This window comes from Micromonospora sp. NPDC007230 (assembly GCF_042869115.1).
GTDB lineage: Bacteria > Actinomycetota > Actinomycetes > Mycobacteriales > Micromonosporaceae > Micromonospora.
In genome coordinates this window covers 57,672-172,705 of the sequence record NZ_JBIAFE010000010.1, presented here as the reverse complement: position 1 = coordinate 172,705, position 115,034 = coordinate 57,672, and the positions used below count along the sequence as shown (strand labels likewise).

The following is a 115,034-nucleotide window of genomic DNA, read 5'->3' as shown; positions in this document are numbered from 1 at the left end:
GTGCTCCTCCGGCAATCGGTAGACGTCGAACGACTGTTCCGCGGCCATGTGGCCCCTCCCCTTCACCGCTAAAATGCGCAGTCCGAGCGCTTTGAGTGCCGCCGACCGCACAGAGTGAAGGATAGCGACCGAGGATTCGGGGCTCCTTACCGCCGCGTAGGCTCGTGCATGATGGGCGTCGAAGCCGAGCGACGACCACAGAACGACAGGAAGTCCCCCACCGGTGCCCGGCCAGGCGCCGAGGCAGAATGCGACGCAAGGAAGCGCCGCCAGTGCGAGCGGAGATACAGGCGTGACGATCCCCTACCCGAACACCCAGCCGGTGCCGGCCATCGCCGCGGTGACCCCACCCTCGGGTGCCGCCCGACCCCGGGTGACCTTCCTCGGCACCGGCTACCTCGGTGCGACGTACGCCATCTGTTACGCCGAGCTCGGCTACGAGGTGCTCGGCTTCGACGTCGACACCGACAAGATCGCCAAGCTGAACGCCGGCGAGGTCCCGATCCACGAGCCCGGCCTGGACGAGCTGCTCCGGCGCAACCTGGCCGCCGGCCGGCTCCGGTTCAGCACCGACATCCAGGAGACCGCCGACTTCGGCGACGTGCACTTCATCTGCGTCGGCACCCCGCAGCGGGCCGACGGCATGGGCGCCGACCTGTCGTACGTCGAGGCGTCGGTGACCAGCCTCGCCCAGCACCTGACCCGCAAGGCGCTGATCGTCGGCAAGTCCACCGTCCCGGTGGGCACCGCCGAGTGGGTGGAGCAGCTGGTCGGCAAGCACACCCCGGCCGACCTGGGCGTCGAGGTGGCGTGGAGCCCCGAGTTCCTCCAGGAGGGCTTCGCCGTCGACGACGTGCTGCGGCCCAACCGGATCGTGGTCGGCGTCAAGAGCGAGTGGGCCAACGGGATGCTCTACGCCGCCCACAAGGGCGTCTTCGACCTGGCCGCCACCGAGGACCGCGAGGTGCCGCTGGTGGTCACCGACTTCGCCACCGCCGAGCTGGTCAAGGTCGCCGCGAACGCCTTCCTCGCCACCAAGATCTCCTTCATCAACGCGATGGCCGAGGTCTGCGAGGCCGCCGGCGGCGACGTCACCCAGCTGGCCCGCTCGATCGGGTACGACCCCCGCATCGGCAACCGGTTCCTCCAGGCCGGACTCGGCTTCGGCGGCGCCTGCCTGCCCAAGGACATCCGGGCCTTCCAGGCCCGCGCCCAGGAGCTCGGCGCCGGGGAGGCGCTGCGCTTCCTGCACGAGGTCGACCTGATCAACCTGCGCCGGCGGACCCGGGTGGTCCAGCTCGCCGCCGAGCTGCTCGGCCGCCGGTCGGGACCGGCCGGCCCGGACCTCTCCGGCACCCGGATCGCGGTGCTCGGCGCCACCTTCAAGCCGAACACCGACGACGTCCGGGACGCCCCGGCGCTGGCGGTCGCCTCGCTGCTCGGCAAGGCCGGCGCCGATGTGCACGTGTTCGACCCGCAGGGCATCGAGAACGCGCGCCGGGCGGTACCCGAGCTGACCTACGAGGCGAGCATGACCGAGGCCGTGCGCGACGCCGACCTGGTCTGCGTGCTCACCGAGTGGGCCGAGTTCCGCAACGCCGACCCGGTCGCCCTGGGCGAGCTGGTCAACGGCCGCAAGGTGGTCGACGGTCGCAACTGCCTCGACTCCACACTGTGGACGCAGGCGGGCTGGGAATACCGCGGCATGGGTCGCCCCTGACCCCTGGCGACGGCAGCGGCCGGTCGTGGCACTCCGCCACGGCCGGCCGCTTCTTTTGCTGTCGGGAACCGCCGCCAACGTCGAAATCCGCGCCCGGTCAAGGCATGCTGCGACAGTGGAGGTCTACAGTGCGGGCCGGCCCGGACGGAGGGTAGTCAGTTGATGGCGTGTCGAGGATCATCGGCGCTCTCTGATACCTATGGTGCTCACGTGGGCGTGAGGGGATCGGCGTCGTCGCGGGGCATTGTGTCTGTTCTCGCGTGGCGGCGGTACCGGATGAGACGCTGCCCGTTCCACCTGCCAGCCAGGTCGGCTCGTCATGGTGGGTAAACCGTTGTCTGCGTTCGCCGCGCAGTGTCGCCGCCTGCTCGTGGTCGACGCGAGGTTGATGAGGATCTGGTGCGGGACGTGACCGAGATCCTGACCTCGCTGTGCGCCCGACTGTACGGCCGCCGCGTGCCAGCGAACCGTTCCCGCCGCGCGATCGACGCCGCCATCGGCGAGGGCGGCACCGTATGAGGGTGGTGCAGGCGTACCGGTACGCGCTGGATCTGACCCCGGTGCAGGAACGTGCGGTGCTTGCCCACGCCGGTGCGGCGCGAGTGGCGTACAACTGGGCCCTTGCCAGGGTGAAGGCGGTCATGGACCAGCGCTCCGCGGAACGCACCTACGGCGTGCCTGACGAGTTGCTCACCCCGACTGTAGGCTGGAGTCTGCCGGCGTTGCGGAAGGCGTGGAACGCGGCCAAACGGGACGTGGCGCCGTGGTGGCCGCAGTGTTCCAAGGAGGCTTTCAACACCGGCCTCGACGCCCTGGCCCGCGGCTTGAAGAACTGGTCCGACTCGCGTGCCGGGAAACGCGCGGGGCGGCGGGTGGGTTTTCCACGATTCAAGTCCCGCCGCCGGTCGACACCGTCCGTGCGGTTCACCACGGGTGCGATCCGGGTGGGGCCGGACCGCAAGCACGTGGTCCTGCCCCGGCTGGGTCGGCTGAAGCTTCACGAGTCCGCCCGCAAACTTGCCCGCCGTCTGGAGGCAGGCACGGCCCGGATCCTGTCCGCGACGGTGCGCCGTGACGGCGGACGGTGGCATGTCGCGTTCACCGTTGAGGTTGACCGGGCCGAGCGCACACCGATGCGACCGCAGGCAGTGGTCGGCGTGGACGTCGGGATCACGCACCTCGCGGTGCTGTCCACCGGCAAGCTCGTGCCCAACCCGCGTCACCTCGAGGACGCAGCCAAGCGGATGTGCCGCCTCGCCCGACGCCTGTCCCGGCGCGTCGGCCCGGATCGGCGTGCCGGGCAGCGGCCCTCGAAGCGGTGGGAACGTGCAAGGCGGCAGGTGGCCCGGGCGCATGCACGGGTGGCGAATCTGCGCCGCGACGGCCTGCACAAACTCACCACCCGCCTAGCCCGCGAGTGCGGCACCATCGTGGTCGAAGACCTCAACGTGGCCGGCATGTTGCGCAACAAACGGCTCGCGCGGCGTATCGCTGACGCCGGGTTCGGTGAAATCCGCCGGCAGATGACATACAAGACCACATGGAACGGCGGCCGGCTGATCGTGGCCGACCGCTGGTATCCCTCCAGCAAGACCTGCTCGGCCTGCGGCACGGTGAAAGCCAAACTGACCCTCTCCGAGCGCACCTGCACCTCCTGCGGCCTGGTCCTCGACCGAGATCTGAACGCCGCACGCAACCTCGCCGCGATCGCGCGTGCGGCCACAACCGCCGGGAGTGGCCCGGTGGCAGGACGTGGAGCCGACCATAAGACCCGCCCCAGCGGGCCGGTGGCCGTGAAGCGTCAACCCGGCGCCGCCCAGGCGGGTAAGACCGGGACCGTCCCACCGCAAGGCGGGACTGCCATTCACATGCTCACCAGAGCTGAAAGGTAACGGTGTCGTGCAGTCCTTCAGGTGCGCCTCGTGCGGACGGGAGATCAAGCCGGCCGTGGTCTGCCCGCACTGCGGCGCGGACCAGCCACAGTGGGCCGAGCATCTGGCCGACATCGAACGCTCGATCGCGGAGATGAAGGCCCGCGACGCCGAGATCGCCCGCGAACAGCGGCAGATCGCCGCCAAGCTGCAGGCCGCCCTCTTCCAGCGGGACATCCTCGCGCACGCCGGCGAGGAACGGGTCCGGCAGTCCACCCGGCCCCGCCGGGTGCTGCGCCGCCGGCCCGGCCGCCGCCCGCCCACCGCCACCACGGGCGCCCCGCCCCGGGTGCCCCGCCAGGGCACCCCGCCGCCCGGCCCGGACGACCTTCCGCCCCGGGCCAGACCGCACTGGCTCGACATGGACAATCCCGAGCATCCGCCGGAGGCGTCCTCCCGGGAGGTGCAGAACATCCCCCTCGGGCTCGGCGCGCTGCTCCTCGGCGTCGCCGCGGTGGTCTTCGCCGCGGTCGCCACCAGCTCGCTGGACGCGCTGGCCCGGCTCGGCGTGCTGCTGGTGGCGACGGTGCTGATGCTGCTCGCCCCGCCGGTGCTGGCCCGCCGAGGGCTCACCTCCACCGCCGAGACGATCGCCTCGGTCGGCCTGCTGCTGCTGCCGCTGGCCGGGTACGCACTCTGGGCCGTCGACCGGATCGGCGGCACCTCCGGCTCGACCTTCGCCGGGTCGATCTTCCTGGTCACCACCCTGATCGCGTTCGGGTACGCGCACTGGACCGGCCTGCGCGCGCCCCGCTTCGCCACCGTCCTGGCCGCCCAACCGGTGCTGCCGCTGCTGGCGTACGAGCGGATCACCGGGCCGGCCGGCTGGGCCCTGGTGCTGGCCGTGGTGGCCGTCGTCGACCTCGCGCTGGCCCGCTCGGCGGTGGTCCTCGAACGGCCGGTCCGGCGGGACCTGCCCGCCCCGGCGCCGGCGCCGGCGCCCACCCCGCCCCGCCAGCGCAGTGCCGACGACCGCCCGGAGACGGACCCGGAGGAGTCGGCCGAGGTGCTCGGCGCGGAGCCGGCCGACGAGGGCGCCGCCACGCCGGCCCGCCCGGTGCCCTGGCTGCGGGAGCTGACCTGGCTGCTGCACGGCGGGGCGGTCGCCGTCGCCTTGGCGTACGCGGTCACCGCGCTGCTGCGGGCCGCCACCGTACCGGTGGCCGCCGGCGCGGGCGCCGTGCTGCTGTTCGCCGCGCTGGTCGGGCTGGCCGGAACGCTCGTGCTGCGCCGGCCGCCGTTGCCGGACCTGGGCGCGGGCATCGTCACCCTCGCGGTGATCGGCGCACTGGGTCGGGTCGCCTCGGTCGCCTACCCCGGCCGGTCGCTACTGCTCATCGCCGCGGTGATCGCGCTGACCGGGTTCGCCGTCCGCGGCGTACCGGAACAGGCCCGGCGCGGCCCGCAGCTCGCCTCGGCGGTGGCGCTGACCGTCAGCGGCCTGGTGGTGGCCGGGGGCGCGCTACGCGCCGGGCTGGCGCCCCTACGCGCGGCGCTGCCCGCCTGGTCGGCGGACCTGAGTCAGTGGCACGCCGAGCTGGCAGCGGCGGTCGGGCCGACCGGCTGGCAGCTCGCCGCAAGCGCCCTGCTGCTCACGGTCGCCGCGGTGGTCGCCCTGCCGCCGGAGATCCGGCGTGACTTCGCGGTGGTCGGGGCGGCGCTGACCGCCCTCGCCGTACCCGCCTCCCTCGGGCTGGGCTGGGCGGCCGCCTGCTGGCCGATGGTGCTGACCGCGGTGGGCATCGGCGTCCTGGGGCTGGCCGCCCGCTCCGAGCGCTCGGCCGTGGTGCACGCCGTCACCGCCGCCGCGCTGGGCGTGATCGGCGCCGGTGCCGCGCTCGCCCGGCCGGCGCTCACCGCCGCCGCGCTGACCACCCTCTGCCTGGCCGGCGCGCTGGTGTCGCTGGCTCCCCGGGTCCGGATCGCCCCGGCCGCGGCGGACACGGTCTGCGGCTGGGCGGCCGGCGGGGCGGCGTTCGCGCTGCCGGGGGCGGTGGCCGCGTTCGTCGCCGCCACTGTGCCGGCCGGCCCGGCGCCCACCCCGGCGAGCCTGCGCGAGGTGACCGTCCCGATCCTGGCGGCGAGCTTCCTCGGCGTCTGTGTCAGCCTCGGCTACGCCGCCCTCGTCCAGGTCGCGCAGCGGCACCTGAGTGCGCCGCACGCGATCGGCACCGTGCTGGGCGCGGTGGCGGTCGCCGCCGCCGGGTTCGGGGCACCCGGCGCCACCACCGCCGACGCCTGGGTCGGCGGGCTCCTGCTGCTCGCCGCCGCGCTGCTGGCACTGGCCCCCCGGATCGACGCCGGCCGCCGCTCCGACCTGACCCTGGACGGGTCGGACCTGGCCCTGGCGGCCACCACGGCGGCGCTGATCGCCACCCTGGTCCGGATCGCCGCCGTGCTCGCGCCCGGCGGTCAGCTGGTGGTGGCGGCCGCACTGGTGCTGGTGGTCGCCGTCGCCGCCCGGGCCATGCCCGAGGAGTGGCGGCGCGGGCCGGTCCTCGGCATCGCGGTCGGTGGCACGCTGATCGGTCTGATCGCCGGCTGGAGCGCGCTGCGCGGCGGGGTCGGGGTGCTGGCCACGCCCGGCCCGATCTGGGCCGGCGACCTGAGCGGCTGGCCGGCCGCGCCGACGGGCGGCTCGGCCGGCCAGGCGCCCGTCGCGCTGGCGCTGCTGGCGGTCGCCGCCGGCATCCTGCTGCCGCCGCCCTGGAAGTACGACGTCGCCGGGGCGGCCGTCGTGCTCGCCACTATCGGTGCCCCGGCCGCGTTCAATCTGCCCTGGTGGTCGCCGGTGCTGGTGGGCGCCATGGTCGCGACGGTCTTCGGGATGGCGGCGGTGGCCTCGCTGGACCCCCGGGCCGCGCTGTCCCGGGCCACCGTGGCGGGGGTGGTCGCCCTGCACGCCGCCGGCGCCGGCCTGGTCCGCCCGTGGACCACCGCGCTGGCGCTCGGCAGCATCGTGCTGATCGGTGTGGTGGTGGCCATCCTGGCCCGGGTGCTCGCGCCGTCGCTCGTCGAGGACGTCCGCACCGAGGGGATGCCGCCGCACCTGGTGCAGGTGGGCGGCGCGGCGGCGGGCGCCGCCCTGCTCGCCCTGCCCGGGGCGGTGGCCGCCCTGGCCGCCGAGTTCGACCGCCCCCCGCAGGTGGTGCTCACCGCCGCGCTGGCCGCGTCCAGCATCGGCCTGGCCGCCGTGGCGGCGGCCCGCCGGCAGATCCCGCAATACCTGCCGTACGTGAGCGTGGCGGTGGTGGGCGCTGCGACGATCAGCGCGGTGGCCGCCGTGGTCACCCGCCTGCCCTCCGGCGTGTACGCCGCCGCGGCGGCGCTGCTCGGCGTGCTCGCCGAACTGGTCCGCGCCGCCACCACCCCGCCGGTCGGGTCCGCCCGGCCGGTACGCCGCTGGTCGGTACTGCTGGACGGGGCGATACGCCGGCTGCCCGACGACGGCACCGAGCTGCGCTGGCGGGTGAGCCCCGCCGCCGGGGCCCTCGCGGCGGCGGTGCCGCCCACCGCGCTGGCCCTGGTGACCCTGGCGCCGCCGCTGCTGGTGGCCCTGGTCGAGCCGTTCCGGGTGCTGCCACGGATCTGGCAGGGGGCGCCGCCCGAACTGCTCACCCCGCCCGCATCGGCGGTGGACCCGAGGCACGTGCTGACCGCCCTGCTGCTCACCGCGACGGCGGCGCTGGCCGCCACCGGGTTCAGCGGCGGCCGCCGCTCCCGGGCCGTGCCGGTGGTGCTGCCCGGCGCGGCGGTCACCCTGCTGATCACGCCGGTGGCGCTCGGCCAGGGCTGGCCGCAGACCGCGCTGGCCGGATTGGCGGTCTTCACCATCGCCATGCTCGGCCTGGCGCTGACCCCACCCCCGCCGCTGGTCGAGCCGGCCCGCTCGCTGCGGATCGCCCGGGTGCTGGTGTTCGCGATCGGCCTGGCCGCCGGGGGCGCCGGGCTGGCCGGCAGCCTCGCCACCCGGGAGCTGACCCTGTTCACGCTGGGCGGGGCGGTCGGCGTGGGCGTGGTCGCCGCGCTCTTCGGCACCACCCAGCGGGCCCGCATCCTCGGCTGGCTGTTCGCCTCACTGATGGCCGAGCTGTTCGTGCTCACCCTCGGCCTGGTCGCCGGGCTCGCGGCGGTCTGGTCGGCGTTCGGGGTGCTGGCGGTCGGGGCGGCGCTCCAGGTCTTCGCCGCCACCCTGCCCCGGCTGCGCCGTCCCGAGGCGTACCGGGAGTCGGCCACGGTGGAGTGGAGCGGGTACGCGGCCGCGCTCATCGCGCTGGCGCTGGCGTACGACTCGCCTCGGCACATCGCCGCGCTGCTGGCCGCCTGGGGTGCCGTCCTCGGGGTGGCGGCCGGACGTCCGGGCCGCCGGCCGGTGGAGCGGCGGATCCTGTTCTGGTCGGTGGTCGCCTGCGAGATCACCGCCTGGTGGATCCTCATGCGGGTGGCCGACGTGGCGCTGCCCGAGGCGTACACCCTGCCGTTCGCCCTGCTCGCCCTGCTAGTCGGGGTGCTGGAACTGCGCCACCGACCCGACCTGTCGAGCTGGGTGGCGTACGGGCCGGCGCTGGTCGCCGCGTTCCTCCCGACCCTGGCGATCGTGCTGGCCACCGACACCAGCATGCTGCGGCAGGTCCTGCTGCTGCTCGGCGCCGTGGCGGTGCTGATCTTCGGGTCGACCAGCCGGCAGCAGGCGCCGGTGATCGTGGGTGCCACGGTGACCGCGGTGACCGCGGTGCACGCGTTGATCAGCCTCGGCCCGTGGCTGGTGCTGATCCCGGTCGGCATCCTCCTGCTGGTGCTCGGCGCGAGCAACGAGCGCCGCCGCCGGGCCCAGGAGCGGCTGCAGACCGCCCTGCGCGGCATGCGATGAATCGGAGGGACCGGCGCCCATGGTCGGGGGCAGGCTCAGCGCGCCAGGCCCGCGCGGGCCTGGTGCGGGGGCCCGGCACCGCCGATCAGGCGAGCGAGGCGCGGAGGTTCGCCTCCTTCTCGGCGACCAACTCCTCCAGGCTCGCCTGGTACGCGGCCATCCGCTCGCGCAGCACCGGGTCCGACGCGGCCAGGATCCGCACGGCGAGCAACCCGGCGTTTCGCGCGTTGCCGATCGACACCGTGGCGACCGGCACGCCGGCCGGCATCTGCACGATGGACAGCAACGAGTCCATCCCGTCGAGGTACTTGAGGGGAACCGGCACGCCGATCACCGGCAGCGGCGTGACCGAGGCGACCATGCCGGGCAGGTGAGCGGCCCCGCCGGCCCCGGCGATGATCACCTTGAGCCCCCGGTCGGCGGCGGTCCGGCCGTACTCGATCATCTTGGCCGGGGTGCGGTGCGCCGACACCACGCCGACCTCGTACGGCACCTCGAACTCGGCGAGCGCCTCGGCGGCGGCCTCCATGGTCGGCCAGTCCGAGTCGCTGCCCATGATCAGCCCGACGGTGCTCACTGCTTCCCCTCCCGCAGCCAGCGGGCGGCTCGCGCGGCCCGGGCCCGTACGTCGTCCAGGTCGTTCCCCAGCACGGTGACGTGCCCGATCTTGCGGCCGGGCCGGACCTGCTTGCCGTACAGGTGGACCTTGGCCCCGGGCTCGGCGGCGAAGAGGTGGTGCAGCCGCTCGTCGATGGGCATCCCGCCCGGCTCGCCGCCGAGCACGTTCGCCATCACGACGACCGGCGCGGTGAGCGAGGTGTCCCCCATCGGGTAGTCGAGCACGGCGCGCAGGTGCTGCTCGAACTGGGAGGTCCGGGCCCCCTCGATGGTCCAGTGCCCGGAGTTGTGCGGGCGCATGGCCAGCTCGTTCACCACCAGGCCGGCGGGCGTCTCGAACAGCTCCACGGCGAGCAGGCCGACCACGCCGAGCGCGGTGGCCAGGTCGATGGCCAACTGCTGGGCGGCGACCGCCAACTCCTCGGGCAGGTCGGGCGCCGGGGCGAGCACCTCGACGCAGATCCCGTCCCGCTGCACGGTCTCCACCACCGGGTAGACGGCGACCTGCCCGAACGGCGAGCGGGCCACCTGCACCGCCAACTCCCGGCGCAGCGCGACCCGCTCCTCCACGATCAGCCGGGTGCCCCCGGCGAGCAGGGTCGCGGCCAACTCGGCGGCCTGGGCGGCATCGTCCACCAGCCAGACGCCCCGGCCGTCGTAACCGCCGCGGGCCGCCTTCAGCACCACCGGCCAGCCGGTGGCCTCGCCGAAGGCGATCAGGTCGGCGGGCTCCTCGACCGGGCGCCAGGCCGGGTTCGGCGCGCCCAGCTCGCCGAGCCGCTCGCGCATCACCCGTTTGTCCTGCGCGTGCACCAGCGCCTCGGCCGGCGGGAAGAGCTTCACCCCCTCCTCGGCGAGGGTGCGGATGTGCCCGGTGGGCACGTGCTCGTGGTCGAAGGTGACCACGTCGCAACCCTTGGCGAACGTCCGCAGGGCGGCGAGGTCGGTGTGGTCGCCGTACTGGACGTCGGCCGCGACCAGGGCCGCACCGTCGTCCGGGGCGAGGGCCAGCACGTGCAGCGACTGGCCGAGGGCGATGGCGGCCTGGTGGGTCATCCGGGCCAGCTGGCCACCGCCCACCATGCCGACGACAGGCAGTCCGGTACGGGAATCCATAGCGCCGCCAGCCTATCCGGGCGGGCACCCGAGCCGCCCCCGAGGGCGGCCCGTGCCGCCTCATCGGCGCGGTGGTGCCCGGTTGATCCCGGACGCCACCCCATCGTCACGTTGGAGTCGACGAGCTCAGCGCGTTGGCGACGGCGGCCCCGCGACGAACCGGGCCGGCCGCCGGGGTGAGTCAGCCGGCGAGTTGGGCGACCAGGTCGTCGACCGAGGTGACCGGCCGGTCACAGACGAACCGTCGGCAGACGTACGCGGTGGAGCGCCCATCCAGCGCCGGCCGCTCGGCCAGCAGCGGCACCCCCGGCTGGTCGGTCCGACCGGCCACCACCACAGCCCCGGGCGGGGCGTGCCGGCAGGCGGCGGCCACCAGCGGGTCGCCCGCCGGGTCGTCGGTCACCACCGCGATCTCGTACGGCCCGGACAGCAGCGCCTCGCCGACGGTGGCCGCGTACCCGGTGAACCGGGCGTGCCGGCCGACGATCGGCGCGACCGTCGACAGGGTGGCCTCGGCGGCTTCCCGGTACCGGGTCTCACCGCTCAACGCCGCGTACGCGACCAGCGCCGCGACGATCGCCGACCGGCCGGACGGGGTGGCGTTGTCGGTGGGGTCGGCCGGCCGGGTGACCAGCCGCTCCGCGTCGTCGGCGGTGTCGTAGAAGCCACCGTCCGGGGCGGCGAACCGGGCCAGCGCCACGTCGAGGAGCTGGCCGGCCAGCGCCAGCCAGCGCCCCTCGCCGGTGAGCTGGTGCATCGCGCAGAACGCCTCGGCCACGCAGCCGTAGTCCTCCAGCACACCGGCCGGCTCACCGACGACCTTGTCCCGCGACACCCGGCGCAGCCGGCCGTCCACGACGTGCACGGTCGCCAGGTGTTCGGCCGCGTCGCGCATCGCGCCGTCGGACACGATGGTGACGCCCTCCATCAGGTTCGCGTCCTCGTCCTCGGGGGACGCGTAGAGCGCGGCGACCTGCTGGAACTCGGCGATCGCGGTGATCGCCAGCCCGTTCCAGGCGGCCACCACCTTGTCGTCCCTGGCCGGCTGGGGCCGGGTGTCGCGGGCGGCGAGCAGCCGCGCCACCACGTTCTGCCAGCAGGCCTGGATCTCCGGGTCGGCGGCGTCCACGTCCCGGGCCAGCCGCAGCACGCTGGTGCCGTGTTCGAAGGTCCCGGACTCGGTCACCCCGAACAGGTCGGCGGCCCAGCGGCCGTCCTCCTCCCCCAGCACCTCGACCAGTTGGGCCGGGGTCCACACATAGGTGAGGCCCTCCACGCCCTGGGTGTCCGCGTCCAGCGCGGAGGCGAAGCCCTCGCCGGGTCGGTGCAGTTCGTCGGCGAGGAACCGCGCGGTGTCCCGGGCCACCCGGCGGGCCAGCGGGTCGCCGGTGAGCCGCCAGAGCTGGGTGTAGCACCGCAGCAGGAGGGCGTTGTCGTAGAGCATCTTCTCGAAGTGCGGCACGGTCCAGTGGCCGTCCACCGAGTAGCGGGCGAAGCCGCCGGCGAGCTGGTCGTAGATGCCGCCCCGGGCCATCGCCTCGGCGGTGTGCCGGACGATCTCCAGGCTCCGGGCCGAGCCGGTGCGCTGGTGGTGCCGGAGCAGGAAGAGCAGGTTCATGTGCGGCGGGAACTTGGGCGCCCCGCCGAACCCGCCGTTCGTCTCGTCGTACTCCCCGGCGAGCTGGTCCGCGGCGGCGTCCAGCAGCTCGGCGGTGAGCGGGGCGGTCAGGCCACCCACGGCCTGGGCTCCACCGATCGCCTCCACCACGGCGGCGCCCTGGCGCAGGACGTCCTCCCGCTGGTCCCGCCAAGCGGCGGCGACGGAGCCGAGGAGGCGGATGAAGTTCGGCCGCGGGAAGTAGGTGCCGCAGAAGAACGGCGTGCCGTCCGGGGCGGCGAAGACCGTCATGGGCCAGCCGCCCTGGCCGGTCATCGCCTGCGTGGCGGTCATGTAGACGGCGTCGACGTCGGGACGTTCCTCCCGGTCCACCTTGATCGAGACGAAGTCCTCGTTCATGAGCCGGGCGACCGCCTCGTTCTCGAACGACTCGTGCGCCATGACATGGCACCAGTGGCAGGCCGCGTACCCGACCGAGATGATCACCGGGACGTCCCGCCGCTTCGCCTCGGCGAACGCCTCGTCGCACCAGGGCCACCAGTCGACCGGGTTGTCGGCGTGCTGGAGCAGGTACGGCGACGTGGCGTTGGCGAGTCGGTTCACCCGACGACCATATCGAGCGCGCCCCGGCGGCGCGGACCGCGCGCCCGAGGTGCCGCCGGTGGACAGCCGGCGAGCCCTCAGGAGGCGCCGTCGGCGCGCAGCGGGAAGACGTTGCCGCGGGCGGTGTCGAGCAGCGAGCCGAGCACCGCCCCGATCTTCTCGGCCGGCATCGGCTTGAAGAAGTGGTAGCCCTGGGCGGCGGTGCAGCCCAGCTCGGCCAGGGCGGTCCGCTGCTCGGCCGTTTCCACCCCCTCGGCAACCACCCGCAGGCCCAGCTCGTGGGCGAGCCCGACGGTGGTCCGGACGATCGCCGCCGCCTCCGGCGAGTCGGCCATCCGGATCACGAAGGAGCGGTCGACCTTCAGCTCGTCGACGGCGATCCGGGTGAGGAAGGTCAACGAGGAGAACCCGGTGCCGAAGTCGTCGACGGCGAGCTGCACCCCCATCGACCGCAGGGTGGCGAGCACCTCGTCGATGACCTCCAGCTCGCTCATCACCACCGTCTCGGTGATCTCCAGGACCAGCCGGTGCGGCGGTACCTGGTGCCGGCGCAACGCCTCGCCGATCTCCGCCGGCAGCCGCGGGTCGAGCAGGCTGCGCGCCGACAGGTTGACCGAGATCGGCACGTCCAGCCCGGCGCGGGCCCACTCGGCCGCCACCCCCAGCGCCTTGTCCAGCACGTACCGGGTGAAGCTGCCGAGCTGCTCGCTGTTCTCCACCGGGCGGATGAAGTCGGCCGGCCCGAGCCAGCCCCGCCGCGGGTGCCGCCAGCGGATCAACGCCTCCACCCCGGTCGGGGCACCCGTCGCCAGGTCGACCGCCGGCTGCAACGCCAGCACCAACTGGTCGTCGGCCTCCAGGGCCTCCCGCAGCTCGGCGAGGAGCGCCAGGTGGTCGGTGCTCGCCGCGTCCCGGGAGCTGTCGTACGCGGCGACGCTGCCGCCGCCCTCCTTCGCCTGGTACATGGCGATGTCGGCCCGACGCAGCAGCTCGGTCAGGTCCGCGGTGCCCGCGTCGGCGACCACCACCCCGACGGCCACCTCGACGGACATGCGTACGCCCGCCACCTCGGTCGGTGCGGCGATCCGCTCGGCGATCTCCCGGGCCTGACGCAGCGCGTACGCCAGCGGAGCGGCCCGGTCGTCGACCACCGGCACCTCGGTCAGCAGCAGGGCGAACTCGTCGCCGCCGAGCCGGCCGAGCAGGTCACCGGGGCGGGCCAGGGCGGCCAGCCGGTTCGCGGTCAGCCGCAGCAGCTGGTCCCCGGCCGCGTGCCCGAGCGTGTCGTTGACCTCCTTGAACTGGTTGACGTCGAGCAGCAGCAGCGCCACCGGGTGGTCGTGGGCGAGCTGCCGCAGCGCCTGGTCTCCCTTGGTGAGCATGGCGGCCCGGTTGAGCAGCCCGGTGAGCTGGTCGTGCACCGCCTCGTACGACGAACGGGCGGTGACCAGCCGCAGCTCGCGGTGGGTCGCCGCGTCGTGCAGGGCGGCGGCCAGGGCGTCGCCGAACGCGGCGACGGCGTCCCGCTCCCGCGCGCTGGGCGGGGCCGACCGGGGAAAGTGGACCCGCAACTGACCCACCGCCGCACTGCCCACGGTCAGCGGCCGGATCAGCTCGTGGTCGCTCGACTCGGTACGCGCCGAGGGCTGCACCTCGCGGTCGCGTACCTGGCCGCCGGTGTCCGCCCGGTAGCGCCGCCACCGGCCGTCGCCCCGCGCGACGTCCACCTCGACCAGTTCGGCACCGAAGAGGGTGAGCGCCCCGGTCACGGCGGCGGTCGCCACACCCCGCTCGTCGAGCTGGTTGAGCGCGGCGGTGGCCTCGGCGAACGCCCGCCAGGTGCGCCGTTCCTGGTCGGCCCGCAGCCGGTGGCGGTAGGTCTGCTGGAGCAGCCAGAGCGGCGGGGGCAGGAGCAGCAGCCAGCGGGCGTCGATCTCCAGCAGCGCGACCACCACCAGGCCGACGGCCACGTTGCCGACGAACATGAGCAGCTTGCCCCGGAGCGCCGCGAGCAACGGCGGCCCGATCGGCACTCCGTGCCGCAGCGCGAGGGTGGCCCCGCCGAACCACGCGGTGGTGAGCAGGTAGGTGACCGAGCCGGCGATCAGCGCGAGGGCGAGCTCGGGGGTAGGCGGGGCGAGCAGGGGCTGGCCGAGTGCGCTGGCCACCGCCGCGGCGAGCGCGGTGGCGGCGGTCAGCGAGCCGGCGATCCGGACCAGTTCCAGCGCCGGCCGACGGTCGGCGAGCAGGGACATCGCGGTCCAGGCGGCCCCGGTGCCGAGCAGGGCCGCGGCCGGCAGCCACCCGGCCGGTACGAGGTAGAGACAGACGATGAGGGCCGCCTCGCCCCAGGTGATGCTGACCATTCCGGCGGCGGTACGGAACCGCAGGCGGGCGAGCTGCGCCACGGCGAACGCGGCCACCGCGATGCCGAACCCTGCGAGCGCCGGCAGCGGGTTGCCCGGCGGGAGGGACGCGGGCACGGTGAGGCCGAGCACGGCGGCCAGCAGGGCGGTGAGCGCCACGGCACCGGTCAGCAGGAGCACCCCGGGCGGAGTGCCTCGCAGGCCCAGCCGATCCGGAGGGTGACCGTCGCTGCCGGAGGTCACGGGCCCACCCCGTCCGCCGGCGGTCCGAGGGCACGGCTGGCGGCCACTGCTGCCACGGACATCGGCGCCCCCCTTCCGCGCACGGCTGGGGCCTTTCGGTCCCCCCGGCGGAAGGCTAAGCCAAAGCCGGTGGTCGCAACAGGGGGCGAGCACCGGCTTCGACGTGATTCACGTGCTTGCTACCCGTTCCGGCGCTGCTCGGAGCCGTTGGGAGCGTTCGTGGGTGAATCCTGGGCGGCGATCCCGTCTGTCGGATCGGCGACTGTCGAGTCGACCCGGTCCCGCTCGGCCGGACCGGCCTGCTGCGGGAAGCGGTCGGGCAGCCGGCGCAGCCGGGCGTTCATGTTGCGGATCAGCAGGATGGTGACGATGGCCAGCAGCACGATGAGGAAGAGGCCCATCGGACCGGCCAGGCCACCGGTACGGGTGTCACCGAAGTTGTTCTCCGCGAGCACCTGGGCGGTGGTCAGCATGGTGTTCCTCCGATGTGCGGTTGCCGACCAGCGTAGCCCCCTGACAGATCAGTGGGCATCGCACGTCTCGCGGACCCCGGCGAACAGGTCGGACTCGGGCAGCGGGCTGTCCACCAGCGAGCGGGCGAGCTGGAAGTCCTCGGTGGGCCAGGCGCGCCGCTGGAGCTCCATCGGCACGTGGAACCAGAAGCCGTCCGGATCGATCTGGGTGGCGTGGGCGCGCAGGGCGTCGTCGCGGACCGGGAAGTATTCGGCGCACTCCACCCGGGTGGTGATCCGCGGCCCCTTGTCGGGACGGTCCTCCCAGCGCTTGAGCCACTCCTCGTACGGCGACTCGAGCCCGGCGGCGAGCATCGCCTCGTGCAGGGCCATGATCTTGCCCTTGGAGAAGCCGATGTCGTAGTAGAGCTTCAGCGGCTGCCACGGCTCACCCAACTCCGGGTGGCGCTCCGGGTCACCGGCCGCCTCGAACGCAGCGACGGTCACCTTGTGGGTCATGATGTGGTCGGGGTGCGGGTAGCCGCCCTCCTCGTCGTACGTGGTGACGACGTGCGGACGGAACTGGCGCATCAGCCGCACCAGCGGCGCGGCGGCCACGTCGACGTCCTGGAGGCCGAAGCAGCCCTCGGGCAGCGGCGGCAGCGGATCACCCTCGGGCAGCCCGGAGTCGACGAAGCCGAGCCAGGCCTGCTCGACGCCGAGGATCGCCCGGGCCGCGTCCATCTCGGCGCGGCGGATCTCGCCGATGTTGGCCCAGACGTCCGGCCGGTCCATCTTGGGGTTGAGCACGCTGCCCCGCTCGCCGCCGGTGCAGGTCACGACCAGGACATCCACCCCCTCGGCGACGTATTTCGCCATGGTCGCGGCGCCCTTGCTCGACTCGTCGTCGGGATGGGCGTGCACCGCCATGAGACGCAGTTGCTCTGCCACCTTCGGCGCTCCTCGTCTGTGCCGGCCGGCCAGGCCCGCCCGGGCCGACCGGCTGACCTGCCGGAATCTCCCCCCGGGCCCGCGGAAACCCCGTGCCGGCCGGTCGGCGCCGCCGACCTGCCATCCTTGGTAATGCCCGGGCTGGGAAGATGGACTCTGCCATTCTTGCCGATGCCCACGACAACAACGCCAGGAGATACCCGCCGGTGAGCGAGACGCACGCCACAATCGCACCGGGTGCGCCGGTCTTCCCGCCCGGCCGGTACGGCCGTCGCCGGGAGCCGGGGCGCCGCCGTCCGCTCCTGCTGGCGCTGTCGGCGGCCGTCCTGCTGGCGGCGCTGGGGCTGGTCGCCACCAAGCTCTACACCCAGTACGGCGACCCCGAGTACCGGGCCCAGGTGATCACTTACACCGGGATCACCGACTCGCGGGTGGTGGTCGACTTCCGGGTCACCGTGCCCCCGGGCGGCTCCGCGATCTGCGTGCTGCGGGCCCGCACGCACGACGGTGCCGAGGTGGGCCGCGCCGAGGCCACCGTGACCGCCGGCCCCGGTGAGCGGCACGTCACCGCCCGGCACGAGGTGGCCACCACCGCCCGCCCGTTCATCGGCGAGGTCGTGCGCTGCCGGCCGGCCGCCTGAGCCGACCGCCCCACCTGCTCGAACACCTCACCAGGGGTCCCGTCACCGGCACCCGTGGTGATCGGCGACACCCCGATCAGTCCGGCACTGGTAACTTGATAGTTCACCTGTCAGCCAGTCCGCACTACCGAGGAGACCGCCTGTGTCCACCAATGGCAACGAGGCGCCCGCCACCTGGCTGTCCCAGGACGCGTACGACCGCCTGCAGGGCGAGCTCGACGAGCTGATCGCCAACCGGCCGGTCATCGCCGCCGAGATCAACGCCCGGCGGGAGGAGGGCGACCTGCGGGAGAACGGTGGCTACCACGCCGCCCGCGAAGAGCAGGGCAAGGCCGAGGGCCGCATCCTCTACCTGAAGGAGCTGCTCCGCACCGCCAAGGTCGGCGAGGCGCCGACCGCCGACGCGGTATCGCCCGGCATGGTCGTCACCATCTACTTCGACGACGACGCCGACGACACGGAGACCTTCCTGCTCGGCTCCCGGGAGATCGCCTCCACCACCGACCTGACCGTCTACAGCCCCGAGTCCGCGCTCGGCAAGGCGATCCTGGGCGGCAAGGCGGGCCAGACCTGCACCTACACGGCGCCCAGCGGCGCCGACATCAAGGTGACGGTCGTCAAGTTCGAGCCGTTCTCCGGCTAGCAGCCAACCGGACCCGCGCCGGATGGCTCGGGTCCGACCCGACCGAGGCTGACAGGCTCCTCGGACCCGAGCCACACCCGACCGCCCCGGCCTACCGGCCGGGGCGGTTTCGCATTCGCGGGCCCCGGACCAGATCATCGGGCCGGGCCGGTCGCGCATTCGCGGGCCCGCGACGCGATCACGACTCGCCGGCGAACACCACCTGGTAACCGCTGGCCCGCAGGGCGCTGATCAGCGTGTCGGAGTGCTCCACGCCGCGGGTCTCCACCGACAGCGCCACCTCCACCTCGCCGAGGCGCAGGTGCGGGTTGGCCCGCTGGTGTTCCACGTCGACCACGTTGGCCCGGTGCTCGGCGATCTCGTGCAGCAGCGAGGCGAGCTGACCCGGACGGTCCGTGCAGCGCACGGTGAACCGCAGGTAGCGGCCGGCCGCGGCCAGGCCGTGCTCGATCACCCGGAGCATGAGCAGCGGGTCGATGTTGCCGCCGGAGAGCACCGCCACCACCGGCGCCTCCACCTGGACGATCCCGGCCAGCAGCGCGGCCACCCCGACCGCGCCGGCCGGCTCCACAACCTGCTTGCCGCGTTCCAGCAGCATCAGCAGGGCCCGGGAGATGTCCTCCTCGGAGACGGTGACGATGTCGTCGACCAGCTTGCGGACGTGGGTGAAGGTCAGCTCGCCGGGACGGCCGACCGCGATGCCGTCGGCGATCGTGGAGAACGACGACAGGCGGACCGGCTCGCCGGCCTTGAGCGAGGGCGGGAAGGCCGCGGCGGTGGCCGCCTGGACCCCGATCACCCGTACGTCGGGGCGCAGCGCCTTGGCCGCCACCGCCATCCCGGAGATCAGACCGCCGCCGCCCACCCCGGTCACGATGGTTTTCACGTCCGGGCACTGTTCGAGGACCTCCAGCGCCACCGTGCCCTGACCGGCGATGACGTCCGGGTGGTCGAACGGGTGGATGAACACCGCTCCGGTCCGCTCGGCGAAGGTCTGCGCCGCCACCAGCGACTCGTCCACCGTGTTGCCGACCAGCTCGACCGTGGCGCCGTACCCCTTGGTGGCGGCCACCTTCGGCAGCGGCGCGTTCACCGGCATGAAGACGGTGGCGTGGGTGCCGACCAGGCCGGCGGCGAGCGCCACCCCCTGCGCGTGGTTGCCGGCGCTCGCCGCGACCACGCCGCGGGCCCGCTCCTCCGCCGAGAGCCTTGAGATCCGCACGTACGCCCCGCGCACCTTGTACGACCCGGCACGTTGCACGTTCTCGCACTTCAGCCACGCCGGCCCGCCCAACGCCGCGCTGAGCGGCCGGGAGGGCTCCAGCGGGGTGGTGCGGGTGACGCCGGCGAGCAGCTCCCGCGCGGCCCGTACGTCGGCGAGACCGACCAGTTCCGTCATGCCCCGATCGTGCCACCCGCCCCCGGCGGCACCTGCGGCGACGCCACCGTCGAATCGGTCACCCCTGCGGCGGCGGCCCGGTGACCGGCTGCGCCGGGTAGGCATCGCCCTGCGGCGGCGGCCCGGTGACGGGCTGCGCCGGGTAGGGGTAGCCCTGCGGCGCGCCGGACGCCGGCCAGCCGGGGTGGGCGGGCCAGGCCGGCCGGCCGAGGGCGATCCGCTGCTCCTGGGCGCTAGAGATCCGCCGGATCAGCACGATCAGCGACACCGCGGCGACCAGGCAGGCGACCAGCGGGACCAGGTGCCACCCGAGCACCCCCTGGTAGTAGTCGACGTACCGCTGGAACTCGGGGTCCGAGGCGGCCTCCTCGGGCAGGCGGGCGTACGCCTGGTCGTCGCGCCGGCTGACGAAGCGCTCCCCCAGGCTGAAGGCCAGCCACGCCCCCCACCAGACGAAGACCAGCCCCGGGGTGAACCGCTTCCAGAGGCTGTCCCGGGCGAGGTTGGCTACCACCCGGGCAGGCACCACGAAGTTGGCGAACGGCACCAGCCAGCCGGCGATCGCCCAGCCGGCGCCGAGGTGGGGCAGCGCGCCCGGGAAGGCGTCCAGGTTCTTCCGGGCCCGCCAGGTCCAGACGATCACCAGCACGGCGGCGGTCACGTACGCCAGCAGGAACGGCAGCGAGAGCACCACCTCGACCAGCACCGCGCCGAGCAGCACGTCCGGGTCCTGGCTCTCCCTCGCGCGCCCGGCCAGCACGGCACCGACCAGCGGAAAGAGCGCCACCACCAGATAGAGCAGCGCGGTCGCACCGACCGCGATCGAGGCCGCCAGGCCGATGCCCCGCACCGAGTACGTCGATACGCCCGGGGTGAGGGCGGGCTGGCCGTGCGGGGTGTGGCAGTTCTGACACTCGTTGTCGGTGGGAGACGTCTCGTCCCCGCAGGTGTGGCAGCGCATGGATGACCGTCCAGGGGTGCGTGGGTGCGCACACGCTAGACGATCAAGCGTGGGCCGGCGACCCCGTGCCGATCCGGGGGTAGTCGGGGGCGTGCCGCTGCCACGGCGCCTGCATCTCGAACTGGCCGGCCACGCCGAGCAGCAGCAGCTCCGAGCCGGGCGGGCCGACGAACTGCACGGCGACCGGCAGGCCGTCCGGGCGGCGGCCGACCGGCACCACGATCGCCGGCAGCCCGGCCATGTTCCACGGGCCGGCGTACGGGGCGTACCGGATGTTGGCCTTCATGTTGGCCAGCCAGGACCGGCCGGACCAGCCGTCGGCCGTCGGCGGGGGGCCGGCCAGCGCCGGGGTGAGCAGCAGGTCGATCGAGTGGTCGGCGAAGAAGTTCACCGAACGTTCGCGCCAGGCCGCCCGGTCCGCCTCGCGGACGTACCCCCGGCGCTGCGCCCACTCGCCCAACGCGATGTGCCGGCGGCTGCGCCGCTGGAGCCCGCCCCGCTGGAGCCCGGCGGCCTGGGCGTCGGCGGCGGCCGCGGCGAACCAGGTGGCGAGACCCTTGAGGCCGAGCGCGGTCGGGTAGACCGGCTCGGCAGGGACGGCGTCGTGCCCGGCGGCGGCGAGCAGCCGGCCGGCGGCGGCCACCGCGTCCCGGTTGGGCGCGTCCGGCGAGACGCCACGGACCGGCGAACGCAGCGACACGCCCACCCGCAGCCGCTGCGGCGGCACCAGCTTGTCGGGGCGGCGGCCGGCCAGCACGGAGAAGGCGACCGCCGCGTCGGCGACCGTGGTGGCCAGCATGCCGTGCTCGGCGAGACCGAACCAGTCGTCCGCGCCGAGCTGGTAAGGGATCACGCCCCGGCCGGGCTTGAGCCCGACGAGGCCGCAGCACGCGGCCGGGATGCGGATCGAGCCGAGGCCGTCGTTGCCGTGCGCCATCGGCACCAGGCCGGCGGCGACCGCGGCGGCGGCGCCGCCGGACGAACCACCGGGGGTGCGCCGCAGGTCCCACGGGTTGCGGGTCACCGCCGTCTCGTCGTCGGTGAGCGCCCAGAGGCCGAGTTCCGGCATCCGGGTCACCCCGAGGATCACCGCGCCGGCGCCGCGCAGCCGCCGGACCACCTCGTGGTCGGCCTCCGCCACCGGGGTACGCGCGGCGGCCGAGCCGTTCCAGGTCGGCAGACCGGCGACCGGGGTGTTCTCCTTGACCGCGACCGGCACCCCGGCCAGCGGGAGGTTGGCCAGGTCCTCCTGCTCGTCGACCTTCTCCGCCTCGGTGATCGCCTCCCCGCCACGCACCGTGCGGAACGCGGCGAGGTGGGCGTCGGCGCGGGCGATGTGATCCAGGTGGTCGGCCACGACCTGGGTGGCGGAGACGTCACCCCGGCGTACGCCCCGGGCGATCTGCTTGGCGGTCGCCCCCACCCAGGTCGTCGGCATGATGTCCGGCACGGCCATCCTCCCCAGCCAGCGGTCAGCCCAGTGCCTGCTCCAGATCGGCGAGCAGGTCGTCGACCGTCTCGATGCCGACAGACAGTCGCACGAGATCGCCGGGAACTTCAAGCGGCGAGCCGGCAGCGCTTGCGTGTGTCATCCGTCCGGGGTGTTCGATCAGGGACTCGACGCCGCCGAGCGACTCGGCGAGCACGAAGAGCTTGGCCCGGTTGCAGATCGCCACGGCGTGCTCCTCCCCGCCCGCGGCGCGGAAGGAGATCATGCCGCCGAACCGGCGCATCTGCTTGGCGGCCACCTCGTGGCCGGGGTGCGCGGGCAGACCCGGGTAGAGGACCTCACCGACCTTCGCGTGACCGTCCAGGTAGGCCGCGATCCGCTCGGCGTTGTCGCAGTGCCGGTCCATCCGTACCCCGAGGGTCTTGATCCCGCGCAGGGTGAGCCAGGCGTCGAACGGCCCGTTGACCGCGCCCATCGCGTTCTGGTGGTAGCGCAGCTCGTCGCCGAGCCCGGTGTCGGCGACGACCAGCGCGCCACCGACCACGTCGGAGTGTCCCCCGATGTACTTGGTGGTGGAGTGGACCACCACGTCGGCGCCGTGCGCGATCGGCTGCTGGAGGTATGGCGACGCGAAGGTGTTGTCGACCACCAGCAGCGCCTCCGCGTCGTGCGCGACGGCGGCCAGGGCGGCGATGTCGGCGATGCCGAGCAGCGGGTTGGTCGGCGTCTCCACCCAGACGATCTTCGTAGCGCCGGGGCGGATGGCGGCCCGCACGGCGTCCGGGTCGGAGACCTTCGCCGGGGTGTAGGCCAGCCCCCAGCGCTCGGCGACGCGGGCGAAGAGCCGGTACGTGCCGCCGTAGGCGTCGTCCGGGATCACCACGTGGTCGCCCGGCTTGCACACGGTGCGCAGCAGGGTGTCCTCGGCGGCCAGGCCGCTGGCGAACGCGAGCCCGACCGGCCCGCCCTCCAGCGCGGCCAGGCACTCCTGGAGCGCGTCCCGGGTGGGGTTACCGGATCGGCTGTATTCGTAACCCTGCCGGGGCGCGCCGACGGCGTCCTGGGCGTAGGTACTGGTCTGGTAGATCGGTGGGATCACCGCGCCGGTGCGGGCCTCCGGGTCCTGGCCGGCATGGATGGCGAGCGTCTCGAAGCCGTGACTCATTCCCGAGACGTTAGTCCGCCGCCCCGTCCCAGTGCGTGGAACCCCGCCGCGGGTCGCACCGGTCGTGGTGTCGGTGCAACAGGCCATACTGGCTCGGTGACGTCGAATGCACCGCTGCCGTCCCGGCTGACCGGGGCAGCCGACCGGATCCCGTCCTCACTCCGACTCCTGGCAGGCCCTGACCAGGGGACCGTGCGTCTCCCGGTGCAGCTCGCCTGGTCCGGGCCGGCCGACTATGACGTCAGCGACCCGCACGAACGGCTGACGCTCTACTGCCTCCTGCTCGACTGCGGTCAGCGGGACGACATCGTCCGGTACGTCAACCCCACCCTGCTCCGCCGCGACTGGCCGCGGATCAAGCGCCTGACGGCGCGTCGCCTGACGACGCTGTGGGAACGCAGGCTCCCCGAGCTCTGCGCGGGCTGAATGGACGCGCTGCACCGCCGGCTCCTCGAGGTCGGCTTCGCGGCCGGCGACGACCTGGGTCTGGTGCTCGCGGGTGGCTACGCCATGTGCGCTCACGAGCTGGTGAACCGCCCCTCCCAGGACATCGACTTCGCGACGGCCACAGCCTTGCCACTCCCGGCTGTGGTCGATCGACTCGCCGACGCGTACGTCGCCGCCCGATTCGCCGTACAGATCATCGAAACCACGCCACGAATGGGCCGCATGCTCGTCACGGACGGCACGGTGTCCTGCGAGGTCGATCTCCTCAAGGAGGCCCTGATGCCGCCCGCCCGGCTGAAGATCGGGCCCGTCCTCGCCTTCGAGGACGCGGTCGGGCTCAAGGTGCGGGCCCTGCACGATCGGGCCGCGCACCGAGACTTCATCGATGTGCACGCCGCGAACGGGCAACTGAGCTGGAGCGAGTTGGAAAACCTCGGTGCCCGCCACACGGCGGGTTTCTCCCTTGAAGAGCTGGCCGATCGGTTGGGCGGCATCGAGGAACGGGACACCCGCACCTTCCGCTCGTACGGCCTTGAGGCCGAACAAGTCGACGAGCTGCGCAATTGGGCGCTGCGGTGGGAATCCGACATCAGGACGCGGCTGGCCAGCGGCGAGACCGGCCCCACCGGCATTCGGGACAGCGAGTGGGAGGCCTATCTGGATCGCCTGTAGCGCCTGACCACCGTTGCCGCCCGCCGGCTTTGCCGGCCCGCGCACGACGGGGAGAGCTGGGACTGACGCGGCGTCCCGGTGGGCGGCGGCGCTGTCGAGCACATAGCCTGGCCCGGTGAGCGGGTGCGTGTTCTGCGGGATCGTGGCGGGCGAGGTGCCGGCGTTCACCGTGGCCGACGAGCCGGATGGGGTGGCCTTCCTGGACACCCGGCCCGTCTTCAAGGGCCACGTGCTGGTGGTGCCGCGCACCCACCTGGTCACCCTCGACACGTTGCCGGCCGAGGCGATCCCGGGCTACTTCCGGCTGGTGCAGCGGCTCATCGTGGCGGTGGAGACCGGTCTGGCCTCCGGTGGGACGTTCGTGGCGGTCAACAACAAGGTGTCCCAGTCCGTCCCGCACCTGCACACCCATGTGGTGCCCCGAACGAAGGGCGACGGGCTGCGCGGCTTCTTCTGGCCGCGGACCCGCTACACCGACGACGCGGAGGCCCGGGGGTACGCCGATCGGATCGCCGCCGCGCTGGCCTGACCTCGCCCCGGGCGGGTAAGGAAGCGGGGACCGGCGGTGTTGCACAGGCTGGGAAAGCCAAGAGAGGAGTCCCACCGTGTTCCTTCGCCGCATGAAGGCCGAGATGATCTCTCCCGACCAGGCCCTGCCGGGCCGCGCGATCGCGATGCCGATCGCCGACCGGCACGAGGTGCTGCCGTCCTCGCTGAAGGGGCCCTTCCCTGAGGGCGCGCAGGTCGCCGTGTTCGGGATGGGTTGTTTCTGGGGTGCCGAGCGGCTGTTCTGGACCCTGCCGGGCGTGATCACCACGTCGGCCGGTTACGCGGGCGGCTACACGCCGAACCCGACGTACGACGAGGTCTGCTCGGGGATGACCGGGCACGCGGAGGTGGTCCAGGTGGTCTACGACCCCAGCCGGATCAGCTACGAGGACCTGCTCAAGGTCTTCTGGGAGAACCACGACCCGACCCAGGGCATGCGCCAGGGCAACGATGTCGGTACGCAGTACCGCTCGGCGATCTACGCCACCACCGATGACCAGCTCGCCACCGCGCAGGCGTCCCGGGACGCGTTCGCGCCGATCGTGGCGCGGGCCGGCAAGGGCGAGATCACCACGGAGATCGCCCGGCTCGGCGACTACTACTTCGCTGAGGACTACCACCAGCAGTATCTGGCGCCGACCAAGAACCCGAACGGGTACTGCAACCACGGCCCGAACGGGCTGAGCTGCCCGGTGGGCGTGGCCCGCACGGCCGGCTGACCCGTTCCGCGTGCCACCGGCCGTCACGCGCGTGGCGGCCGGTCGGCGGGCCAGGGTGGCATCGATCGCCGTCCACGCCGCCGACCGTTTCCACTACTGGGACATTCGTCACAGAAGCCAGCCCGACGAATCCCGCCATACCGGCAGCACCGACGCAGAAGCCAACTGCCCGCGTCACGTTCAGCAACCGCCATCGGGAGCAGAAGGCGCGGGAGCGGATGATAGCAAGACGCCGCCCGGTCGTCATCAGCTCAACCGGCGGATCGTAACGTCCTCTGGCAGCATGGGCCGGCATGTGCGGACTGGCTGGGGAGTTCCGCCATGACGGTTCACGCGCCGATGTGACGGCGGTGGAGCGGATGGCGGCCACCATGAGTGACCGAGGACCGGACGACAGCGGGGTGTGGTCACAGGGCCCCATCGCCCTGGGACACCGGCGCCTGAAGATCATCGACCTCTCCGCCGCGAGCGGCCAGCCCCTGGTCGACTCCGCCGCCGGTCTCACCGGCGTCTTCAACGGCTGCATCTACAACTACCGCGAGCTGCGCGCGGAGCTGCAGGCCAAGGGGCACCGCTTCTTCTCCTCCGGCGACAGCGAGGTCGTGGTCAAGGCGTACGCCGAGTGGGGGCTCGACTTCGTCGACCACCTGATCGGCATGTTCGCGGTGGCGATCAGCGAGCGGGACACCGGGCGGCTGATCCTGGCCCGCGACCGCCTCGGCATCAAGCCGCTCTACCTGACCGAGGCCCCGGGCCTGGTCCGGTTCGCCAGCACCCTGCCGGCGTTGCTGGCCGGCGGCGGCGTCGACACCTCGATCGACCCGGTGGCGCTGGCCCACTACCTGAGCTTCCACAGCATCGTGCCGCCGCCGCGGACCATCCTGCGCGGCGTCGCCAAGCTTCCCCCGGCCACCGTCCGGGTGTACGAGCCGGACGGCTCCCGCCACGACCGGGTCTACTGGGATCCGTCCTTCACCCGGGCCGCCGAGCGGGCCGGGTGGTCCGCACGGGACTGGCAGGACGCGCTGCTGGAGTCGCTGACCACCGCCGTCCGCCGGCGGATGGTGGCCGACGTGCCGGTGGGCGTGCTGCTCTCCGGCGGCCTGGACTCCAGCCTGGTCGTCGCGCTCCTGGCCGGGGAGGGGCAGTCCGGCCTGGCCACCTTCTCGATCGGCTTCGACGCGGTCGGCGGCCGGGAGGGCGACGAGTTCGTCTACTCCGACCTGGTCGCCAAGACCTTCGCCACCGACCACCACCAGATCCGGGTGCCCACCGGCGACCTGCTGCCGCCGCTGGAGGCCGCCGTCGCGGCGATGAGCGAACCCATGGTCAGCCACGACTGCGTGGCGTTCTGGCTGCTCAGCCAGGAGGTGGCCCGGCACGTCAAGGTGGTCCAGTCCGGCCAGGGCGCGGACGAGATCCTGGGTGGCTACCACTGGTACCCGCCGCTCGCCGGGGTCGACCGCGAGCGGGCACTCGAGATGTACGCGAAGGCGTTCTTCGACCGCGACGCGGCCGGCCTGGCCCGGGTGCTCAACCCGGCGTGGCTGCTCGGCGGCGACCCGGCGCGCGAGTTCGTCGCCACGCACCTGACCCGGCCCGGCGCGCAGACCGCGGTCGACGCCGGCCTGCGGATCGACACCCAGGTCATGCTGACCGACGACCCGGTGAAGCGGGTGGACAACATGACCATGGCGCACGGGCTGGAGGCCCGGGTGCCGTTCCTCGACCACGAGTTCGTGGCACTCGCCGCGAGCTGCCCACCGGAGCTCAAGCTGGCCCAGGGCGGCAAGGGCGTACTCAAGGAGATCGGCCGGCGGCTCCTCCCCCACGCGGTCATCGACCGGCCGAAGGGCTACTTCCCGGTGCCGGGCCTCACCCATCTCGAGGGCAAGCTCCTCGACCGGGTACGCGACGCCCTCACCGCCCCCGAGGCCCGCCGCCGCGACCTGTTCCGCGCGGAGTACGTCGACGCACTGCTCGCCGACCCGAACGCCGAACTGACCCCGTTGAACGGAAACAAGCTGTGGCAACTCGGACTCCTGGAAATGTGGCTCCAGAGCCACGGAATCGACTGACCGTGACCGACACCCTCGCCACCGGCACGGCCCGTACCGACCGGGAACGGATGCTGGGTCGCCGCCGGGAACGCGTCGGCCCGGGCGGCGACCCGGTCGCCCCCGGCGCACCCGAGCCACGTCGCGACGCCAACTCGGACGGGGTGGTGCTGGACTGCGGCTGGGGCCGGCTGGTCTTCGGGCAGACGTTCGGCGAGCAGGTTGCCGTTGCCGACGTGCTGCGCTCCGAGGCCGTCGGCGCCCGGGACATCTGCATCTATCTGCGGGATCCGCACGTGCTGGTCTCCCGGCTGCCGGACGAGCTGTTCATCGACCCGTCGCTGACCTACCGCCTGCCGCTGGGCGAGCGCCGGCCGGCCGCCACCGCGGCCGGCGAGGTCTCCGGCCTGACCATCCGGCCGCTGCGCGACGCCGACGACGCCGACGCGGTGAACCGCATCTACGCCCGCAACGGCATGGTCACCGCCCCGGTCGAGGTGCTGGTCGACAACGCCGCCAGCGACCGGTTCCTGCACCTCGTCGCCGAGGCGGCCACCGGCGAGGTGGTCGGCACCATCACCGGTGTGGACCACGTCGCGGTCTTCGCCGACCCGGCGCGGGGTGCCAGCCTCTGGTGCCTGACCGTGGACTTCAACACCGCGCCGCCCGGCACCGGGCAGGCCCTGCTCACCGCGCTGGCCGACCGACTCGACGAGCGGGGCCGGGCGTTCGTGGACCTCTCGGTGCTGGCCGAGAACTCCGGGGCGATCCGGCTCTACGAGCGGCTGGGCTTCCACCGCACCGGGACGCTCTGCGTGAAGCGGAAGAACCCGATCAACGAGCGGCTCTTCCTGCCCGCCACCCCCGAGGGGTACGACGGGCTCAACCCGTACGCGAAGATCGTCGCCGACGAGGCGATGCGGCGCGGCATCCGGGTGGAGGTCACCGACCCGCACTGGGGTGAGCTGAGGCTGACCAGCGGCGGCCGGACCGTACACACCCGGGAGTCGCTGTCCGAGCTGACCTCGGCGGTGGCGATGAGCCGCTGCGACGACAAGCGGGTGACCCGGCGGATCCTCACCCAGGCGGGGCTCTCCGTGCCACGGGGCCGGACCGCCACCGGCGACGCCGACGACCTGGCCTTCCTGGCGGACGTCGGCCCGGTGGTGGTCAAGCCGGCCCGGGGCGAGCAGGGCAACGGCATCACCGTCGGGGTGCGTACGCCCGAGGCGCTGGCCGCGGCGGTCACGCTGGCCCGGCGGTTCTGCCCGGACGTGCTGATCGAGGAGCTGCGCGAGGGCGACGACCTGCGGGTGGTCGTCATCGACCACGAGGTGGTGGCCGCCGCCGTACGCCGGCCCGCCCAGATCACCGGCGACGGGCTGCACGACGTCACCGAGCTGATCGAGCGGCAGAGCCGGCGGCGGGCCGCCGCCACCGGGGGCGAGTCGCGGATCCCGATCGACGACATGACCCGCGAGGTGGTGGCCGAGGCGGGCCACCGGATGCACGACGTGCTCCCCGAGGGCCAGGTGCTCGCCGTACGCCGGACCGCCAACCTGCACACCGGCGGCACCATCCACGACGTCACCGCCGAGCTGCACCCGGAGATCGCCGAGGCGTGCGTGGCGGCCAGCCGGGCGCTGGACATCCCGGTGACCGGGCTGGACCTGCTGGTGCCCGCCCCGGACCGGCCGGAGCACGTGTTCATCGAGGCGAACGAGCGGCCCGGCCTGGCCAACCACGAGCCGCAGCCGACCGCCGAGCGCTTCGTCGACCTGCTCTTCCCCGGCACCCGGGCGCCGCAGCGGCTCTGGTCCCCGGCCGGGACCGGAGGCGCCGCGTGAGCCCGAAGCCCCTGGAGCTGGACCTCGACTACCTGCGCCAGGTGCTGGTCGAGCTGCTGGAGATCCCCAGCCCGTCGGGGCGTACCGACCACATCCAGCAGTACGTCGGGGAACGGCTGTCCGCGCTCGGCATCAGCTCCACGCTGACCCGGCGCGGGGCGCTCAGCGCCAGCCTCCCCGGCCCCCGGGCCACCGGCGCCGACCGGGCGATCGTGGTGCACACCGACACCATCGGTGGCATGGTGAAGGGGCTCAAGGAGAACGGCCGGCTGGAGCTGAAGCCGATCGGCACGCACAGTGCCCGGTTCGCCGAGGGCGCCCAGGTCCGGATCTTCACCGACGACCTGGACCGGATGATCACCGGCCAGGTGCTGCCGCTGAAGGCCAGCGGGCACCGCTACAACGAGGCGGTCGACCTGCAGGGCGTCGGCTGGGAACTGGTCGAGGTGCGGGTCGACGAGCCGGTCGCCGACGCCGCCGGCCTGCGGGCCCTCGGCGTCGACGCGGGCGACTTCGTCGCGCTGCTGGCCCACCCGACGATCACCCCGAGCGGGTACGTAAAGTCCCGGCACCTGGACGACAAGGCCGGCGTGGCCGCGGTGCTGACCGCATTCAAGGCGATGGTCGACGCGGGCGTCACCCCGGGGGTGACCGCGCACCTGCTGGTCACGGTCACCGAGGAGATCGGGCACGGGGCCAGCCACGGCCTCGACCCGGACGTGGCGGAGATCGTCTCGGTGGACGCGGCGGTGGTCGCCCCGGGGCAGCAGTCCCGGGAGAACGCGGCCACCCTGGCCATGGGCGACGGGGTGGGTCCGTTCGACTACCACCTCACCCGCAACCTGGCGTCGATCGCCCGGGAGCACGGCGTCGACCTGGTCCGGGACGTCTTCGACTACTACCGGTCGGACGTGGCGGCCGCGGTCGAGGCCGGCGCGCACGCCCGCGTGGCGCTGCTCGGCTTCGGCGTGGACGCCACCCACGGGCACGAACGCACCCACCTCGACGGGCTGCGCCACCTGGCCCAGCTGATCTGCCTCTACCTGCAGAGCCCACTGGTCTTCCCCGAGTGGGACGCCGAGCCGGAGGGCGACCTGGCCGACTTCCCGTCGCTGGCTGTCCAGCCGGCCTCCGAGGAAGGCCCCCGCGAGGGCCCGATCGGCCTGGACTGACCGCACTCCGGCCCCGGGCCGCGCGCGATGTCGGGCCTGTGATCGAAATCCGTTGCCGGGGTCGCCGGGAAGTGGATAGCGTGGCGGTACACGGGAAAGGAGGTGGTCCAGCTTTGTATAGCAATCGGACTCGTGAGGTGGCTGTCCGCTAGCCGCTGTCCTCGACAGTAATCCCGTCCGCCGCGAGGCGGGCACAGGCACCATCGTCGAGACCGTGTGGCAGCGGTGCGGCGAATCCACGACAGCCACCCGACCCCCGGGGTGCCGGCCCAGTCCAGCCGGCCCGCGCGCGAGCGCGGAAGCCCCGGGGGTCGCTTCATGCTCCAGGGGGTTCCGGTGTCCATGCGCGAGCTGGTGGTGCTCGGTACGGCCAGCCAGGCCCCCACCCGACAGCGCAACCACAACGGCTACCTGCTGCGCTGGGACGACGAGGTGCTCCTCTTCGACCCGGGCGAGGGCAGCCAGCGGCAGATGCTGCACACCGGGATCTCGGCCACCGACCTCACCCGGATCTGCGTCACCCACTTCCACGGCGACCACTGCCTGGGCCTGCCCGGCGTGATCCAGCGGCTCTCCCTCGACCGGGTGCCGCACCCGGTGGCCGTGACCTTCCCGGCCGGTGGCATCGAGTACTTCCACCGGCTGCACCACGCGTCGAGCTTCTACGAGGCGGCCGAGCTGACCGTGGAGCCGATCGAGGCCGACGGGCAGCGGATCAGCCTGGGTATCGGCACGCTGGAGGCCCGCCGGCTGCAGCACCCGATCGAGACGTACGGCTACCGGCTCATCGAGCCGGACGGCTGCCGGATGCTGCCGGAGAAGCTGGCCGCGTACGGCGTCGCCGGCCCGGCGGTCGGCGAGCTGCTCCGCGTCGGCCACCTGGACCTGGCCGGACGCCGCGTCACCCGGGACGAGGTGAGCGTGACCCGCCCCGGCCAGCGGTTCGCCTTCGTGATGGACACCGGGCTCTGCGACGCGGTGTGGGCCCTGGCCGAGCACGCCGACCTGCTGGTCATCGAGGCGACGTTCCTGGAATCGGAGGCCGCCCTCGCCGCCGAGGTCGGCCACCTGACCGCGGCGCAGGCCGCACGCGTGGCAGCCGAGTCCGGGGTACGCACCCTCGTGCTCACCCACTTCTCCCAGCGGTACGCCGATCCCCGCCGGTTCGCCGACGAGGCCCGCGCGCACTTCACCGGGGAGCTGGTGATCGCCGAGGACCTGATGACCGTGCCGGTGCCGCCCCGGCGGGTAGCCTCGGCCGGGTGACTGTCGCCCTGCGCCCCGCCACCGAGGCCGACCTGATGGCGGTCGGCGCCCTGCACCAGCGCTCCCGGGTGGCGGCATACGGGTCGTTCCTGCCGGCGGCGGCGCTGGCCGAGCCGACGCCGGAGGCGATGGGCCGGTACTGGGTCGAGCGCTGGCAGTGGGAGCGGGACGACCACCGGATGACGGTCGCCGAGCGCGACGGCCGGCGCGTCGGCTTCAGCTACCTGGGCCCGGACGACGAGGGCGATCCCGCCACCGGACTGCTCAACGCGATCCACCTCGAGCCCGACGAGCGGGGCCGCGGCACCGGGCGGGCGCTGATGGGCGACGCCCTCGGCGCGATGCGGGCGCGCGGCTGGGCCCGGGCCGTGCTCTGGGTGCTGGAGCGGAACGCGGCCGCCCGTCGGTTCTACGAGCGCGGCGGCTGGACCGCCACCGGTGCCCGCCGCGACGACCGGATCGGCCCCGCCATCGTTTCCCAGCTCCGCTACGCACGCGAAGTCTGAGGATCCCGTCACCGCAAACGGCCTAGGAAGACCGCTACCCGACCAGCGGCACCGCCGTTCGCTCTGAGCGGATCGGGGCATGGGCGCCGGCGCGAGCGCGTTGGCACCGGCATGGACACCGAGCACACCGAGCGGGCGGAGGACGCCGCGCTCGACGCGTACTCCCGGGTGGTGACCGGCGTGGCCGCGCGGGTGCTGCCCAGCGTGGCCGCCCTGTCGGTGCGGACCGCGCGCGGCGCGGGCGCCGGCTCCGCCGTGGTGATCGGCCCCGACGGACTGCTGCTCACCAGTGCGCACGTGGTGCAGGGCGCCCGGAACGGCTCGGCCGCCTTCGGCGACGGCGTCGAAACCGGGTTCCGGGTGGTCGGCGCCGACCCGCTGTCCGACCTGGCCGTGCTGCGGGCGGAGGAGACGACCGTGCCGCCGGTGGAGCTGGGCGACGCGGACCGCCTGCGGATCGGCCAGCTCGTGGTCGCGGTCGGCAACCCGCTGGGGCTGGCCGGCTCGGTCACCGCCGGGGTGGTCTCCGGGCTGGGCCGGTCGCTGCCGGCCCGGGACGGGCGGGTCACCCGGCTGATCGAGGACGTCATCCAGACCGACGCGGCGCTGAACCCGGGAAACTCCGGCGGGGCGCTGGCCGACTCCACCGGCCGGGTGGTCGGGGTGAACACGGCAGTCGCCGGGTACGGCCTCGGCCTCGCCGTGCCGATCAACGCCACCACCCGGCAGATCATCGCCGACCTGACCGCCGACGGCCGGGTACGCCGGGCCTGGCTGGGGGTCGCCGGCGTGCCGGTGCCGCTGCCGCCGGAGGTTGTCGCCCGGACCGGGCAGCGCCGCGGGCTGCGCGTGGTGGAGGTGGTGCCGGGCAGCCCGGCCGGGGTGGCCGGGATCTACCTGGGCGACGTGATCCTCGCCGCCGGCGGCCGGCCCGTGCAGGACGGACAGGGCCTGCAGCGGCTGATGCTCGGCCCGGCCATCGGCACCCGACTGCCGGTCACCGTGCTGCGCCGGGGCGCCCTCGTCGACGTGGTGGCCGTGCCGACCGAGCTGAGCCGCTGACGCGACGAGGGCCGCTCCCCGGCGGGAACGGCCCTCGGCGGTGGACTCAGCGCGCGCCGAGGTGGGCGAGCAGGTCCTGCCGGGTCAGCACGCCCTTGGGCTTGCCGTCGACCAGCACCAGGGCGGCGTCGGCCTTCTCCAGCAGCCCGACCGCCTCGCTCACCGGCTGCCCGCCGCCGATCATCGGCAGCGGCGCGGCCATGTGCCGCTCGATCGTGTCGTGCAGGTGGGCCTGGCCGGTGAAGAGCGCGTCGAGCAGGTCCTTCTCGGCGATCGAGCCGGCCACCTCGCCGGTGACCACCGGCGGCTCGGCCTTGAGCACCGGGAGCTGGGAGACCCCGTACTCGCGCATGTAGTCGATGGCGTCGCGGACCGTCTCGGTCGGGTGGACGTGCACCAGTTCGGGCAGCCCGCCCGGCTTGCTGGCGAGCGCGTCGGCGACCGTCGGCTCGGTGCCGGAGTTGTCCAGGAACCCGTACCGGGCCATCCAGTTGTCGTTGAAGATCTTCGACAGGTAGCCCCGGCCGCCGTCCGGCAGCAGCACCACGACCACGTCGTCCGGGCCAGCCTTGCGGGCGACCTCCAGGGCGCCCACCACGGCCATGCCGCAGGAGCCGCCGACCAGCAGGCCCTCCTCGCGGGCCAGCCGCCGGGTCATCTCGAAGGATTCCTTGTCGGAGACCTCGACGATCTCGTCGGCGACGGTCCGGTCGTACGTCTCCGGCCAGAAGTCCTCACCGACGCCCTCGACCAGGTACGGCCGGCCGGTGCCGCCGGAGTAGACCGAACCCTCCGGGTCCGCGCCGACGACCTTGACCCGCCCCTCGGAGGCCTCCTTGAGGTAGCGGCCGATGCCGGAGATGGTGCCGCCGGTGCCGACGCCCGCGACGAAGTGGGTGACCCGCCCCTCGGTCTGCTGCCAGATCTCCGGGCCGGTGGTCTCGTAGTGCGAGCGGGGGTTGGCCGGGTTGCTGTACTGGTTGGGCTTCCACGCGCCGGGGATCTCCCGGGCCAGCCGGTCGGAGACGTTGTAGTAGGAGCGCGGGTCCTCCGGCGCCACCGCCGTCGGGCAGACCACCACCTCGGCACCGTACGCGCGCAGCACGTCCTGCTTGTCCTGGCTGACCTTGTCCGGGCAGACGAACACGCACTTGTAACCCTTGAGCTGGGCCACCAGGGCCAGCCCGACGCCGGTGTTGCCGCTGGTCGGCTCGACGATGGTGCCCCCGGGCTTGAGCAGCCCCGCCTTCTCGGCATCCTCCACCATCCGCAGCGCGATCCGGTCCTTGACCGAGCCGCCCGGGTTGACGTACTCCACCTTCGCGAGCACGGTGGCCTGGATGCCCTCGGTGACGTTGCGCAGGCGGACCAGCGGGGTGTTGCCGATCAGGTCGACGACGTTGTCGTAGTACTGCACCTCGTTGTGCCCTTCGTTGCGGCGCCGGCGTCGGCGGCCGAGCAGACGTTCATTCGTCGCCCAGGGTACGTGCCGTCAGGGCACCACACGTCCCGGGATGACGGAGCTCTGCCGCGCCTCCCACTCCAGGAACCGCTCGGTCTCGGCGAGCACGCTGCCGGCCAGCCAGGTGACCATCACCGCGTCGTCGGCCAGGCCGAGGACCGCCAGCGGGATCTCCGGCAGCAGGTCGATCGGCGAGACCACGTAGGCCGTGGCCGCGGCCATCAGGGCCAGCCGCAGGCCGCCGTCGTACTCCCCCTTGGCGGTGGCCCGGATCATCCGAGGCAGCGCCGCCAGCCGGGCACCGAGCGAGGGGCCGCCCCGCGCCCCGCTCGCCAGCGCCCGGGCCAGCGCGGCGAAGGCCGCGCTCCGCTTCAACGTCCTGCCCATGTTTGTCGCCCCTTTCCGCTCGCCCGACCAGAGTGCGGCCCCGGCGCAAGAGCGCCGCCACTCTCCCGGAAACAGGTACCCGGAACCGTGCTCGGTCAGCCGCACGATCGCGGAGAGCGGGTGTCGAAACGGCGCGATAGTGTCGTTTCATGGGGGAAGCTGGTTCCGCCGTACCAGCCGGCTGGCGGCGAGCCCGGCAGATCGCCCGCCTGGCGGCGATCGGCACGGGCGCCACCGTGGCGGCCACCGTCGCGACGGGCGGGTTGCTGCTCGGCCAGGCCCGGCAGGCCCGGCGCACCATCCCGATGGCCGAGGCACCCCCGCCCCGCTGCGACGGGGTCTACGGCGCGAAGCTTCCCGGCCCGCCCGTCACCATGGTGATCCTGGGCGACTCCTCGGCCGCCGGCTACGGCGTGCACCGCCGCCGGGAGACCCCGGGTGCGCTGCTGGCCACCGGGCTGTCCCGCCGGCTGCACCGGCCGGTCCGACTGCACCGGTTCGCCGTGGTGGGCGCCCTGTCGGCCGGGCTGAAGCCGCAGGTCGAGTCGGCCCTGGAGGTCGAGCCGGACATTGCGGTCATCCTGATCGGCGGCAACGACGTCACCAACCGCACTCCACCGTCGGTGGCGGTGCGCTACCTGGTCGACGCGGTCCGCACGCTGCGCGCGGCCGGCTGCGAGGTGGTCGTCGGCACCTGCCCCGACCTGGGGGCGATCCAGCCGATCCAGCCGCCGCTGCGCTGGCTGGCCCGCCGCTGGAGCCGCCAGCTCGCCGCCGCGCAGACGGTGGCGGTGGTCGAGGCCGGCGGCCGAACGGTCTCCCTCGGCGACCTGCTCGGTCCCCGGTTCGCCGCCGAGCCGGCCCGGATGTTCGCCTGGGACCGGTTCCATCCGTCCGCCGAGGGGTACGCGGTCGCCGCGGCGGCGATGCTGCCCACCCTGCTCTCCTCGCTCGGCGCCGGTCAGGAACGCCGGCCTCCGCTGCCCGGCCGGGAAGGCGTACGGTCGCTCCCGGAGGCGGCCCACGAGGCGGCCCGGCACGCGGGCACCGAGGTCAGCGGCACCCAGGTCCGGGGCCGCGACCACGGGCCCGGCGGGCGCTGGGCGCAGCTTCGGCGGCGTGCCTTCTTCGGCGTCGGCGCGGTGCCGCACTCCGGTGACCACGCCGAGTCACCGACCCTGGAGGGACTGGCATGAGCGAGCGTCAGCGAGCGAATCATCACTGTAGTGCGCTGGTGCCTCATGGCAGCCCGAAGCGAAGTGGAGGGCTGGCGTGAGCGGGCCCAGTGGGGGCATCATCAGGCACAACGCGAGCGTGGCATGAGCACGGCTCGCGAGCCGACCGGCCTGTGCGCCGTCGGCCCTGGGGAGGTGTCGTCATGACGGGGCGTAACGAGTTCGTGGTCCGGCTGGGTCGGGCCGCGGCCCTCTCCCTGGTCGCCGGCACGGTGGGTGGGGCGGCGGTCCTCGCCGGCCAGGCCATCGCCGCCCGCAGCCGCCAGTACGCGCAGCCCGAGCTGAGCCTCGCGCTGCGCGCCACGGTCGGCCGGGCGGACGCGCCGCCGCTGCGGCTGGTGCTGCTCGGCGACTCGTCGGCGCTCGGCGTCGGGGTGGACCGCTTCGAGGAGACCATCGGCGGCCAGCTCGCCCGCCTGCTGGCCGAGGGGCCGACCGGCCGGCGGGTGCACCTGTCCAGCGTGGGCGTCTCCGGGTCCCGCTCCACCGACCTGGCCACGCAGGTGGCCCGGGCGCTGCTCGGAGAACGCCCCGACGTGGCGGTGATCCTGATCGGGGCCAACGACGCGACCGCGATGGTCCGCCCGGCGGACGCGGCCGCGTACCTGAGCTCGGCGGTGCGCCGGCTGCGCGAGGCGCACGTCGAGGTGGTGGTGGGCACCTGCCCCGACCTCGGCGCGGTCCGCGCGGTCGCGTCCCCGCTCCGGCACGTGCTCGCCTGGTCCGGGCGGCGGCTCGCCCGCGCCCAACTGTCGGCCGTGCTGGACGCCGGGGGCAGCGTCGTCGACCTCGGCACCGAGACCGGCCCGGTGTTCCGGGCGGACGCGGGGACGCTCTGCCACGACGGCTTCCACCCCTCCGCCGACGGCTACCGGGTCTGGGCGCACGCCCTGCTCCCCACGGTCGAGGCGGCCGCAGCGGTCGCCTCCCGGCACCACTGACCGAGCCCGCCGGGGGTGACATTTCCCGCCCGGCGGCCAGCTTCCGCCGCAAGTTACTCGCGGGTTAACGTTGGTTCATGCCGATTGAGTCGCCCCGCGACGCCGTCATCGTCGCCACCGCCCGGTCCCCCATCGGTCGCGCGTTCAAGGGTTCCCTGCGGGACGTCCGCCCGGACGATCTGGCCGCCACCATCGTCCAGGCCGCCCTCGACAAGGTACCCGCGCTCGACCCCACCACGATCGACGACCTCTACCTGGGCTGCGGCCTGCCCGGGGGCGAGCAGGGCTTCAACATGGCCCGGGTGGTCGCCACCCTGCTCGGCCTGGACGGCCTGCCCGGCGCCACGCTGACCCGATACTGCGCCTCCTCGCTGCAGACCACCCGGATGGCCATGCACGCGATCCGGGCCGGCGAGGGCGACGTCTTCATCTCCGCCGGCGTCGAGACCGTCTCCCGGTACGCCCGGGGCAACTCGGACACCCTGCCGCCGGAAGCGCGGGCGCTGGTCGGCGGCGGTTGGGAGAACCCCCGCTTCGCGGCGGCGCGCGAGCGGTCCGCGGTCCGCGCCCAGGGCGGCGCCGAGGTGTGGACCGACCCGCGCGAGGCCGGCCAACTCCCCGACATCTACCTGGCGATGGGGCAGACCGCGGAGAACCTCGCCCAGGTCTACGACATCACCCGCGAGGACATGGACGCCTTCGGGGTACGCAGCCAGAACCTGGCCGAGAAGGCGATCGCGGACGGCTTCTGGGCCCGTGAGATCACCCCGGTGACCACCCCGGACGGCACCGTGGTCAGCGCCGACGACGGCCCGCGGCCGGGCGTGACCCTGGCCGGTGTCGCCGGCCTGAAGCCGGTCTTCCGCCCGGACGGCCGGATCACCGCCGGCAACTGCTGCCCGCTCAACGACGGTGCCGCCGCCGTGATCGTGATGAGCGCCCAGCGGGCGCGGGACCTCGGCCTCACCCCGCTGGCCCGGATCGTCTCCACCGGCGTCACCGGGCTCTCCCCGGAGATCATGGGACTCGGCCCGGTCGAGGCGTCGAAGCAGGCGCTCAAGCGGGCCGGCATGACCATCGACGACGTCGACCTCGTCGAGATCAACGAGGCGTTCGCCGCGCAGGTGATCCCGTCGTACCGGCAGCTCGGCATCCCGGAGGAGAAGCTGAACGTCATGGGCGGCGCGATCGCCGTCGGGCACCCGTTCGGCATGACCGGGGCCCGGATCACCGGCACCCTGCTCAACGCCCTGGAGTGGCACGACCGGACCGTCGGCCTGGAGACCATGTGTGTCGGCGGCGGCCAGGGCATGGCCATGGTGCTCGAACGGCTGAGCTGATTCGACGGAGACGGACCCGGGTAGCGGAGGCACCATGGCGATGGTCGTGGAACGCGAGCGCAAGTACTCCGGGGACGAGGCATTCCGGCTGCCGGACCTGACGGGGTGCGGTGGCGTCACGGCGATGTCCGACGCCACCGCCCTCGACCTGGACGCCGTCTACCTGGACACCACCGACCTGCGGCTGGCCCGGAGCGGCTTCGCGCTGCGACGGCGTACCGGCGGGCACGACGCGGGCTGGCACCTCAAGGTCGGGGCCAGCGGTGGCCCCCGGACCGAGTACCAGTTCCCCGCCGGGCCGGATGACGGCGACCCGCCGCCCGAGCTGGTCGCGCTCTTCCGGGCCGCGTCCCGGGGCCGGCCGGTCGCCCCGGCCGCCCGGATCGTCACCCGCCGCCGGGAACGCCGCCTCCTCGACCCGGCCGGCCGGACCTTGGCCGAGGTGGCCGAGGACCGCGTCGAGGCCCACGACCTGGTCGGCGGCGAACGGCAGGCGTGGCACGAGATCGAGGTCGAGCTGGTCGACGGCGACGAGGCCCTGCTCGACGCGGTGGAGGCGCGGCTGCGCGAGGCCGGGGCCCGGCCGGTGCCCGTGTCCAAGTCACACCGGGCGCTCGCCAGCCGGCTCGCGGCCGCCCGGCCGGCGCCCGCCGATCCCGGTGCGGCGCCGGTGCTCGACCACGCCGCCGCCCAGCGCGACGCCCTGATCGGCAACCACCCGGGCGCGCGGAGCGGCGCCGAGGACGCGGTGCACGACATGCGGGTCGCCGTCCGCCGGCTCCGCTCCACCCTGCGTACGTTCCGCGGGCTGTGGGACCGGCGGGAGAGCGAGTTGGTGCGCGGCGAGCTGCGCTGGCTGGGCGGGCAGCTCGGGCCGGTCCGGGACACCCAGGTGATGGCCGCCCGGCTCGCCGACGCCGTCCACGCGGAGCCGGACGAGCTGGTGCTCGGCCCGGTCGCGGCGCGGCTCGCCGAGCGGTTCGCCGCCGACCTGGCCACGGCGCTCGACGAGCTACGCGCGGCACTCGACTCCGACCGGTACGCCGAGCTGCTGCGCCGGCTGGACGCGCTGCTGGAAGCGCCGCCCGCCCGGGCGGTGGACGCCCGCTGGGTGGACCGCCGGATCCGCCGCGCGGTGCGCCGGGCGGACGAGCGCCTGGACCGGGCCCTGGCCGCCGGGCACCGGGCCGGCGGGACCGACGACATCGCCCTGCACGAGGCGCGCAAGGCGGCCAAGGCGGCCCGCTACGCGGTCGAGGTGCGCGAGCCGGCCGCCGGGAAGCCCGCCGCCCGACTGGTGGCACGGCTCAAGGACCTGCAGGACCTGCTCGGCGCGCACCAGGACTCGACGGTCACCCGCGAGGTGCTGCGCCGCCAGGCGCTGCGGGCGTACGCCGCCGGCGAGAACAGCTTCACGTACGGCGTCCTGCACGCCCGGCAGGCTGCGGCGGCCGACCGCGAATTGCCGGGTCTGCTTCGGGCGCGGGACCGGGCCCGGCGGCGGAAAATCCGGCGCTGGCTGAGGCGGGCCGGCTGACGGCAGCGGCGACGGGGCGCCCGGCTGGTCCGGGAGCGCTTCGGCTCCTGGCCCGCCCCGAGCCCGCGCTGCCGCGGCTAGAGGGCGGAACGGGTGCCGGCCACCGCGGCGACGGCCTCGGCCAGCACCGACTCCGGTGGACCGGCCGCCACCAGATCGGCGGCGACCACCCGGAGCTGATCGGGCAGGACCAGGTCGTTACCGAGTCGGGGCACCTCCCGGCGCGGCTCGCCCTCCGCGTCCGCCGCCAGGTTGGCGATCTCCTGCACCAGCTTGTGCACCAGGTCGGCCCGCGACACGTTGCCGCCCGCGGCCACCGCCGACCAGCGCGGCTGCTGCCAGTGCCCGACCTGTCGGACCAGCAGCTCCACCGCCCGGTCCAGTTCCGCTGCGCTCATCGCGGCCGAGTCTACGACGGCTCCAGGCCGCGGCGCGGCGGCAGACCGGCCTTCATTCGGACCGGAGCGCCGCCTAGCGGTCCGGAGGCCGAATTATGGCCGCCAGCCGAGCTGGAGTTGTCGAACGGTCAGCGGCGGGCGTAGCTGAGCAGGCGGAGGATCTGCCAGTACAGGAAGATCAATCCGACCAGCAGCCCGAACGCGCAGAACCAGGCGTACCGGCGGGGCAGGCCGGCCCGGACCGACCGCTCGACCAGATCGAAGTCGAGGATGAAGCTGAACGCCCCGGCGATGATCGCCACCACTGAGAAGACCCACGGCAGCCAGCCGACCTGGCCGGTGAGGTTGTACGCCTCCAGAGCCTGCCGCCCGGTGCCCAGATACGCGACCAGGTTGACCAGCCCGAGCGCCACGATCCCGAGGAGCGTGCCGACGACCAGCCGGGCCAGCCGTGGGGTGGCCCGGACCACCCGGGCCCGATAGAGCAGGGCCATCCCGAGGAAGACGCCGAAGGTGCCGATCACCGCCTGGGCCACGATCCCCGGATACACCATCTCGAAGGCCCGGCTCGCCACCCCGAGCAACAACCCCTGGAGCACCGCGTACGCGGCGATGACCGGCGGGCTGGTGATCTGCCTGAGGGAGATGACCAGCACCAGCGCCAGGCTGGCCAGGGAACTGCCGACGAGCGCCGCCGAGATCCAGATCGCCGGCGGTACGACCACCCAGGCGGCGACCGCCGTGACGCCGGTGAGCACCAGCAGACCGACCGTCCGGCTGACCACGTCGACCACGGTCATCGTCTCGGCGGCCCCGACACCGAGCACCTGGCGCTCGGTCCGGCCGACGTCGTCCAGTCGGGTCAGCACCGGATTGGCACTCCGCACCGCGACCTCCTCGCCGACGTACCCCGCTCCCACTCTGCCCTCGGTGATCCGGCGGCGGCGGGAAAACGAGGACGCCCGCCGCCGCGGTCGCGGCAGGCGGGCGTCGCAGGTCGGGCGGCGGGACCGTCAGTCGTCGCCCTGGAAGTAGCTGAGCAGGCGCAGCACCTCCAGGTAGAGCCAGACCAGGCCGACCACGATGCCGAACGCGGCGGTCCAGGCGTAGCGCTGCGGAAGCCCCATCCGCACGCCGTCTTCGATCTGGGCGAAGTTGAGGACGAAGCTCAACGAGGCGACCACGATGCAGACCAGGCTGAAGCCGATGCCCAGCGGGCCGCTGTCGCGCAGGCCGGTGTGCACGCCGAAGAGCGCGAGCACCAGGTTGATCAGCATGACCGCGAAGAGGCCACCGATGACCGCGATCATGATCCGGGTGAACTTCGGGGTGGCCCGGATGACCCGCGCCTTGTAGAGCGTCGCCATCAGGAAGAACACGCCGAAGGTCGCCACCACGGCCTGGAGCACGATGCCGTTGTAGAGCGACTCGAACGCCTTGCTGACCATGCCGACGAAGACGCCCTCGACGATCGAGTAGGCCACCACCAGCGCCGGGTTGGCCATCCGCGAGAACGAGATGATCATACCGAGCACCAGACCGACGACCGCGGCACCGATCCAGGCGACGCCGACCAGGGCGTCCGGGACGAGCGCCCAGGCGGCCGCGGCGGAGACGCCGAGGATGCCGAGCAGCATGACCGTCTTGACGACGACGTCGTCCAGGGTCATGGGGGTCACGGTGGGCGCGGCCGCCGGGTAGTCGTACCCGGGGGTCGGGTACTGCTGCGGCTGCGGCTGGTACTGCTGCGGGTATCCGGGCTGACCGTACGGCCCGGGCTGGGCGTACCCGGCCGCCCGCTCACGCTCGGCCGCCTGGCCGAGCCGGGCGAGCACCGGGTTCGAGGTCTTCACTTCTCAGGCCTCCCTCAGGGGGTCGATGCACGTGAACGTGCCTCTCCAGGGTAAACGTGGCACGCACCCCCGCGCCGGGAGTGAAGCTGTGGGAAAGCTGAGAGTCTGGTGCCCGGGGCGGGGCTCGAACCCGCACGCCTTGCGGCAGCCGCTTTTAAGGCGGCCGTGTCTGCCGTTCCACCACCCGGGCAGGTGGCACCGGCGCGCGGACACGCGGCGGTGCAGATCTCACCGTAGCCGCTACGGCGCCACCTGGCGTACCCCGTGGGCCGCCACCGCTATGGTCGAGGCCGTGACCAGCGCCGCCCGCACCGCCCCCGGACCCGACCGCGACCAGGCGCTCCGCCTCGACCCGGCAGCCCCCCGCCCGACCCGGACGGCCCGCCTGCTGGCCACCGCGGACCGGCACCGCGCGGACCTGCTCGCCGGGCTGCTCTTCACCCTGCTCGCCGGCTGGCTCACCCACGGGCTGTGGCCGGCCCCGGGGCAGCGGGTGCTCGCGCTCAACGCGGCGGACCAGACCCTCTACGAGTGGTTCCTGGCCGTCGACTCACGCGCCCTGCTCGGCGACTTCAGCCTGCTCACCGACCGGCTCAACGCCCCCGACGGGGTCAACCTGATGGCCAACACCACGGTCATCGCGCTCGGGGTGCTCCTCGCCCCGGTCACCTGGGCGTTCGGGGCACCGGTCACCTTCGCCCTGCTGGCCGCCGGCAACCTGGCCGGCACGGCGGTCGCCTGGTACCTGCTCTTCACCCGGACGCTGCGGGCCCGCCGGCTCGCCGCCGGACTCGGCGCCGCACTGTGCGGCTTCGGGCCAGGCATGGTCTCGCAGAGCAACGGGCACCTGCACATGACCGCCCAGTGGCTGGTTCCGGTGATCGTCTGGCTGGTCATCCGGCTGCTCCGGGCCGCCGACCCGGCCGGCCGCCCGGCCGGACCGGACCGCTGGCGGCTGGCCAGCTCGGCGGTCGGGCTGGCCGCGGCGGTCACCGCCCAGCTCTTCATCGGCGAGGAAGTGCTCTTCCTCACCGCGGTCACCCTGCTGGTGATGACGCTGGCATACGGGCTGACCGACCGGGCCCTGCTGCGCCGGGCACTGCCGGCGTTCGGCGGGGGAATGATGGTCGCCACCGGCCTGGCGCTCCTCGTGCTGGCATACCCGTTGTGGTACCAGTTCGCCGGGCCGCAGGGCGTCGCCGACGGCATGTTCAGCCCGGACTACTTCTCCGCCGACCTGGCGGGCTGGTCCACCCTCTCCCCACAGTCCGTGCTGGGCAGCGCGACCGCGTCCCGCCTGACCACGGGGCCGGCCGAGTACAACACCTTCCTCGGCTGGCCGCTGCTGCTGGTCACCGCCGCCTGCGCGCTCTGGCTGGGCCGGCGCCCGCTGGTGGTCGCCTGCGTCGCCGGCGCGCTGGTCATGGGGGCGCTGTCGCTCGGTCCCGAGGTCATCGTCGCCGGCGAACGGACCGGGCTGCCCGCCCCGTACGCCCTGCTGGCCGGGGTGCCCGTGGTGGACGGCGCGCTGCCGATGCGGTTCGCCCTGGCGGTGCTGCCGCTGGTCGGGACCGTGCTGACCCTGGCGGTGGACCGGGCGCTGGCGGCATCCGGCCGGGCCCGGCGGCTGGTGCCGCTGGCCGTCGGCGCGGCCCTGCTCACCGTCTTCCCCACACCGCTGCCCACCACCGACCGGCCGGCGCTGCCCGAGTTCGTCTCGGCCGGCCACTGGCGGCAGTGCGTCCGGCCCGGCGGGGTGCTGGTCCCGGTGCCCGCCGCCACCCCGGCAGACCCATGGCCGATGCGCTGGGCCACCGCCGCCGACGCGGCGTTCGGCATGCCCGAAGGCTTCTTCATCGGCTCGTACGGCCGGGACGGCTCGGCGGCCATGGGCACCTACAAGCGCCCCACCTCGGCCCTGCTCGCCGACATCGCGAAGCGGGGGGTGCCCGCCGCGGTCGGCGACGAGCAACGCCGGCAGGCGGCCCGGGACATCCAGTTCTGGGGCGCCTCCTGCGTGGCACTGACCGACGACGCGCCGCACGCGGAGACCCTGCGCAAGACCCTGGAGCAGCTCTTCGGCCCGGGCACCCGGGTCGCCGACGCCTGGACCTGGCGGTTCTGACCCGGGTACCGGTTCCGCGGACCCCCGGCCGCCGCGCCCTGCCCAACCAACGAGGCGACACGTTCGGGGAAAGTGGCCCCTCAGAACGCCGCGAGGGCCCACTTTCGGCGAAGGTGCGGCCTGACCCGGAAAGGGACTGCGACCGGTAGGGCAAAGGGCCCTCCCCGGACGGGGAGGGCCCTTTGCGGCGAACTTCAGGCGCCGAGCGGCGAACTCAGCGGCGGGCGCCGAGCGGGGCGGACGCCTCGGCGAACTCCTCGCGCGGGTCGTGCAGCTGGCCCAGCGCAACCACCTCACGCTTGAGGAAGAACGCCAGCGTCCAGTCGACCACGACCCGGACCTTGCGGTTGAACGACGGGATCCGCGACATGTGGTACGTGCGGTGCATGAACCAGGCCGGCCAGCCGGTCATCTTCACGCCGTAGACCTGCGCGACGCCCTTGTGCAGGCCGAGGCTGGCCACGCTGCCCGCGTGCTTGTGCTTGTAGTTGACCGGCTCGCGCCCGCGGATCACGTTCGCGATGTTGTCGGCCATCCGGGCGGCCTGCCGGACGGCGTGCTGGGCGCTCGGCGAGCAGAAGTTGCCCGGCTCCTTGGTGAGGTCCGGCACGGCGGCGCAGTCACCCGCGCTCCACGCGCCCTCGACCACCCGGTCGCCGTCGACGATCTGCAGGGTGGGCAGGCAGGTGACGCGGCGGCGCTCGTCGCGCGGGAAGTCGGTGGCGTCCAGCATGGGCGACGGCTTGACGCCGGCCGTCCAGACGATCGTGTCGGCCGGGAAGCTGTCGCCGTCGGAGAGCTTGACGATGCCATCGACACACGACTCGAGCCGGGTGTCCAGGCGGATGTCCATGTTCCGCTTGAGCAGCTGCTGCACCGTGTAGGCGCCCATGTCCCGGTCGACCTCGGGCAGCACCCGCTGGGTGGCTTCGACCAGGACCCAGCGCATGTCCTCCGGCTTGAGCTCCGGGTAGTAGCGCAGCGCGTCCCGGGCCATGTCCTCCATCTCGGCCAGCGCCTCGATGCCGGCGTAGCCACCGCCCACGAAGGCGAAGGTCAGCGCGCGGCGGCGAACCTCCGGGTCGGTCGTGACGGCCGCCACGTCGAGCCGGTCCAGCACGTGGTTTCGCAGGAAGACGGCCTCGCCGATGGTCTTGAACCCGATGCCGTGCTCGTGCAGGCCGGGGATCGGCAGGGTGCGGGAGACCGAGCCGGGCGCGACCACCACGTGGTCGTACTGGATCTCCCGGGTCGGGCCGCTGATCGGCTGCACGATCGCGGTCTTCCGGTCGTGGTCGATCCGGGTCACCGCACCCGCCACCACCGTGCACCGGCGCAACTCCCGTCGCAGCGGCACCACCGCGTGCCGGGGCGAGATGTTGCCCGCCGAGGCTTCCGGGAGGAACGGCTGGTAGGTCATGTGCGGCTGCGGGTCGACGACGATGACCTCGGCCTCACGGGAGCTCAGCTTCTTGGACAGGCGCAGAGCGGCGTACAGGCCCACGTGCCCGGCACCCACGACAAGGATCCGCTTCGGATTCACGTCATCTATCTTTCCCCCGGCGGCTCGACTAATCCCGTTCGAGACCCCCCGTTGTGACGGAGCACAACCCCTGTGACCTGCACAACGTCCCGCGATGTCCCGCTATCTGCGACGCAGGAGAAAGCTGAGCAGCGCGGTGAGACCCACCGCGACCAGCAGCCCGGCAGCCGTGGCCGCCTGGAAACCACGGCTCCCACCGAACCCGCCGAGCCAGGCCAGCACGATGCCGAGCACCGCGCTCGCCAGCACCACTGCGCCGGCGCGGGTCAGCCACCGCAGGACCAGGTCCGGATCGACCACCGCATCGAACGGCAGCAGTGCGGCCAGCGCGCAGAGCGTGTGCGCGAGGTAGAGCAGGGCCGCCACGGCGAGCAGCCGCCAGAGCTCCAGCGGCCGGTCGTATCCGAGGGTGGCGAGCAGCCAACCACCGACCGTGACCAGTGCCGCGAAGGTCGGCCAGATCCGGCGCGGCCCGACCGCCGGCAGCACCGCCACCACCGTCAGGGCCAGCACCGACCGCGGGGTGAACGCCTGCACCGGGTACGCGACCAGGAAGCCGACCAGCACGGTGACGAAGACGCCGCCGCGGACCAGCAACGGCGTGAGACCGATCCGGCTGACCGTGTAGCGCAGCGCGCGGACCCGCTCGTGCAGTCCTTCGAGAAGGTCGTTCATCGCTTCCCACCTTCGTGCGCGACGGCGGGACGCCGCCTCACCGGCCACCCACCCGCGGGACGGTGGCCAGGCGGGCCACGTCGCGCAGCACCTGATCGAGGCTGCCCGCGCCGGCCCAGCGGACCACCGGCACGCCGTGCTCGCGGAGCTGACCGATCATCGTGTCCCGGTCCAGCCGCCACAGCCGGTACGCGACCTCGGCCCAGCCCTGGCCCTTCGGCACCGGCAGGTCAGCCGGCAGGGTGTCCACCGCCACCACGAACCGCCCGCCCCGGGCCATCCGGGCCAGCATCTGGGCCGAGCGCTCGTCGAGCAGCGGGGTGAGCACCACCAGCAGCGCGTCCGAGGAGAGCAACTGCGGGCCGAAGACCTGGTCGTACGGCTCGTGGGGCGAGTTCTCGGCCCGCACGTCGAGCAGCCACTCCAGCACGGTCAGGTATTGCCGGCGGCCGGTGGCCGGGCGGAGCCGGCGGGCGGCCGGGCCGTACTCCAGCAGCGCCACCCGGTCGCCCCGGTGCAGGTAGTGTTCGGCGATCGCGGCGGCGGCCCGGACCGTGGTGTCCATCACGGACGCCGCGCCGCGTACGCCGCCGGACCGGCCCGCCTCGGCGAGCACGTCGAGCAGCACCACCACCTCGGCGTCCCGGTCGGACAGGGTGGCCGCCACATGTAGCTGGCGGGCCCGCAGCGACACCCGCCAGTCGATCCGGCGCAGCCGGTCCCCGGGGGCGAAGACCCGCACGCCGGCCAGCTCACCGCCCTCCCCCGGCCGCCGGGAGTGATGCGCGCCGACCAGCCCGGCGGCCCGGGGCATCGCCTCCACCGCCTCGAACGGCTCAGTCATCGGGTAGACCCGCATCCGGACCGGGTCGGTGATGACCGCCCGGGAGACCAGCAGCCCGTCGGCGACGGCGACCCGCGCCCCGGCCGGACCGATCGGGTGCCGACCCCAGCGCAGCGCCGTCCCGGTCAGCGCCAGGTCGACCGCGGTGCCGCGGGGCACCGAGGTGACGAAGGGGCGGTCGGCGCCACCGGAACGGCTCACGTCCACCCCGGATCCGCCGAAGCCGACCTGCTCCACCCGCAGCCAGCGGGACATCCTGGTACGGACCACCGCCAGGTCGTACGAGACGGTGTCCGGGTTGGCGACGGCGACCGTGGCGGCCATCGGCGAACCCTCGACCAGGTGCGCGTCCCCGGTGCCGATCTCCAGCTCGGGCAGCGTGGCGGGCCGGCGGCGCAGCCCGTACGCGGTGCCCAGGGCGAACGGCGTGGCCAGGACGACCAGGTCGATCCGGCCGAGCAGCACGGCCGCGACGAGCAGCAGCCCGGTGAGCAGCACGGCCCGGCCGAGCGCCCGGGTGGGCGCCCAGCTCGCCGGCTCCTGGCGGTCGGCCATCAGTGCCCGGCGGGTCCGGCCGCGTAGCTGGGCAGGGCGCCGCTGGCCGGGGCGGGCGTGGCCTCCAGCACCTCACCGACGACGAAGGACGGGTCGACCCGGCGCAGCCACATCTCCGGGCGCAGGGTGATCCGGTGGGCCAGCGCGGGCACCGCCACCGCCTTGACATCCTCCGGCACCACGTAGTCGCGGTTGGCGAGCACCGCCCGGACCCGGGACAGCAGCAGCAGCGCCAGCGAGCCGCGTGGCGAGGCGCCGACCAGCGCCGAGGGGTGCTCCCGGGTGGCCGCGGTCAGCGCCACGATGTACCGGCCGACGGAGTCCTCGACGACCACGTCCTCCAGCGCCGCCTGCATGGCCCGCAGGGTGGTGGCGTCCACCACGGGCTTGATCTCGGCCTCCTCCCGCCGGCGGGCGATCCGTCGGCGCAGCACGTCCCACTCCTCCTCGTGGTTCGGGTAGCCGAACGACACCCGGAGCAGGAACCGGTCGAGCTGCGCCTCGGGCAGCGGATACGTTCCCTCGTACTCGATCGGGTTGGCGGTGGCGAGCACGTGGAACGGCTCGTCCAGCCGGTAGGTGACGCCCTCGACGGAGACCTGCTTCTCCTGCATCGCCTCCAGCAGTGCCGACTGGGTCTTCGGCGGGGTGCGGTTGATCTCGTCGGCGAGGAGCAGGTTGGTGAAGACCGGTCCGGCCCGGAACGAGAAGTCGCCGCTGCGCTGGTCGTAGAGGAAGGAGCCGGTGACGTCGGCGGGCAGCAGGTCGGGCGTGAACTGGAGGCGGCGGAAGTCCAGCCCGAGGGCCTGCGCGAACGAGCGCGCGGTCAGCGTCTTGCCCAGGCCGGGCAGGTCCTCCAGCAGCACGTGTCCGCCGGCCAGGATGCCGGCGAGGACCAGCTCCAGCGCCTCCCGCTTGCCGACCACGACCGTGCCGACCGCGTCCAGCACCTCTCGGGCCAGCCGGCCCACCTCGGCGGAGGGCATGCTCCGGTCCACGTCGTTCATCACAGCTTCTCCAGTTCGGCGACGATCGCCGCGAGGTTGCGCGGCGACGGGGTGCGGCGGGCGGGCGTGGCGAGGAAGGTCCACAGCGGCTCGCCCAGCAGGGCGCGGGCCCTGGCCGGGTCGGACTCGCGGGTGACGCCGTGCTTCTGGCGCAGCCGCTCGTCGGCCAACTCCCCGATCCGGGGCAGGATCACCTTGGTGAACCGCTCGGGCCGGCTGGTGGACCAGTCCAGCGGCACCTGCCAGCGGTTGATCGCGCTACGCAGTGCGTCCCGGGTCCCCCAGTTCCAGGTGCCCGGCTCCTCGCCGACCGGGGCCCGGCCACCGGCCCTCGGCGGCGGCGGGGGCGACAGGGCAGCGGTGACCCGGCGTACGGCGAGCACCGCGAGCACTCCGGCCACGATGATCCAGAGTGACACCTGGAGACCGATCGCGCGCAGGCCGACCACGACCACCACCACGATCGCCGCGGTGACCGCGAGGGTACGCAGCAGCCCGCGCAGCCACCCGCCCCGCCCGTCCCGCGCCTCCCCGGCCGGTTCCTCGTCGAACGACAGCAGGTCGTCGATACTGGTGCTCATGCCGTCGCCTCCCTCCGGTCGGCAACGGCCTGAGGCACCACCGCGCCGAGCTGACCGATTCGCTCACTCCGCTCGCTCATGCCGTCGCCTCCCTCCGGTCGGCAACGGCCTGAGGCACCACCGCGCCGAGCTGACCGATTCGCTCACTCCGCTCGCTCATGCCGTCGCCTCTCCGGAATCGGCGACGGCTACGGTGGTCAACTCGGTGCGCAGCCGGCGCAGCGCGGCCCGGGCCTGGTCCCGCATCTGCTCGTCGACGGCGTGGGTGGCGTACCGGGCCTCCCGGTAGACGTGCGCGAAGCCGTCCAGCACACCGGCGCTGGCGATCGCCGGGACGCCGGCCGCCGGGTCACCGCGTAGCAGCCGGGTGACCAGGTCGGTGGCGGTGTCCCCGGCCAGCCGGGGCACCCCGGCCTCCTCGGCCGCCTCCTCCAGTCGGACCCAGCAGGCGATCACCGCCGTCCGGGGATCGGTGGACCGGTCGTCCAGCTCCACCAGGCCGGCGTCCAGGGCGGCCACCACCTCCCGGGCGGTGCCGTCGGCGGTCCGCCGGGCCCGCTGCGTCGGGATGGCCCGGGTGGTCCGCCGCAACGCCCCGCGGATCAGCGTCCAGACGACGTACCCGGCGACGACCAGCGCAGCTATACCGAGCACGACGAGGAAGGCAGTGATGATCCACTGGGGAATCTCGACCGAGGTGGCCTCGCCCGCGTCCCGGGGCTCGACCGGGATCGAGGGTGCGGGCTCGGCGGTGGGGTAATCCGGCACGTAGGGGATGTTGTCCACGGCGGGCGGGATCCGGCTGGCGCCGATCGCGGAGTGCCCGGCGGCGAGCGCGGCGACGGCGAGCAGCAGGGTCACCGAGGCGACCGGCCACCACCTGCGCAGCACGCCGAGGTCCATCCCACCGCCCTACGCAATCCTCAGTCGTCCACCCCGGCCAGCCGCTTCGCCCGGGCGAACACGTCGTCCAACATCGCTGGTGTCAGCCGCCCGGTGAAGGTGTTCTGCTGGCTGACGTGGTAGCAGCCGAGCAGCGCCGGTACGGACGTGCCGGACCAGTGTGCCCCATGACCGAACGCCGGGCGCGGAGTGGGCGGGCGCTGCCCGTACACGTCGCGCAGGACCGGCCACCATGCGGCCCAGGCGAACGCGCCCAGCGCGACCACGACACGCAGCGTGGGCCGGAGCAGCGCGACCTCCCGGTGCAGCCAGGGCGCGCAGGTGTCGCGTTCGGTCGGGGTGGGTTTGTTGTCCGGCGGCGCGCAGCGGACCGCGGCGAAGATCCGGGTGTCGCGCAGGGTCAGGCCGTCGTCGGCGGCGACACTGGTCGGCTGGTTGGCCAGCCCGGCCCGGTACAGCGCGGCGAACAGCACGTCGCCGGAGCGGTCGCCGGTGAAGATCCGGCCGGTGCGGTTGCCGCCGTGCGCGGCCGGTGCCAGGCCGAGGATGGCGATCCGCGCGTCAGGCACGCCGAAACCGGGCACCGGTCGGCCCCAGTACTCCTGGTCGCGGAAGGCCGCCCGCTTCGTCCGGGCCACCTCCTCCCGCCAGGCGACCAGCCGGGGGCAGGCGAAGCAGTTGCTGACCTCGGCGTCGAGGTCGGCCAGATCGGTCGCCCGCGCGGCGCGGGCGACCACCTCGGCGGGGGTACGCGGCTCAGCCAAGCCTGGCCCGGAAAAGCTCGAGGGTGCGGGCCCAGGCGGTGGCGGCGGCGCGCTGGTCGAAGTGCTCCGGCCGGTCCTCGTTGAAGAACGCGTGCGAGGTGCCCGGGTAGTCGTAGGTCTGGCAGGCCCCGCCGGCCGCCTCGATGGCCCGGCGTACGCTCTGCACCCCGTCGGCGGCGGAGAGGCCGTCCGCCTCCGAGCAGTGGATGAGCGCGGCCTTGCCCGCGTAGTCGGCCCAGTCGGTGCGCATGCCGTCCCAGGGCAGGCGCGGGTAGAAGCCGGCGGTGGCGACGATCCGGTCGGAGAAGGTCCCCGACCAGAGGGCCAGGCTGGCGCCGGCGCAGAACCCGGCGCAGCCGATCCCGCCGGCCACCTCCGAGCGGCCGGAGAGATAGTCCGCCGCGGCGGCGATGTCGGTGGCCGCCTCGTCCATCTGCGCGCTGTTCAGCATCTGCCGGGGCTCACTCGGCTTGCTGGCCGGGCCGCCGTGGCGGAAGTCCGGCGCGAGGGCGACGAAGCCGGCCTCGGCGAAGCGGTCCACGACCGCCCGCACGTGGGGCACCAGACCCCACCAGTCCTGGATGACGATGACCGCCGGGCTGGCCGCACCGCCGGAGGGTATCGCGAGATACCCCTCGCTCGTCCCCCCGTTGCCGGTGAAGCTCACCATCTCGCCCATTGGCCCGTCCTCCTAGCGGTCAGTCATCGTTGGCTGGTCGCCCAGTGGGCGTTACGTGCCGGTAGCGTGCCACGCTCCCGGCAGCCCGGGGAAGACGCCGGCAGAGTGGCATTCACCTCCCGTTCGCCTGGCGGACCAGACAGAGCAGGTAGCCGTCGCCGTCGTCGCCGACGCGGTACAGGACGTACCCGTCGTCGCCCGGCCGGAAGTACGGCTCGCACGCCGCCGCCGAGCGGGTACGGGCCGCCGCCGGGTCCTGCACCCGGCCGACCACCGCGTACGCCGCGGCGGCCGAGTCGCAGCGGACCATTCGCGCATCGTCGGCCGCCTTCGCCTCGACGCCGGCGACGGTGGGCAGCTCAGCCACGCAGTCACCGATCCTCGCCTCGGCGGTGCCGTCACCGCCGCCGAAGACGTCGCGCAGGTCGCCACTCGGGCCCACCTTGATCAGAAAACCCACCAGCAGGGCGGTGGCGACGCCGAGGAGCAGCACGACCACGCCCAGCACGGCGCCGAGACGGGACGGGGCGGCCGGATCGCCGGCTGGTTCCGACGGCGGGGTCCCGTCGGTTGCGGGCTCGGCGGAGGAGAGGGTGGCCTGCTCTGACACGGGGGTCCTTTCAGGGGAGTCGATGAGCAGACGACACCGTAGCGACCGGGACCGGACACCGCCGCCCCTCCCCTGCCAATCGGTCCATCATGGACACAAAAGCGGGGCGCCCGTCGGTCGACGGGCGCCCCGCGGCGAGGAGTCAGCGGGTCGGGACCGACGCCGGGTCGGCCGGTTCCGGCGCCCCGGACGGCGGGGTGGCGGTCGGCGTGTCCGTCGGCGTGGTGGACGCCGTGGGGCTGCCGGTCGGCTCGGGCGACACCGTCGGGGCCGGAGTCGCGGGCGACGCGGTCGGGGCCGGGGCGGCCGGCCGGGGCGCGAAGGGGGCGCGGTCCGGGCAGTACGGATAGACGTTGCGCGGCGGGTACTGGCCGCTGTCGACGCAGGTGGGGTAGCCGAGCCGGATCGGCACGCCGTTCTGGTCGAACAGCCGAGCGTTCCGCACCAGGCGCCCCTCCTCGTCGTAGACGAAGACGTCCTCGATCGAGTCGTACGGGTTGCCGACCGAAACCCCCGCGTAGGGCCCGAAGTCGTCCGAGCGGGCGTGCTGGTCCACGTTGAGCAGCGCGGCGAAAGCGAAGAGCAGCAGGGCGGCCGTACCGAGCCGCAGCAGCCGCCGCGGCCAGCCCCGAAAGCCGACGGAGTGGCGGCCCAGCCAGATCGAGGCGAGCACCGTGCCGGCGAGCAGGAACAGGCCGGCCAGCACGCTGCCGCTGAGCCGGGGCAGCAACCCGGACGGCTCGCCGAGCGCGGCGGAGATCAGCAGCGCGGCCAACCACCCGCGGACCAGCCACCACGCCGGGCGCAGCGGGCGGAGGAACTCACTCGCCGTGGCGTACCCGAGGAGGGGGCCGAGTCGGGTGTCGAGGCCGCGCAGGCCGGCGGAGATCCGGGCGCGGGCGGCGGCGAACCGACGGTCCACGGACGCCTGCCCGGCGTCCCCGTCCGCGCCGGCGGCGGCCCGCAGCTCGGCCGCATACGCCTCCGGCGTGCCCAGCCGGTCGACCAGCGTGCCGTCGGCCTCCGCGGCGACCTCGGTGAGGTGTTCCGCCAGGTCCTCGGTCAACTCGTCGCGGACGGCGGGCGGCAGGTCGGCCAGGGCGGCCCGCACCCGCTCGACATAGTCCGCGATCTCCTGCCCAGTGACGGTCATGCCGCCATCCCCCGATCGTCGAGCAGTGCGTGCATGGTGGTGGCGAAGGAGCGCCAGGTCTTGCCGGAGCGGGTGAGCTGATCCCGGCCGGCGGCGTTGAGGGCGTAGTACTTGCGATGCGGGCCGGACTCGCTCGGCACCACGTACGCGGTCAGCAGGCCGGCGGCGAAGAGCCGGCGCAGGGTGCCGTAGACGGAGGCGTCGCCGACCTCCTCCAGGCCGGCCTCGCGAAGCCGGCGGAGGATGTCGTAACCGTAGCCGTCCTCGTCCTTGAGCACGGCGAGAACGGCCAGGTCGAGCACGCCCTTGAGGAGCTGCGTCGTATCCACGCGTTGCACGGTACTGTGGATTGCACAGTACCGTCAAGAAAACAGTAGCCCTCCGGCCTTCGCGCTCAGCCACGCGTGGCGCTGCTCGACTTCGGCGCCCGCCTCGCCACCGAACGCGCCTGACGAGGCACACGTGAAGCAACAGACCCGTCCTAGGTATAGCGATTGCTATACTCAGCTTATGGTGGCAGGCGAGTGGGACGTCTACCTCGTCAACGAGGTGCGGCAATGGATCGAGACCCTCGACGGCAACACCTATCGCCGGGTTGTGCATGCGATCGATCTTCTGGCCGAACACGGACCCGGGCTCGGGCGGCCACTCATCGACACCATTCACGGTTCATCGATGGCGAACTTGAAGGAACTGCGACCTGGCAGCGTACGTATTCTCTTTGCGTTCGACCCCTGGCGATCGAGCATCCTGCTGGTTGCCGGGGACAAGTCAGGACAGTGGAACGTGTGGTACCGGGACGCCATCCCGCTCGCCGAACACCGCTATGAGCTCTACCTCAAGGAACGAGCACGACAGGAGGGGGAAGCATGAGCAACTACTCGCGGTGGCAGGACATCCGCGCCGAGCACGTCACGCGTGCCGGTGGAGAGGAGGCCGTCGAGGCAGGCAAGCAGGAGCTCCTTGCCGAGGTCATCGGGCACCGACTGGCGGAAGTGCGACGTGCGCGCGGGCTGACGCAACAGCAGGTGGCGGACCGGATGGGTGTCACCAAGGGCCGAGTCTCGCAGATCGAGCAAGGCCAGATCTCCGGCCAGGAGGTCGTCGCCCGGTTCGCCGCCGCTCTGGGGGGGAAGCTCCACCAGGCCATCTACTTCGACGACGGGGACATCGCCGCTATCGCTTGATCTGCCCCGTTCAACGGTCGACACCTACTCCTGGTGCTGGGTCACGTTGATGACCGCGTGCTGCATCACTCAGGGAATCCGCAATGTGACGGCCTGCCCGCCAAAACCGGATACGTGCTGTGCTGGCACTTAAGTTCTCCTTACGTGCCTGCTGATTCACGAGAATGGTCGGTAGCTTGCCCCGATGCGACACATCGGAACCGTGATCGCCGCAGCCATCGTGGGCCCGTCGGCCTGGATCCTCTTCGCCCTTGGGCAGGACCGGTCGGCGCAGGCGTTCGCAGACGCACAGAACGGCGGCGCGCTGGACGGCGCTGATCTCGTCCGGCCCGCGCTCGTGCTGGCGGCGGCTGGGATCCTGCTCGGGCTCGTCGCCACACTCCGGATCTCCCCGCTGGGCGCGACGCTGACCGGGTTGTTCTACTCGGCCAGTTACCTGGGCCTGCTGGTCAGCCCGGCCTCGCTGATGAAACTCCTCGACCACCAACCGACTCTGGCCGGCTACCAGGTCGACCTGGCAGCCCCCGTCCGGACCGGGACCACCCTGCTGGTGGGCTCGCTGTTGCTCGTCGCGGTCGTGAGCGTCCGCCGCTGGCAGCGGTGGCCGCAACCCGAAGCCGACGGACCTGGGGCGCTGCAGCCGGACGAGATCCTCTCGCCCGCGACGCAACAGGACCGCCCGCTGGGTGTGGACGGCCTCGGCCTGGGCACGCCGAGCAAAACCCCCGAGCCGGAGCTGGTACGGGCCGGCAGTTCGAGCGGGGCCAGTCGTTCGGACGGGACCGGCGCTTCGGACTGGGCCGGCTCACTGTCGGGCGGCGCCGGGGACCGGCCCGGGCGGTCGTCGGACTGGCCGCGCCAGCCGTCGAGGTGAACCGGCAGGTCTTGTGATGCCGCATTTTGGGGACACCGATGCCGCGCGCATCACCACCAAGGCAGAGGTGGGTCAGCTTGTTCTGACCCACCTCTGCCGGCCCACCTCGCCCATCCCGGCGCGGGCTGCCGGTCCGGCAGGAACTCAGCTGACGCGGCGGCAGGGGTCCCCGTAGTCGGGGTCGACGTGCAGCATCGCCTTGCGGGTGTTCGGCCCGTAGACCCCGTCCGCCGTGGTGCGGGCGACCTTCTGCACCTCGATCAGCGCCTTCTGCGTGTTACCGCCGAAGTTGCCGTCGACAATCAGCGGGTAGACGCCGACCGCCCTGAGCGTGCCCGGGTAGCAGTCGTTCATCGTGTCCTGCAGCCGGGCCACCCCGTCACTGACGTTCCCGCGCACCATGTTGCAGTCGACCGAATTGGTCGACGCGGCGGGCACCAGGGCCCCCTGATAGGTAACAGACTTCACGCAGGTCGGCGTCGCGGCGGACGCCGGGCCGGAGCCCACCAACTGGACCGAACCGCTGGTCACCACCAGCAGAACCGCCGCAACCGCTCGCCGAACAACACGCTTCGACATCCACACTCCTCCCCGTAGTGATGCATCGATGAGCATCTCCGCGAGACAGTAACAGGGTCTTCCCGGTTCCATCGACCGCTATGACATTCTTCCGATTCAATGCATCAGGGGTGGAACCGGTCCATCGAACCCGGTTGGTCCAACCTGCTACTGCAGGCTCCAGGGCGATGCCGTCCGGCATCTGCGACAGAATTTCTGTCGATGCTCAGACATAAAGCTTGCGGAGCTCGCGGGCGATGTCCGAGACCTCGGTCAGGGTGCCGCCGCGGACCATCGCCGAAGAGAGCAGACCGACATCACGGACCTGCGGCGTCTCACCCAACACGATCGAGGCGATCTCCACGAGGTCGTCGACCTCGAGATAGTTGATCACTGCGCCAACCGCCGCAGCAGTTCGGCGTCACGCTCGGCAACCTCCCGCGCAAGATCCCGCACGCGGGCACGATGATTGCGCGCCGAGACGTACTCCTCGACGGCCACAACGATGGTGGCGTTCATCGACCGGTGCTCCTGCTCGGCGAGCTGCTTAAGCCGTTCGTGCAGCCCGTCCGGAAGATTGACCGTGGTGACCATATGGGAACCATACCGGCCACACGCAGGGGAAATCACCTATCCCGAGGTCGCCGCTAGGCTCCAGGCGATGCCGTCGAGGATGTCGTGCTCGGACGCGACGACGGACGACATGCCGGCGCGCTCCATGATGACCCGGAGCACCAGGGCACCCGCGCCGATCACGTCGGCCCGGCCGGGGTGCATCACCGGGATGGCCAGCCGCTGCGCGCTGCTCTTTGCCAGCAGGTCGGCGGTGACCTCGGCGACCTGCTCGTACGACACCCGGGCGTGGTGGATGCGCTCCGGCTCGTACGCCTGGAGGCCCTGGGCGATGGCGACGACGGTGGTGACCGACCCGGCGAGCCCGATCAGCGTGGCGGCCTCGCGCCCCGGCACCACCGCCAGCGCGCGGTCCACCGCCACGGCGATGTCGGCCTGCGCGGCCGCGATCTCGTCGAGGCTCGGCGGGTCGCCGTGCAGGTGGCGCTCGGTCATCCGGACGCATCCGATGTCCATCGACACGGCCGCCTCCACCCGGCCCTCGCGGGTGCCGACCACGAACTCGGTCGATCCGCCGCCGATGTCGACCACCAGGTACGGCGGCCGGGCGTCGGCGGGCAGCCCGCGCACCGCGCCGGTGAAGGAGAGCCGGGCCTCCTCGTCGCCGGTGACCACCTCGGGCGGCACGCCGAGGGTCTGCTCGACCATCGCCCGGAAGTCGGCGGCGTTGCTGGCGTCCCGGGTCGCCGAGGTGGCGCACATCCGGACCCGCTCCGCGCCGAACTTCTCGATCTCGGCCGCGTAGTCGGCGAGCGCCACCCGGGTCCGCTCGATCGCCTCCGGCGCGAGCCGGCCGGTCCGGTCGACGCCCTGGCCCAGCCGGACGATCTCCATCCGGCGGCACAGGTCCACCAGCGGCGCCTGCGGGCCGGCCTCCCGGTCGGGCAGGTCGGCGACCAGCAGCCGGATCGAGTTGGTCCCGCAGTCGATGGCAGCCACGCGCGTCGTCACGGCAGCAACCCTACGGCAGCCGGTGCCCCAACCGGTCGAGCCTTCGTCACAGGCGCAGCAGCATGCGGATGTTGCCGAGGGTGTTCGGCTTGACCCGTTCCAGGTCGAGGAACTCGGCCACGCCCTCGTCGTAGGAGCGGAGCAGTTGCTCGTAGACGGGCTGCGGCACCGGCGCGCCGTCGATCTCCTGGAAGCCGAACGAACCGAAGAACCGGGTCTCGAAGGTCAGCACGAAGATCCGGGCCACCCCCAGTTCCCGGGCGGCGTCGATCAGCTCGCCGACGATCCGGTGCCCGATCTTGCGGCCCCGGCAGGTCGGGTCGACCGCCACCGTACGGATCTCGGCCAGGTCCTCCCACATCACGTGCAGGGCGCCGCAGCCGACCACCGTGCCGTCCGGGGTCACCGCCACCCGGAACTCCTGCACGTCCTCGTAGAGGGTGACGGTGGCCTTGCTGAGCAGCCGCCGGTCGTCGGTGTAGGTGTCGACGAGTCGCCGGATGCCGCGTACGTCTGCGGTGCGGGCCCGGCGGACCACGATCTCGTCGGCCGTCATCTCACTCCGCCGCCGGGACGTCCACGCACGGACCAGCCGCCCACCACTTCTCCACCAGGGCGAGGGTCTCGTCGCCGAACGGGTTGACCCCCGGCCCGGCGGCGAGCGCGTGCCCGAGGTGGACGTGCAGGCACTTCACCCGGCCGGGCATGCCGCCGGCCGAGATGCCGGCGATCTCCGGCACCTGGCCGATCGCGTCCCGGCGGGCCAGGTAGTCCTCGTGCGCGGCCCGGTAGCGGGCGGCCAACTCCGGGTCGGCGGCCAGCCGCTCGGCCATCTCCTTCATCAGCCCGGCCGACTCCAGCCGGCTGCACGCCGCCGTCGCCCGGGGGCAGGTCAGGTAGAACAGCGTCGGGAAGGGGGTGCCATCGGCCAGCCGTGGCGTCGTCTCGACCACGTCGGGCAGGCCGCACGGGCAGCGGTGGGCCACCGCCCGCGTGCCGCGGGGCGGGCGCCCGAGCTGCGCGGCCACCGCGGCCAGGTCGGCCTCGGTGGCCGGTTGCCGCTCGGGCGGGGGTACGGAATCCGCCGCCGGATCCTGCGGTGGTACGACGCTCACGGTGTCGCCTTTCGGGGTGCTGCCTAGTTGTCCGAGCGCTCGGCGTTGGCCGCCTGCACGCTGGACCACAGGGTGTCGTACCAGGCGTCGGGCTGCTTCGGCGGCCCCGGCTTCGCGCCCTTGCCGGCGTCCCGGGCGGCCCCCTCCGGGTCGGAGAGCACCACCAGCAGGGTCTCCCCTGGCCGGCCCATGAAGAAGCGCTCCCGGGCCTGCGTCTCGATGTACGCCGGGTCCCTCCACTTGGCCGCCTCGGCGGTGAGGTCCTCGATCCGCTTCCGCTGGTCGACCTGGGACGCCTCCATCCGCTCGATGTCGGCCTGCTGGTCCAGGTAGACCCGGACGGGATAGGTGTACGCCAGGGCGAGCGCGATCAACACCGCGAAGAGCACCGTGGCGCGCCCGGTGAAGCGCCGGGGTTGGGGCGCGGTGAGCCGCTTGACGGTGCCCCCGGCGGCCGTACGCCGGGCCGCCGCGGGACGGCTCGCGGAGCGAGCGCCATCGGTGCCGCGGACGCCACCGGACGACCGACCGGCGGCCCGCGGCTCGGCGCGCACGCCGCCCTCGCGGGCCGACGTCCGGGCAGCGCCCGGCCGGCCGGTCTGACCCGGCCGACGGGCGGGACGTTGACCACCCGGTGTGCGGCGCTGCTGCATCGTCACACCCCTCCCCCGGAGCTCTCCGCTCAGGCCGAACGGTAGCGCGGGAACGCGCCGGCGCCGGCGTACCGCGCCGCGTCGGCCAGCTCCTCCTCGATCCGCAGGAGCTGGTTGTACTTGGCGACCCGGTCGGACCGGGCCGGGGCACCGGTCTTGATCTGGCCGCAGCCGGTGGCGACCGCCAGGTCGGCGATGGTGGTGTCCTCGGTCTCGCCCGAGCGGTGGCTCATCATGCAGGCGAAGCCGGCCCGGTGGGCCAGGTTCACCGCGTCCAGGGTCTCGGTGAGCGAGCCGATCTGGTTGACCTTCACCAGCACCGCGTTGGCGGCCTTCTCGGTGATGCCCCGGGCGATCCGCTGCGGGTTGGTGACGAAGAGGTCGTCGCCGACGATCTGGATCCGGTCGCCGAGCGCCGCAGTCAGGGTGGCCCAGCCGCTCCAGTCGTCCTCCGACAGCGGGTCCTCGATGGACACGATCGGGTAGTCGCCGGCGAGCTTGGTGTAGTAGTTGCTCATCTCCTCGGCGGTCTTGCTGGCCCCCTCGAACGTGTAGGTGCCGTTGTCGAAGAACTCGGTGGCGGCCACGTCGAGGGCGAAGACGATGTCGGTGCCGAGCCGGTAGCCGGCCTTCTCCACCGCCTCGGCGATCAGGTCCAGCGCGGCGGCGTTGGTCGGCAGGTTCGGGGCGAAGCCGCCCTCGTCGCCGAGGCCGGTCGACAGGTCCTTCTTCTTCAGCACCGACTTCAGCGCGTGGTAGACCTCGGCGCCCGAGCGCAACGCGTCGCGGAAGGTGGGCGCGCCGATCGGCGCGATCATGAACTCCTGGATGTCCACGTTCGAGTCGGCGTGCGCGCCGCCGTTGAGGATGTTCATCATCGGCACCGGCAGCAGGTGCGCGTTCGGCCCGCCCAGGTAGCGGAAGAGGCTCAGCTCGGCGCTGCCCGCGGCGGCCTTCGCCACGGCCAGGGAGACGCCGAGGATCGCGTTCGCGCCCAGCTCGGCCTTGTTGTCGGTGCCGTCGAGGTCGAGCATCTTCTGGTCGATCAGCCGCTGCTCGCTGGCCTCGTACCCGATCAGCTCGTCGACGATCTTGTCCTCGATGTTGGTGACCGCCTTCTCGACACCCTTGCCCAGGTAGCGGTCCTTGTCACCGTCGCGCAGCTCGATCGCCTCGAACGCGCCGGTGGAAGCGCCGGACGGCACCGCGGCGCGGGCGATCGTGCCGTCGTCGAGCCCGACCTCGACCTCGACCGTCGGGTTGCCCCGCGAGTCCAGGATCTCCCGGGCGACGATTCCCTCGATGGTTGCCACTGAGTCGCTCCTCGTTTGTGTGTTCCGGTCCGGTATGGGCCGCGACGGTGCGGCTGAGGCAGGTGTTGAACGCAGCGTATCGGGCCCCCGAGGTACGCACGCCGCGGCCCGGCGGGCCGCAACGCTCAGTGACGGCCCCCGCGGTCCCGCCACGACGGACATTCCCGAAATCCCGGGCGTCAACCGGCAACGGGTTTGCGAGAGGTTGCCCCGATCGACAAGGCTGGGCGCCATGCCCGCCGCCTCGACGACTCTTCGCGCGCTCGCCGCCTCGATCATCGCGTCGCTCACGGTCACCGGCTGTCAGACCCTCGACGACGCCGGGGTCGCGCTCGGGCGGGCCGACCTGGTCAACGACCTGGCCGCCCGGATGGACCGGGCCCTGGAGCAGACCTGGGCGGCCGAATACCAGCTCCCGGGCGGCCACACCGCCTCGATCGCCCAGACCGCGAAGCCGCTCCGCTCGGCGTACACCTGGCCGGACGGCAAGATCACGGTGACTCAGGAGGCGGTGACCCGCTGCGCGACCGCCGGCAGGCGTACCTCCTGCGAGGTGTCGCCGCCGGTGCTGACCGCCGGCAAGCCGTCGGTGATCGTCTACACCGAGGCCCGCCAGCACGGCCAGGTCACCCCGCCAGCGGTGATCCGGCTGCTGACCGACGCGGCCCTGGACACTCAGGCGACCATCGAGCAGAGCGACACCACCCTGGCCGGCCGCCACGCCACGTGCGTCGACGTCACCCGCGCCGGCCAGCGCTTCACCGCCTGCGTCACCACCGAGGGGGTGCTCGCCAGCTTCACCGGCGCCCTCGACGGCAAGCCGGCGGAGATCACGCTGAGCCGTTACACCGACACCGTCGAGGCGGCCAGCTTCGACGTGCCGGCCGGCGCGGGCGTGGTGGACCGCCGCCGCCCCGAGACCTCGTGACCGGGCGGCCCGAAGAAGCCGCTGCCGCGACCGGATCCCGGGCCGGGACCGAGGCGCCGGCCGGGACCGACGCCCCTGCCGCATCCGGCGACGCGGCACCCGCCGCCGACGCGCTGACCCCCTGGGCCGGGGCGGGCGGGGGTGGATTCGTCCCGGGCGCCGACCGGACCCGACCCCCGATGCCCGGCGACCTGGCGTTGCCGGTGGCCGGACGCCGGCTGCTGACCGGGCCGGCCGGGTTCCTCCGAATCGATGACCTGCCCACCGGCCTCGACTGGGTGCCGGTGGGGACGCTGGACGGCGTGCCGGCCTGGGCGGCCGAGGTGGCCGACGCCGAGGCACTGCCCGGCCGCTGGGGCGGCTGGCGGGGCATCGCCGCCGAACTGCCGGAACCGCTGGCCGCCCTGGCCGGGCGGGCCCTCGCCGTGATCACCTGGCGGCGTACGCACCGGTGGTGCGGGGCGTGCCGGACGGAACTGGCCGACGTGCCGGGCGAGACCGCCCGCCGCTGCCCCGGCTGCAATCTGACGGTGTTCGTGCCGCTCTCCGTCGCGGTGCTCGTGGCGATCACCCGTCCCGGGCGGGCCCGCGGCCCCGACGAGCTGCTGCTGGTGCGGCACGCGTACGGGCCGACGGAGCTGTGGGCGCTGGTGGCCGGCTTCGTGGAGGCGGGCGAGTCGCTGGAGGCGGCCGTGCACCGGGAGGTCGGCGAGGAGGTCGGGCTCAGCATCGGGCGGCCGTCCTACGTCGACAGCCAGCCCTGGGCGATGTCCGGGCCGGGCACCCTGCTCGCCGGCTTCACCGCCCCGGTGATCGACCCGGACGCCGAGCCGATGGTCGACGCGAAGGAGCTGACCGAGGCCCGCTGGTTCCCGGTGGACGCGCTGCCGGCAGAGCTGCCGCCGGCGTACTCCCTCTCGCGCTGGCTGATCGACGCGGCCGCCGCCCGCCCGCGGCCCTGAACCCGCGCGCCCGGCCGGTCAGATCCCCAGCAGCGTACGCAGGTGCCGCGGCGGCGGGCAGTCGTGCGCGAGCATCGCGTCGTGCCACTCGCGGACCGACACCCCCTCGGGGCGGGAGCGGGCGATGTCGGCCAGCTCGCTGTAGCCCACGAAGTAGGTCGAGAGCTGGGTGGAGGTGAGCAGCGCCCGCCGCCACTTGCCGGCCGCCTCGCCCTCCTCCTGGAAGCCGCGCCCGGTCATCAGCGCCATCGCCTCCGCCTCGGGCAGGTCGTCGCAGTGCACGAGCTGATCGAGCAGCGCGTTGATGGTCATCCGGAGCTGCATCTTGAGCTGCTGGAGGCGGACCGGCAGCCCACCGAACCCCAGGCCGGTCATCAGTTCCTCGGTGTAGACCGCCCAGCCCTCGACGAACACCCCGGACTCGGTGAGCGGCCGGACCCGGGTCGGGCCGGCGTACCGGCGGGCGTGGGCGAGCTGGAGGAAGTGCCCGGGCATCGCCTCGTGCACGGTCAGGTTGCGGATCATGTGGTCGTTGTATTCACGGTAGAACGACTCGACCCGCTGCGCCGACCAGTCCGCGGGGGTGGGCGCGATGCAGTAGAACGTCGGCACGTTCGCCGTCTCCAGCGGGCCCGGCGAGTCGCAGTAGGCCACCGCCACGCCCCGGGCGAACTCCGGCATCTCCTGGATCACACACGGGTCGTCGACCAGGGTGACCAGGTCGTGCGCGCGGACGAAGTCGGTCGCCTCGTCCAGCGTGACCGAGGCCAGGTCCACGATGGTGGCGTCGTCGGGGTGCTCGGCGGCGAGCAGGTCCAGGGCCCGGCGTACCGTCTCGTCGTCGGCCGGGCCGCCGACCAGCTCGACGGCCGCCTCGCGGATCTCCGCGGTGACCCGGTCCAGGTTGTCCCAGGCGCGGCGCTGCACCTCCGCGGCGCTCAGCTCGGTGTCGAGGGTGTGCCAGAGCCGAGCCTCCCAGCGCCGTCGGCCCAGCCGCGGGTCACGCCCCGGGCCCGCGTCGGCGGAGAGGCCCATCCGCAGCCAGGCCACGAACTCCTCCAGCGCGGCGATCGCCGCGGTGGCCGCCGGCTCCACCCGGCCGTACATCGCCGGGGCCTCGGCCAGCAGCCCCGGCAGCTCGTCGCGGATCAGCGCCGCCGTGCCGGTGAACTGACCGACCGCCGTCTCCGCGTGGATCCGCGGCATGTCGCGCAGCGTCGCACGCGCGGTCGCCAGCGCGTCGGGTACGGCCGCCAGCCGCCCGGCCAGCGAGGTCAGCCGCTCCTCGGCGGGCGCGAACGGGCGGGCCAGCAGGGCGTGCAGCAGCGGACCCGGGTTGTGCCGCAGCGGGTCCCACTCGTACGCGCGGATCTCCGTCGCCTCGAACAGGTCCCGGTCGACCAGGCTGCTGAGCAGCGCGTGGTCGACCCGCTCCTCGACGTCCAGCGAGTCCGGGTCCAGCTCGGAGAGCGCGTCGGCCGCGTCCCGGAGCATCGCCTGGTCGGCGGCTCGGGCGTCGGCGGAGAGGTCGGGCAGCCGGTCGTCGTAGCGGTGGTCACCGGCCGACGTGGCCAGCCCCGGCCGGCTCTCCAGCAACGCCTCCACGATCCGCTCCGCCAGCGGCACAAACGCTTCCATACCGACGACCCTACCGATCCCCCCCGACGTTCTCGTTGATCAAGAGGTTTGCGTCTGTCGGAGCGCACGCTCCGACGCAAACTTCTTGATCAACTCGGCTCGCGCTGGGCGGACTCGGCGGCGCGGACGGCGTCCGCGTACGCCAGGGTGGTGCGGCGGAGGGCGGCCTCGGGGTCGATGGCCGCCTGCCTGGCGGCGGCGACCGTGGCCAGGAGGCTGGCGCCGAGGCGGGCCTCGGGGTCCACCTGGGACTCGGCGAGCGGCGGCGGCACGGCGAGACCGATCCGGCCGGCCCGGTCCAGGATCTTCGCGGCGAGGGCGAGCGCCGGCTGGCTCAGCGCGATGCCGTCCAGCACCGACGCGCGCGCCTTCTCAGCCCGCTTGATCCGCTCCCAGGCCGCCTCGATCTCCTCGATCGACCCGGCCTGCTCACCGGAGAAGACGTGCGGGTTGCGCCGGACCATCTTGTCGACCAGGCCGCCGGCCACGTCGTCGACCGTCCAGCGCTTCCCCTCCGGCAGCTCCTCGGCGAGCCGGGCGTGCAGCAGCACCTGCAGCAGCACGTCGCCCAACTCCTCGCGAAGCGCGTCGGTGTCGTCGGCGCTGATCGCGTCGTACGCCTCGTAGCACTCCTCGAGCAGGAAGCCGGCGAGGCTGCGGTGAGTCTGCGCCCGCTTCCAAGGGTCACCGCCCGGAGAGGCGAGGCGGTCCATCACCTCGACCGCGTCGAGCAGCCGGGCGCCCGGCGGATCCCAGGACCCGTACATCAGCTCCAGCTCGGCCAGGCCCGGCTCCCGGGCCAGCCGCAGCCCCAGCTCCCGGGCCAGCGCCTCGTCGCCGGTCGGCCCGGCCAGCCAGACCGCGGTGCCGTGCTCCGCCACCGCGTCGAGCAGAGCCTGGGTGGCGCCCTCGGTCACGACGGTGACCTCGGCGCCCGCCGCCCCGACCGCCCTGGTCAGCTCGCTCTCCGCGCCGGCCAGCACCGGCGCGGAGCGTACGACGTCCCAGGCGGACGCGGTCAGCAGACCGGCCGGCAGCCGGGGCGAGGTGACCAGCAGGACGATCCGGGCGGTCATGCTCAGGGTGCGACCGTGCCGGCCGACTCGGTGACCTCCGGCTCGGGCTTGGAGACGTCGGTCACCGAGTCGGAACCGGGCTCGCCCAGCGGCACGCTCACCGCGGCCTGCCCGGCGGCGAAGCTGAGCAGCGGGATCTCCAGCGGGCGGTACCGGGGGCTGACACTGACCTCGTACCCGGTGATCGCGTCGGCCAGCACCTTCTTGCTGCCCAGCGCCCCGCGCAGCTGGTCGCCGTCGAGCTGGGCGGCGGCCTGCTGGACGGTCACCTCGGCCGGGATCACCCCGGCCGCCTTGCCGGCGGCGACCACCTCGGCGAGGTCCTGCTCATTGGGCGCGACCGGCTCGGGGGTGGGCAGGCTGTTCATGCAGTTGGTCAGGTCGGCCACCCGCTCGGCGTACGCGGTGTCGGCGGGGACGCCGAGCTGCGGGGCGATCTGGCTCGCGGTGACCCGCTGCTGCGGCGGCTGGTAGCCCTTGTCGTCGGCGAGCCGCTGGCACACGTCGAGCAGCACCAGATTGCTGACCACCTGGGTGCGGGACGGCATCCGCACCTCGGCCGGCGGGGCCTGCTCCGGGCCGGCGCTCGGCTCCGCGCTCGGCGTGGGCGCCTCGGCCCGCAACTCGTCGAGCAGGCGGGTCACCGCATCCTCGGTGATGCGGTGGTCACCGACGTAGGCGGCGACTCCCGGCTCGGAACGGCAACCGGCGAGGGCGACGAGACCCACCGCCACACTGGCGGCGGCGACAAGACGGCGAGCACGCATGACGGCCACTCTCTCATGCCCGCCACGCAGCTGTGACGCCGCCCACCCCGCTGGGGCTCACCGCGCCGCCGCTCCGACCAGCTGTCCCCCCGCCCGTCGCGCTCACCGGGCCGCCGCTCCGGCCGGCTGCGCCGCGACCGGCTCGCCCAGCACGTCCCTGAGAAGCTGGGCGCACCACTCCAGCAGCGCCTGGTCGCGCAGCGGCTCGCCGCCGACCCGGCGGGTGCTCGGCCGGGGCACGCTGACCTGGTCAAGCGCCTGCTTGTAAACCGAATCCGGGTGGTAGCGCTTGAGCCGCAGCTGCTTCGAGTCGGGCAGCGGCAGCGGGCTGAACCGGATGTGCTTGCCCTGCATCGAGACGTCGGCCAGGCCGTACTGCCGGGCCAGCAGCCGGAACCGGGCCACCGCGACCAGGTTCTGCACCGGCGCGGGTGGCTCGCCGTAGCGGTCGGTCATCTCGGCGACCACCTCGCGCAGCCGCTCCTCGTCGCGAGCCTCGGCGAGCTTGCGGTACATCTCCAGGCGCAGCCGCTCCACCCCGACGTAGTCGTGCGGCAGGTGCGCGTCGACCGGGAGATCAATCCGGACCTCGGCCGCCATGCCGTCGGACTCCGCGTGCTCGCCCTTGAAGGCGGAGACCGCCTCGCCGACCATCCGGACGTACAGGTCGAAGCCGACGCCCTCGATGTGGCCGGACTGCTCGCCGCCGAGCAGGTTGCCGGCGCCCCGGATCTCCAGGTCCTTCATCGCCACGTACATGCCGGCGCCCAGCTCGGTGTGCTGGGCGATGGTGGCCAGCCGCTCGTGCGCGTTCTCGGTCAGCGGCCGGTCCGCAGGGTAGAGGAAGTACGCGTACGCCCGTTCCCGACCGCGGCCGACCCGGCCCCGGATCTGGTGCAGCTGGGCCAGGCCGAGCAGGTCGGCCCGCTCCACGATCAGCGTGTTCGCGTTCGGGATGTCGATGCCGGACTCCACGATCGTGGTGCAGACCAGAACGTCGAACTCCTTCTCCCAGAAGCCGACCATCACCTTCTCGAGCGCTTCCTCGCTCATCTGCCCGTGCGCCACCGCGACCCGGGCCTCGGGCACCAGCTCGCGGATCCGGCGGGCCGCCCGCTCGATCGACTCGACCCGGTTGTGCAGGTAGAACACCTGACCGTCGCGGAGCAGCTCGCGGTGCACGGCGGCGGCCACCTGCCGCTCGTCGTACGCCCCGACGGCGGTGAGCACCGGGTGCCGCTCCTCCGGCGGGGTGGCGATGGTGGACATCTCCCGGATGCCGGTGATCGCCATCTCCAGCGTGCGCGGGATCGGGGTGGCCGACATGGCCAGCACGTCGACCGAGGCGCGCAGGGTCTTCAGGTGCTCCTTGTGCTCGACGCCGAAGCGCTGCTCCTCGTCGATGATGACCAGGCCGAGCTGCTTGAACCGGGTGGCCGCCTGGAGCAGCCGGTGGGTGCCGATGACGATGTCGGCGGTGCCGTCGGCGACCATCGCCAGGGTCTGCTCGGCCTCCTTCGGCGTCTGGAACCGGGACAGCTGCCGGATGGTGATCGGGAACTGGCTCATCCGCTCGGCGAACGTGTTGTAGTGCTGCTGCACGAGCAGGGTGGTGGGCACCAGCACGGCCACCTGCTTGCCGTCCTGCACCGCCTTGAACGCCGCGCGAACCGCGATCTCGGTCTTGCCGTACCCGACGTCGCCGCAGATCAGGCGGTCCATCGGGACGGTCTGCTCCATGTCCCGCTTGACCTCCTCGATCGCCGCGAGCTGGTCCGGCGTCTCCTGCCAGGGGAAGGCGTCCTCCAGTTCCCGCTGCCACGGGGTGTCGGTGCCGAACGCGTGCCCCTTGGACGCCTTGCGGGCGGCGTAGAGCTGGATGAGCTGGGCAGCGATCTCGCGGACCGCCTTGCGGGCGCGCGCCTTCGACTTCTGCCAGTCCGAGCCGCCCATCTTGTGCAGGGTGGGCTGCTCGCCGCCGACGTACCGGGAGAGCTGGTCGAGCTGGTCGGTGGGGACGAAGAGCCGGTCGCCCGGCTGGCCGCGCTTGCTCGGGGCGTACTCGATGACCAGGTATTCCCGGGAGGCGCCGTTGACCGTGCGCTGCACCAGCTCGACGTACCGGCCGATGCCGTGCTGCTCATGCACCACGTGGTCGCCGGCCTTGAGCTCCAGCGGGTCGATCGTGTTGCGCCGCCGGCTGGGCAGTTTGCGCATGTCCCGGGTGGAGGCGCCCCGGCCTCCGGTCACGTCGTTGCCGGTGAGCAGCACGAACCGGGACGCCTCGTCGACGAAGCCGGCGGTCAGGCAGCCGCAGGAGACCAGCACCTCACCGGGAGCGGGCGCGGCGGGCACCTCCTCGGCGAGCCGGGCGCCGAGCCCGGCGTCGCGGAGCACCTCGACGGCCCGCTGGGCGGGGCCGTGCCCCTCGAAGACCAGCGCGATCGACCAGCCCTCGCCGGCCCAGCGCTTGAGGTCGTCGACCACCCGGGCGGTCTCGCCGTGATAGAGCGGCGCCGGCTGGGCGGCCAGGATCACCGCGATCGCGTCGTCGGGGGTCACGTCGACCTCGGTGGGCTCGTCCTCCCAGGGCTGCCGGGCGGGCGCGGCCTCCGCCTCCACCAGCCCGAACGGCGCCAGGGTCCACCAGGGCTGGCGCAGGGCGCGGGCGGCCGTGCGTACGTCGGCCAGGGTCCGGAAGGCGGCGGCGCCGAGGTCGACCGGGGCCTGCCCCCCGACGGCGGCCGCGGCCCAGCTCGCCTGGAGGAACTCATCGGAGGTACGCACCAGGTCGTGCGCCCGGGTGCGGATCCGCTCCGGGTCGCAGAGCAGCACGTGGGTGCCGGCCGGCATACAGTCCAGCAGCAGCTCCATCGAGCCGGCGCCGATCAGCGCCGGGGCGAGCGACTCCATCCCCTCGACCGGGATGCCCTCGGCCAGCTTGTCGAGGATCTCGGCCAGCTCGGGGTGCTCCTCGGCCAGCGCGGCGGCTCGCCGGCGCACCGCCGGGGTGAGCAGCAGCTCCCGGCACGGCGGCGCCCAGAGCTGCGGAACCTGCTCGATGGTCCGCTGGTCGGCGACCGCGAAGGTGCGAATCTCCTCGACCTCGTCGCCCCAGAACTCGACCCGGGACGGGTGCTCGTCGGTGGGCGGGAAGACGTCCAGGATGCCGCCCCGGACGGCGAACTCGCCCCGCTTGGTCACCAGGTCGACCCGGGCGTACGCCATGTCGGTGAGCCGGCGGGCGACATCCTCCAGGTCCGCTTCGTCACCGGCGGTGAGCTGCACCGGCTCCAGGTCGCCGAGCCCCTTGAGCTGCGGCTGCAGCAGCGACCGGACGGGCGCCACCACCACCCGCAGCGGCCCCGTCCGCCCGTGCGCGTCGGCCGACTCGGGGTGCGCCAGCCGGCGCAGCACGGCCAACCGCCGCCCGACGGTGTCGGAGCGGGGCGAGAGCCGCTCGTGTGGCAGCGTCTCCCAGGACGGGAAGACCGCCACCTGCTCCGGCGGCAGCAGGCTGCCCAGCGCGGACGCCAGGTCCTCGGCCTCCCGGGTGGTGGCGGTGACGGCGAGCACCGGCCGCCCGGCGCCGCCCACCGGCTCGTCTGCGGCGACGGCCGCCACCGCGAACGGACGCAGCGCGGCCGGGGCGGTGAGGTCGAGGCCGTCGACCTGCGCGGCACCGGAGCGCGCCAGGTCACGCGCCCGGGCCAGCCCCGGGTCGGCCAGGGCGGCGGAGAAGAGTCCGGTGAGCATCTGTGATCACTTCCAGGAGGTCGACGCACGGCGACGACCCCGCGTCCAGCCGGACGGGGGGTGCAAGGTTCGAGACTATCCCCCTCCCCGGACATTCCGGGCCCCAGCCGCCGCCCACCCACACCCCGCGCCCGCCCGCGCCTGCGCCCGCCGAAGATCCACACGCCCACCGCGCCCCGCCCAAGATCCGCCCCCGGGGCCCGCGCACCCCCGCACCGCGCAGCCCAAGATCCGCACGCCCACCCACCCCGCTCAAGATCCGCACCCCGGCCCCGCGCACCCACGCACCGCGGAGCCCAAGATCCACACCCGGGGCCGCGCACCCTGCACCGCGCCGGCCAAGATCCGCACTAGTTCCCGGAAGTAGTGGCCACCAGCGCTCGGGAGACCACTGTTTCCGAGAAAGAGGGCGTTCCCGAGCGGGGCAACGGGGCAGTGGTGGCGGGTGGTTGGGATGGATCTTGACCACGGGCGGGAGGGCGTGGTGCGGTGACGGCATGGCAGCTGAGTACCGGGCAGTCTTCGATGCGGAGGTCGTCTTCGCCAACGGCGGCGGGTTGCGGACCGAGGGGTTCCGGTTGGACGTCCCCGGCCCGGAGATAGACGACGCGACGCTGGGCGCGCTCCTCGTCCGGCACCTCGGCCTGCTGATGGTGGGCGAGGTGCGGATCACCAACAGGACGGTCGTCGAGGAGCCGCACAAGGGCGGCCGGGCGGCCGCCGTTCCGGCCGGCGACGGCGGCCGGCGACTTGTCGAGCTGAGCCACGTGATCACCGACGGGATGATCACCCTGCCCGGCTGGCCGGCACCGCGGATCACCGACTGGCTCACCCGCGAGGCGTCCCGGGCGAACTACGCCCCGGGCGTCGAGTTCCACGTCGCCCGGATCGACATGATCGCCAATACCGGCACCTACCTCGACACGTCCGCCCACCGTTGGGCGGACGGGGCCGACCTGGCCGGAACCACGCTCGACCGCCTCGCCGACCTGCCCGGGATCGTGGTCCGGGTACCGCCCGGCACCCGGTCCGTGGACCGCCTGATGCTGGCCCCCTACGACGTGGCGGGGCGGGCGGTGCTGCTGCACACCGGGTGGGACGTGCGCTTCGGCACCGACCGCTACGCCAGCCCCGACGCGCCCCACCTGACCCGGGACGGTGCCGACTGGCTGGTCGACGCGGGCGCGACCCTGGTCGGCATCGACTCGATCAACATCGACGACATGACCCCGGCGGCGGCCGGCGAGCGGCCCGCGCACAGCGCCCTGCTCGCCGCCGGCATCCCGATCGTGGAGCACCTGACCGGCCTGGCGGCTCTGCCTCCGGAGGGGTTCCGGTTCACCGCCGCGCCGCCGCAGGTGGCCGGCATGGGCACCTTCCCGGTCCGCGCCTTCGCCATCGTCGACGCCTGACCTCGCCCGGTCCGGCACCGCTCGCCCGGCCAAGGTCCACTCCAGATGCGCGATGTTGCGGTCTCCACTCCGGGCAGAGACCGCGATATCGCGTAACTGGAGTCGATGTGCGGCTCGGCGGACCCTCAGGCGGCTCGGGCCGAGCCTGGACCGAGCCGGCGCACCAGCCGCTGGGACAGGTGGGCCAGCGAACGGGACTGGGCCAGGTCGATCGGCCAGCGATCGACGTCCGAGCCGGCGGAGAGTTCCAACAGCAGGCCGGATGGCGGGGTGGGACCGAGGTCCATCCGCCACAGGCCGATCCTGACCTGGATCACCTCGTCGCCTCGAACGGCTGTGCCGATGAGGCGGGACAGGTGCAGGTCGTTCCGCCCGGCGCAGTCCGGGCCGCGTAGGCACCAGGGCGGGTGGGCAGCGTTCGATAGGTTGCTCATGGGCCGGGGCTCCTTCCCGGTCAAGGCCCGGGGAGCGGAGTGCCACCTCCACCCCGGGCCGTCCTGTTTGTCGAGGAGACCTGCCACAGTCACTCTGATGCAACCTATGACTACCTGTCATGTCAGGTCAATACCTGCCACCACATTTCATTGACGCTTTCCCGGCAACCGTGATCACATGGGCGTTACCTGCCACGGAAGTCAACCCATGCCTGCGTACACGAAGAAGCAACGCCTCATCGACACCCTGACCGAGCGCATCGAGTCCGGCGAGTACCCGGCTGGCGCGAAGCTGCCCTCCGGCACCGAACTCTGCGCCGAGTTCGACGTGTCCCGCCAGGTCGTGCGCTCGGCCGTCGACTGGCTCAAGGCACGCGGGCTCGTTGAAGGGGCACCCGGCGCCGGCGTCTTCGTGCTTGCTCGTCCCCGCGAGTAACTCCGGCGCGTGTGCAGGATGGGGTACGCCCACGAGTTGCTCATCAGTAGCGCACCGAGATCCGCCGCTCGACCGCGTCGACCCGGATCTCCCCGCCGTACGGGATGACCAACTGCGGATCGGTGTGCCCGAGATCGACGTCGAAGACCACCACCGGGTCGTCGGCGTAGTCCGCCAGCGCCCGGGTGATCGCCTCCCGCTGCGCCTCGCCCCACTCCCGCCGCTGCTCCACCGTGTGCGGCTTGCCGAAGTCCCACGCCTTCGGCCGGCCGACCACGATCGCCGGGAAGCCCGCCAGCAACCCTCGCTCCCCCATGTTCCGCACGATCCGGAAGACCTCGGTGGCCGAGGGCAGCTCCTCCGAGGTCTCGATGACCAGCACCGAGCCGGCCAACTCCGCCGCCGACGGGACCCGGTCCACCGCCAGCAGCCAGTGCAGGATCTCCAGGTTGCCGCCCCAGGTGCGGCCCTGCACCACGTTCGCCGGCCCTTGCCAGCGCCACCCGGTGCCGGGGAACATCACCGGCTCGTACGCCAGCGTCGCCGGGTCCCGCCAGTCGTTCGGCTGGTCGCCCCACTCGGCGGCCGGGGTCAGCTCGTACCAGCCGGAGGTGAACAGGGCGGCGCGCAGCGAGTCGAAGGTCAGCGGGTGCGGCTTGCCCGGCCGGCCGAGGTGCACCAGCACGGACCCGCCGTGGTACGCCACCATCCCCAGCCGGTAGAGGTGGTTGAGGACGTTGGTGTTGTCCGAGTAGCCGTAGTACGGCTTCGGGTTGGCCCGTAGCACCGCGTCGTCCAGGTGGGGTGTGACGGTGATCAGGTCGTCCCCGCCGACGGTGGCGAGCACGGCGGTGATCGTCGGGTCGGCGAAGGCGGCGGTCAGGTCCCGCGCCCGGTCCCGCGGGTCGGCGCCCAGCTGCCGGGTCGTCGGATACTCCACCGGCTCCAGTCCGAACTCCTCGCGCAGCCGGCGCAGCCCCAGCTCGTACACGTGGGGGAAGAGGCCCGGCAGCCCGGCGGACGGCGAGACCACGGCGACCCGGTCGCCCGGCTTCGGCTTGGCGGGGTATCGCAACGACGTCATGCCCCCGACGCTATCGGCCGCGGCCAGCCGGTTTTCCGGGCGTCCGTCCGGCCGGCGGGCGCTCGTGCCGGCACGCCGTCGCCCACCGGGGGGCCGCCGGACAGGGCGGCCAAACCGCACAACCCGGGCGAAGCGCCGCCCTAGGCTGGCCACGTGGGCGATCAGGGGGCGGAGCTTCCGGTACGCGACTGGCTGCCGCGCGCGGCGGCGCTGCTGGTCGGCACGCTCGCCCTGGCCACCGCGTTCATCGCGGCGTACGTCGGGGCGCTGCACAAGCCGACCCCGCGCGACGTGCCGGTCGGGGTGGCCCGCAGCGACCAGCGCGCCCAAGCGGTGCTGGCCGCCGTCCGCAGCCGGACCGACACCATCAAACCCGTCCAGTACGACGACCAGGACCGCGCCCTCGACGCCCTGCGGTCCCGCGAGGTCTACGCGGTGCTGCACACCGACCCGGGCGGCGGCCTGATCCTGGCCACCGCCAGCGCCGGCGCGCCCACCGCCACCGACCTGGTCACCAAGGTGCTCACCCAGGCCGCCGGGCAGGCCAACCTGCCGCTCCGGGTCACCGACGAGGTGCCCGTCTCCGCCGACGACCCGCGTGGGCTGGTGCCGTTCTACCTCGCGGTGGGCCTGGTGCTCGGCGGCTACCTGGCGTCCACCGCCCTGGGTATCTCGCTCGGCACCGCGCCCCGCAGCCTGCGCCGCGCCGGCCTGCGGACCGCCACCCTCGCGGTGCACTCCGTGCTGCTCGGCATCATCGGCGCGGTGCTGGTCGGGCCGGTGATGGGCATCTGGGCCCACCAGGTCCCGGCGGTCTTCCTGGTCGGCGCGCTCACCGTGTTCGCCGCCGGCATGGTCGCCGCGGCGGTGCAGGGGTGGCTGGGACTGCTCGGTACCGGCCTGGTGATCCTGCTGCTGGTGGTGCTCGGCAATCCCGGCTCGGGCGGCATCTACGCCCCGGAGTTCCTGCCCACCTTCCTGCGGGGGATGCACCGGTGGAACGTCACCGGGCTGGCCACCGACCTGCTCAAGTCGGCGGTCTACTTCGACTGGCGGGCCGGGCGCTGGCCGCTGGTGGGGCTGGCGCTCTGGGTCCTGCTCGGGATCCTCGGGCTGGTCACCGCGACGATCTTCCGGGCGCACCGGCGCGCCGTCCGCGCCGCGCGGGCCCGCCCGGTCGCACCCAGGAGACCGGCCACCGATGGCTGAGCCCGTCGATCCGTCCCGGAGTGCAGATCATCACCCCGTCCCCCTCCTGACACCGGGGCGCACACGGATACGATCCAGGGAGTCGGACAGCGCTGTCCTTCGTACTCGCGTAAGGAGCGCACCGTGACCGACCAGCACGACCACGACGGGCCCGACGCCGCTCTCCGGGCCGACATCCGCCGCCTCGGCACCCTGCTCGGGCAGACCCTCGCCCGCCAGGAGGGCCGGCCGCTGCTCGACCTGGTCGAGGAGATCCGCGCCCAGGTCCGCTCCGATGCCCCCGCCGCCGCGCAGCGCCTCGCCGGCCTCGACGTCACCACCGGCACCAAGCTGGCCCGCGCCTTCTCCACCTACTTCCACCTGGCCAACATCACCGAGCAGGTGCATCGGGCCCGCGACCTGCGGCGGCGCCGGGCCATGCACGGCGGCTGGCTGGACCAGGCGGCCAAGATGATCGCCGAGCGCGGGGTCCCGGCCGAGGAGATCGCCTCGGTGGCCCGCCGGCTGGCGGTACGCCCGGTCTTCACCGCCCACCCGACCGAGGCGGCCCGCCGGTCGATCCTGTCCAAGCTGCGCGCCATCGCCGACGAGTTGGACGCCGAGACCGCCAACGCCATCCTCTACGGGGCCAGCGACGAGGGCCCGGCCAACCGGCGCCTGGCCGAACTGCTGGACCTGATGTGGCAGACCGACGAGCTGCGGCTGGACCGGCCCGACCCGACCGACGAGGCCCGCAACGCCATCTACTACCTGCGTGATCTGCACGCCGAGGCCGCCCCGCAGGTCCTCGACGACCTCGCCGACACGCTCCGCACCCTGGGCGTGGAGACGTCGCCGACCGCCCGCCCGCTGACCTTCGGCACCTGGATCGGCGGCGACCGGGACGGAAACCCCTTCGTCACCCCGACGGTCACCCGCGAGGTGCTGCAGATCCAGCACGAGCACGGCATCGAGGCCACCGAGAAGGCGATGGACGAGCTCATCAGCGAGGTCTCCGTCTCCCGCCGGCTGCGCGCGGTCTCCCTCGACCTCTCCGCCAGCCTCGCCGCCGATCTGGACGCGCTGCCCGAGGTGGCGCCCCGGTTCCGCCGGGTCAACGCCGAGGAGCCCTACCGCCTCAAGGCGCGGTGCGTGAAGGCGAAGCTGACCAACACCCGGGAGCGGCTGCGCAACGGCACCCCGCACGTGCCGGGGCGGGACTACCGCGGGTCCGCCGAGCTGATCGCCGACCTGGAGTTGCTGCGTGCCTCGCTGGCCCGCAACTCCGGGCAGCTCACCGCCGTGGGCCGGCTCGCCTCGACGATCCGTACGGTCTCCGCGTTCGGGCTGCACCTGGCGACCATGGACGTCCGCGAGCACGCCGAGGCGCATCACGCCGTCCTCGCCCAGCTCTACGGGGCGGTCGGCGAGGTGTCCGACTATCCGTCGCTGAGCCGGCTGGAGCGCACCAAGCTGCTCGCCGACGAGCTGACCGGCCGCCGGCCGCTCTCCACCCTGGACACGCCGCTCACCGAGACCGCGCGGAAGACGTTCGACGTGTTCGGGGCGATCCGCGAGGCCCAGGACCGGTTCGGCACCGAGGTGATCGAGTCGTACATCATCTCGATGACCCTCGGCGTGGATGACGTGCTCGCCGCGGTGGTGCTGGCCCGCGAGGCCGGCCTGATCGACGTGCACAGCGGCCGGGCCCGGATCGGCTTCGTACCGCTGCTGGAGACCCCGGCCGAGCTGAACGCCGGCGGCGAACTGCTGGACGAACTGCTGTCGCTGCCGGCGTACCGGGCGCTCGTCGCGGCCCGGGGCGACGTGCAGGAGGTGATGCTGGGCTACTCCGACTCCAACAAGGAGGCCGGCATCACCACCAGCCAGTGGTCCATCCACCGGGCCCAGCGCGCGCTGCGCGACGTGGCCGCCCGGCACGGCGTACACCTGCGGCTCTTCCACGGCCGGGGCGGCACGGTCGGCCGGGGCGGCGGCCCCACCCACGACGCCATCCTGGCCCAGCCGTACGGCACGCTGGACGGCGCGATCAAGGTGACCGAGCAGGGCGAGGTCATCTCCGACAAGTACACGCTGCCCGCCCTGGCCCGGGAGAACCTGGAGCTGACCGTGGCCGCGGTGCTCCAGGCGACGCTGCTGCACACCGCGCCCCGGCAGCCGGCCGAGATGCTGGAACGCTGGGACGCCACCATGGACGTGGTCTCCGAGGCGGCGTTCCGGTCGTACCGGTCGCTGGTCGAGGACCCGGACCTGCCCGCGTACTTCTGGGCCTCCACCCCGACCGAGCTGCTGGGCCAGTTGAACATCGGCTCCCGGCCGGCGAAGCGGCCGAACACCGGCGCCGGCCTGGCCGGCCTGCGGGCCATCCCGTGGGTGTTCGGCTGGACCCAGACCCGGCAGATCGTCCCCGGCTGGTTCGGCGTCGGGTCCGGGCTGGCCGCCGCGCGCGCCGCCGGCCTGGACGACGTGCTCGCCGAGATGCACCGGAACTGGCACTTCTTCCGCACGTTCCTGTCGAACGTGGAGATGATGCTGACCAAGACCGACCTCACCATCGCCCGCCGCTACGTGGAGACCCTGGTCCCGAAGAAGCTGCACCCGATCTTCGACAAGATCGAGCAGGAGTACGAGCTGACCAAGCAGGAGGTGCTGGCCGTCACCGCCTCGCCGGCGCTGTTGGACAACTCGCCCGTCCTCCAGCGGACCCTGGCGGTGCGGGACACCTACCTGGAGCCGCTGCACCACCTCCAGGTGGCGCTGCTGCGCCAGTACCGGGACTCCGGCGCGGCGGGCCGCGCGGTGGCGACCGCGCCCGGCGGCCGCCGGGCCCCCAACGACGGTACGGCGCTGGAGCGGGCGCTGCTCACCACGGTCAACGGCATCGCCGCCGGCATGCGCAACACCGGCTGACGGCCGGCCCCGCCGCTCACCGCCGCGCCAGATCGGCGACGTGGCGGGACCGGTGCTCGCCGCTGCACCAGATCGGCGAGGTGGCGGGACCGGTGCTCGCCGCCGCGCCAGATCGGCGAGGTGGTGGCATCCGCACCGCGTCAACCCCGCCAGATCGGCGAGGTGGCGGGCACCGGCTAGCGGTGCGCGGTGCCTGGTGGGGTCACCAGTCGCCGCCGCCGCCGAAGTCCCCGCCGCCGAAGTCGCCTCCGCTGTAGCCGGAGAAGTCGCCGCCCCCGTAGCCGGGGAAGTCGCCGCCGCCCTGGCCGCCGGCGAACTGGTCGCCGCCGAAGTCGTTGCCGCCCTGGTCGCCGGCGAACTGGTCGCCGTAGTCCTGGCCGTCGCCGGCCCCGTCCTGGAAGCCCTCCTGGTAGCCGGCCTCGTAGCCGTAGCCCGGGTCGGCGAAGGCGGGCGAGAAGAGCGCGTCCGCGATCAGCAGGCCGCCGAGCACCCCGGCGCCGGTGCCGAGCGCGGTCTTCCACCAGGGCGTCGAGTACCAGCCGGCGGGCACCCGCCGCCCCTGCCAGTTGCCGCCCGGGTAGTAGTAGGGCGTCTGGTTGCCCGGCTGCGGGCCAGCCCGGAAGGTCTGCCCCTGGACGTTGACCTCGCGCTCCTTGGTGAGCATCCCGGCGCCCCGGGCGGCGGCCAGCGGCGGCAGGTCCGGCCCCGGGTCGATGCCCAGCGCGGTCCGGGCCGCCCGGATGTACGCCAGCCCCTCCAGCGCGGTCTCCCGGGCCAGCGCGAACTGGCGCGGGGTACGCGCCTGCTCCAGCTGTGAGCCGGCCGCGTTGTACCGCTCGCCCGCGTCGGCCAGCGCCTGGCGTACCGCCGGGGCGTCGCCGTGCAGGTTCATGAGCTGCCCGCCGAGCCGCTCGTACCAGCGCTGCGCCTCGGCCCGCGCGTCGGCCAGCTCGGTGGCCTCGCGGGACCTGCTACCCCACCGCCAGAACACGTAGGCACCCCCGAGCATCAGCAGCAGGACGAACCACAGCCCAACCTTCATGACTCGACGGTACCCACGGGCGTCACGTCGTACCTGTTTGGCAAGCTTCGGAGGGTGACGAGCATCGCAACGCTGGCCGTGGTGATCATCTGTCTCGCCGCGGGCGGCGCGGTGGGCTGGCTGGCCGCCCGGTCCCGCTCGGCGACGCAGATCGCCCGGCTGGAGGCGACCCTCGCCGCCACGAGGGAGGGCGAGGGACGGCTGGAGCAGTCGATGCGGGCGCTCAGCTACGAGGCGACCGCCCAGTCGCAGGAGGCCGTGGCGCGCGCGGTGGCCCCGCTGCACGACACCCTCCGGCGCTACGAGCAGCGGGTCGCCGAGCTGGAACGCGACCGGGTCGACGCGTACGCGGAGCTGCGCGAGCAGGTGCGGGCGATGAGCACGGTCTCCGGGGAGCTGCGCACCGAGACCAAGCAGCTCGTCGCGGCGCTGCGCGCCCCGCAGGTCCGCGGCCGGTGGGGCGAGCACCAGCTCCGCCGGATCGTCGAGGCGGCCGGGATGCTGGAGCACTGCGACTTCTCCGAGCAGGTCACCGCCGCCACCGACCAGCAGGGGGTACGCCCCGACCTGGTGGTCCGGCTGCACGGCGGCCGGACGGTGGTGGTCGACGCCAAGGCGCCCTTCGACGCGTACCTGACCGCCATGGAGGCGCGCGACGAGCGGGGGCGGGACACTCACCTCGACGCGCACGCACGACACCTCCGGGCGCACGTGGACGCGCTGGCCGCCAAGTCCTACTGGGCCGCGTTCGACCCGTCGCCCGAGTTCGTGGTGCTCTTCGTGCCGGCGGACCCGTTCCTCGACGTGGCGTTGCAGCGCGACCCGACGCTGCTGGAGCACGCGTTCGCCCGCAACGTCGTGCTGGCCACGCCGGCCACCCTGGTGGCGCTGCTGCGCACGGTGGCGTACTCGTGGCGGCAGGAGGCGCTGGCCCGCAACGCCGCCACGGTGCACCTGCTGGCCCGCGAGCTGTACGGGCGGCTGTCCACCCTGGGCGACCACGTCGGCAAGCTGGGTGCGTCGCTGGGCGGGGCGGTGACCGCGTACAACCGGGCGGTGGGCTCGCTGGAGGCACGGGTGCTGGTCAGCGCCCGCAAGCTGGCCGAGCTGGGCGTCTCCGACCAGGAGCTGACCGCTCCGGCCCAGGTCGAGGTGGCGCCCCGCCAGCCGCAGGCGCCGGAGCTGCTGCCGAACGGCGGCGGCGCACCGTCCGCATCGGCCGAACGGCCGACGGGCATCGAGATCTAACACGTTCCTCGTGACGATGGCGGCCGATCCGTGTCACGGACTGGTCACAACCCTCCCCGCGCTAGTGACACCGCACGGCCTACCCCTGAGGATCACCGTCACGTGTGCCCTGTTCACTGAAGGGCCCTGTTCTCTGGAGGAAGAGAACGTGAGTCAACCCCGCAACCGGAGCCGGCGTACCTCCGCCGCGCTCTTCGCCTCGGTCCTGGCGGCCGGCGCGATGACGGTCGGGGGTGGTGCCGCCACCGCGAGCGCAGCCCCCGCCACCACCCCTGACGCCGCCCAGCCGACCGCCGTCGAGACGCTCGGAGCGCACGACGCCAAGCTGCTCATCGAGGCGAAGGCGAAGCACGCCCCCACCGTCACCCTGATCATCGCCACCAAGAAGGGCTCGACCAAGAAGGTCACCGACGGCCTCAAGAGCCTCGGCGCCGCGGTCAGCCAGCGGTACGACGAGGTCGGCTACGTGCTGGCCAAGGTGCCCACGTCCAAGGTCCTGAAGGCCGCGACGCTGCCGGGCGTCTCCGCCGTCGACCTCGACGAGACCATCAAGCTCCCCGACCCGACGCCCGAGGCCGCCCCGGCCGGCGCGAAGATCGCCAAGCAGGGCGAGACCCTGGCCGGCCCGGGTGCGGACACCGGTGCCGTCAACCCGTACATGCCGACCAACGAGACCGGCGCGGAGGCCTTCAAGGCCGCGCACCCGGCGTGGGACGGCCGCGGCGTCACCATCGGCATCATGGACTCCGGAGTGGACCTGGACCAGCCGGCCCTGCAGAAGACCACCACCGGCGAGCGCAAGATCGTCGACTGGGTCACCGCAACCGACCCGCTCGAGGACGCCAGCTGGCGGGCGATGATCACCGACGTGACCGGCCCGTCCTTCACGGCCTCCGGAGCCACCTGGAAGGCGCCGACCGGCACGTACAAGTTCAACCTCTTCCGCGAGAACATCACGGAACGGAGCGACCCGGCCGGCGACGTCAACCGCGACGGCGACAAGACCGACGTCTGGGGCATCCTCTACAACCCCGTCAACGGCGACATCGTGGTGGACGTCAACCAGAACCTCGACTTCACCGACGACGAGGTGATGCGGCCGTACAAGGAGAAGTTCCAGGTCGGCCACTTCGGCACGGACAACCCGGCCACCGCGGTGCGGGAGCAGATGCCGTTCGTGGTCGAGTACCGCCGCAACGTCGACACCACTCCGGTCGGCGGCCCCGGCCTGGTCGACTACGTCAACATCGGCATCATCGAGAGCACCCACGGCACCCACGTCGCCGGCATCACCGCCGCCAACGGCATGTTGGGCAACAGCGCGTTCAACGGCGCTGCCCCCGGCGCCAAGCTGGTCTCCGCCCGGGCCTGCTCCTGGGGTGGCGGCTGCACCTACGCGGCGCTCACCACCGGCATGATCGACCTGGTGGTCAACCGCAAGGTCGACGTGATCAACATGTCGATCGGTGGCCTGCCGGCGCTGAACGACGGCGCCAACGCCCGCGCCCAGCTCTACAACACCCTGATCACCACCTACGGCGTGCAGATGTTCATCTCGGCCGGAAACTCCGGCCCGGGCCTGAACACCGTCGGCGACCCGTCGGTGGCCGGCAACGTGGTCAGCGTCGCCGCCAACATCAGCAAGGACACCTGGCTGGCCAACTACGGCTCGGTGGTCCGCAAGGACAACGCACTGTTCAACTTCTCCTCGCGCGGCCCGCGTGAGGACGGCGGGTTCAAGCCGAACATCGCCGCTCCCGGCTCGGCCATCTCGACCGCGCCGACGTGGCAGCCCGGCGTGCCGGTCGCCGAGGCCGGCTACCCGCTGCCCCCGGGCTACCAGATGCTGAACGGCACCTCGATGGCCTCCCCGCAGGCCACCGGCGCCGCCGCGCTGCTGCTGTCCGCCGCCAAGGCCACCGGCCAGGCGGTCACCCCGGCCGCCCTGCGCCGGGCCGTCTACACCTCCGCCAAGCCGATCGCGGGCGTCCCGACGTACGCGCAGGGCTACGGCATGTTCAACGTGCCGGGCGCGTGGGAGCTGCTGTCCGGCGGGGTGGAGACCCGGACCTACACCGCCAACGCGGCGGTCTGCACCGAGCTGTCGGCGAACCTGACGAAGTACAACGAGGACCTGGGCGTCTTCGAGCCGAACCCGAACGTCGGCACCGGCATCCACAACCGCTGCGCCGCTGACCGGGGCGGGCAGAAGGTCAAGGAGAGCCGCGACTACGAGGTCAAGCTGACCCGGACCAGCGGGCCGAACCGCACCGTCGCCCACCTCATCGGCTTCCGGGGCAACGACGGCACCTTCTCGGCGCCGGCGGTCGTGCTGCTGCCGTTGAACAAGACCGTCAAGGTCAAGGTCAAGGCCAAGCCGATGACCGCCGGCGCGCACGGCGCCATCATGACCATTGACGACCCGGCCACCCCGGTGGTCGACTTCGAAGTCTCCACCGTCGTGGTCGCCTCGAACACGGTCAGCGCCCCGGCGTACTGGTACACCACCGAGGGCTCGGTGGAGCGCAACAGCTTCACGTCCTACTTCGTGACGGTTCCGCCGGGTGCCGGCGCGCTGCAGGTGAACCTCTCCGGCATCGCCACCGGCTCCCAGACCCGGTTCATCGCCATCAACCCGTACGGCGTGCCGGTGGAGAGCACCGCGAGCACGGCCTGCTACACCAACTTCTCCGACGCCGCCGTCTGCAAGCCGCAGGAGCGGGACTACCAGAACCCGATCCCGGGTGTCTGGGAGATCGAGGTGGAGGCCCGGCGTACCTCGCCGACCCTGGACAACCCGTTCCAGCTCCAGGCGCGAGTGCAGGGCGTCAAGGTCGAGCCGGCCGTCGTCGAACTGCCGTCGGTCACCGCCGGCACCCCGGCCAACGTGAGCTGGGGTCTGACCAACACCTTCGGCCCGGTCCAGGTGACCGGCGTCGGTGGCCCGCTCGCCAGCGTGCACGCCGAGCGGCCGACCATCGCCGAGGGGGCGACCCAGGAATACACCGTCGAGGTGCCGGCGGGCGCCACGTCGTTCACCGTTCGGATCGGCAACCCGGCCAACCCGAGCGCCGACCTCGACCTGTTCGTCTTCCGGGGCGCCACCGAGGTCGGCCGTTCGGCCGGCGGCAGCTCGGAGGAGGCGGTCACCATCACGAACCCGGTGGCCGGCACCTACCGGGTGGTCGTCGACGGATACGCCGTCACCGGGCCGGGCAGCAGCACCGCCTACGACTACCGCGACTCGTTCGCGTCCGCGTCGCTGGGCTCGGTGTCGGCTCCGGCCACCTCGCTGACCCTGGACAACGGCGCCACCGCCGCCCTCACCGGCACGGTGACCGCTCTGGCGGCCCCGGCCGCCGGCCGGGAGCTCTACGGTGACGTGGCCGTCACCACCACCGAGGGCGCGGTCGTCGGCCGCGGCTCGGTGTCCATCGGCGCGGTCAACTGACCTCCCGCTGAACCCGAGGAGCCCCGCCCCCACCAAGGGGGCGGGGCTCCTCCCGTTTCGCACCCAACCCCACCTGGTGATCATGAGGTTGGCCGCAGCAGAGCCGACATATCACCCCGTCAACCTCATGATCGACCGCGTGCGACAGGGCGCCGGGCGGGATCGGGAGGTCCGGGGCGGTCAGGCGGGTTTGGCGGACTCCACCACGAACGGGGTGCCCTGCTGACAGGTGGTCATCAGGTCGGGCTGGGAGTGGCCGGTGACGGTCACCCGGGCACCCGCCTTCAGCACGTCGCGCGGGCCGCCGACCAGCAGGTTGCCGTCGAGCAGCAGACAGCCCGGCTCCACCCCGGCCTGCAGGGTGCCGGTGAGCGTGGTGGTGGCGCCGCTCGACGGCCCACCCTTCGTGGGAGCTGTCGGGTCGGTCGGGCTGACGCTGGGGTCGGGGCTGGGCGTGCTGGTCACCGGGGCGGCTCCCGTCGGGCCGGGGCTGGCGGGGTCGGCGTCCGGGCTGGCGCACGCGCCCAGGGCGACGCAGGCGAGCAGGGCGACGATCGCCGTCCGAGGAGTGTTCATGGGCGGTTGGACGTATCGGGCCGTCGATCCGTTCCGGCGGGTCAGCCGCGGGCGGCCGCGGCGGCCTTCAGGTCCCGCTTGAGCTCCTGCGGCAGCGAGAAGGTCAGCCGCTCGTTGGCGGTGGTGACCTCCTCGACGTCGGTGAAGCCCCGCTCGGCCAGGTGCGCGAGCACCTGCTGGACCAGCTCGTCCGGCACGCTGGCGCCGGAGGTGACGCCGACCGTACGGGCGCCGGCGAGCCAGGCGTCGTCGATCTCGTGGGCGAAGTCGACCAGGTGCCCGGCCCGGGCGCCGGCGTCCAGGGCCACCTCGACCAGGCGTACCGAGTTGGAGGAGTTGCGCGAGCCCACCACGATCACCACGTCGCAGTCGGGGGCGATCTCCTTCACGACGTGCTGCCGGTTGGAGGTGGCGTAGCAGATGTCGTCGCTGGGCGGCGACTGGAGCAGCGGCAGCTTCTGCTTGAGCCGGGCGACGGTCTCCAGCGTCTCGTCCACGGAGAGGGTGGTCTGGGAGAGCCAGACGACCTTGCTGGGGTCGCGCACGGTGACCTTGTCGACGCCGTCCGGCCCGTCCACCAGCTGGATGTGCGCGGGAGCCTCACCGGCGGTGCCGACGACCTCCTCGTGCCCCTCGTGGCCGATCAGCAGGATGTCGTAGTCCTCGGCCGCGAACCGCCGGGCCTCCTGGTGCACCTTGGTGACCAGCGGGCAGGTCGCGTCGATCGCCTTGAGCGAGCGCGCCTTCGCCTGCTCATACACCTCGGGGGCCACGCCGTGCGCGGAGAAGATGACGGTGGCGCCCTCCGGCACCTCCTCGTTCTCCTCCACGAAGATCGCCCCCTGGGCCTCCAGGGTCTGCACGACGTGCTTGTTGTGCACGATCTGCTTGCGGACGTAGATCGGGGCGCCGTAGAGCCGCAGCGCCTCCTCGACGGTCTGCACCGCCCGATCCACGCCCGCGCAGTAGCCGCGGGGCTTGGCCAGGAGCACGCGCTTGCCGGTCCGGGGAGTCGCCTCAGCCTCAGTCACCCGACCATCGTACGTGCCCGATTTTCCCCCGGCAGCGACCGCGACCCTGCGACAACCCTCGCCCGAACCGTCGATCATGAGGTTGGCGGCGGCAGCGGAGATCGGAATCGCCGCCAACCTCATGATCGACGCGGGTGGTGTCGGCCCTGGGCCGTAGGGTGGGCGGGTGAGCGAGGTGGGGCGGGTGAGCGAGGTGGGGCGGGGCGACGCGGAGGCGGGGCGGAGCACGTCCGAGGAGCCGTGGCCGGTCCGGGTGGTCAGCCAGAAGATCGGCGCCTGGATCGCCCGGCTGGGCTGGGTCTGGGTGGACGGGCAGGTCGCGCAGATCAGCCGTCGGCCCGGCGCGACCACCGTCTTCCTCACCCTGCGTGATCCCTCGGCCGACCTCAGCCTGACCGTGACCACCAACCGGGACGTGCTCGACGCGGGCGCGCCGGAGCTGCGCGAGGGCGCCCGGGTGGTACTGCACGCCAAGCCCGAGTTCTACGCCGCCCGGGGCACGCTCAGCCTGCGCGCCGACGAGATCCGCCAGGTCGGGCTCGGCGAGCTGCTGGCGCGGCTGGAGAAGCTCAAGAAGCTGCTGGCCGCGGAGGGGCTCTTCGACCGGGCCCGCAAGCGCCGGCCGCCGTTCCTGCCCGGCCGGATCGGCCTGATCACCGGCCGCGCCTCGGCCGCCGAGCGGGACGTGCTGACCAACGCCCGGCGGCGCTGGCCGGCGGTGGAGTTCCGCACGGTCAACGTCGCCGTGCAGGGGCCGAGCGCGGTGCCGCAGATCGTCGACGCGCTCAAGGTGCTCGACACGGATCCGAGCATCGACGTGATCGTCATCGCCCGGGGCGGCGGCAGCATCGAGGACCTGCTGCCCTTCTCCGACGAGGCGCTCTGCCGGGCGGTCTTCGCCTGCCGTACCCCGGTGGTCAGCGCGATCGGCCACGAGACGGACGCGCCGCTGCTGGACTACGTCGCCGACGTGCGCGCCTCGACGCCGACGGACGCGGCGAAGCGGATCGTCCCCGACCTCACCGAGGAGGTACGCCTCATCGGCCAGGCCCGGTCCCGGCTGGAACGGGCGGTCCGCAACCTGGTCGACCGGGAGCAGCACCGCCTCGACCTGCTGCGCTCCCGCCCGGTGCTGGCCCGCCCGCAGGTGATGGTCGACCAGCGGGCCGCCGACGTCGCCGCGCTGCGCGACCGGGCCGGGCGCTGCCTGGAGCACCGGCTCGGCGGTGCCGCCGACGACCTGCGCCACACCCTGGCCCGGCTGCGCGCGCTCTCTCCCGCGGCGACCCTCGACCGGGGGTACGCGATCGTCCAGCGCGCCGACGGCCACGTGCTGCGCGCCGCGTCCGAGGTGGCCAAGGGTGACCCACTGCGGGTCCGCCTCGCCGAGGGTGAGCTCACCGCGACCGTGGCCGGCTGAGCGATGTGTTGGGATGGGAGCCGATGACTGACGCGAAGAAGGACGAGCGGCTCAGCTACGAGCAGGCCCGTGCCGAGCTGGCCGGCGTGGTGGAGCGGCTGGAGGCCGGCGGCACCTCGCTGGAGGAGTCGCTGGCGCTCTGGGAGCGCGGCGAGCAGCTCGCCGAGACCTGCCAGCGCTGGCTGGACGGGGCGCGGGCCCGCATCGACGCCGCCCGGCAGCGCGCCGAGGAGTGACCTGGGTGGACGGCCGACGGGGCGGCCGGGGCCGCCCCGTCGACGTCGTCGTGCTCAATTGAACAGGTTGTAGAACTCCGGCGGCGCCTCGACGACCTGGTCGGCCGGGGGCTTCTGCGCCGCGCTGGCGTTGCCGTAGTCGGTATAGGTGATCTTGATGTCCTGCGCGGCGCTCTGGCCGGCTGCGGGGATCTGCATGACCAGTTCGCTGAGCCGCCCCTGCGGGTCGACCTTGGCGGTGAACGGCACCGACTGTGCCTGCGCCCCGAGCGCGGTGATCACCGCCGGGTCGAGCGAGCCCGCCTCGGCCGCCTTGGACACGTCGACGGTGCCCGCGTACGTGCCCTCGCCGGTCTGGCGGACCTCGGTGATGCCCTGGGTCAGCACGGCGCTGCCGGCCGGATCGACCTTGTCGAAGTCGAAGCCCAGGGCCCGATTGCCCTTGATCCGGGTCTGGTCGAGGTGCTGGTACTTGCCGAGGTTGAGCTTCTGCACGCCGGGCACGCTGCTCGCGGCCTTGCCGCCCAGTTCCAGCTTCACCCAGCTGTCCGGCTTGTAGTGGATCAGGTCCAGCTTCATCATCAGGTCGGACGTCGGGTCACCGATCGTCATCCGCATCTCCGCGCTCTGGCTCGGCTCGTGCACCTGCCCCTCTGCGGTGGAGCCGGCGCCGGACATGCTGAACCGGAAGTTGCCGTCGCGGATCGCGTTCGTGGAGTTGAGCAGGGCCTGCTTGGCGTCGCCGGACGTAGCGCTCGGCGCGACGCTGCCGGAGACGCTCGGAGACGCGGTGGCCCCCGCGGTGCCGGTCCCGTTGTCGTTGCAGGCGGCCAGGGCGGGGCTGAGCAGTGCCGCGGCGAAGGCCGCCGCGCTGAAGCGTCGAATCTTCACGTGAACTCTCCAGGTGGGTCGTCCGGCCCACGGAGGTGCCGGAGGCGGGGCGCCGCTGCCCTGACGTCGGCTGCGGCGCACGAGCCCCGTCCGGCCGGCGTCGCGCCCCGGCGGGGTCGTGCCCTCATCTGTTCCCGGAAGGGGCCTTCGGCAATCCCTGTCCGTTCCGGGCGGACGACCCCGCGTCGGGTGGGGACGACCGACGCCGCCCCCACCCGCACCCGGATCAGCTCTGGAACATCTGGTACAGCTGGTCGGACGCCTCGACGACCTGGCCGGCCGGGGGCGCCTGGACGGCGGCGGCGCTGCCGTAGTCGGCGTACGTGACGGTCACGGTCTGCGCCTCGGCGCCGCCGGCGGCGGGCACCTGGACGGCGAACTCGGTCAGCCGGCCCTGCGCGTCGAGCTTCGCGGTGAACGGCACGGCGCTGGCCTGGGCGCCGAGCGCCTTGACGGTCTCGGCGTCGAGCAGGTCGGAGTCGCTCGCCTTGGTGGCGTCGATCGTGCCCGCGTACGTGCCCTCGCCGGTCTGCTTCACGTCGGTGATCGCCTTGATCATCTTGTCGGCACCCGCCGGGTCGACGTCGGTGAAGTCGAAGTTCAGCTCCTTGGCGTCCTTGATCTTGCTGCGGTCCAGGTGCTGGTACTTGCCCTTCATCGCCTTGAAGCCGGGGACGGCGTCGGCCATCGCCCCGGCGAGCTCGAGCTTGACCCAGCTGTCGGCGTCGATGAACACGAGGTGCATCGACATGGCGAGGTCGTCGTTGGCCGTCTGCCCGCTCTCCAGCTTCATCTCGGCGCTCTTGGACGGCATGTGTACGGTCCCGCTGCCGTTGAACTCACCACCCTTGATGCCGAAGGTGAAGTTGCCCTTCTGGATCTCCTTGGTGGCGGCGGCGAGCGCCTCCTTCGGGTCCGCCGGAATCCCCGGGGCGGCGGCGGACTTGCTGTCGGCGGTCGGCGAGCCGGCCTCGGACTTGCAGGCGGCCAGACCAGGGACGAACAGGGCGGCGGCGAGGACGCCGACGCTCCACCGTCGAATGTTCACGTCGTTCTCTTTCCGGTGTTTGGTGCGGACGCGTGATGCGTGCCGGTTTGTCCGGCCCGGGCAGCCTAGCGGACCGGCCCAGGCCCCTGGGGGGCACCGGAAACGGGCGAATCAGCGCACGGCGGTGGCGAGCTGGCGTAGCTCGTTGTCCCGGGCGTCGCCCACGACGATCACCGTCCGGTTCGGTTCCAGCAGGACGAGGGCCTGCTCGTTGCCCCGAGCGGTGTACCGCTGCCAGCTACCGTCGGCCAGGTCGGCCGGTCCCTGCGGCTGGCCACCTTTCAACTCGGCGGGGAGCAGCTGGTCGGCGGCCACGTTGCTCTCCACGAGCTGCGCGCCGCGCCCCTCCGGGGTCAGGTAGCCGATCCGCAGCGTCCCGCCGCCCGCCTCGGCCTGGTAGCGCGCGCTGACCGTACGCCAGCCGGAGCTCAGCCCCTCCGGCGGGCTGACCGGGAAGGCGCCCGCCGACCGGGCCTGCTCGAGGGCGGGTGCCGGATCGACCGTGGCCGGCTCGTCCCCACCCAGGACGCCTCGATAGAAGGCGAGCAGCAGCGCGATCGGGACCAGGAGGACCAGCAGCGAGAGCGCCATGTCCCGCGGCGACCGCTCGGAGCGCGCCCGGTCCTTCCGCGCGGGCGGCGCGGCGTGCTCGCCCGCGTCGGCCAGCGGCGCGACCCCGCCCGACGACTCCACGAGGGCGGGCTCGCCGGCCGTCGGAGGGGTCGGCCCGGCGGTCGACCGGACGGGTGGCTGGCCGTCCGGCGGGGTGGCGTCGGTCGGTACGCGATCGGCAGGGTGTGCGGCTTCCACCCGCCCATTCTCGCAGCCGTCCGGGTGACGTGATCCTGGCCTCCTCCGCCCCGACCCGGCGCGCGAGCTGTCATCGTGTGAGGATCAGCGACAAAGCCGGCGGCGGCGACGGCCGCACCGCGCCGGTCCACCCCGCAACGTCGCGAGGAGGAAGCCGTGATGACAACCACCAGGACGCGGACCCCGCAGAACCTCGACCGCAATCTCGCCCTCGACCTGGTCCGGGTCACCGAGGCCGCGGCGATGGCGGCCGGCCGCTGGGTCGGCCGGGGCGACAAGGAGGGCGGCGACGGGGCAGCCGTCGACGCCATGCGCAAGCTGATCAACTCGATCCCGATGCGCGGGGTCGTGGTGATCGGCGAGGGCGAGAAGGACAACGCCCCGATGCTCTTCAACGGCGAGGAGGTCGGTGACGGGACCGGTCCCGAGGTCGACGTGGCGGTCGATCCGATCGACGGCACCACCCTGATGAGCAAGGGCATGCCGAACGCGCTCGCGGTGCTCGCGGTCGCCGAGCGTGGCGCGATGTTCGACCCGAGCGCCGTCTTCTACATGGAGAAGCTCGCCGTCGGCCCGATGTACGCCGACGTGGTCGACATCAACGCCGGGGCGGCCGAGAACATCCGCCGGATCGCCAAGGTCAAGGGCACCGACGTCGCCGAGGTGACGGTCTGCGTGCTGGACCGGTCCCGCCACGACGACCTGGTGAAGCAGATCCGGCGTACGGGGGCGGGCATCCGGTTCATCTCCGACGGCGACATCGCGGGTGCCATCGCCGCCGCCCGTGGCGAGTCGGACGTCGACGTGCTGATGGGCATCGGCGGCACCCCGGAGGGCATCACCGCGGCCTGCGCGCTCAAGTGCATGGGCGGCATGATGCAGGCCAAGCTCTGGCCGAAGGACGCCGAGGAGCGGGAGAAGGCGCTCGCCGCCGGGCACGACCTGGACCGGGTGCTGTTCACCGACGACCTGGTCACCGGGGACAACTGCTTCTTCGTGGCCACCGGTGTGACTTCCGGCGACCTGCTGCGTGGCGTGCGCTACCGGGCCGGCGGGGCGTACACGCAGTCGATCGTGATGCGCTCCAAGAGCGGCACGATCCGGGTGATCGACTCGTACCACCGGCTGGAGAAGCTTGCCCTCTACTCGGCGGTCGACTTCGACGGACGACCCTTGGCCGAGCAGGAGTGACCGCGACCGGGACGGCGGCGCCCCCCACGCTGTCGGCCGCGCGGCGGATCGCCGGCGTCGGGCTGGCCACCGCCTCGGGGGTCGCGGTGGCCGTCCAGTCCCGGATCAACGGCGAGTTGGGCGTACGCCTGGCCGACGGGATCGCCGCCGCGGTGGTCTCGTTCGGCCTCGGCCTGCTCGTGCTGCTGGTGCTGGTCCCCGGCACCCCGGGCGGCCGGCGGGGACTGGCCGCCCTCCGGGCGGCGCTGCGCGAGGGCGCCCTGCGGCCGTGGCAGTGCCTCGGCGGGGTGTGCGGCGCGTTTCTGGTGGCCACCCAGGGGCTGACCATCGGCACGCTCGGGGTGGCCGTGTTCACCGTCGCCGTGGTGGCCGGGCAGTCCGGCAGCAGCCTGCTGGTGGACCGGGCCGGCATCGGCCCGACCGGCCGCCAGCCGGTCACCCCGAACCGGCTGGTCGGCGCGGTGCTCACCGTGCTGGCCGTGCTGCTGGCGGTGAGCGACCGGCTCGGCGACCCGCGCGCCCTGGCGCTGGCCCTGCTGCCGCTGGCGGCCGGGGTGGGCATCGCCTGGCAGCAGGCGGTGAACGGCCGGGTCCGGGGAGCCGCCGGCAGTGCCCTAGCCGCCACCCTGGTCAACTTCGCCGTCGGCACCGTCGCGCTGCTCGCCACCTTCGCCGTGGAGGTGGCGGTCCGGGGCCGCCCGGGCGGTGCCCTGCCCAGCGAGCCCTGGCTCTACCTGGGTGGCCCGATCGGCATCGTGTTCATCGCGCTGGCCGCCGCCATCGTCCGTTTCACCGGGGTGCTGCTGCTCGGCCTGGCCACCATCGCCGGGCAGATCGTCGGCGCGGTCCTGCTGGACGTGGCGCTGCCGACGGCGGCCTCGCACCCCGGGCCGGCCACCCTGCTCGGCGCGGTGCTGACCCTGGTCGCGGTCCTCGTCGCCGCGCTCGGACCGCCGCTGAAGCTGACGGTCAGCCGCGCAGCCCCGCCACCGTCTCCTTGATCGCCTGGTCCAGCGGGGTCGGCTCGATGCCCAGGGCGGCGGTGGCGGCTGACGAGTCCATCAGGTACGGCCGGTCGAACTGGTAGGCGGTCTCCCGCAGCTCACGGGCCATCGGGTTGGCGAGGCCGCCGAGCCAGAGCACCGGGTAGGGCATCCGGGTCAGCTTCGGCGCCGGCGCGCCGGTCAGGGCCGCCGCGCGGACGGCCAGGTCCCGCATCGGTACGGCCGGCCCGCTGGGCACGTGCCAGGCCCGCCCCCAGGCCCGCTCGTCGCTCGCGGCGGCGACCAGGGTACGGGCGACGTCCGGGATGTACGTCCAGGTGTGCGGGGCGTCCCAGTCCACCGGCAGGAAGACCCGCCGGCCGGCGAGCACCCGGGGCAGCACCATCATCGCCAGCGAGGTGCCGCCGACGCCGAAGTAGTCGGAGCCACGTACCTCGGTGACCCGGGCCCGGCCGGCCCGGTGCGCGGCGAGCGCGTCGGCCCACATCCGGTTTCGCACCCGCCCCTTGGTGCCGGTCGCGGCCGGCGGGGTCGCCTCGGTCATCGGGCCGTCGACCGGGCCGTACCCGTAGAGGTTGCCGACGGTGGCGAGCACCGCGCCGGTCCGCTCGGCGGCGGTGAGCAGCGCGGCGGCCAGCGGCGGCCAGTCCACCGACCACCGGTGGTACGCCGGGTTGGCGCAGTTGTGCACCGCGACCGCCCCCTCGGTCAGCGCGGTCAACTGCTGGGGGTCGGCGGCGTCGGCGGCGACCCGCTCGACCGCCGGGTGCTCGGGTCCGGTGCCGCGGCGGGTCACCACCCGCACCCGGTCGCCCCGCTCGGCGAGGAGGCGGGCGGTGGCGGTGCCGACGGGTCCGGCGCCGACGATCACGTGCAGGGCCATGGTGGCCACCCTTCGAAGCATGGATCCGATCCGAGAGCGGTGCTCTCTCGACGACCTCCCCAGCATGAACCGCGCGCCGCTCACTGTCAAGAGCACTGCTCTTGGTTTTGATTAGCGCTCTCGGCCGTGGCAGAGTGGGGGCATGGTGGCTCACACGCTCCGCGCCCGGGTCCGTGCCGGCATGATCGACGAGATCAAGGCGGTGGCCCGCCGCCATCTCGCCACCGATGGCGCGAACCTCTCCCTGCGCGCGGTCGCCCGCGACATGGGCATGGTCTCCTCGGCGATCTACCGCTACTTCCCCAGCCGGGACGACCTGCTCACGGCGCTGATCCTCGAGGCGTACGACGCCCTCGGCGAGGCGGTGGAGGCGGCCGACGCCGCCGTCGACCGGGCCGACCTGCGCGGACGCTGGCACGCCGCGTGCGGGGCCGCCCGGGCCTGGGCGCTGGCCCACCCCGCCGAATACGCGCTGCTCTACGGCAGCCCGGTCCCCGGGTACGCGGCCCCCGAGGACACCGTCGCACCGGCGGCGCGGCCCCCGCTGACCCTGGTCGGCATCCTCCGCGACGGCCTGGCCGCCGGCCGGCTCAGCCCGCCCGACGAGGAGCTGCCCGAGCCGGTCCGCGCCGACCTCGCCGAGCTGGCCGCCGGCTTCTCCCCCGGCCTGCCGGAGGCGCTGCTGGCCCGCGGCCTGGCCGGCTGGACCCAGCTCTTCGGGCTGATCAGCTTCGAGCTGTTCGGGCGGCTGAACGGGGTCATCCCGCACCGCGACGAGTACTTCGACCACCAGACCGCCCTGATGGCCGACCTCATCGGCCTGCCCGCTGCGTGACCCGCTCTCGCCTCGGCAACGCGCGGAACGTCGGCGGTCAGGTGCCGTCGGAGGAGTGCCCGGGGAACAGGTGGGCCGTCGGGTCGATGACCACCGCGGCGTTGTTCACCGCCGTGGCCGCCTCGCCGAAGCCGGTGGCGATCAGCCGGACCTTGCCCGGGTACTCGGTGATGTCCCCGGCCGCGAAGACCCGGGGCAGGTTGGTGGCCATCGCGCTGTCCACCAGGATGTGCCGCCGGTCCAGCCGCAGGCCCCACTCGGCGAGCGGGCCCAGGTCGGCGGTGAAGCCGAGGGCGGCGACCAGGGTGTCCACCGGCAGGGTCGCCACTCCGCCGCCACGTACGGTGATTTCCACGCCGGTGACCTGATCCTCGCCGTGCAACCGGGTCACCTCGGCGTTGACCACCAGCCGGACGGGCAGCGACCGCACCCGGGCGACGGTCGACGCGTGGGCGCGAAACTTCTCCCGCCGGTGCACCAGCGTCACCGAGCGGGCGATCGGCTCAAGCGTCACCGCCCAGTCGAAGGCCGAGTCGCCGCCGCCCACGATGACCACGTCCCGACCGGCCAGCTCGGCCGGCTGCGGTACGAAGTAGACGATCCCGCCGCCCAGGAAGCTGTCGGCCACCGGCAGCGGCCGGGGCGTGAAACTACCCAGGCCGCCGGTCACCAGCACCGCGCCGCAGCGCAGCTGCTCGCCGCCGGCCAGGCCGAGCACCGGTCGCCCGTCGAGGTACGACAGCTTCTCCGCCCGTACGCCGAGCAGGTATTCGGGATGGAACGGCGCGGCCTGGGCGACCAGGTTCGCCACCAGCTCCCGCCCTTTGATGGCGGGGAACCCGGCGACGTCGAGGATGAGCTTCTCCGGGTACATCGCGGTCACCTGCCCACCCGGCTCGGGCAGCGCGTCGACCACCGCCACGGAGAGCCCGCGGAACCCGGCGTAGTAGGCGGCGAAGAGCCCGGCCGGACCGGCGCCGATCACGGCGACATCGACCTCGCGCATGGCGCACCGTCACTTCCCGCTCACGGATCAACGCGTGCTGGTCCCGACGGTAGGCGGACCGGTGCCTCCGGGCAAGCACCTGGCACCGACGGCTCGACGCCCGGTCAGGGCAGGGTCACCGTGGGCGACTCACTGCGTGCCCCCGCCGGTCCACCCGCCCGGCGCCGGAACAGGATCGCCGCCGCGACCCCGCCGAGCAGCCCGAACAGGTGCCCCTGCCAGGAGATGAGCTCGTCGGTGGGGAGGATGCCGAGCAACTGCCAGCCGTAGAGCAGGCCGACCAGCAGCACCACCGCGAGATTCCACCAGCTCCGCTCGACGACGCCGCGGGTCAGCAGGATGCCGAGATAGCCGAAGATCACCCCGCTCGCGCCGACCACCACCGAGTTCGGGGAGCCGGTGAACCAAACGCCCAGGCCGCTGACCAGGATGATCACCAGAGTGGACCAGAGGAACCGACGGGTGCCGGCGGCCAGCACGAAGGTGCCGAGCAGGATCAGCGGGATGCTGTTGCTGTAGAGGTGGTTGAAGTCGGCGTGCAGGAACGGCGAGAAGAACACCCCGTCGAGCCCCTGGATCCGGTGCGGGATGATCCCGGCGGTGACGTCGAGGTTGGCGTGCAGGCCGACATCGAGCGCCTCGATGAGGAACAGCACCGGCACGACCGCGCACATGGCGACGAAGGCCCGGCCCAGTGCGGCGTAGAACGCCTCGGTGCCGAACCGTCGGGGATCGTCGCTCGTCGAGCCATCGCGCCAGGTCACGTACCAACAGCTATCAGCAATCCCGGCCGCCCGCCACCCGGGCGCCCCGGCACGCCCCGACATGACGACGGCGGGGTGCGCGGATCTCCGCCCACCCCGCCGTCGTCACCGTCCGATCAGTACCAGCCCTTGTTCTGCGAGTGCTGCCAGGCACCGCACGGGTTGTTGTACCGGCCCTCGATGTAGCCGAGGCCCCACTTGATCTGGGTGGCCGGGTTGGTCTTCCAGTCGGCCGCGACCGAGCCCATCTTGCTGCCCGGCAGGGCCTGCGGGATCCCGTACGCGCCGGACCCCTCGTTGTAGGCCTTGTGGTTCCAGCCGCTCTCCTTGGTCCAGAGCTTGTCCAGGCACGGGAACTGGTCGATGCCGAAGCCCTCCTGCAGCATGATGGCGCAACCGATGGCCCGGTTGCCGCTGTACTCCTCGCAGGAGGCCGGGATCGGCCCGTCGTACGGCTTGGTCGCGGCCGCCGCCTCGCGTGCCTTCTTCCGGGACGCGGCGGCCGCCTCGGCCTCCCGGGCCCGCTGGGCGGCCTCCTTGGCGGCCGCAGCCGCCCGCAGCTTCGCCTGGTACTCGGCGGCCCGCTGCCGGGCCGAATCGAGGCGGTGGTCCGCCTGCCGCTCGCGCTGGTACGCGTACTCCGCCTGGTCGATCTCCAGGCCGGCCTGCGCAGTCAGGCCCTGTTGCTGGGCCTGTCGGTCTTCGCCCAGATAGAAGCCGCCGGCAACGCCCACGGAGAGCAGCGCGACAGCGGCTGTACGGGCACCGAACCGGCTCCACAGCCGACTCACGAAGTGTCCCTTCGTCGGGGGCAAGGACGCGACGCGACGCGTGGCCGTCGGTGGGCCGCGCCGGCGTCGCGAGCGCCCCGACCCCACGGTCGCAGCCGACGCACCGGCGTTCGTGGCTCTCCGCCGTCCGTGGCGAACGATGCTCGACGATCTTCCTGGTGCGTGAGCGCTCGTTGGACACCATTGCGCACGGTGAGGCTGATGGGAAATGAAGCCGGGCAATTGTGATCTGCACCACATCGTGAAGGCCGCCAAACAGGGACAAAGATGCCGGCTGATCGGCCTCAGAGCGGGATGTCCTCCAACAGATCCGTGACCATCGCGGCGATCGGAGAACGCTCCGAACGGCTGAGGGTGACGTGCGCGAAGAGGGGATGACCCTTCAACGCCTCGATCACCGCGGTCACCCCGTCATGCCGCCCCACCCGGAGGTTGTCCCGCTGGGCCACGTCGTGGGTGAGCACCACCCGGGACCCCTGACCGATCCGGGACAGCACGGTGAGCAGCACGCCCCGCTCCAGCGACTGCGCCTCGTCCACGATGACGAAGGCGTCGTGCAGGCTGCGACCGCGGATGTGGGTCAGCGGCAGCACCTCCAGCAGACCCCGCGAGGTGACCTCCTCGAGCACGTTCTCGTGCACCACCGCGCCGAGCGTGTCGAAGACCGCCTGCGCCCAGGGCGACATCTTCTCCGACTCCGAGCCGGGCAGATATCCGAGTTCCTGGCCGCCGACCGCGTAGAGCGGGCGGAAGACGATCACCTTCTTGTGCCGGCGGCGCTCCATCACCGCCTCCAGGCCGGCGCAGAGCGCCAACGCGGACTTGCCGGTGCCGGCCCGGCCACCCAGCGAGACGATGCCGATCGACTCGTCCAGCAGCAGGTCGAGCGCGATCCGCTGCTCCGCCGAGCGGCCGTGCACGCCGAACGCCTCCCGGTCGCCGCGGACCAGCCGGACGGTCTTGTCGGGCAGCACCCGGCCGAGCGCCGAGCCGCGCGTCGAGTGCAGCACCAGCCCGGTGTGGCAGGGCAGGTCGCCCGCCGCGTCGACGTCCAGCGTCTCCCCCGCGTACAGCCGGGCGATCTCCTCCTCGGCCAGGTCCAGCTCGGCCATCCCGGTCCAGGTCGGGTCGCTGGCCTGGCCGTGCCGGTACTCGTCGGCCCGCAGCCCGACCGAGGCCGCCTTCACCCGCAGCGGCATGTCCTTGCTGACCAGGGTGACCTCCCACCCCTCGGCGGCGAGGTTGAGCGCCACGGAGAGGATCCGGGCATCGTTCGACTCGTTCCGGAAGCCGGGCGGCAGCACCCCGTCGTCGGTGTGGTTCAGCTCCACCCGGAGGGTGCCGCCCTGGTCGTTGGCGGGCACCGGCCGGTCCAGCCGGCCGTGCTGCACCCGCAGCTCGTCCAGCATGCGCAGCGACCGGCGGGCGAACCAGCCCAGCTCGGGATGGTGCCGCTTGCCCTCCAACTCGGAGATGACCACCAGCGGCAGCACCACCTCGTGCTCGGCGAAGCGGTGGAACGCCGCGGGATCGGAGAGGAGGACCGAGGTGTCCAGGACGAAGGCCGGACCGGCTGGTCGGGGCTCCTCGGTGCCGGCCGGCGCGGCTGCCGCCGCACGGCGGCTGCGGGTGGTCCGGCGGGTGGTGGCAGTCGCGGCCGGGGTCTGGTCGGCACCGGCGGGGGTACGGCGAGTCGTCACAGGCCTGCTCCGCGGATGGGCACCCGGCCACCCGTGTTCCGCCTCGTCCGGTGCCCGGTGGACACGGGGTCGGATGCGGGCCCCGTGCGCGAGGTCGCAGGTCCGGGCTCTCCGGCTGGCCCGGGAAAACCCCGCGCCATGCTTAGACGCTAATGGCACCTGAGCCCGTCGGCTAGTGGTGCGGATGGATCTCACCTGACCGGGAGATGAACGGCGCACGGCGGAACCGGCCGGGATGCATGCCCCCTGCGCGCATCCCGGCCGGCGGAGCCACCGTCACCGGTCTGACGTGGCCCCGACGGTGCGCGTCCGCCGCGGACGGCACACCGTGCTCTGGGGCGGGCCTCAGCCCTGCCGGCGGACGAGGGTCCCGGTCGGCCGTCCGCCGGCGACGGAGGCGCTGAACGAGGACCCGGTGTAGGTGGTGCCCTGCCGGGTGGCGAGCCCGCCGAACTGGGCGGTCGCGGTGGCCCGCAGGGCCGGGCTGGAGGTCGCCCGCGCGGTGACGGCGGCGGGGGCGACCGTGCCGGCGAACGGGGCCGCGGCGCGGGGGGCCGGGGTGGTCACCGACGTCGGCGCCGGACCGGCCAGTGCCGGGGCGATCGCGGCCTGCGCGTCGCGGCGCCGCCGGTGCCAGGCACCCCGGTCGCCGTCGAAGTATCCCTGCCGGTAGCCGAACCGGTAGCCGATCCGGTAGCTGAGCTGGCCGTGCAGCCGACCCGCCGCGTAGCAGGTCGACCCGAGCACGAGTACGAGCACGACGGCGAGGAACGGGCTCATCCGGTCACTCCCGAAAGGGTCGGGTCGACAACTCGCGGCGCGGCGCCAGACGCGTCGAGCGGGAGTTGCCGCTCCATGCCGGCCCGCCGGGTCATCGCTCCTCCGGCTCGACCTCGGGGTCGACAACCAGCAGCCGCTCCAGGTCGGCGGTGCTGACCTCCTCGACCAGCTCGACGCTGATCCGGCAGCCGTCCAGGATCACCTCGGCCACCGAGGAGCGCCGGATCTCCCCGCCGGCGTCGTAGACCCGGACGCTCAACTCCGGACAGCCGAGGTGGGTCCGCCAGGCGTTCCACTCGTCCCGGTCACCGACACTGAGCGAGAGGTACCGGCAGCCCCGGGCGAGGTAGAGGCGCCACGGCGCGCTCAGCCCGGCGGCCACGCCGTCCGCGATCAGGCCGAAGGCCTGGGCACGGGTCGCGAGCTCGGTCACGAGACCCCCTCGTCACCCGCGGAGTGACGCATGTGAGCACTAATCGTCTCATGCACGTGACACACCGTAAGTTGTCTCATGAGCGTGACAGTATCAGCTTTTCGTCTGTTTACCGCCGTCCTGGGGTCCTTCTATTCTGCCCGGGTGACACCCCTCAGGAGCAGCACTGGATCGTTTACCGGAAATCCGAGAACCTCGTCACGTCAGCGTGACAGCAGCGAGCCGGGACGCGCCCGCGAGGCCGACGGGTCGTACCGTCACGGAGTGACCGAGACCGCCAACGCCCGGAAGATCGCCTTCGCCACCTTCGTCCGCCGCGCGCTGGACGACGCGCGGGCCATGCGGGCCTGGAGCGGCACCGAGGTCTCCCGGCGCACCGGGGTCTCCCGGCAGACCATCAACCGTTGGGTACGCGGGGACTGGGCCAGCGACCCCGAGGCGGAACGGGTGGTCGCCTTCTGCGAGGGCCTGGGCCTCAACCCGGCAGCCGCCTTCACCGCCCTGGGCTGGGACCGCGCCACCACCCCGCGCGCCGCCGCCACCCCGCCGCCGATGGACCCCGACGTCGAGGCACTGCTCCGCCGACTGGTCGACCCGAACGTGTCGGACGCGGAGAAATTCCATATTCGAGAAACGATTCGCTACCTCGCTTATCGGCCAACCCTCCCGGTCAATCTCCGAAATAGCGGTAAACAGGCCGGGTAGTTCCTCAGATGGCGAAAGAACCGGAGGTCAGACCCGTTCGTTTCGCTCCGGGGACGGAACGGGCACGCTAGCGTCCCTATTCGTACTGCTGGGGCTCGTCGTCGGCGGGGGGACGGGACAAGGCCGAACCCAGCCCTGCGGGACAGAAGGAGGGGTCTGTCCATGACCCTGAAATGGTTGGCAGTCGTGGTCGCGGTGGTGTCGGTGACATCGTGCGTGACCGGCAACGTGGTGGTGGGCGTACTGAACGGCGGGGAGCTTCCCCTGATCGTCAACCTCTTCGCGCTCACCACGGCCGGCACCGCGGTGGTCCTCGCCGTCCTCGCCGAGCTGCACGACCGGCTCAACGACCGGGTCAGCGCGCTGACCGAGTTCCTGGTGGCGCGGCTCAACGAGATCGAGGCGCACACCGGCGACCGCAACACCGGCTTCGTGGAGGGCTACCTGCTGAGCCACGGCCCGGAGGCGGCCGTGGTGCCGTTCGGGCGTCGGGGACGGGGAGCCGCCGAACGCTGATCCACGTCGCCCGAACGTCACATCTCGGCCACGAATATGCCGCCGTGACCGGGGTACGCTGTCGCGCGTGCCGCCGTTGAACCTGGGCAACCAGCAGCCGAAGACCCCGTTGGACGTGGAGCACGCCTGGCGGGCCACCGCCACCCGTGCCGGCGACGTGGTGTTCTTCTTCGACTTCGACGGCACCCTGGCGCCGGTCGACGACGACCCCACCGCCGTACGGCCCGCGCCGAAGGTGCTCGCCGCCCTGGAGGCGCTCGCCCCGCACGTACGCCGGATCGCCATCGTCTCCGCGCGCCCGGTGGAGTTCCTCCGCGACCAGTTCGGCGGCCTCGACGGCATCGACCTCTACGGGCTCTACGGGCTGGAGCACAGCCATTCCGGCGGGGAAACCGTGACCGAGCCGGCCGCCCTGCCCTGGGTGCCGACCATGGCGGAACTGGCCGAGCAGGCGCGCGCGGAACTGCCGCCCGGCGCCCTCGTGGAGTTCAAGCGGCTCTCGGTCGCCCTGCACTGGCGCACCGCCCCGCAGCTCGGCGACCTGGTCCAGGAATGGGGCCGGGCCCGGGCCGAGCGACTGGGCCTGCGCTGCCAGGCCGGACGCATGGTGCTGGAACTGAAGCCCCCGGTCGACCGGGACAAGGGCATGGTCATCGGTGAGGTGGTCCGGGACACCGCCGGCGCCTGGTACTTCGGTGACGACGTCTCCGACCTCAAGGCGTTCGCCGCGCTACGCGCCCGCGCCGCCGCCGACCCGGACTTCATCGGCGTCTGCGTGGCCGTCGCCAACCCGGAGACCGGGCACGAGGTCGCCGACGCCGCCGACCTCACCCTGGAGTCACCCGCCGTCCTCGCCGACTTCCTCAGCACGGCCCTGTCCCGGCTACGCTGACCGCGCCACGGGCCGGTGGCCGGGCGGTCGAGCCGCGGTCAGACGCCGTAGCGGCGCTGGCGGGTGGCGTACGAGCGCAGGGCCCGGAGGAAGTCGACCCGACGGAAGTCGGGCCAGTTGAGCTCGCAGAAGTAGAACTCCGAGTGGGCCGACTGCCAGAGCATGAAGCCGGACAGGCGCTGCTCACCGCTGGTCCGGATGATCAGATCCGGGTCCGGCAGGCCCTTGGTGTAGAGGTGCTCAGAGATCAGGTCGACGTCGATCGCGCCGGCCAGCTCCTCGATGGTCCCGCCGTTGGCCGCGTGCTCCAGCAGCAGCGAGCGGACCGCGTCCGCGATCTCGCGCCGCCCGCCGTACCCGACGGCGATGTTGACCTGCGCCCCGCCGCTGCGGTCCCGGGTGCGCTCCGCGGCGGCCTTGAGCGCGGCGGCGTGGTGCGCGGGCAGCACGTCGAGGGCGCCCACCATGCGCAGCCGCCAGGGGTTGCCCTCCTCGGCCAGCTCGGTGGTGAGGTCCTCGATGATCTGGAGCAGCGGATCCAGCTCGGCGGCCGGTCGGGAGAGATTGTCGGTGGAGAGCAGCCAGAGGGTCACGTGCCCGACGCCGGCCGCGTCGCACCAGCGCAGCAGCTCCTTGATCCGCTCCGCGCCCATCCGGTGGCCGTCGTTCGGATCGACGAAGCCCATCTCCCGGGCCCATCTGCGGTTGCCGTCGCACATCACGCCGACGTGCCGGGGCACCGGCTTGCCCGCGAGCCTCGCCGTCAGCCGGCGCTCGTACACGGAGTAGAGGAGTTTCCGCAGAGTCATCACCTTGCAGGGTAGCGACCCAGGTTGAAGATCAGTGTCGCGGTGGCTGGTCTCGGTTTGTGAGACCGATGCCGATCATGGCCAGGGTGCGGGCGTCGAGACGTCCGTCACCCAGTCCCAGCTCCACCACGGTCCGGTAGACCCGGCCGTCCCGCCGGGCCGCACCGACCGCCGCGTCCACCACCTGGCGCCGTCGGGCCAGCCAGGCCGCCACCGAGCTGTGCCGCAGGTGCGTGCCGAGCCGCCCGCGGAGGGCGTCGGCGTACCGGCGGGCCGCCTGCGCCGGGCTGCCGGCCGCCGCCGCGCCGGCCAGCGCGCCGGAGCGCAGCGCGTAGAAGATGCCCTCGCCGGTGAACGGATTGATCAGCGAGAGCGCGTCGCCGGCCAGCACCACCCGACCTCGCCCCGGCGCCGGCCGGTGCGTGGAGAGCGGCAGGTGATGGGCCCGCAACTCGGTGACCGTGGCCGGGTCGGTGCCGGGCAGCAGGGCGGCCAGGCGGTCCAGCAGGTGCGTCCGGGTCAACGGCTCGCCGCGCAGCACCTCGCCGTACCCGACGTTCGCCCGGCCGTCGCCGATCGGAAAGGACCAGGCGTACGCCGGCCAGCGCGGGGCCGAGGTGACGATGAGCTGCTCGGGCGGCCCGGGCAGCGCCGGGGCGTAGCCGCGGATGGCGAGCGCGAGGTGCCGGTCCGGGTTCACCGGGTGGCCGAGCGCCCGGCGGAGCACCGAGCCGGCGCCGTCCGCCCCCACCACGGCCCGCCCGGCCAACTCGCCGTCGAGCACCACCCGGTCGGCACGCAGGTCGACCCGGCGTACGGCGTGCCGGCGCAGCTCCACCCCGGCCGCGACCGCCGCGGCCACCAGCCGCGCGTCGAACACCGCCCGGGGCACCGTGTACGCGGGCCGGGGCAGCTCTCGCGCCACCGTGCCGCCGCCGGGCCCGACGAGACGTAGCACGGGCAGCGGGGCATACCCGTCGACCGCCCCGGTCACGCCCAGCTCGGCGAGGACCTCCAGCGCGTGCGCCGCGATGCCGTCGCCACACGCCTTGTCGCGGGGAAAGTCGTACCGGTCCAGCAGCAGCACCCGGGCGGCTCCGGCCCGCCGCGCGGACAGCGCCGCGGCCGACCCCGCCGGCCCCGCCCCCACCACGATCACGTCCCACTCCTCACCCACCCACCCATCCTCCCCCCGCCGCCCCCGCCAGGACCCCCGTCGGCGTTGATCAAGAACTTTGCGTCGCCGTCCGGTCGGATCCGGACGCAAACTTCTTAATCAACCCGCGGAGGTGGGGGTGGGGTGGGTGCGGTGGAGGGAGTAGAGGGCCAGGGCGGCGGCGGCCAGGAGGGGGGGCGCCGTCGCGGACGAGGCCGTCCAGGCCGAGGAGCCACCAGCAGAGCGGCAGGTCGACGGCGAGCGTGCCGAGGGTGATCGCGACCAGCAGCTTCCGGGCCCAGCTCCGGCCGCGCAGCAGGAACGCGGTGCAGAAGAGCACCAGATAGCTGACCGCGATGCCGGCCGCGAACCAGAACAGCACCGCGGGTACGGAGCTGAGCCGGCCGTCCAGGATGGACCCGCCCGCGACCAGCGCCGGGACCAGCACCAGCGGGCTGTACGTGAACGCGGCGGCCCGGGCGGTGAGCAGCCACCCGGTCACCGCCGGACGCTTCGGCGCGACCTCCCGCCAGGAGAGCCGGCCACCGGAGATGACCAGGCCCTTGCGGTGCCGGACCAGGTGGCCGCCGACCACGTCCGACCGGTAGAGCAGCCCGACCACCGCCACGCAGAGGCCGGTGAGCAGCCCGAAGCCGAGCAGGCCGGGCAGCGGCGGCACCCCCACCCGGGGGACGACCAGCCGCCCCACCGCGAAGACCGTGGTCACCGCGAGGATCAGCCCCAGCGGCTTCGCCACGGCACGGCCCCGGTTCACGTGCCCGATCAGCACCAGGAAACCCAGCGAGCGGAGCATCGCCCAGCCGGTCCGGACGGCGAGCCCGAACTCCTGCCCCGGGGCGTACCACCAGTTGAGCAGCTCGACCACGACGGTGGCCGCCGCCGTGACGCCGAGCAGCAGGGTCAGCGTCCGGACGGCGGACGGCCGCCGGACCTCGATGGTCTCGGCGGCCGTCCTCATGGCATCCGATGTTGCCCGGTGCGGGCAACCGGCACACCTATCGCTGCGGCTGCTCCGCGTCGAGCCGGGCGCGCAGCGCGTCCAGTTCGGCCCAGAGGACGCCGGGGAGCTTGTCCCCGAACTTCTCGAACCACTCGGTGACCAGCGGCAGCTCGTTGCGCCACTCCTCCGGGTCGACCTTCATGGCGATCCGGACGTCCTCCGGGGTCATGTCCAGACCCTCGACGTCGAGCGCGTCCAGGGCCGGGACCATGCCGATCGGGGTCTCGACCGCCTCGGCGCGGCCCTCGATCCGCTCGATGATCCACTTGAGCACCCGGGAGTTCTCGCCGAAGCCCGGCCAGAGGAAGTTGCCCTCGGGGTCCTTGCGGAACCAGTTGACGTAGTAAATCTTGGGCAACTTCGCCTCGTCGCCGTCGACGCCCTTGCCCATCTCGATCCAGTGCCGGAAGTAGTCACCGGCGTTGTAGCCGATGAACGGCAGCATGGCCATCGGGTCGCGGCGGACCACACCGACCGCGCCGGAGGCCGCCGCGGTGGTCTCCGAGGAGAGCGTGGCGCCCATGTAGACACCGTGCACCCAGTCGCGGGCCTCGGTGACCAGCGGGACGGTGTCCCGGCGCCGGCCGCCGAACAGGATGGCGTCGATCGGCACCCCGTTCGGGTCGTAGTAGTCGTCGGCCAGGATCGGACACTGCGCGATCGGGGTGCAGAACCGGCTGTTGGCGTGCGAGGAGAGCTCGCCGCTCTCCGGCGTCCAGTCGTTGCCCTTCCAGTCGATCAGGTGCGCCGGCGGCTCACCCATGCCCTCCCACCAGATGTCGCCGTCGTCGGTGAGGGCCACGTTGGTGAAGACCGAGTTGCCACGGTCCAGCGTCCGCATCGCGTTGGCGTTGGTCTTCCAGTCGGTGCCGGGTGCGACGCCGAAGAGGCCGAACTCCGGGTTGATCGCGTAGAGGCGGCCGTCCGGGCCGAACCGCATCCAGGCGATGTCGTCGCCGATGGTCTCGACCTTCCAGCCCGGGATGGTCGGCTCCAGCATGGCGAGGTTGGTCTTGCCGCAGGCCGACGGGAACGCACCGGCGACGTGGTAGACCCGACCCTCCGGCGAGGTGATCTTGAGGATCAGCATGTGCTCGGCGAGCCAGCCCTCGTCGCGGCCCATCACGCTGGCGATCCGCAGCGAGTAGCACTTCTTGCCGAGCAGCGAGTTGCCGCCGTAGCCGGAGCCGAAGGACCAGATCTCCCGGGTCTCCGGGAAGTGCGAGATGTACTTCGTGTCGTTGCACGGCCACGGCACGTCCTGCTGGCCGGGGGCGAGCGGGGCACCGATCGAGTGCAGCGCGTGCACGAAATCGGCGTCGTCGCCCATCGCCTCCAGGACCTTGGCGCCCATCCGCGTCATGATCCGCATCGAGGCGACCACGTACCCGCTGTCGGTGATCTCGACGCCGAACATGGGGTTCTTCGCCTCGACCGGACCCATCACGAACGGGATGACGTACATCGTCCGGCCGCGCATCGAACCGCGGTAAAGCTCGGTCATGGTGCGCTTCATCTCGGACGGCGCCATCCAGTTGTTGGTGGGGCCGGCGTCCGCCTCGTCAACCGAGCAGATGAAGGTGCGCTCCTCGACCCGCGCGACGTCCGTCGGGTCCGTCCGCGCGTAGAACGAGTTGGGCTTCTTCTCGGGGTTCAGCCGGATCAGGGTGCCGTTCTCGACGAGTTCGTCGGTGAGGCGGCGCCACTCCTCATCGGACCCGTCCACCCAGACCACCCGATCGGGCGTGGTCAGTTCCGCGACCTCACGTACCCAGGCAAGCAGTTTGGGGTGGGACGTCGGGGCCTGATCGATACCCCGAACAGTAGCCGGAGCAACCATGTCACATCTCCTTGTGGTCGACGCTGACCGATGTATTGGATGCACGAGTTCTGGCGCGCTGGCGCGTCGCCTTCGTGGAAACCTGGGATTGGCCTCAGCGTAAACCGGCCTGCGTCGCGAGTCAGTGGGACTTGTTGTGAAGAACTGCACAAGGTACGGCCACGCTGCGGCATCGCGATCTGATACCCGCTTTCGCGCGCAGTTTCACGCAAATCTTGTGAAGAACCTTCGCGGGACGTCGGCGGAGCGGCCCGTCGCGGCCCGCCACCCCACCAACCGTGACTTCCGTGATCCCGTCCACAATTCGGCGACAGCCCGTTACGCTCCGTTCACAAAGGCGGGAACGGGCGGGGAGGCGGGGCGGCGTGACCACAACGTCCCGCAGGCGAACCTCCCGGCCCTGCGCGGCACGCCTGACCCGGGTGCCGCCCGCTCGCCGTTGCTACCCCGTCCAGCTACGCCCAACCGGTACTCTCGTCGGGTGGCCGCGACGATGACCGGAGACCAGCCGGGGGCTCCGCAGACCCGTCGAGGTCTGCTCGGGGTACTGATCGACCGTTTCGGTCACCTCGTCCGTGAGCTGAGCAAGTTCGCCACGGTGGGCGGGCTCGCCTTCCTCGTCGACTTCGCGCTCTTCAACTACCTGGCCAGCGTCCAGCACGAGCCGCCGGTGGTGGCGAAGACCATCTCCACCGTGGTGGCCGCGACCCTGGCGTTCCTCGGTAACCGGTTCTGGACCTGGCGGCACCGCCAGCGCAACCACCCGGCCCGGGAGTACGCGCTGTTCTTCTTCTTCAACGGCGTCGGCCTCGGCATCGCCGTGGGCTGCCTCGCGATCAGTCGCTACGGGCTGGGCGCCCTCTGGCCCCACGTGTTCCAGACCCCACTGGCCGACAACATCGCCAGCTTCATCGTCGGCACCGGCCTCGGGACGCTGTTCCGATTCTGGTCGTACCGGCGGTTCGTTTTCGTGGAAGCGGGAACTCCTCCCGTTCCGGCAACGAGCCACGACCGAGAGTCAGGGGCGTGACCCAGCGCCCATCCCGTCCCGCCGGGCCGAGCCGGCCCTGCCCGCTGCCCTAAGGTGTTTCGCATGCCTGGAGTCCGTCTGCTGCCCGAGCGCTGGCGGAAGTTCATCCACGAGGCGCTCAAATTCGGCATCGTCGGCGGCATCAACACCGTCATCAATTACGCGGTGTTCAACGCGCTGGCACTCACGGTTTTCCGCGACGGCCAGCTCAAGGCGACGGTGGTGGCCACCATCGTCGCGACGATCACGTCGTATCTGATGAACCGGCACTGGACGTACCGGGATCGACCGAAGTCGGCCCTGCGCCGCGAATACGTCCTGTTCTTCCTGTTCAACGCCACCGGACTGCTCATCGAACTCGGCGTACTGGCGGCCGCGAAGTACGGCTTCGGCGTGACCAGCCTGCTCATGCTGAACATCGCGAAGACCGGCGGTGTCCTGCTCGCCACCATGTTCCGCTTCTGGTCGTACCGGACGTTCGTCTTCCAGCCGGCTCCGCAGCACGCGAAGGAGAACTGGCACAGCATCCCGCGCGACGAATGGGACAACGTGGGCGAGATGGACCCGGTGGCGGAGCTGGCCGAGTCGGTCAGCGAGCTGGAGGAGACCGAGCCCCGGCCGGCCCCGCGGGCTGCCCGGGCGGCCGACCACCGGCCGGACTACGCGCCGACCCAGAGCCGACCCGCGGCGGCGGATGCCGGCCTCGGCCGGATCCTCGGTGCCGACCTGGACGCCGAACTCGCCGCCGAACTCCAGCCCACCCCCCGCCGCCCCCGCCGCTGATCCGGCCGCGGGCACCGCGAGCAAAGTTGATCAAGAAGTTTGCGCCGGACCACCGATGGATCCGGCGCAAACTTCTTGATCAACAAGGCGAGGGTCAGGCGGACGGGTCGCGGAGGGACTTGCCCTCGTGCATGTCGGCCAGGATCTCGCGCATCTCGCCGTCACCCAGCGAGTGCTTGTCGTGGTGGGCCTCGACCAGCTCGTAGAGCTTGGTCTGCACCTTGTCGACGTGCGGCACGTCGGCGAGCACCGACTGGCCGCGCTCACCGGCCGACTCGATGGTGAGGGTGCCGCAGCCGAGCAGCCGCTCCACGAAACGCTGGTGCATCGAGTGGTCGTTGACCCGGGTCAGCGGCAGGTCCCGCCGGTTACGGGAGAAAACCCCCTCCTGCAGCAGCACCCGCTCGTTGGTGAAGAGGTAGTGCGTAGTGCGCCAGAGCAGGAACGGCCACAGGCCCAGCCAGAGCACCAGCACCAGGCCGAGGGCGGCGATCACGTAGAGCGCGATCATGCCGCCGTCGCCCTCGGGCAGCAGGACCCAGCCCGCGACCACCGCCGCGATGGCGAGCACCAGCACCAGAACCGGCCGGATCAGGGCCTTCCAGTGCGGGTGCAGGTGCAGCACGACGTGCTCGTCCTCGGTGAGCACGTCTTCGGGGAATGCCACGGGAACCTCCTCGCAGAACAGGACGCGCTGACCGTAACCGGTCGACGCTCGTCCACGGGATCAGCCGCGCGGCGGGTGTTGGGCGGGGTCCCTTCCTATCCCGAAGGCGGCAGCAAGGGCCCTTCCGCTCAGCGCACGTGCAGCACGTCGCCGGCGGCGAGGCGGAGCTCCCCGGCCGGGCCGTCGACCAGCAGCTGGCCGTCCGGGTCCACCCCGGTGGCGGTGCCGTGCACCTCCCGGCCGTCGGGGAGCAGCACCCGGACCTGCCGGCCGACGGTGGCGCAGGCGGCCAGGTAGGCATCCCGCAGGCCGCTGGCGACCGCGTCGCCGCCGGCCGAACGCCAGCGGTCGTACCAGTCGGAGAGGGAGCGGAGCAGGGCGCGCAGCAGCGGGTCCCGGTCGGTGGCGACGGCCCCGGCGAGCTGGAGCGAGGTGGCGGGCAGCCCGGTCGGGTTCTCCGGCAGCTCGTCGGCGCGCAGCGTCACGTTGAGCCCGATGCCCACCACGATCGCCGGCGGCTGGTCCGGCGCGTCGCCCGGCACCGCCTCGGCCAGCACGCCCGCGCACTTGGCGCCGTCGACGAGCAGGTCGTTGGGCCATTTCAGGTGGGCGTCCAGCTCGGCCAGCCGGGCCACCGCCTCGACCAGCGCGACCCCGGCGAGCAGCGGCAGCCAGCCGTACCGCAGGGACGGCACGGGCGACCAGTCGCGCTCCGCGACGGCCTCGCCAGGCCGGAGCAGGACGCTGGTCGCGATGCCGGCCCGGGGCGGCGACTGCCAGACCCGGCCGCGCCGGCCGCGGCCGGCGGTCTGCCGCTCCGCCACCACCACCAGCCCCTCCGGCTCGCCGGCCCGCGCGGCCTCGACCGCGTCGGCGTTGGTGGACCCGGTCTCCGCGCGCAACTCCAGCCGGCGCCACGGCCCGTGCGGGGCGACGAGCGCGCGCCGCAGCCGGGCCGCCGACAGCGGCGGGCGGTCCAGATTGGTGTACGGCGAGCTGGGCATCCCGCCAGCCTACGGCCCCCGCGGCGGGCGGTCGCCCGGAAGGCGGTGAGGCGCACTGCACAGCCGCGCCCACCTGAACCATCGTTATATTCCCTGGGTGACTACCGAGACCGGGATCAACATCCACACCACCGCCGGCAAGCTGGCGGACCTGGAACGCCGGGTCGACGAGGCGGTGCACGCCGGGTCGGCGCGCGCGGTCGAGAAGCAGCACGCGCGGGGCAAGAAGACCGCCCGGGAGCGGATCGAGATGCTGCTCGACGAGGGCTCCTTCGTCGAGCTGGACGAGTTCGCCCGGCACCGCTCCACCAACTTCGGCCTGGACAAGACCCGGCCGTACGGCGACGGTGTGGTGACCGGCTACGGCACCGTGGACGGCCGGCAGATCTGCGTCTTCGCCCAGGACTTCACGGTCTTCGGCGGCTCCCTCGGCGAGGTCTTCGGCGAGAAGATCGTCAAGGTGATGGACCTGGCCATGAAGATCGGCTGCCCGGTCGTCGGGATCAACGACTCCGGCGGCGCGCGGATCCAGGAGGGCGTCGCCTCGCTCGGTCTCTACGGCGAGATCTTCTTCCGCAACGTCCGGGCCAGTGGCGTCATCCCGCAGATCTCCCTGATCATGGGCCCGTGCGCCGGCGGCGCGGTCTACTCGCCGGCAGTCACCGACTTCACCGTGATGGTCGACCAGACCTCGCACATGTTCATCACCGGCCCCGACGTGATCAAGACGGTCACCGGCGAGGACGTCGGGATGGAGGAGCTGGGCGGCGCCCGGACCCACAACGCCCGCAGCGGCAACGCGCACTACCTCGGCACCGACGAGGAGGACGCGATCGAGTACGTCAAGGCGCTGCTGTCGTACCTGCCGTCGAACAACCTGGACGAGCCGCCGGTCTTCGAGTCCCCGGCCGACCTCGACGTCACCGACTCCGACCGGGAGCTGGACACGCTGATCCCGGACTCGGCCAACCAGCCGTACGACATGCACCGGGTCCTCGAGCACGTCCTCGACGACGGCGAGTTCCTGGAGGTCCAGCCCCTCTACGCGCAGAACATCGTGGTCGGCTTCGGTCGGGTCGAGGGACGCCCGGTCGGCGTGGTCGCCAACCAGCCGATGCAGTTCGCCGGCACGCTGGACATCGCCGCGTCGGAGAAGGCCGCCCGGTTCGTGCGGACCTGCGACGCGTTCAACATCCCGGTGCTGACCTTCGTGGACGTGCCCGGCTTCCTCCCCGGCACCGGGCAGGAGTGGGACGGCATCATCCGCCGCGGCGCGAAACTCATCTACGCGTACGCCGAGGCCACCGTCCCGAAGGTCACCGTGATCACCCGCAAGGCGTACGGCGGCGCGTACGACGTCATGGGCTCCAAGCACCTCGGCGCGGACCTGAACTTCGCCTGGCCGACCGCGCAGATCGCGGTGATGGGCGCGCAGGGCGCGGTGAACATCCTCTACCGACAGGACCTGGCGAAGGCCGACGACCCGGCGGCCGTCCGGGCCGAGAAGATCGCCGAGTACGAGGACACCCTGGCCAACCCGTACATCGCCGCCGAACGCGGGTACGTCGACAGCGTGATCCCGCCGCACGAGACCCGGACCCAGATCGTCCGGGCCCTGCGGGTGCTCCGGACCAAGCGCGAGACCCTGCCCCCCAAGAAGCACGGCAACATCCCGCTCTGAGGCTCCGCCTGGTCCGCGCGACTTCGGGAAAGTCGGCTCCCACCCGCTTGGGGCAGCGGGTTTCCCGGAGTCGCGCGGATCTTCAGGTGGTCAGCAGCGGGGATTGGCGGCGGCGCACATCCGGTCCGCGGCGACCCCGGCCAGGCGGCGCAGGTCGGATTCGGCGCCGGCACCGCCAACCCTGATGACCGAGATCAGGTCGCCGACCCGGACGACTGCGGTGCTGTCGGACTCGGACACCTCGCCCAGCGGCTTTCCGGTGTCCAGGTTCCGGGCCTGGGTCACCGTGTGCCGCAGCAGCACCGATTCGTCGCCGGCGAAGTTCCGGTCGACCTCCTCCCAGGAGTGCACGGCCTGCGCGCTGATCGTCCTTCCCTGCCACAGGATCGGACCGCTGGACCGCCACTGCCGGCATGGCGCGAGCACCTCGGCCATCTCTGCGAAGATCCGTTGGGCCACGTCCGGCGCGACGCGGTAGACGTCCTGGTTGAGCAGCACGTCATTCGGTGGCTGCTCGGCCTCGCCCGGCCGGTTCCGCAGCAGGGTCAGCGAGCGGGAGTAGCGGGACGGCTCCCAGTCGGCCGACTGCCCCTGTAGTTTGCGGCAGGACAGCAGCATCGCATCGAGCTGAACCCCCTCGCCGAGGCCCGCCTCGGTCACCGGGGCCTCGGTCTTCGCCTTGACGTCGGTGGGTTGCAGCAGCACGTCCAGCGGGACCTCGGCGGCGGGCGAGGCCATCGGCGAGCGCCGTGGTGGGGTCGGTTCGGGCTCTCCGGTCGCCGGTGGAGCGGACGACGGACCGGACGCGGGCGGCGGCCCGGCAACGATGGACGGCGGCTCAGCCGGATCGGGGCGGGCCGCCACCACGACCACGGCGGCCGAGGCGACCGTGAGCACGGCCAGCGCCGCCACCGTCGTACGCCGGCTGCGGCGCCGGGCCCGGGCCCGGATCTCGACCGGCTCGGGCCAGCGGACGTCCCCCAACTCCCGCTGCACCAGTTCGACGAATGCCAGGTCGTCGTCACGCATCGGCGGCCTCCTCCACATCCACGACGGCGAGCAGCCCGGCGAGCGCGGCGCGGCCCCGGGACAGTCGCGCCTTCACCGTGCCGACCGGAGCCGCCGTCTCCCGGGCGACCTCGGCGACCGGCATGCCGAGCAGGTAGTAGAGCGCGATGGCCGTGCGCTGCTCCTCGGGCAGCCGGCGCAGCGCGGCCACCACCTCGACGGTGTCGGCGCTGGGCGGCGCGACGCTCTCCTCCGCCCCGTGCCGCAGGTACGCTCGGGCGCGGCTGCGCAGGCTGCGCCAACGACTCACCGCGATCCGGCTGGCCACCACCCGTACCCACGCCTCCGGGTCGTCGTACCCGCTCACCGTCGACCAGCGCTGCCAGGCCCGGATGTACGCCTCCTGCACTGCGTCCTGGGCCTCGGCGAGGTTGCCGGTGAGCACGTAGACGAAGCCGAGCAGCCGTTGCCGGCTGCCGCGGTAGAACTCGTCGAACCCGTCGACGTCCGGCACGCTGCTACCTCCCCCGTGGCGGTCGCAGGTGAGACGCCTGGGATCGGCGGTGCGGTTGCCCGGTCAGCCGACCATTTTCTCCAACTCGGTGAGCGGGAAGCGGCCGGCCGGGATGCGCTCGCGGACTGCCCGGCGGACCGCGGCCTGGACCGCCGCGTTCGCCGGGGTCGGCACGCCGTGCAGCCGGCCGAGCAGCACGATCTCCCCATTGAGCTGGTCGGCCTCGGCCGAGCCCGCGCCCCGGGCCAGGCTCTGCCAGGTGGAGCCGCCGGCCCGCTGGGCACCGTCGACGGGCCGGTGGCGCACCCGGTCGCCCCGCTCCGCAGCCTCCTCCGCCGGGGTGGTGTGCGCGATGCCGGCGGCGGCCAGCGTGGCCTCCCCCTCGGCGCGTACGCGGGCGGCGAGCGGCTCGGGGATGTCCGAGCCGAGCAGCGCCTGGAGGCCGTTGCCGAGGTTGCCGAGCAGCTTGCCGTACTTCCAGCGCATCACGTCGTCACGAACCGGCGCGACGAACCCGGCGGCGGCCAGGTCGGCGGCCACCGCCCGGCTGGTGTCGTCCGATCCGGACGGATAGCGGCCCAGGTGCAGCATCCCCGGGTGCGGGTGCCCGTTGGCGACCACCACACCTGGTTCCAGGTGGGTGGCGGGCAGCCAGACGCAGACCGGGTGCACCCGGGCGAAGAGGCGCAGGGCGGCCCGCTCATTGGCGACGCCGTTCTGGGCGAGGACGATCGGCAGCCGCTCCCCCGCCGTGCCGCCGCCCTCGACCGGGGTGTCCACCCAGGTCGCCAGCGCCGCCTCGGTGTCCTGCGACTTGACCGTGAGCACCAGCACGGTGTCGGCCGGCAGCGGCCGGTCGCCCGGCCCGGACACGGCGGGCAGCCGGCTGGTCACCGTACCGTCCGGCGTCCGCAGGACCAGCCCCCGCTCCCGGATCGCGTCCAGGTGCGCGCCGCGGGCCACCAGCGTCACGTCGCGGCCGGCCTCACCCAGCCGTACGCCGATGGTGCCGCCGACCGCGCCCGCTCCGATGATCACGTATCGCACGGTCTGATTCTGCCTCGCGGGTCAGCCCGCCGTGGCGAGGTGGGCCAGCCAGCGCTGGCCGGTGTCCGCGACGTCGACGTCCCGCCGTCGCGCGGCCAACGGCCCGGCGTCACTACCGGGTGACGCCCGCGTCGTTGAGGATCGGGCCGGCGAGCAGCAGCGCACCGCCGACCAGGACGGCCAGGTTGACCAGGGCGAAGACCGTCACCCAGAACAGCGCCGGGAACGGGGTGAGCCGGGCGAGCTGGTCGGCGTCGGACTCGGGCATCCGCCCCCGGCTGCGCAGCCGTTGCAGCTCGACCACCGGGCGTACGCCGCCGAGGAGCAGGAACCAGACCGACGCCCAGGCGAAGGCCGCCTGCACCTGCGGCGACGCGTACCAGGACACCGCCAGCACCACTCCGCCGGTGGCCAGCAGCGACAGCACGCCGAAGACGTTGCGGATCATCACCAGCATGGCCAGCAGCAGCACCACCGCGACCCAGAGCAGCAGGGTGATCCGGTTGCCGGCGAGCAGCCACGCCCCGGCGAGGCCGACCAGCGACGGGGCGACGTACCCGGAGAGCAGGGTGAAGATCATGCCCGGCCCGGTGGGGCGGCCGGCGGAGAGGGTGAGCCCGGAGGTGTCCGAGTGCAGCCGGATGCCGCGCAGCTTCCGACCGGTCAGCAGCGCGGTCAGCGCGTGGCCGCCCTCGTGCGCGATGGTCACCGCGTTGCGGGCGATCCGCCAGGGCACGCGGGTGGCGACCACCGCCAGCGCGACGGCGGCGGTGACCAGCACCAGCAGGGGCGGCGGGTCGGGCTGCGCGCTCAACAGCTTGTCCCAGAGGGTGGTGAGGCCGTCGATGAAGGGCATGGGCGGGCAGCCTACCGGCCCGAGCTGTGTCGGTTGGCGGGCGCGGCCTCGTATCGTGTGAGACTGACCGGGTGGCGAACGGAGCGGGAGGTGAACGCGGTGAGTGCGGCCCCCCTTCAGCCCTTTGACCAGCACGTCGGCCTCTGGACCGAGGCCGACTACTTCGCCATGGGCGAGAGCCGTAACCGGATCGAACTGCTCGACGGGAGCCTGATCGTGAGCCCTGCCCCGAGCAAGCGACACCAGACCGTTTCACGTCGCCTCGCCAACTCGGCTGAGTCGGCGGTCGCGCCGGACGGGCTGTTGGTCTTCGAGGCCGTGAATGTCCGGCTCAGGGCCGATCGGATCGTCATTCCGGACCTCGTCGTGGCGAACACCGACGACGAGGGCACGGTCATCGAGGCAGGCGAGGTCAGGCTGGTCTGCGAGATCGTCTCGCCCGGGAATGCCGCCGCCGACCGCCTGGTCAAGATGCAGCTCTACGCCATCGCCCGGATTCCCTGGTACCTGCTCGTGGAGCAGGACGGCGAGAGCCACGCGCTGCGGCTGTACCGGCTCGACAACGGCCACTACGTCGAGGAGCGGGTGGCGAAGGCCGGCGAAACGCTGGCGCTCACCGAGCCGTTCCGCTGGGCACTGGACCCTGCCACGCTGCGCTGACCGGCCCTGAGCGGCCAGCGAAGCGCTGATGACCGTCAATGAAAATTTCTTTAAGCCCCCTTGCGATGCAAGGCACTTACCTCCAAGTATGGATATAAGTCAACGTCCATCTCTGGAGGGATCAATGGCTCGTAGCAGGCTCTCCGTACGCCGGTTGCTCGCCGCCGGCCTCA

The 115,034-nt window shown here is 73.0% G+C and carries 106 protein-coding genes, 1 tRNA gene and 3 pseudogenes (2 of these 110 cut by a window edge); 45 read left to right on the top strand and 65 right to left on the bottom strand.

All coding sequences use genetic code 11. From position 1 onward, the window contains the following. A protein-coding gene (locus ACFYML_RS16700) for an acyl-CoA dehydrogenase family protein (RefSeq protein WP_387421445.1) crosses the window boundary here: on the bottom strand, positions 1-48 show its 5' portion. Its footprint begins 1,113 nt before the window's first position; the window shows 48 of its 1,161 coding nt (coding positions 1-48); it begins with the start codon at positions 46-48; the stop codon falls past the left edge of the window. Positions 49-292: 244 nt separating this feature from the next. Here ACFYML_RS16700 and ACFYML_RS16695 point away from each other — a divergent pair, with 244 nt between their 5' ends. From ACFYML_RS16695 to ACFYML_RS16680, 4 genes and pseudogenes are all read left to right on the top strand, one after another. After that, on the top strand, positions 293-1,720 hold the full coding sequence (locus ACFYML_RS16695; protein WP_387421444.1) for a UDP-glucose dehydrogenase family protein: 1,428 nt from the start codon (positions 293-295) through the stop codon (positions 1,718-1,720). A 337-nt stretch (positions 1,721-2,057) separates the two neighbouring features. Further along, a pseudogene (locus tag ACFYML_RS16690) lies at positions 2,058-2,239 on the top strand (IS607 family transposase); the annotation flags it as partial. Continuing rightward, the gene (gene tnpB, locus ACFYML_RS16685; RefSeq protein WP_387421443.1) at positions 2,236-3,612 is read left to right on the top strand and encodes an IS607 family element RNA-guided endonuclease TnpB; all 1,377 of its coding nucleotides are present in this window, start codon (positions 2,236-2,238) and stop codon (positions 3,610-3,612) included. The pseudogene ACFYML_RS16690 and the gene tnpB, both read left to right, overlap by 4 nt. A gap of 7 nt (positions 3,613-3,619) precedes the next feature. Further along, positions 3,620-8,521: an SCO7613 C-terminal domain-containing membrane protein gene (locus tag ACFYML_RS16680; protein ID WP_387421442.1), complete on the top strand. Its 4,902-nt coding sequence runs from the start codon at positions 3,620-3,622 to the stop codon at positions 8,519-8,521. 85 nt (positions 8,522-8,606) lie between these two features. On the opposite strand, the gene purE is transcribed toward ACFYML_RS16680, so the two are convergent. The 6 genes from purE to mca all read right to left on the bottom strand — a co-directional run bounded on the left by purE (position 8,607) and on the right by mca (position 16,488). Beyond that, complete coding sequence (purE, locus tag ACFYML_RS16675; RefSeq protein WP_387421441.1) at positions 8,607-9,098, bottom strand: 5-(carboxyamino)imidazole ribonucleotide mutase; 492 nt, start codon at positions 9,096-9,098, stop codon at positions 8,607-8,609. Then, positions 9,095-10,255, bottom strand: coding sequence for a 5-(carboxyamino)imidazole ribonucleotide synthase (locus tag ACFYML_RS16670; RefSeq protein ID WP_387421440.1), 1,161 nt, complete (start codon positions 10,253-10,255; stop codon positions 9,095-9,097). Before ACFYML_RS16670 ends, purE begins: the two co-directional genes overlap by 4 nt. A gap of 181 nt (positions 10,256-10,436) precedes the next feature. Then, positions 10,437-12,476: a thioredoxin domain-containing protein gene (locus ACFYML_RS16665; RefSeq protein WP_387421439.1), complete on the bottom strand. Its 2,040-nt coding sequence runs from the start codon at positions 12,474-12,476 to the stop codon at positions 10,437-10,439. Between the two features lie 77 nt (positions 12,477-12,553). Continuing rightward, on the bottom strand, positions 12,554-15,049 hold the full coding sequence (locus tag ACFYML_RS16660; RefSeq protein WP_387421527.1) for a putative bifunctional diguanylate cyclase/phosphodiesterase: 2,496 nt from the start codon (positions 15,047-15,049) through the stop codon (positions 12,554-12,556). A 215-nt stretch (positions 15,050-15,264) separates the two neighbouring features. Continuing rightward, positions 15,265-15,558, bottom strand: a complete 294-nt coding sequence (locus tag ACFYML_RS16655; RefSeq protein ID WP_073832857.1) for a hypothetical protein — start codon at positions 15,556-15,558, stop codon at positions 15,265-15,267. A 48-nt stretch (positions 15,559-15,606) separates the two neighbouring features. Beyond that, positions 15,607-16,488, bottom strand: coding sequence for a mycothiol conjugate amidase Mca (gene mca / locus ACFYML_RS16650; protein ID WP_357445311.1), 882 nt, complete (start codon positions 16,486-16,488; stop codon positions 15,607-15,609). Between the two features lie 206 nt (positions 16,489-16,694). Here mca and ACFYML_RS16645 point away from each other — a divergent pair, with 206 nt between their 5' ends. Together ACFYML_RS16645 and greA are read left to right on the top strand one after the other, a co-directional pair. After that, positions 16,695-17,129: a DUF4307 domain-containing protein gene (locus tag ACFYML_RS16645; RefSeq protein ID WP_387421438.1), complete on the top strand. Its 435-nt coding sequence runs from the start codon at positions 16,695-16,697 to the stop codon at positions 17,127-17,129. Positions 17,130-17,271: 142 nt separating this feature from the next. Then, a complete protein-coding gene (gene greA / locus ACFYML_RS16640) occupies positions 17,272-17,772 on the top strand; it encodes a transcription elongation factor GreA (protein ID WP_387421437.1) in 501 nt (166 codons plus the stop codon). A gap of 178 nt (positions 17,773-17,950) precedes the next feature. On the opposite strand, the gene ilvA is transcribed toward greA, so the two are convergent. The 4 genes from ilvA to ACFYML_RS16620 are packed head-to-tail and all read right to left on the bottom strand — an operon-like array spanning position 17,951 to position 22,747. Further along, positions 17,951-19,171 carry a threonine ammonia-lyase gene (gene ilvA, locus ACFYML_RS16635; RefSeq protein ID WP_387421436.1) on the bottom strand — a complete coding sequence of 407 codons (1,221 nt, stop codon included), beginning with the start codon at positions 19,169-19,171 and terminating at the stop codon, positions 17,951-17,953. 58 nt (positions 19,172-19,229) lie between these two features. Then, the gene (locus ACFYML_RS16630) at positions 19,230-20,132 is read right to left on the bottom strand and encodes a DUF4328 domain-containing protein (RefSeq protein WP_387421435.1); all 903 of its coding nucleotides are present in this window, start codon (positions 20,130-20,132) and stop codon (positions 19,230-19,232) included. Between the two features lie 43 nt (positions 20,133-20,175). After that, on the bottom strand, positions 20,176-21,588 hold the full coding sequence (locus ACFYML_RS16625) for an amidase (protein ID WP_387421434.1): 1,413 nt from the start codon (positions 21,586-21,588) through the stop codon (positions 20,176-20,178). Between the two features lie 16 nt (positions 21,589-21,604). Further along, positions 21,605-22,747, bottom strand: a complete 1,143-nt coding sequence (locus ACFYML_RS16620) for a cystathionine gamma-synthase (RefSeq protein WP_387421432.1) — start codon at positions 22,745-22,747, stop codon at positions 21,605-21,607. 192 nt (positions 22,748-22,939) lie between these two features. On the opposite strand from ACFYML_RS16620, the gene ACFYML_RS16615 reads away from it, so the two are divergent. The 10 genes from ACFYML_RS16615 (at position 22,940) to ACFYML_RS16570 (ending at position 33,044) form a co-directional block, all read left to right on the top strand. Further along, positions 22,940-23,173 carry a hypothetical protein gene (locus tag ACFYML_RS16615; RefSeq protein WP_387421431.1) on the top strand — a complete coding sequence of 78 codons (234 nt, stop codon included), beginning with the start codon at positions 22,940-22,942 and terminating at the stop codon, positions 23,171-23,173. Then, entirely contained in the window at positions 23,174-23,866 is a 693-nt protein-coding gene (locus ACFYML_RS16610; protein WP_387421430.1) for a nucleotidyl transferase AbiEii/AbiGii toxin family protein, read from the top strand. A 115-nt stretch (positions 23,867-23,981) separates the two neighbouring features. Then, the gene (locus ACFYML_RS16605) at positions 23,982-24,395 is read left to right on the top strand and encodes an HIT family protein (protein ID WP_387421429.1); all 414 of its coding nucleotides are present in this window, start codon (positions 23,982-23,984) and stop codon (positions 24,393-24,395) included. A gap of 76 nt (positions 24,396-24,471) precedes the next feature. Further along, complete coding sequence (gene msrA, locus ACFYML_RS16600; RefSeq protein ID WP_387421428.1) at positions 24,472-25,134, top strand: peptide-methionine (S)-S-oxide reductase MsrA; 663 nt, start codon at positions 24,472-24,474, stop codon at positions 25,132-25,134. A 293-nt stretch (positions 25,135-25,427) separates the two neighbouring features. Continuing rightward, positions 25,428-27,212: an N-acetylglutaminylglutamine amidotransferase gene (locus ACFYML_RS16595; protein WP_387421427.1), complete on the top strand. Its 1,785-nt coding sequence runs from the start codon at positions 25,428-25,430 to the stop codon at positions 27,210-27,212. A gap of 2 nt (positions 27,213-27,214) precedes the next feature. Next, entirely contained in the window at positions 27,215-29,038 is a 1,824-nt protein-coding gene (gene ngg / locus ACFYML_RS16590) for an N-acetylglutaminylglutamine synthetase (protein WP_387421426.1), read from the top strand. Beyond that, positions 29,035-30,210 carry an osmoprotectant NAGGN system M42 family peptidase gene (locus tag ACFYML_RS16585; protein ID WP_387421425.1) on the top strand — a complete coding sequence of 392 codons (1,176 nt, stop codon included), beginning with the start codon at positions 29,035-29,037 and terminating at the stop codon, positions 30,208-30,210. Before ngg ends, ACFYML_RS16585 begins: the two co-directional genes overlap by 4 nt. 336 nt (positions 30,211-30,546) lie before the next feature. Continuing rightward, positions 30,547-31,476, top strand: a complete 930-nt coding sequence (locus ACFYML_RS16580; RefSeq protein WP_387421526.1) for a ribonuclease Z — start codon at positions 30,547-30,549, stop codon at positions 31,474-31,476. After that, positions 31,473-31,982 (top strand): GNAT family N-acetyltransferase, encoded by a 510-nt coding sequence (locus ACFYML_RS16575; RefSeq protein ID WP_387421424.1) that lies wholly within the window; start codon positions 31,473-31,475, stop codon positions 31,980-31,982. Before ACFYML_RS16580 ends, ACFYML_RS16575 begins: the two co-directional genes overlap by 4 nt. A 111-nt stretch (positions 31,983-32,093) precedes the next feature. Further along, positions 32,094-33,044, top strand: coding sequence for a S1C family serine protease (locus ACFYML_RS16570; RefSeq protein ID WP_387421423.1), 951 nt, complete (start codon positions 32,094-32,096; stop codon positions 33,042-33,044). Between the two features lie 46 nt (positions 33,045-33,090). Here ACFYML_RS16570 and ACFYML_RS16565 read toward each other — a convergent pair whose 3' ends face one another. Both ACFYML_RS16565 and ACFYML_RS16560 read right to left on the bottom strand, forming a co-directional pair. Continuing rightward, positions 33,091-34,461, bottom strand: a complete 1,371-nt coding sequence (locus ACFYML_RS16565; protein WP_387421422.1) for a cystathionine beta-synthase — start codon at positions 34,459-34,461, stop codon at positions 33,091-33,093. Between the two features lie 75 nt (positions 34,462-34,536). Then, positions 34,537-34,893 (bottom strand): YkvA family protein, encoded by a 357-nt coding sequence (locus tag ACFYML_RS16560; protein ID WP_387421421.1) that lies wholly within the window; start codon positions 34,891-34,893, stop codon positions 34,537-34,539. A 149-nt stretch (positions 34,894-35,042) separates the two neighbouring features. On the opposite strand from ACFYML_RS16560, the pseudogene ACFYML_RS16555 reads away from it, so the two are divergent. From ACFYML_RS16555 to ACFYML_RS16540, 4 genes and pseudogenes are all read left to right on the top strand, one after another. Continuing rightward, positions 35,043-36,169 (top strand): annotated as a pseudogene (locus tag ACFYML_RS16555) (SGNH/GDSL hydrolase family protein). A gap of 102 nt (positions 36,170-36,271) precedes the next feature. Next, the gene (locus ACFYML_RS16550; RefSeq protein ID WP_387421420.1) at positions 36,272-37,069 is read left to right on the top strand and encodes an SGNH/GDSL hydrolase family protein; all 798 of its coding nucleotides are present in this window, start codon (positions 36,272-36,274) and stop codon (positions 37,067-37,069) included. Between the two features lie 77 nt (positions 37,070-37,146). Then, on the top strand, positions 37,147-38,409 hold the full coding sequence (locus ACFYML_RS16545; protein WP_387421419.1) for an acetyl-CoA C-acetyltransferase: 1,263 nt from the start codon (positions 37,147-37,149) through the stop codon (positions 38,407-38,409). A 34-nt stretch (positions 38,410-38,443) separates the two neighbouring features. Further along, complete coding sequence (locus ACFYML_RS16540; protein ID WP_387421418.1) at positions 38,444-39,946, top strand: CHAD domain-containing protein; 1,503 nt, start codon at positions 38,444-38,446, stop codon at positions 39,944-39,946. 77 nt (positions 39,947-40,023) lie between these two features. Here ACFYML_RS16540 and ACFYML_RS16535 read toward each other — a convergent pair whose 3' ends face one another. From ACFYML_RS16535 to ACFYML_RS16520, 4 genes are all read right to left on the bottom strand, one after another. Beyond that, positions 40,024-40,344, bottom strand: a complete 321-nt coding sequence (locus ACFYML_RS16535) for a hypothetical protein (RefSeq protein ID WP_073832879.1) — start codon at positions 40,342-40,344, stop codon at positions 40,024-40,026. Between the two features lie 128 nt (positions 40,345-40,472). Continuing rightward, positions 40,473-41,231, bottom strand: a complete 759-nt coding sequence (locus ACFYML_RS16530) for a Bax inhibitor-1/YccA family protein (protein ID WP_387421417.1) — start codon at positions 41,229-41,231, stop codon at positions 40,473-40,475. Between the two features lie 126 nt (positions 41,232-41,357). Beyond that, complete coding sequence (locus ACFYML_RS16525) at positions 41,358-42,197, bottom strand: Bax inhibitor-1/YccA family protein (protein WP_387421416.1); 840 nt, start codon at positions 42,195-42,197, stop codon at positions 41,358-41,360. 106 nt (positions 42,198-42,303) lie between these two features. Continuing rightward, a tRNA-Leu gene (locus tag ACFYML_RS16520) sits at positions 42,304-42,387 on the bottom strand. A 102-nt stretch (positions 42,388-42,489) separates the two neighbouring features. Here ACFYML_RS16520 and ACFYML_RS16515 point away from each other — a divergent pair. After that, positions 42,490-44,322 (top strand): hypothetical protein, encoded by a 1,833-nt coding sequence (locus ACFYML_RS16515; protein WP_387421414.1) that lies wholly within the window; start codon positions 42,490-42,492, stop codon positions 44,320-44,322. Positions 44,323-44,536: 214 nt separating this feature from the next. Here ACFYML_RS16515 and ACFYML_RS16510 read toward each other — a convergent pair whose 3' ends face one another. From ACFYML_RS16510 to ACFYML_RS16460, 11 genes are all read right to left on the bottom strand, one after another. After that, positions 44,537-45,865, bottom strand: a complete 1,329-nt coding sequence (locus tag ACFYML_RS16510; protein ID WP_387421413.1) for an NAD(P)/FAD-dependent oxidoreductase — start codon at positions 45,863-45,865, stop codon at positions 44,537-44,539. 102 nt (positions 45,866-45,967) lie between these two features. Then, on the bottom strand, positions 45,968-46,540 hold the full coding sequence (locus tag ACFYML_RS16505; RefSeq protein WP_387421412.1) for a hypothetical protein: 573 nt from the start codon (positions 46,538-46,540) through the stop codon (positions 45,968-45,970). A gap of 37 nt (positions 46,541-46,577) precedes the next feature. Further along, on the bottom strand, positions 46,578-47,939 hold the full coding sequence (locus tag ACFYML_RS16500) for a DUF58 domain-containing protein (RefSeq protein WP_387273365.1): 1,362 nt from the start codon (positions 47,937-47,939) through the stop codon (positions 46,578-46,580). After that, positions 47,939-48,946 (bottom strand): AAA family ATPase, encoded by a 1,008-nt coding sequence (locus ACFYML_RS16495; protein ID WP_387273363.1) that lies wholly within the window; start codon positions 48,944-48,946, stop codon positions 47,939-47,941. The genes ACFYML_RS16500 and ACFYML_RS16495 overlap by 1 nt, the downstream gene beginning before the upstream one ends. Further along, complete coding sequence (locus ACFYML_RS16490) at positions 48,946-49,527, bottom strand: hypothetical protein (protein WP_387421411.1); 582 nt, start codon at positions 49,525-49,527, stop codon at positions 48,946-48,948. Before ACFYML_RS16490 ends, ACFYML_RS16495 begins: the two co-directional genes overlap by 1 nt. A gap of 156 nt (positions 49,528-49,683) precedes the next feature. Next, on the bottom strand, positions 49,684-50,430 hold the full coding sequence (locus ACFYML_RS16485; protein ID WP_387421410.1) for a DUF4129 domain-containing protein: 747 nt from the start codon (positions 50,428-50,430) through the stop codon (positions 49,684-49,686). Between the two features lie 20 nt (positions 50,431-50,450). Then, positions 50,451-51,194, bottom strand: coding sequence for a uracil-DNA glycosylase (locus ACFYML_RS16480; RefSeq protein ID WP_387273358.1), 744 nt, complete (start codon positions 51,192-51,194; stop codon positions 50,451-50,453). Then, positions 51,187-51,873, bottom strand: a complete 687-nt coding sequence (locus ACFYML_RS16475; RefSeq protein ID WP_387273356.1) for a dienelactone hydrolase family protein — start codon at positions 51,871-51,873, stop codon at positions 51,187-51,189. The genes ACFYML_RS16480 and ACFYML_RS16475 overlap by 8 nt, the downstream gene beginning before the upstream one ends. A 112-nt stretch (positions 51,874-51,985) precedes the next feature. Then, the gene (locus tag ACFYML_RS16470; RefSeq protein WP_387273354.1) at positions 51,986-52,483 is read right to left on the bottom strand and encodes a hypothetical protein; all 498 of its coding nucleotides are present in this window, start codon (positions 52,481-52,483) and stop codon (positions 51,986-51,988) included. A 142-nt stretch (positions 52,484-52,625) separates the two neighbouring features. Next, on the bottom strand, positions 52,626-53,636 hold the full coding sequence (locus tag ACFYML_RS16465) for an HAAS signaling domain-containing protein (protein ID WP_387421409.1): 1,011 nt from the start codon (positions 53,634-53,636) through the stop codon (positions 52,626-52,628). Continuing rightward, on the bottom strand, positions 53,633-53,965 hold the full coding sequence (locus ACFYML_RS16460) for a PadR family transcriptional regulator (protein WP_387421408.1): 333 nt from the start codon (positions 53,963-53,965) through the stop codon (positions 53,633-53,635). The genes ACFYML_RS16465 and ACFYML_RS16460 overlap by 4 nt, the downstream gene beginning before the upstream one ends. 181 nt (positions 53,966-54,146) lie before the next feature. Here ACFYML_RS16460 and ACFYML_RS16455 point away from each other — a divergent pair, with 181 nt between their 5' ends. The 3 genes from ACFYML_RS16455 to ACFYML_RS16445 all read left to right on the top strand — a co-directional run bounded on the left by ACFYML_RS16455 (position 54,147) and on the right by ACFYML_RS16445 (position 55,697). After that, the gene (locus ACFYML_RS16455) at positions 54,147-54,509 is read left to right on the top strand and encodes a type II toxin-antitoxin system RelE/ParE family toxin (protein WP_387421407.1); all 363 of its coding nucleotides are present in this window, start codon (positions 54,147-54,149) and stop codon (positions 54,507-54,509) included. After that, positions 54,506-54,823, top strand: coding sequence for a helix-turn-helix domain-containing protein (locus tag ACFYML_RS16450; RefSeq protein ID WP_387273346.1), 318 nt, complete (start codon positions 54,506-54,508; stop codon positions 54,821-54,823). The genes ACFYML_RS16455 and ACFYML_RS16450 overlap by 4 nt, the downstream gene beginning before the upstream one ends. A 184-nt stretch (positions 54,824-55,007) precedes the next feature. Beyond that, entirely contained in the window at positions 55,008-55,697 is a 690-nt protein-coding gene (locus ACFYML_RS16445) for a hypothetical protein (RefSeq protein WP_387273344.1), read from the top strand. A gap of 144 nt (positions 55,698-55,841) precedes the next feature. Here ACFYML_RS16445 and ACFYML_RS16440 read toward each other — a convergent pair whose 3' ends face one another. From ACFYML_RS16440 to eno, 8 genes are all read right to left on the bottom strand, one after another. Continuing rightward, positions 55,842-56,276, bottom strand: coding sequence for a peptidoglycan-binding protein (locus ACFYML_RS16440; protein WP_387273342.1), 435 nt, complete (start codon positions 56,274-56,276; stop codon positions 55,842-55,844). A gap of 205 nt (positions 56,277-56,481) precedes the next feature. Continuing rightward, positions 56,482-56,649, bottom strand: coding sequence for a hypothetical protein (locus ACFYML_RS16435; protein ID WP_387273340.1), 168 nt, complete (start codon positions 56,647-56,649; stop codon positions 56,482-56,484). After that, the gene (locus ACFYML_RS16430) at positions 56,646-56,849 is read right to left on the bottom strand and encodes an Arc family DNA-binding protein (RefSeq protein ID WP_387273338.1); all 204 of its coding nucleotides are present in this window, start codon (positions 56,847-56,849) and stop codon (positions 56,646-56,648) included. Before ACFYML_RS16430 ends, ACFYML_RS16435 begins: the two co-directional genes overlap by 4 nt. Positions 56,850-56,885: 36 nt before the next feature. Beyond that, complete coding sequence (locus tag ACFYML_RS16425; RefSeq protein WP_387421525.1) at positions 56,886-57,827, bottom strand: exopolyphosphatase; 942 nt, start codon at positions 57,825-57,827, stop codon at positions 56,886-56,888. Positions 57,828-57,885: 58 nt separating this feature from the next. Beyond that, positions 57,886-58,395 (bottom strand): amino-acid N-acetyltransferase, encoded by a 510-nt coding sequence (locus tag ACFYML_RS16420; RefSeq protein ID WP_387421406.1) that lies wholly within the window; start codon positions 58,393-58,395, stop codon positions 57,886-57,888. Position 58,396: 1 nt separating this feature from the next. Beyond that, a complete protein-coding gene (locus ACFYML_RS16415; protein WP_387421405.1) occupies positions 58,397-58,954 on the bottom strand; it encodes a DUF501 domain-containing protein in 558 nt (185 codons plus the stop codon). 23 nt (positions 58,955-58,977) lie between these two features. Then, entirely contained in the window at positions 58,978-59,607 is a 630-nt protein-coding gene (locus ACFYML_RS16410) for a septum formation initiator family protein (RefSeq protein WP_387421404.1), read from the bottom strand. Between the two features lie 29 nt (positions 59,608-59,636). After that, complete coding sequence (eno, locus tag ACFYML_RS16405; protein ID WP_387421403.1) at positions 59,637-60,920, bottom strand: phosphopyruvate hydratase; 1,284 nt, start codon at positions 60,918-60,920, stop codon at positions 59,637-59,639. A 232-nt stretch (positions 60,921-61,152) separates the two neighbouring features. Here eno and ACFYML_RS16400 point away from each other — a divergent pair, with 232 nt between their 5' ends. Further along, a complete protein-coding gene (locus ACFYML_RS16400; protein ID WP_387421402.1) occupies positions 61,153-61,848 on the top strand; it encodes a hypothetical protein in 696 nt (231 codons plus the stop codon). Further along, positions 61,845-62,810 (top strand): NAD(+) diphosphatase, encoded by a 966-nt coding sequence (locus tag ACFYML_RS16395; RefSeq protein ID WP_387421401.1) that lies wholly within the window; start codon positions 61,845-61,847, stop codon positions 62,808-62,810. The genes ACFYML_RS16400 and ACFYML_RS16395 overlap by 4 nt, the downstream gene beginning before the upstream one ends. 18 nt (positions 62,811-62,828) lie before the next feature. Here ACFYML_RS16395 and ACFYML_RS16390 read toward each other — a convergent pair whose 3' ends face one another. From ACFYML_RS16390 to mfd, 4 genes are all read right to left on the bottom strand, one after another. Further along, complete coding sequence (locus ACFYML_RS16390) at positions 62,829-64,448, bottom strand: DUF885 domain-containing protein (protein WP_387421400.1); 1,620 nt, start codon at positions 64,446-64,448, stop codon at positions 62,829-62,831. Positions 64,449-64,537: 89 nt separating this feature from the next. Then, positions 64,538-65,524: a nucleoside triphosphate pyrophosphohydrolase gene (locus ACFYML_RS16385; protein ID WP_387421399.1), complete on the bottom strand. Its 987-nt coding sequence runs from the start codon at positions 65,522-65,524 to the stop codon at positions 64,538-64,540. A gap of 2 nt (positions 65,525-65,526) precedes the next feature. Continuing rightward, entirely contained in the window at positions 65,527-66,291 is a 765-nt protein-coding gene (locus ACFYML_RS16380) for a hypothetical protein (protein ID WP_387421398.1), read from the bottom strand. Between the two features lie 102 nt (positions 66,292-66,393). After that, entirely contained in the window at positions 66,394-70,047 is a 3,654-nt protein-coding gene (gene mfd / locus ACFYML_RS16375) for a transcription-repair coupling factor (RefSeq protein ID WP_387421397.1), read from the bottom strand. A gap of 497 nt (positions 70,048-70,544) precedes the next feature. On the opposite strand from mfd, the gene ACFYML_RS16370 reads away from it, so the two are divergent. Then, entirely contained in the window at positions 70,545-71,459 is a 915-nt protein-coding gene (locus ACFYML_RS16370) for a cyclase family protein (protein WP_387421396.1), read from the top strand. A 125-nt stretch (positions 71,460-71,584) separates the two neighbouring features. Here ACFYML_RS16370 and ACFYML_RS16365 read toward each other — a convergent pair whose 3' ends face one another. Next, positions 71,585-71,893 carry a hypothetical protein gene (locus ACFYML_RS16365; RefSeq protein WP_387421395.1) on the bottom strand — a complete coding sequence of 103 codons (309 nt, stop codon included), beginning with the start codon at positions 71,891-71,893 and terminating at the stop codon, positions 71,585-71,587. 208 nt (positions 71,894-72,101) lie between these two features. Between ACFYML_RS16365 and ACFYML_RS16360 the strand changes: the two genes are divergently transcribed. Then, positions 72,102-72,329: a winged helix-turn-helix domain-containing protein gene (locus tag ACFYML_RS16360; RefSeq protein ID WP_387421394.1), complete on the top strand. Its 228-nt coding sequence runs from the start codon at positions 72,102-72,104 to the stop codon at positions 72,327-72,329. 43 nt (positions 72,330-72,372) lie between these two features. Here ACFYML_RS16360 and ACFYML_RS16355 read toward each other — a convergent pair whose 3' ends face one another. After that, entirely contained in the window at positions 72,373-73,413 is a 1,041-nt protein-coding gene (locus ACFYML_RS16355) for a S66 peptidase family protein (protein ID WP_387421393.1), read from the bottom strand. A 153-nt stretch (positions 73,414-73,566) separates the two neighbouring features. On the opposite strand from ACFYML_RS16355, the gene ACFYML_RS16350 reads away from it, so the two are divergent. Together ACFYML_RS16350 and ppc are read left to right on the top strand one after the other, a co-directional pair. Further along, positions 73,567-74,622, top strand: a complete 1,056-nt coding sequence (locus tag ACFYML_RS16350; protein ID WP_387421392.1) for a hypothetical protein — start codon at positions 73,567-73,569, stop codon at positions 74,620-74,622. 123 nt (positions 74,623-74,745) lie between these two features. Continuing rightward, positions 74,746-77,532, top strand: coding sequence for a phosphoenolpyruvate carboxylase (gene ppc / locus ACFYML_RS16345; protein WP_387421391.1), 2,787 nt, complete (start codon positions 74,746-74,748; stop codon positions 77,530-77,532). 202 nt (positions 77,533-77,734) lie between these two features. Here ppc and ACFYML_RS16340 read toward each other — a convergent pair whose 3' ends face one another. Further along, positions 77,735-78,574, bottom strand: coding sequence for a hypothetical protein (locus ACFYML_RS16340; protein WP_387421390.1), 840 nt, complete (start codon positions 78,572-78,574; stop codon positions 77,735-77,737). Between the two features lie 54 nt (positions 78,575-78,628). On the opposite strand from ACFYML_RS16340, the gene ACFYML_RS16335 reads away from it, so the two are divergent. Together ACFYML_RS16335 and ACFYML_RS16330 are read left to right on the top strand one after the other, a co-directional pair. Further along, entirely contained in the window at positions 78,629-79,822 is a 1,194-nt protein-coding gene (locus ACFYML_RS16335) for a DNA recombination protein RmuC (protein WP_387421389.1), read from the top strand. Between the two features lie 148 nt (positions 79,823-79,970). Continuing rightward, positions 79,971-83,273 carry a S8 family serine peptidase gene (locus tag ACFYML_RS16330; RefSeq protein WP_387421388.1) on the top strand — a complete coding sequence of 1,101 codons (3,303 nt, stop codon included), beginning with the start codon at positions 79,971-79,973 and terminating at the stop codon, positions 83,271-83,273. Positions 83,274-83,453: 180 nt separating this feature from the next. Here the strand turns inward: ACFYML_RS16330 and ACFYML_RS16325 are convergent, their stop codons facing one another. Together ACFYML_RS16325 and ACFYML_RS16320 are read right to left on the bottom strand one after the other, a co-directional pair. Continuing rightward, positions 83,454-83,849, bottom strand: coding sequence for a hypothetical protein (locus ACFYML_RS16325; RefSeq protein WP_387421387.1), 396 nt, complete (start codon positions 83,847-83,849; stop codon positions 83,454-83,456). 41 nt (positions 83,850-83,890) lie between these two features. Continuing rightward, positions 83,891-84,880, bottom strand: a complete 990-nt coding sequence (locus tag ACFYML_RS16320; RefSeq protein WP_387273300.1) for a 4-hydroxy-3-methylbut-2-enyl diphosphate reductase — start codon at positions 84,878-84,880, stop codon at positions 83,891-83,893. Between the two features lie 166 nt (positions 84,881-85,046). Here ACFYML_RS16320 and xseA point away from each other — a divergent pair, with 166 nt between their 5' ends. Further along, positions 85,047-86,300: an exodeoxyribonuclease VII large subunit gene (xseA, locus tag ACFYML_RS16315; protein WP_387421386.1), complete on the top strand. Its 1,254-nt coding sequence runs from the start codon at positions 85,047-85,049 to the stop codon at positions 86,298-86,300. Between the two features lie 23 nt (positions 86,301-86,323). Further along, a complete protein-coding gene (locus ACFYML_RS16310) occupies positions 86,324-86,536 on the top strand; it encodes an exodeoxyribonuclease VII small subunit (protein WP_357437775.1) in 213 nt (70 codons plus the stop codon). Between the two features lie 54 nt (positions 86,537-86,590). Here the strand turns inward: ACFYML_RS16310 and ACFYML_RS16305 are convergent, their stop codons facing one another. The 3 genes from ACFYML_RS16305 to ACFYML_RS16295 form a co-directional block, all read right to left on the bottom strand. Next, complete coding sequence (locus tag ACFYML_RS16305) at positions 86,591-87,427, bottom strand: hypothetical protein (RefSeq protein ID WP_387421385.1); 837 nt, start codon at positions 87,425-87,427, stop codon at positions 86,591-86,593. Between the two features lie 226 nt (positions 87,428-87,653). Further along, positions 87,654-88,475 (bottom strand): hypothetical protein, encoded by an 822-nt coding sequence (locus tag ACFYML_RS16300; protein ID WP_387421384.1) that lies wholly within the window; start codon positions 88,473-88,475, stop codon positions 87,654-87,656. Between the two features lie 111 nt (positions 88,476-88,586). Beyond that, a complete protein-coding gene (locus ACFYML_RS16295; RefSeq protein ID WP_387421383.1) occupies positions 88,587-89,285 on the bottom strand; it encodes a DUF4245 domain-containing protein in 699 nt (232 codons plus the stop codon). 159 nt (positions 89,286-89,444) lie between these two features. On the opposite strand from ACFYML_RS16295, the gene glpX reads away from it, so the two are divergent. Next, positions 89,445-90,476, top strand: a complete 1,032-nt coding sequence (gene glpX, locus ACFYML_RS16290; protein ID WP_357437765.1) for a class II fructose-bisphosphatase — start codon at positions 89,445-89,447, stop codon at positions 90,474-90,476. Continuing rightward, positions 90,473-91,477: a DMT family transporter gene (locus tag ACFYML_RS16285; protein ID WP_387421382.1), complete on the top strand. Its 1,005-nt coding sequence runs from the start codon at positions 90,473-90,475 to the stop codon at positions 91,475-91,477. The genes glpX and ACFYML_RS16285 overlap by 4 nt, the downstream gene beginning before the upstream one ends. Here ACFYML_RS16285 and ACFYML_RS16280 read toward each other — a convergent pair. Continuing rightward, the gene (locus ACFYML_RS16280; RefSeq protein ID WP_387421524.1) at positions 91,446-92,363 is read right to left on the bottom strand and encodes an NAD-dependent epimerase/dehydratase family protein; all 918 of its coding nucleotides are present in this window, start codon (positions 92,361-92,363) and stop codon (positions 91,446-91,448) included. The two genes, ACFYML_RS16285 and ACFYML_RS16280, sit on opposite strands and share 32 nt — an antisense overlap. A 142-nt stretch (positions 92,364-92,505) precedes the next feature. Here ACFYML_RS16280 and ACFYML_RS16275 point away from each other — a divergent pair, with 142 nt between their 5' ends. Further along, positions 92,506-93,198: a TetR/AcrR family transcriptional regulator gene (locus ACFYML_RS16275; RefSeq protein ID WP_387421381.1), complete on the top strand. Its 693-nt coding sequence runs from the start codon at positions 92,506-92,508 to the stop codon at positions 93,196-93,198. 37 nt (positions 93,199-93,235) lie between these two features. On the opposite strand, the gene ACFYML_RS16270 is transcribed toward ACFYML_RS16275, so the two are convergent. The 6 genes from ACFYML_RS16270 to ACFYML_RS16245 form a co-directional block, all read right to left on the bottom strand. Further along, positions 93,236-94,204 (bottom strand): NAD(P)/FAD-dependent oxidoreductase, encoded by a 969-nt coding sequence (locus tag ACFYML_RS16270; protein ID WP_387421380.1) that lies wholly within the window; start codon positions 94,202-94,204, stop codon positions 93,236-93,238. A 104-nt stretch (positions 94,205-94,308) separates the two neighbouring features. Then, positions 94,309-94,968 carry a rhomboid family intramembrane serine protease gene (locus ACFYML_RS16265; RefSeq protein WP_387421379.1) on the bottom strand — a complete coding sequence of 220 codons (660 nt, stop codon included), beginning with the start codon at positions 94,966-94,968 and terminating at the stop codon, positions 94,309-94,311. Positions 94,969-95,084: 116 nt separating this feature from the next. Further along, complete coding sequence (locus ACFYML_RS16260) at positions 95,085-95,759, bottom strand: lytic transglycosylase domain-containing protein (protein ID WP_387421378.1); 675 nt, start codon at positions 95,757-95,759, stop codon at positions 95,085-95,087. Between the two features lie 284 nt (positions 95,760-96,043). Then, the gene (locus ACFYML_RS16255) at positions 96,044-97,459 is read right to left on the bottom strand and encodes a PhoH family protein (RefSeq protein WP_387421377.1); all 1,416 of its coding nucleotides are present in this window, start codon (positions 97,457-97,459) and stop codon (positions 96,044-96,046) included. 345 nt (positions 97,460-97,804) lie between these two features. Next, positions 97,805-98,239: a hypothetical protein gene (locus ACFYML_RS16250; protein ID WP_387421376.1), complete on the bottom strand. Its 435-nt coding sequence runs from the start codon at positions 98,237-98,239 to the stop codon at positions 97,805-97,807. 91 nt (positions 98,240-98,330) lie between these two features. Then, the gene (locus tag ACFYML_RS16245; protein ID WP_073836822.1) at positions 98,331-98,672 is read right to left on the bottom strand and encodes a hypothetical protein; all 342 of its coding nucleotides are present in this window, start codon (positions 98,670-98,672) and stop codon (positions 98,331-98,333) included. A gap of 264 nt (positions 98,673-98,936) precedes the next feature. On the opposite strand from ACFYML_RS16245, the gene ACFYML_RS16240 reads away from it, so the two are divergent. The 3 genes from ACFYML_RS16240 to otsB all read left to right on the top strand — a co-directional run bounded on the left by ACFYML_RS16240 (position 98,937) and on the right by otsB (position 100,785). Further along, positions 98,937-99,377 carry an XRE family transcriptional regulator gene (locus ACFYML_RS16240; protein WP_357437738.1) on the top strand — a complete coding sequence of 147 codons (441 nt, stop codon included), beginning with the start codon at positions 98,937-98,939 and terminating at the stop codon, positions 99,375-99,377. 162 nt (positions 99,378-99,539) lie between these two features. Continuing rightward, on the top strand, positions 99,540-99,893 hold the full coding sequence (locus ACFYML_RS16235; RefSeq protein WP_357437736.1) for a hypothetical protein: 354 nt from the start codon (positions 99,540-99,542) through the stop codon (positions 99,891-99,893). Between the two features lie 67 nt (positions 99,894-99,960). Continuing rightward, positions 99,961-100,785: a trehalose-phosphatase gene (gene otsB, locus ACFYML_RS16230; RefSeq protein ID WP_387421375.1), complete on the top strand. Its 825-nt coding sequence runs from the start codon at positions 99,961-99,963 to the stop codon at positions 100,783-100,785. Positions 100,786-100,823: 38 nt separating this feature from the next. Here otsB and ACFYML_RS16225 read toward each other — a convergent pair whose 3' ends face one another. From ACFYML_RS16225 to ACFYML_RS16210, 4 genes and pseudogenes are all read right to left on the bottom strand, one after another. Further along, positions 100,824-101,594 (bottom strand): isoprenyl transferase, encoded by a 771-nt coding sequence (locus tag ACFYML_RS16225; protein WP_387421374.1) that lies wholly within the window; start codon positions 101,592-101,594, stop codon positions 100,824-100,826. 31 nt (positions 101,595-101,625) lie between these two features. Next, positions 101,626-102,771 (bottom strand): geranylgeranyl reductase family protein, encoded by a 1,146-nt coding sequence (locus ACFYML_RS16220; protein WP_387421373.1) that lies wholly within the window; start codon positions 102,769-102,771, stop codon positions 101,626-101,628. 99 nt (positions 102,772-102,870) lie between these two features. Further along, positions 102,871-103,729 (bottom strand): annotated as a pseudogene (locus ACFYML_RS16215) (hypothetical protein). Between the two features lie 37 nt (positions 103,730-103,766). Continuing rightward, positions 103,767-105,611 carry a phosphoenolpyruvate carboxykinase (GTP) gene (locus tag ACFYML_RS16210; protein WP_387421372.1) on the bottom strand — a complete coding sequence of 615 codons (1,845 nt, stop codon included), beginning with the start codon at positions 105,609-105,611 and terminating at the stop codon, positions 103,767-103,769. 136 nt (positions 105,612-105,747) lie between these two features. Between ACFYML_RS16210 and ACFYML_RS16205 the strand changes: the two genes are divergently transcribed. Further along, the gene (locus ACFYML_RS16205; protein WP_387421371.1) at positions 105,748-106,641 is read left to right on the top strand and encodes a GtrA family protein; all 894 of its coding nucleotides are present in this window, start codon (positions 105,748-105,750) and stop codon (positions 106,639-106,641) included. Positions 106,642-106,704: 63 nt separating this feature from the next. Next, a complete protein-coding gene (locus tag ACFYML_RS16200) occupies positions 106,705-107,424 on the top strand; it encodes a GtrA family protein (protein ID WP_387421370.1) in 720 nt (239 codons plus the stop codon). Between the two features lie 94 nt (positions 107,425-107,518). Here ACFYML_RS16200 and ACFYML_RS16195 read toward each other — a convergent pair whose 3' ends face one another. Beyond that, a complete protein-coding gene (locus tag ACFYML_RS16195) occupies positions 107,519-108,091 on the bottom strand; it encodes a PH domain-containing protein (RefSeq protein WP_387421369.1) in 573 nt (190 codons plus the stop codon). 128 nt (positions 108,092-108,219) lie between these two features. Further along, positions 108,220-109,095: a biotin--[acetyl-CoA-carboxylase] ligase gene (locus tag ACFYML_RS16190; RefSeq protein ID WP_387421368.1), complete on the bottom strand. Its 876-nt coding sequence runs from the start codon at positions 109,093-109,095 to the stop codon at positions 108,220-108,222. 97 nt (positions 109,096-109,192) lie between these two features. On the opposite strand from ACFYML_RS16190, the gene ACFYML_RS16185 reads away from it, so the two are divergent. Further along, entirely contained in the window at positions 109,193-110,776 is a 1,584-nt protein-coding gene (locus ACFYML_RS16185; RefSeq protein ID WP_387421367.1) for an acyl-CoA carboxylase subunit beta, read from the top strand. Positions 110,777-110,866: 90 nt separating this feature from the next. On the opposite strand, the gene ACFYML_RS16180 is transcribed toward ACFYML_RS16185, so the two are convergent. The 4 genes from ACFYML_RS16180 to ACFYML_RS16165 all read right to left on the bottom strand — a co-directional run bounded on the left by ACFYML_RS16180 (position 110,867) and on the right by ACFYML_RS16165 (position 114,201). Further along, positions 110,867-111,805: a hypothetical protein gene (locus ACFYML_RS16180; protein WP_387421365.1), complete on the bottom strand. Its 939-nt coding sequence runs from the start codon at positions 111,803-111,805 to the stop codon at positions 110,867-110,869. After that, positions 111,798-112,298: a SigE family RNA polymerase sigma factor gene (locus ACFYML_RS16175; RefSeq protein ID WP_387421364.1), complete on the bottom strand. Its 501-nt coding sequence runs from the start codon at positions 112,296-112,298 to the stop codon at positions 111,798-111,800. The genes ACFYML_RS16180 and ACFYML_RS16175 overlap by 8 nt, the downstream gene beginning before the upstream one ends. Positions 112,299-112,361: 63 nt before the next feature. Next, complete coding sequence (locus tag ACFYML_RS16170) at positions 112,362-113,345, bottom strand: ketopantoate reductase family protein (protein WP_387421363.1); 984 nt, start codon at positions 113,343-113,345, stop codon at positions 112,362-112,364. A gap of 112 nt (positions 113,346-113,457) precedes the next feature. After that, positions 113,458-114,201: a M50 family metallopeptidase gene (locus ACFYML_RS16165; protein ID WP_387421362.1), complete on the bottom strand. Its 744-nt coding sequence runs from the start codon at positions 114,199-114,201 to the stop codon at positions 113,458-113,460. A gap of 168 nt (positions 114,202-114,369) precedes the next feature. On the opposite strand from ACFYML_RS16165, the gene ACFYML_RS16160 reads away from it, so the two are divergent. Together ACFYML_RS16160 and ACFYML_RS16155 are read left to right on the top strand one after the other, a co-directional pair. Further along, positions 114,370-114,861, top strand: coding sequence for a Uma2 family endonuclease (locus ACFYML_RS16160; RefSeq protein ID WP_387421523.1), 492 nt, complete (start codon positions 114,370-114,372; stop codon positions 114,859-114,861). Positions 114,862-114,985: 124 nt separating this feature from the next. Next, positions 114,986-115,034, top strand: the 5' end (the start) of a protein-coding gene (locus ACFYML_RS16155) for a GH25 family lysozyme (RefSeq protein WP_357437692.1). 704 nt of this gene lie beyond the right edge of the window; the window shows 49 of its 753 coding nt (coding positions 1-49); the start codon lies at positions 114,986-114,988; the stop codon falls past the right edge of the window.

Coding starts and splice junctions, on each gene's coding strand:
- ACFYML_RS16250 (WP_387421376.1), bottom strand. CDS start 98,239: ATGAGCCCGTTCCTCGCCGTCGTGCTCGTACTCGTGCTCGGGTCGACC.
- ACFYML_RS16160 (WP_387421523.1), top strand. CDS start 114,370: ATGGGCGAGAGCCGTAACCGGATCGAACTGCTCGACGGGAGCCTGATC.
- ACFYML_RS16360 (WP_387421394.1), top strand. CDS start 72,102: ATGCCTGCGTACACGAAGAAGCAACGCCTCATCGACACCCTGACCGAG.
- ilvA (WP_387421436.1), bottom strand. CDS start 19,171: ATGACGGAACTGGTCGGTCTCGCCGACGTACGGGCCGCGCGGGAGCTG.
- ACFYML_RS16620 (WP_387421432.1), bottom strand. CDS start 22,747: ATGAGTCACGGCTTCGAGACGCTCGCCATCCATGCCGGCCAGGACCCG.
- ACFYML_RS16450 (WP_387273346.1), top strand. CDS start 54,506: ATGAGCAACTACTCGCGGTGGCAGGACATCCGCGCCGAGCACGTCACG.
- ACFYML_RS16485 (WP_387421410.1), bottom strand. CDS start 50,430: ATGGACCTCGGCGTGCTGCGCAGGTGGTGGCCGGTCGCCTCGGTGACC.
- ACFYML_RS16465 (WP_387421409.1), bottom strand. CDS start 53,636: ATGACCGTCACTGGGCAGGAGATCGCGGACTATGTCGAGCGGGTGCGG.
- ACFYML_RS16420 (WP_387421406.1), bottom strand. CDS start 58,395: ATGACGGCCGACGAGATCGTGGTCCGCCGGGCCCGCACCGCAGACGTA.
- ACFYML_RS16180 (WP_387421365.1), bottom strand. CDS start 111,805: ATGCGTGACGACGACCTGGCATTCGTCGAACTGGTGCAGCGGGAGTTG.
- ACFYML_RS16380 (WP_387421398.1), bottom strand. CDS start 66,291: ATGCGTGCTCGCCGTCTTGTCGCCGCCGCCAGTGTGGCGGTGGGTCTC.
- ACFYML_RS16400 (WP_387421402.1), top strand. CDS start 61,153: ATGCCCGCCGCCTCGACGACTCTTCGCGCGCTCGCCGCCTCGATCATC.
- ACFYML_RS16625 (WP_387421434.1), bottom strand. CDS start 21,588: ATGGCCGTGCCGGACATCATGCCGACGACCTGGGTGGGGGCGACCGCC.
- ACFYML_RS16310 (WP_357437775.1), top strand. CDS start 86,324: ATGACTGACGCGAAGAAGGACGAGCGGCTCAGCTACGAGCAGGCCCGT.
- ACFYML_RS16430 (WP_387273338.1), bottom strand. CDS start 56,849: ATGGTCACCACGGTCAATCTTCCGGACGGGCTGCACGAACGGCTTAAG.
- ACFYML_RS16280 (WP_387421524.1), bottom strand. CDS start 92,363: ATGGCCCTGCACGTGATCGTCGGCGCCGGACCCGTCGGCACCGCCACC.
- ACFYML_RS16475 (WP_387273356.1), bottom strand. CDS start 51,873: ATGGGCGAGATGGTGAGCTTCACCGGCAACGGGGGGACGAGCGAGGGG.
- ACFYML_RS16200 (WP_387421370.1), top strand. CDS start 106,705: ATGCCTGGAGTCCGTCTGCTGCCCGAGCGCTGGCGGAAGTTCATCCAC.
- ACFYML_RS16535 (WP_073832879.1), bottom strand. CDS start 40,344: ATGAGCGCAGCGGAACTGGACCGGGCGGTGGAGCTGCTGGTCCGACAG.
- ACFYML_RS16490 (WP_387421411.1), bottom strand. CDS start 49,527: ATGAGCACCAGTATCGACGACCTGCTGTCGTTCGACGAGGAACCGGCC.
- ACFYML_RS16495 (WP_387273363.1), bottom strand. CDS start 48,946: ATGAACGACGTGGACCGGAGCATGCCCTCCGCCGAGGTGGGCCGGCTG.
- ACFYML_RS16270 (WP_387421380.1), bottom strand. CDS start 94,204: ATGCGCGAGGTCGATGTCGCCGTGATCGGCGCCGGTCCGGCCGGGCTC.
- ACFYML_RS16655 (WP_073832857.1), bottom strand. CDS start 15,558: ATGCTGACCACCGCCCAGGTGCTCGCGGAGAACAACTTCGGTGACACC.
- ACFYML_RS16505 (WP_387421412.1), bottom strand. CDS start 46,540: ATGAACGACCTTCTCGAAGGACTGCACGAGCGGGTCCGCGCGCTGCGC.
- ACFYML_RS16370 (WP_387421396.1), top strand. CDS start 70,545: ATGGCAGCTGAGTACCGGGCAGTCTTCGATGCGGAGGTCGTCTTCGCC.
- ACFYML_RS16275 (WP_387421381.1), top strand. CDS start 92,506: ATGGTGGCTCACACGCTCCGCGCCCGGGTCCGTGCCGGCATGATCGAC.
- ACFYML_RS16595 (WP_387421427.1), top strand. CDS start 25,428: ATGTGCGGACTGGCTGGGGAGTTCCGCCATGACGGTTCACGCGCCGAT.
- glpX (WP_357437765.1), top strand. CDS start 89,445: ATGACAACCACCAGGACGCGGACCCCGCAGAACCTCGACCGCAATCTC.
- ACFYML_RS16445 (WP_387273344.1), top strand. CDS start 55,008: ATGCGACACATCGGAACCGTGATCGCCGCAGCCATCGTGGGCCCGTCG.
- ACFYML_RS16455 (WP_387421407.1), top strand. CDS start 54,147: ATGGTGGCAGGCGAGTGGGACGTCTACCTCGTCAACGAGGTGCGGCAA.
- ACFYML_RS16235 (WP_357437736.1), top strand. CDS start 99,540: ATGACCCTGAAATGGTTGGCAGTCGTGGTCGCGGTGGTGTCGGTGACA.
- ACFYML_RS16440 (WP_387273342.1), bottom strand. CDS start 56,276: ATGTCGAAGCGTGTTGTTCGGCGAGCGGTTGCGGCGGTTCTGCTGGTG.
- ACFYML_RS16550 (WP_387421420.1), top strand. CDS start 36,272: ATGACGGGGCGTAACGAGTTCGTGGTCCGGCTGGGTCGGGCCGCGGCC.
- ACFYML_RS16225 (WP_387421374.1), bottom strand. CDS start 101,594: ATGACTCTGCGGAAACTCCTCTACTCCGTGTACGAGCGCCGGCTGACG.
- ACFYML_RS16670 (WP_387421440.1), bottom strand. CDS start 10,255: ATGGATTCCCGTACCGGACTGCCTGTCGTCGGCATGGTGGGCGGTGGC.
- ACFYML_RS16630 (WP_387421435.1), bottom strand. CDS start 20,132: ATGCGCTGCCACACCTGCGGGGACGAGACGTCTCCCACCGACAACGAG.
- ACFYML_RS16540 (WP_387421418.1), top strand. CDS start 38,444: ATGGCGATGGTCGTGGAACGCGAGCGCAAGTACTCCGGGGACGAGGCA.
- ACFYML_RS16365 (WP_387421395.1), bottom strand. CDS start 71,893: ATGAGCAACCTATCGAACGCTGCCCACCCGCCCTGGTGCCTACGCGGC.
- ACFYML_RS16410 (WP_387421404.1), bottom strand. CDS start 59,607: ATGCAGCAGCGCCGCACACCGGGTGGTCAACGTCCCGCCCGTCGGCCG.
- ACFYML_RS16340 (WP_387421390.1), bottom strand. CDS start 78,574: ATGAAGGTTGGGCTGTGGTTCGTCCTGCTGCTGATGCTCGGGGGTGCC.
- ACFYML_RS16610 (WP_387421430.1), top strand. CDS start 23,174: ATGGACGCGCTGCACCGCCGGCTCCTCGAGGTCGGCTTCGCGGCCGGC.
- ACFYML_RS16355 (WP_387421393.1), bottom strand. CDS start 73,413: ATGACGTCGTTGCGATACCCCGCCAAGCCGAAGCCGGGCGACCGGGTC.
- ACFYML_RS16545 (WP_387421419.1), top strand. CDS start 37,147: ATGCCGATTGAGTCGCCCCGCGACGCCGTCATCGTCGCCACCGCCCGG.
- ACFYML_RS16560 (WP_387421421.1), bottom strand. CDS start 34,893: ATGGGCAGGACGTTGAAGCGGAGCGCGGCCTTCGCCGCGCTGGCCCGG.
- ACFYML_RS16570 (WP_387421423.1), top strand. CDS start 32,094: ATGGACACCGAGCACACCGAGCGGGCGGAGGACGCCGCGCTCGACGCG.
- ACFYML_RS16500 (WP_387273365.1), bottom strand. CDS start 47,939: ATGGCCGACCGCCAGGAGCCGGCGAGCTGGGCGCCCACCCGGGCGCTC.
- ACFYML_RS16165 (WP_387421362.1), bottom strand. CDS start 114,201: ATGCCCTTCATCGACGGCCTCACCACCCTCTGGGACAAGCTGTTGAGC.
- mfd (WP_387421397.1), bottom strand. CDS start 70,047: ATGCTCACCGGACTCTTCTCCGCCGCCCTGGCCGACCCGGGGCTGGCC.
- ACFYML_RS16390 (WP_387421400.1), bottom strand. CDS start 64,448: ATGGAAGCGTTTGTGCCGCTGGCGGAGCGGATCGTGGAGGCGTTGCTG.
- ACFYML_RS16385 (WP_387421399.1), bottom strand. CDS start 65,524: ATGACCGCCCGGATCGTCCTGCTGGTCACCTCGCCCCGGCTGCCGGCC.
- tnpB (WP_387421443.1), top strand. CDS start 2,236: ATGAGGGTGGTGCAGGCGTACCGGTACGCGCTGGATCTGACCCCGGTG.
- ACFYML_RS16325 (WP_387421387.1), bottom strand. CDS start 83,849: ATGAACACTCCTCGGACGGCGATCGTCGCCCTGCTCGCCTGCGTCGCC.
- ACFYML_RS16210 (WP_387421372.1), bottom strand. CDS start 105,611: ATGGTTGCTCCGGCTACTGTTCGGGGTATCGATCAGGCCCCGACGTCC.
- ACFYML_RS16190 (WP_387421368.1), bottom strand. CDS start 109,095: ATGCCCAGCTCGCCGTACACCAATCTGGACCGCCCGCCGCTGTCGGCG.